Source organism: Clostridium zhoujianii (assembly GCF_051590805.1).
Lineage (GTDB): Bacteria > Bacillota > Clostridia > Clostridiales > Clostridiaceae > Clostridium.
The window spans coordinates 1,595,580-1,710,922 of sequence record NZ_JBPUTF010000001.1; the positions used below are offsets into that span (position 1 = coordinate 1,595,580).

Annotated in this window: 110 protein-coding genes, 1 pseudogene and 1 other annotated feature (2 of these 112 cut by a window edge); of the genes and pseudogenes, 8 read left to right on the forward strand and 103 right to left on the reverse strand. The window is 29.5% G+C overall.

Going from position 1 to position 115,343, the window contains the following annotated elements; genetic code table 11:
- The 20 genes from ACSYT2_RS07500 to ACSYT2_RS07595 all read right to left on the reverse strand — a co-directional run.
- Nucleotides 1–392, reverse strand: partial view of a hypothetical protein gene (locus ACSYT2_RS07500; protein ID WP_430856565.1) — the 5' portion only. 22 nt of this gene lie to the left of the window's left edge; 392 of the gene's 414 nt are visible here — the first part of the coding sequence; the start codon lies at nucleotides 390–392; its stop codon lies beyond the left edge, outside the window.
- A 110-nt stretch (nucleotides 393–502) separates the two neighbouring features.
- Nucleotides 503–1,669: an iron-containing alcohol dehydrogenase gene (locus ACSYT2_RS07505; RefSeq protein WP_430856566.1), complete on the reverse strand. Its 1,167-nt coding sequence runs from the start codon at nucleotides 1,667–1,669 to the stop codon at nucleotides 503–505.
- Nucleotides 1,670–1,808: 139 nt separating this feature from the next.
- Nucleotides 1,809–2,309 (reverse strand): gamma carbonic anhydrase family protein, encoded by a 501-nt coding sequence (locus ACSYT2_RS07510; protein WP_430856567.1) that lies wholly within the window; start codon nucleotides 2,307–2,309, stop codon nucleotides 1,809–1,811.
- Nucleotides 2,310–2,338: 29 nt separating this feature from the next.
- Entirely contained in the window at nucleotides 2,339–4,696 is a 2,358-nt protein-coding gene (locus ACSYT2_RS07515; protein WP_430856568.1) for a sensor histidine kinase, read from the reverse strand.
- Nucleotides 4,697–4,745: 49 nt separating this feature from the next.
- Nucleotides 4,746–7,694 (reverse strand): helicase C-terminal domain-containing protein, encoded by a 2,949-nt coding sequence (locus ACSYT2_RS07520; protein ID WP_430856569.1) that lies wholly within the window; start codon nucleotides 7,692–7,694, stop codon nucleotides 4,746–4,748.
- Between the two features lie 104 nt (nucleotides 7,695–7,798).
- Nucleotides 7,799–8,989, reverse strand: coding sequence for an acetate/propionate family kinase (locus ACSYT2_RS07525; RefSeq protein ID WP_438384382.1), 1,191 nt, complete (start codon nucleotides 8,987–8,989; stop codon nucleotides 7,799–7,801).
- 524 nt (nucleotides 8,990–9,513) lie between these two features.
- Nucleotides 9,514–9,930 (reverse strand): HutP family protein, encoded by a 417-nt coding sequence (locus ACSYT2_RS07530; protein WP_430856571.1) that lies wholly within the window; start codon nucleotides 9,928–9,930, stop codon nucleotides 9,514–9,516.
- 30 nt (nucleotides 9,931–9,960) lie between these two features.
- Entirely contained in the window at nucleotides 9,961–10,896 is a 936-nt protein-coding gene (locus ACSYT2_RS07535; protein WP_430856572.1) for a DUF4003 family protein, read from the reverse strand.
- Nucleotides 10,897–11,094: 198 nt separating this feature from the next.
- The gene (locus tag ACSYT2_RS07540; protein WP_430856573.1) at nucleotides 11,095–11,907 is read right to left on the reverse strand and encodes an acetyl-CoA carboxylase carboxyltransferase subunit alpha; all 813 of its coding nucleotides are present in this window, start codon (nucleotides 11,905–11,907) and stop codon (nucleotides 11,095–11,097) included.
- Nucleotides 11,900–12,769 (reverse strand): acetyl-CoA carboxylase, carboxyltransferase subunit beta, encoded by an 870-nt coding sequence (gene accD / locus ACSYT2_RS07545; protein ID WP_430856574.1) that lies wholly within the window; start codon nucleotides 12,767–12,769, stop codon nucleotides 11,900–11,902. Before accD ends, ACSYT2_RS07540 begins: the two co-directional genes overlap by 8 nt.
- Entirely contained in the window at nucleotides 12,762–14,114 is a 1,353-nt protein-coding gene (locus tag ACSYT2_RS07550) for an acetyl-CoA carboxylase biotin carboxylase subunit (protein ID WP_438384384.1), read from the reverse strand. Before ACSYT2_RS07550 ends, accD begins: the two co-directional genes overlap by 8 nt.
- A gap of 12 nt (nucleotides 14,115–14,126) precedes the next feature.
- A complete protein-coding gene (fabZ, locus tag ACSYT2_RS07555; RefSeq protein WP_430856576.1) occupies nucleotides 14,127–14,549 on the reverse strand; it encodes a 3-hydroxyacyl-ACP dehydratase FabZ in 423 nt (140 codons plus the stop codon).
- A gap of 2 nt (nucleotides 14,550–14,551) precedes the next feature.
- A complete protein-coding gene (gene accB, locus ACSYT2_RS07560; protein WP_430856577.1) occupies nucleotides 14,552–15,049 on the reverse strand; it encodes an acetyl-CoA carboxylase biotin carboxyl carrier protein in 498 nt (165 codons plus the stop codon).
- Nucleotides 15,050–15,066: 17 nt separating this feature from the next.
- Nucleotides 15,067–16,302 (reverse strand): beta-ketoacyl-ACP synthase II, encoded by a 1,236-nt coding sequence (fabF, locus tag ACSYT2_RS07565; RefSeq protein ID WP_438384387.1) that lies wholly within the window; start codon nucleotides 16,300–16,302, stop codon nucleotides 15,067–15,069.
- 13 nt (nucleotides 16,303–16,315) lie between these two features.
- Nucleotides 16,316–17,053 carry a 3-oxoacyl-[acyl-carrier-protein] reductase gene (fabG, locus tag ACSYT2_RS07570; protein WP_430856579.1) on the reverse strand — a complete coding sequence of 246 codons (738 nt, stop codon included), beginning with the start codon at nucleotides 17,051–17,053 and terminating at the stop codon, nucleotides 16,316–16,318.
- 9 nt (nucleotides 17,054–17,062) lie between these two features.
- The gene (gene fabD / locus ACSYT2_RS07575) at nucleotides 17,063–18,007 is read right to left on the reverse strand and encodes an ACP S-malonyltransferase (protein ID WP_430856580.1); all 945 of its coding nucleotides are present in this window, start codon (nucleotides 18,005–18,007) and stop codon (nucleotides 17,063–17,065) included.
- Entirely contained in the window at nucleotides 17,997–18,941 is a 945-nt protein-coding gene (fabK, locus tag ACSYT2_RS07580) for an enoyl-[acyl-carrier-protein] reductase FabK (RefSeq protein WP_438384389.1), read from the reverse strand. The genes fabD and fabK overlap by 11 nt, the downstream gene beginning before the upstream one ends.
- Nucleotides 18,942–19,062: 121 nt before the next feature.
- Nucleotides 19,063–19,287 (reverse strand): acyl carrier protein, encoded by a 225-nt coding sequence (gene acpP / locus ACSYT2_RS07585; protein ID WP_430856582.1) that lies wholly within the window; start codon nucleotides 19,285–19,287, stop codon nucleotides 19,063–19,065.
- A 102-nt stretch (nucleotides 19,288–19,389) separates the two neighbouring features.
- Entirely contained in the window at nucleotides 19,390–20,370 is a 981-nt protein-coding gene (locus ACSYT2_RS07590) for a beta-ketoacyl-ACP synthase III (protein WP_430856583.1), read from the reverse strand.
- A gap of 10 nt (nucleotides 20,371–20,380) precedes the next feature.
- Nucleotides 20,381–20,833 carry a MarR family winged helix-turn-helix transcriptional regulator gene (locus ACSYT2_RS07595; RefSeq protein WP_430856584.1) on the reverse strand — a complete coding sequence of 151 codons (453 nt, stop codon included), beginning with the start codon at nucleotides 20,831–20,833 and terminating at the stop codon, nucleotides 20,381–20,383.
- Between the two features lie 214 nt (nucleotides 20,834–21,047).
- On the opposite strand from ACSYT2_RS07595, the gene ACSYT2_RS07600 reads away from it, so the two are divergent.
- Together ACSYT2_RS07600 and ACSYT2_RS07605 are read left to right on the forward strand one after the other, a co-directional pair.
- Nucleotides 21,048–22,031 carry an alpha/beta hydrolase fold domain-containing protein gene (locus tag ACSYT2_RS07600; protein ID WP_430856585.1) on the forward strand — a complete coding sequence of 328 codons (984 nt, stop codon included), beginning with the start codon at nucleotides 21,048–21,050 and terminating at the stop codon, nucleotides 22,029–22,031.
- Between the two features lie 101 nt (nucleotides 22,032–22,132).
- Nucleotides 22,133–22,753: a hypothetical protein gene (locus ACSYT2_RS07605; RefSeq protein WP_430856586.1), complete on the forward strand. Its 621-nt coding sequence runs from the start codon at nucleotides 22,133–22,135 to the stop codon at nucleotides 22,751–22,753.
- A 36-nt stretch (nucleotides 22,754–22,789) separates the two neighbouring features.
- Here ACSYT2_RS07605 and ACSYT2_RS07610 read toward each other — a convergent pair whose 3' ends face one another.
- The 35 genes from ACSYT2_RS07610 to ACSYT2_RS07780 form a co-directional block, all read right to left on the reverse strand.
- Nucleotides 22,790–23,206 carry a DUF3592 domain-containing protein gene (locus ACSYT2_RS07610; RefSeq protein WP_430856587.1) on the reverse strand — a complete coding sequence of 139 codons (417 nt, stop codon included), beginning with the start codon at nucleotides 23,204–23,206 and terminating at the stop codon, nucleotides 22,790–22,792.
- 164 nt (nucleotides 23,207–23,370) lie between these two features.
- Entirely contained in the window at nucleotides 23,371–24,435 is a 1,065-nt protein-coding gene (locus ACSYT2_RS07615; RefSeq protein WP_438384393.1) for a tetratricopeptide repeat protein, read from the reverse strand.
- A gap of 142 nt (nucleotides 24,436–24,577) precedes the next feature.
- Nucleotides 24,578–25,375 carry an RnfABCDGE type electron transport complex subunit B gene (locus tag ACSYT2_RS07620; protein ID WP_430856590.1) on the reverse strand — a complete coding sequence of 266 codons (798 nt, stop codon included), beginning with the start codon at nucleotides 25,373–25,375 and terminating at the stop codon, nucleotides 24,578–24,580.
- Between the two features lie 12 nt (nucleotides 25,376–25,387).
- Nucleotides 25,388–25,966, reverse strand: a complete 579-nt coding sequence (locus ACSYT2_RS07625; RefSeq protein WP_430856591.1) for an electron transport complex protein RnfA — start codon at nucleotides 25,964–25,966, stop codon at nucleotides 25,388–25,390.
- Nucleotides 25,967–25,985: 19 nt separating this feature from the next.
- Nucleotides 25,986–26,672 carry an RnfABCDGE type electron transport complex subunit E gene (locus ACSYT2_RS07630; protein WP_430856592.1) on the reverse strand — a complete coding sequence of 229 codons (687 nt, stop codon included), beginning with the start codon at nucleotides 26,670–26,672 and terminating at the stop codon, nucleotides 25,986–25,988.
- Nucleotides 26,673–26,695: 23 nt separating this feature from the next.
- On the reverse strand, nucleotides 26,696–27,304 hold the full coding sequence (locus tag ACSYT2_RS07635) for an RnfABCDGE type electron transport complex subunit G (protein WP_438384395.1): 609 nt from the start codon (nucleotides 27,302–27,304) through the stop codon (nucleotides 26,696–26,698).
- Nucleotides 27,305–28,192, reverse strand: a complete 888-nt coding sequence (locus tag ACSYT2_RS07640; RefSeq protein WP_430856594.1) for an RnfABCDGE type electron transport complex subunit D — start codon at nucleotides 28,190–28,192, stop codon at nucleotides 27,305–27,307. It lies immediately after the preceding gene.
- Between the two features lie 37 nt (nucleotides 28,193–28,229).
- The gene (locus ACSYT2_RS07645) at nucleotides 28,230–29,393 is read right to left on the reverse strand and encodes a 4Fe-4S dicluster domain-containing protein (protein WP_438384396.1); all 1,164 of its coding nucleotides are present in this window, start codon (nucleotides 29,391–29,393) and stop codon (nucleotides 28,230–28,232) included.
- Nucleotides 29,394–29,842: 449 nt separating this feature from the next.
- Nucleotides 29,843–30,628 carry a DUF4097 family beta strand repeat-containing protein gene (locus tag ACSYT2_RS07650; protein ID WP_430856596.1) on the reverse strand — a complete coding sequence of 262 codons (786 nt, stop codon included), beginning with the start codon at nucleotides 30,626–30,628 and terminating at the stop codon, nucleotides 29,843–29,845.
- A 15-nt stretch (nucleotides 30,629–30,643) separates the two neighbouring features.
- Nucleotides 30,644–31,327 carry a hypothetical protein gene (locus ACSYT2_RS07655; protein WP_438384399.1) on the reverse strand — a complete coding sequence of 228 codons (684 nt, stop codon included), beginning with the start codon at nucleotides 31,325–31,327 and terminating at the stop codon, nucleotides 30,644–30,646.
- Between the two features lie 12 nt (nucleotides 31,328–31,339).
- Nucleotides 31,340–32,038 carry an ABC transporter ATP-binding protein gene (locus ACSYT2_RS07660; RefSeq protein WP_430856598.1) on the reverse strand — a complete coding sequence of 233 codons (699 nt, stop codon included), beginning with the start codon at nucleotides 32,036–32,038 and terminating at the stop codon, nucleotides 31,340–31,342.
- Between the two features lies 1 nt (nucleotide 32,039).
- Nucleotides 32,040–32,405, reverse strand: a complete 366-nt coding sequence (locus ACSYT2_RS07665) for a GntR family transcriptional regulator (RefSeq protein ID WP_430856599.1) — start codon at nucleotides 32,403–32,405, stop codon at nucleotides 32,040–32,042.
- Nucleotides 32,406–32,669: 264 nt separating this feature from the next.
- Nucleotides 32,670–33,440, reverse strand: a complete 771-nt coding sequence (locus tag ACSYT2_RS07670; RefSeq protein WP_438384401.1) for an ABC transporter ATP-binding protein — start codon at nucleotides 33,438–33,440, stop codon at nucleotides 32,670–32,672.
- 17 nt (nucleotides 33,441–33,457) lie between these two features.
- Complete coding sequence (locus tag ACSYT2_RS07675; protein ID WP_438384402.1) at nucleotides 33,458–34,831, reverse strand: ABC transporter permease family protein; 1,374 nt, start codon at nucleotides 34,829–34,831, stop codon at nucleotides 33,458–33,460.
- A 30-nt stretch (nucleotides 34,832–34,861) separates the two neighbouring features.
- Nucleotides 34,862–36,238 carry a hypothetical protein gene (locus tag ACSYT2_RS07680; RefSeq protein ID WP_438384403.1) on the reverse strand — a complete coding sequence of 459 codons (1,377 nt, stop codon included), beginning with the start codon at nucleotides 36,236–36,238 and terminating at the stop codon, nucleotides 34,862–34,864.
- Nucleotides 36,239–36,285: 47 nt separating this feature from the next.
- Nucleotides 36,286–37,044, reverse strand: a complete 759-nt coding sequence (locus tag ACSYT2_RS07685) for an ABC transporter ATP-binding protein (RefSeq protein ID WP_438384406.1) — start codon at nucleotides 37,042–37,044, stop codon at nucleotides 36,286–36,288.
- Between the two features lie 20 nt (nucleotides 37,045–37,064).
- Nucleotides 37,065–38,429, reverse strand: coding sequence for an FtsX-like permease family protein (locus tag ACSYT2_RS07690; protein ID WP_438384407.1), 1,365 nt, complete (start codon nucleotides 38,427–38,429; stop codon nucleotides 37,065–37,067).
- A 15-nt stretch (nucleotides 38,430–38,444) separates the two neighbouring features.
- On the reverse strand, nucleotides 38,445–39,842 hold the full coding sequence (locus tag ACSYT2_RS07695) for a sensor histidine kinase (protein WP_438384409.1): 1,398 nt from the start codon (nucleotides 39,840–39,842) through the stop codon (nucleotides 38,445–38,447).
- 4 nt (nucleotides 39,843–39,846) lie between these two features.
- Nucleotides 39,847–40,518, reverse strand: a complete 672-nt coding sequence (locus ACSYT2_RS07700; RefSeq protein ID WP_430856606.1) for a response regulator transcription factor — start codon at nucleotides 40,516–40,518, stop codon at nucleotides 39,847–39,849.
- Nucleotides 40,519–40,533: 15 nt separating this feature from the next.
- Entirely contained in the window at nucleotides 40,534–41,778 is a 1,245-nt protein-coding gene (locus ACSYT2_RS07705; RefSeq protein WP_438384412.1) for a hypothetical protein, read from the reverse strand.
- A 285-nt stretch (nucleotides 41,779–42,063) separates the two neighbouring features.
- Nucleotides 42,064–42,237 (reverse strand): hypothetical protein, encoded by a 174-nt coding sequence (locus ACSYT2_RS07710; protein ID WP_438384414.1) that lies wholly within the window; start codon nucleotides 42,235–42,237, stop codon nucleotides 42,064–42,066.
- A gap of 153 nt (nucleotides 42,238–42,390) precedes the next feature.
- A complete protein-coding gene (locus ACSYT2_RS07715) occupies nucleotides 42,391–43,107 on the reverse strand; it encodes a MerR family transcriptional regulator (protein ID WP_430856609.1) in 717 nt (238 codons plus the stop codon).
- Nucleotides 43,108–43,170: 63 nt separating this feature from the next.
- A complete protein-coding gene (locus ACSYT2_RS07720; RefSeq protein ID WP_438384417.1) occupies nucleotides 43,171–43,629 on the reverse strand; it encodes a hypothetical protein in 459 nt (152 codons plus the stop codon).
- A gap of 250 nt (nucleotides 43,630–43,879) precedes the next feature.
- The gene (locus ACSYT2_RS07725) at nucleotides 43,880–45,322 is read right to left on the reverse strand and encodes a DEAD/DEAH box helicase (RefSeq protein ID WP_438384419.1); all 1,443 of its coding nucleotides are present in this window, start codon (nucleotides 45,320–45,322) and stop codon (nucleotides 43,880–43,882) included.
- A gap of 195 nt (nucleotides 45,323–45,517) precedes the next feature.
- The gene (locus ACSYT2_RS07730; protein ID WP_430856612.1) at nucleotides 45,518–46,315 is read right to left on the reverse strand and encodes a hypothetical protein; all 798 of its coding nucleotides are present in this window, start codon (nucleotides 46,313–46,315) and stop codon (nucleotides 45,518–45,520) included.
- Nucleotides 46,316–46,661: 346 nt separating this feature from the next.
- Entirely contained in the window at nucleotides 46,662–47,438 is a 777-nt protein-coding gene (locus ACSYT2_RS07735) for a potassium channel family protein (protein ID WP_438384420.1), read from the reverse strand.
- A 169-nt stretch (nucleotides 47,439–47,607) separates the two neighbouring features.
- Nucleotides 47,608–48,930, reverse strand: coding sequence for a nitrogenase component 1 (locus tag ACSYT2_RS07740; protein WP_438384423.1), 1,323 nt, complete (start codon nucleotides 48,928–48,930; stop codon nucleotides 47,608–47,610).
- Nucleotides 48,931–50,328 carry a nitrogenase component 1 gene (locus tag ACSYT2_RS07745; protein WP_438384426.1) on the reverse strand — a complete coding sequence of 466 codons (1,398 nt, stop codon included), beginning with the start codon at nucleotides 50,326–50,328 and terminating at the stop codon, nucleotides 48,931–48,933.
- A gap of 16 nt (nucleotides 50,329–50,344) precedes the next feature.
- On the reverse strand, nucleotides 50,345–51,217 hold the full coding sequence (locus tag ACSYT2_RS07750) for a nucleotide-binding protein (RefSeq protein ID WP_430856616.1): 873 nt from the start codon (nucleotides 51,215–51,217) through the stop codon (nucleotides 50,345–50,347).
- A 78-nt stretch (nucleotides 51,218–51,295) separates the two neighbouring features.
- Nucleotides 51,296–52,474 carry a radical SAM protein gene (locus tag ACSYT2_RS07755; protein ID WP_438384429.1) on the reverse strand — a complete coding sequence of 393 codons (1,179 nt, stop codon included), beginning with the start codon at nucleotides 52,472–52,474 and terminating at the stop codon, nucleotides 51,296–51,298.
- A gap of 19 nt (nucleotides 52,475–52,493) precedes the next feature.
- Complete coding sequence (locus ACSYT2_RS07760; RefSeq protein ID WP_430856618.1) at nucleotides 52,494–53,528, reverse strand: ABC transporter substrate-binding protein; 1,035 nt, start codon at nucleotides 53,526–53,528, stop codon at nucleotides 52,494–52,496.
- A 17-nt stretch (nucleotides 53,529–53,545) separates the two neighbouring features.
- Nucleotides 53,546–53,992 carry a pyridoxamine 5'-phosphate oxidase family protein gene (locus ACSYT2_RS07765; RefSeq protein WP_438384431.1) on the reverse strand — a complete coding sequence of 149 codons (447 nt, stop codon included), beginning with the start codon at nucleotides 53,990–53,992 and terminating at the stop codon, nucleotides 53,546–53,548.
- Between the two features lie 12 nt (nucleotides 53,993–54,004).
- Entirely contained in the window at nucleotides 54,005–54,157 is a 153-nt protein-coding gene (locus ACSYT2_RS07770) for a YezD family protein (RefSeq protein WP_430856620.1), read from the reverse strand.
- Nucleotides 54,158–54,413: 256 nt separating this feature from the next.
- Nucleotides 54,414–54,631, reverse strand: a binding site (T-box leader).
- 205 nt (nucleotides 54,632–54,836) lie between these two features.
- A complete protein-coding gene (gene hcp, locus ACSYT2_RS07775) occupies nucleotides 54,837–56,474 on the reverse strand; it encodes a hydroxylamine reductase (RefSeq protein ID WP_430856621.1) in 1,638 nt (545 codons plus the stop codon).
- A 91-nt stretch (nucleotides 56,475–56,565) separates the two neighbouring features.
- Entirely contained in the window at nucleotides 56,566–57,246 is a 681-nt protein-coding gene (locus ACSYT2_RS07780) for a Crp/Fnr family transcriptional regulator (RefSeq protein ID WP_438384433.1), read from the reverse strand.
- Between the two features lie 102 nt (nucleotides 57,247–57,348).
- Here ACSYT2_RS07780 and ACSYT2_RS07785 point away from each other — a divergent pair, with 102 nt between their 5' ends.
- Entirely contained in the window at nucleotides 57,349–57,588 is a 240-nt protein-coding gene (locus ACSYT2_RS07785) for a hypothetical protein (protein WP_438384435.1), read from the forward strand.
- A gap of 86 nt (nucleotides 57,589–57,674) precedes the next feature.
- On the opposite strand, the gene ACSYT2_RS07790 is transcribed toward ACSYT2_RS07785, so the two are convergent.
- Nucleotides 57,675–58,313 carry a phosphatase PAP2 family protein gene (locus ACSYT2_RS07790; protein ID WP_438384437.1) on the reverse strand — a complete coding sequence of 213 codons (639 nt, stop codon included), beginning with the start codon at nucleotides 58,311–58,313 and terminating at the stop codon, nucleotides 57,675–57,677.
- A gap of 201 nt (nucleotides 58,314–58,514) precedes the next feature.
- Here ACSYT2_RS07790 and ACSYT2_RS07795 point away from each other — a divergent pair, with 201 nt between their 5' ends.
- Nucleotides 58,515–59,414 carry a Gfo/Idh/MocA family protein gene (locus ACSYT2_RS07795; RefSeq protein WP_438384438.1) on the forward strand — a complete coding sequence of 300 codons (900 nt, stop codon included), beginning with the start codon at nucleotides 58,515–58,517 and terminating at the stop codon, nucleotides 59,412–59,414.
- 147 nt (nucleotides 59,415–59,561) lie between these two features.
- Here ACSYT2_RS07795 and ACSYT2_RS07800 read toward each other — a convergent pair whose 3' ends face one another.
- The 28 genes from ACSYT2_RS07800 to ACSYT2_RS07935 form a co-directional block, all read right to left on the reverse strand.
- Nucleotides 59,562–60,689 carry an ABC transporter permease gene (locus ACSYT2_RS07800; protein WP_438384441.1) on the reverse strand — a complete coding sequence of 376 codons (1,128 nt, stop codon included), beginning with the start codon at nucleotides 60,687–60,689 and terminating at the stop codon, nucleotides 59,562–59,564.
- Nucleotides 60,682–61,821, reverse strand: a complete 1,140-nt coding sequence (locus ACSYT2_RS07805; protein ID WP_438384444.1) for an ABC transporter permease — start codon at nucleotides 61,819–61,821, stop codon at nucleotides 60,682–60,684. The genes ACSYT2_RS07800 and ACSYT2_RS07805 overlap by 8 nt, the downstream gene beginning before the upstream one ends.
- 20 nt (nucleotides 61,822–61,841) lie before the next feature.
- Nucleotides 61,842–62,765: an ABC transporter ATP-binding protein gene (locus ACSYT2_RS07810; RefSeq protein ID WP_438384446.1), complete on the reverse strand. Its 924-nt coding sequence runs from the start codon at nucleotides 62,763–62,765 to the stop codon at nucleotides 61,842–61,844.
- A 111-nt stretch (nucleotides 62,766–62,876) separates the two neighbouring features.
- Nucleotides 62,877–63,497 (reverse strand): response regulator, encoded by a 621-nt coding sequence (locus ACSYT2_RS07815; protein WP_438384448.1) that lies wholly within the window; start codon nucleotides 63,495–63,497, stop codon nucleotides 62,877–62,879.
- Between the two features lies 1 nt (nucleotide 63,498).
- The gene (locus tag ACSYT2_RS07820) at nucleotides 63,499–64,602 is read right to left on the reverse strand and encodes a sensor histidine kinase (RefSeq protein WP_430856630.1); all 1,104 of its coding nucleotides are present in this window, start codon (nucleotides 64,600–64,602) and stop codon (nucleotides 63,499–63,501) included.
- Between the two features lie 23 nt (nucleotides 64,603–64,625).
- Nucleotides 64,626–66,041 (reverse strand): transcriptional repressor LexA, encoded by a 1,416-nt coding sequence (gene lexA / locus ACSYT2_RS07825; RefSeq protein WP_430856631.1) that lies wholly within the window; start codon nucleotides 66,039–66,041, stop codon nucleotides 64,626–64,628.
- Nucleotides 66,042–66,202: 161 nt separating this feature from the next.
- Nucleotides 66,203–66,616: a hypothetical protein gene (locus ACSYT2_RS07830; RefSeq protein ID WP_430856632.1), complete on the reverse strand. Its 414-nt coding sequence runs from the start codon at nucleotides 66,614–66,616 to the stop codon at nucleotides 66,203–66,205.
- Nucleotides 66,617–67,013: 397 nt separating this feature from the next.
- Complete coding sequence (locus ACSYT2_RS07835) at nucleotides 67,014–67,964, reverse strand: siderophore ABC transporter substrate-binding protein (RefSeq protein WP_430856633.1); 951 nt, start codon at nucleotides 67,962–67,964, stop codon at nucleotides 67,014–67,016.
- Between the two features lie 63 nt (nucleotides 67,965–68,027).
- Nucleotides 68,028–68,783: an iron ABC transporter ATP-binding protein gene (locus tag ACSYT2_RS07840; RefSeq protein WP_438384450.1), complete on the reverse strand. Its 756-nt coding sequence runs from the start codon at nucleotides 68,781–68,783 to the stop codon at nucleotides 68,028–68,030.
- Nucleotides 68,780–69,748, reverse strand: coding sequence for an iron chelate uptake ABC transporter family permease subunit (locus ACSYT2_RS07845; protein WP_430856635.1), 969 nt, complete (start codon nucleotides 69,746–69,748; stop codon nucleotides 68,780–68,782). Before ACSYT2_RS07845 ends, ACSYT2_RS07840 begins: the two co-directional genes overlap by 4 nt.
- Entirely contained in the window at nucleotides 69,738–70,691 is a 954-nt protein-coding gene (locus ACSYT2_RS07850) for an ABC transporter permease (protein WP_438384454.1), read from the reverse strand. Before ACSYT2_RS07850 ends, ACSYT2_RS07845 begins: the two co-directional genes overlap by 11 nt.
- 161 nt (nucleotides 70,692–70,852) lie before the next feature.
- Entirely contained in the window at nucleotides 70,853–72,046 is a 1,194-nt protein-coding gene (locus ACSYT2_RS07855; RefSeq protein WP_438384456.1) for a right-handed parallel beta-helix repeat-containing protein, read from the reverse strand.
- 74 nt (nucleotides 72,047–72,120) lie between these two features.
- Nucleotides 72,121–72,249, reverse strand: a complete 129-nt coding sequence (locus ACSYT2_RS07860; protein ID WP_430856638.1) for a hypothetical protein — start codon at nucleotides 72,247–72,249, stop codon at nucleotides 72,121–72,123.
- Nucleotides 72,250–72,364: 115 nt separating this feature from the next.
- Complete coding sequence (locus tag ACSYT2_RS07865) at nucleotides 72,365–73,210, reverse strand: potassium channel family protein (protein ID WP_438384459.1); 846 nt, start codon at nucleotides 73,208–73,210, stop codon at nucleotides 72,365–72,367.
- 157 nt (nucleotides 73,211–73,367) lie between these two features.
- Complete coding sequence (locus tag ACSYT2_RS07870) at nucleotides 73,368–74,111, reverse strand: hypothetical protein (RefSeq protein ID WP_438384461.1); 744 nt, start codon at nucleotides 74,109–74,111, stop codon at nucleotides 73,368–73,370.
- A 24-nt stretch (nucleotides 74,112–74,135) separates the two neighbouring features.
- Nucleotides 74,136–74,777 carry a hypothetical protein gene (locus ACSYT2_RS07875; RefSeq protein WP_430856641.1) on the reverse strand — a complete coding sequence of 214 codons (642 nt, stop codon included), beginning with the start codon at nucleotides 74,775–74,777 and terminating at the stop codon, nucleotides 74,136–74,138.
- A gap of 209 nt (nucleotides 74,778–74,986) precedes the next feature.
- On the reverse strand, nucleotides 74,987–76,252 hold the full coding sequence (locus ACSYT2_RS07880; RefSeq protein WP_430856642.1) for an FAD-dependent oxidoreductase: 1,266 nt from the start codon (nucleotides 76,250–76,252) through the stop codon (nucleotides 74,987–74,989).
- A 133-nt stretch (nucleotides 76,253–76,385) separates the two neighbouring features.
- Nucleotides 76,386–78,623 (reverse strand): YhgE/Pip domain-containing protein, encoded by a 2,238-nt coding sequence (locus ACSYT2_RS07885; protein ID WP_438384464.1) that lies wholly within the window; start codon nucleotides 78,621–78,623, stop codon nucleotides 76,386–76,388.
- A 577-nt stretch (nucleotides 78,624–79,200) separates the two neighbouring features.
- Nucleotides 79,201–79,779: a manganese catalase family protein gene (locus ACSYT2_RS07890; protein ID WP_430856644.1), complete on the reverse strand. Its 579-nt coding sequence runs from the start codon at nucleotides 79,777–79,779 to the stop codon at nucleotides 79,201–79,203.
- A 3-nt stretch (nucleotides 79,780–79,782) separates the two neighbouring features.
- Entirely contained in the window at nucleotides 79,783–80,043 is a 261-nt protein-coding gene (locus ACSYT2_RS07895; protein WP_430856645.1) for a spore coat protein CotJB, read from the reverse strand.
- Nucleotides 80,040–80,321, reverse strand: a complete 282-nt coding sequence (locus ACSYT2_RS07900) for a spore coat associated protein CotJA (RefSeq protein ID WP_430856646.1) — start codon at nucleotides 80,319–80,321, stop codon at nucleotides 80,040–80,042. Before ACSYT2_RS07900 ends, ACSYT2_RS07895 begins: the two co-directional genes overlap by 4 nt.
- 323 nt (nucleotides 80,322–80,644) lie before the next feature.
- Nucleotides 80,645–82,246, reverse strand: coding sequence for a VWA domain-containing protein (locus ACSYT2_RS07905; RefSeq protein WP_430856647.1), 1,602 nt, complete (start codon nucleotides 82,244–82,246; stop codon nucleotides 80,645–80,647).
- A 1-nt stretch (nucleotide 82,247) separates the two neighbouring features.
- Nucleotides 82,248–82,874, reverse strand: coding sequence for an LPXTG cell wall anchor domain-containing protein (locus ACSYT2_RS07910; RefSeq protein WP_430856648.1), 627 nt, complete (start codon nucleotides 82,872–82,874; stop codon nucleotides 82,248–82,250).
- Between the two features lie 21 nt (nucleotides 82,875–82,895).
- On the reverse strand, nucleotides 82,896–83,588 hold the full coding sequence (locus tag ACSYT2_RS07915) for a BsaA family SipW-dependent biofilm matrix protein (protein WP_430856649.1): 693 nt from the start codon (nucleotides 83,586–83,588) through the stop codon (nucleotides 82,896–82,898).
- Entirely contained in the window at nucleotides 83,581–84,108 is a 528-nt protein-coding gene (locus tag ACSYT2_RS07920; protein WP_438384471.1) for a signal peptidase I, read from the reverse strand. Before ACSYT2_RS07920 ends, ACSYT2_RS07915 begins: the two co-directional genes overlap by 8 nt.
- 6 nt (nucleotides 84,109–84,114) lie before the next feature.
- Nucleotides 84,115–84,765 (reverse strand): hypothetical protein, encoded by a 651-nt coding sequence (locus tag ACSYT2_RS07925; RefSeq protein WP_430856651.1) that lies wholly within the window; start codon nucleotides 84,763–84,765, stop codon nucleotides 84,115–84,117.
- Nucleotides 84,766–84,985: 220 nt separating this feature from the next.
- Nucleotides 84,986–87,397, reverse strand: a complete 2,412-nt coding sequence (locus ACSYT2_RS07930) for a glycosyl hydrolase family 18 protein (RefSeq protein ID WP_430856652.1) — start codon at nucleotides 87,395–87,397, stop codon at nucleotides 84,986–84,988.
- 198 nt (nucleotides 87,398–87,595) lie between these two features.
- Nucleotides 87,596–89,503 carry an immunoglobulin-like domain-containing protein gene (locus ACSYT2_RS07935; protein WP_438384474.1) on the reverse strand — a complete coding sequence of 636 codons (1,908 nt, stop codon included), beginning with the start codon at nucleotides 89,501–89,503 and terminating at the stop codon, nucleotides 87,596–87,598.
- Nucleotides 89,504–89,689: 186 nt separating this feature from the next.
- On the opposite strand from ACSYT2_RS07935, the gene ACSYT2_RS07940 reads away from it, so the two are divergent.
- The gene (locus tag ACSYT2_RS07940; RefSeq protein WP_430856654.1) at nucleotides 89,690–90,259 is read left to right on the forward strand and encodes an NUDIX hydrolase; all 570 of its coding nucleotides are present in this window, start codon (nucleotides 89,690–89,692) and stop codon (nucleotides 90,257–90,259) included.
- Nucleotides 90,260–90,345: 86 nt separating this feature from the next.
- Here ACSYT2_RS07940 and ACSYT2_RS07945 read toward each other — a convergent pair whose 3' ends face one another.
- Both ACSYT2_RS07945 and ACSYT2_RS07950 read right to left on the reverse strand, forming a co-directional pair.
- Nucleotides 90,346–91,047 (reverse strand): DsbA family oxidoreductase, encoded by a 702-nt coding sequence (locus ACSYT2_RS07945; RefSeq protein ID WP_430856655.1) that lies wholly within the window; start codon nucleotides 91,045–91,047, stop codon nucleotides 90,346–90,348.
- A gap of 53 nt (nucleotides 91,048–91,100) precedes the next feature.
- Nucleotides 91,101–91,922, reverse strand: coding sequence for a nitroreductase family protein (locus ACSYT2_RS07950; RefSeq protein WP_430856656.1), 822 nt, complete (start codon nucleotides 91,920–91,922; stop codon nucleotides 91,101–91,103).
- Nucleotides 91,923–92,105: 183 nt separating this feature from the next.
- Between ACSYT2_RS07950 and ACSYT2_RS07955 the strand changes: the two genes are divergently transcribed.
- Complete coding sequence (locus ACSYT2_RS07955) at nucleotides 92,106–92,984, forward strand: LysR family transcriptional regulator (RefSeq protein ID WP_430856657.1); 879 nt, start codon at nucleotides 92,106–92,108, stop codon at nucleotides 92,982–92,984.
- A 37-nt stretch (nucleotides 92,985–93,021) separates the two neighbouring features.
- On the opposite strand, the pseudogene ACSYT2_RS07960 reads toward ACSYT2_RS07955, so the two are convergent.
- From ACSYT2_RS07960 to ACSYT2_RS07985, 6 genes and pseudogenes are all read right to left on the reverse strand, one after another.
- Nucleotides 93,022–95,257, reverse strand: a pseudogene (locus ACSYT2_RS07960) (ATP-binding cassette domain-containing protein).
- 114 nt (nucleotides 95,258–95,371) lie between these two features.
- Nucleotides 95,372–97,084, reverse strand: a complete 1,713-nt coding sequence (locus ACSYT2_RS07965) for a methyl-accepting chemotaxis protein (RefSeq protein ID WP_430856659.1) — start codon at nucleotides 97,082–97,084, stop codon at nucleotides 95,372–95,374.
- 240 nt (nucleotides 97,085–97,324) lie between these two features.
- Nucleotides 97,325–97,921, reverse strand: a complete 597-nt coding sequence (locus ACSYT2_RS07970) for an FMN-dependent NADH-azoreductase (RefSeq protein ID WP_430856660.1) — start codon at nucleotides 97,919–97,921, stop codon at nucleotides 97,325–97,327.
- Nucleotides 97,922–98,118: 197 nt separating this feature from the next.
- Nucleotides 98,119–99,000: a pirin family protein gene (locus ACSYT2_RS07975; RefSeq protein ID WP_438384477.1), complete on the reverse strand. Its 882-nt coding sequence runs from the start codon at nucleotides 98,998–99,000 to the stop codon at nucleotides 98,119–98,121.
- An 89-nt stretch (nucleotides 99,001–99,089) separates the two neighbouring features.
- Nucleotides 99,090–99,533 (reverse strand): MarR family winged helix-turn-helix transcriptional regulator, encoded by a 444-nt coding sequence (locus ACSYT2_RS07980; protein WP_430856662.1) that lies wholly within the window; start codon nucleotides 99,531–99,533, stop codon nucleotides 99,090–99,092.
- 37 nt (nucleotides 99,534–99,570) lie between these two features.
- On the reverse strand, nucleotides 99,571–99,966 hold the full coding sequence (locus ACSYT2_RS07985) for an RrF2 family transcriptional regulator (protein WP_430856663.1): 396 nt from the start codon (nucleotides 99,964–99,966) through the stop codon (nucleotides 99,571–99,573).
- A 161-nt stretch (nucleotides 99,967–100,127) separates the two neighbouring features.
- Between ACSYT2_RS07985 and ACSYT2_RS07990 the strand changes: the two genes are divergently transcribed.
- Nucleotides 100,128–100,565 carry a globin domain-containing protein gene (locus ACSYT2_RS07990; RefSeq protein WP_438384480.1) on the forward strand — a complete coding sequence of 146 codons (438 nt, stop codon included), beginning with the start codon at nucleotides 100,128–100,130 and terminating at the stop codon, nucleotides 100,563–100,565.
- Between the two features lie 75 nt (nucleotides 100,566–100,640).
- Here ACSYT2_RS07990 and ACSYT2_RS07995 read toward each other — a convergent pair whose 3' ends face one another.
- Nucleotides 100,641–101,594: an arsenic resistance protein gene (locus ACSYT2_RS07995; RefSeq protein WP_438384482.1), complete on the reverse strand. Its 954-nt coding sequence runs from the start codon at nucleotides 101,592–101,594 to the stop codon at nucleotides 100,641–100,643.
- A gap of 341 nt (nucleotides 101,595–101,935) precedes the next feature.
- Between ACSYT2_RS07995 and ACSYT2_RS08000 the strand changes: the two genes are divergently transcribed.
- Nucleotides 101,936–102,277: a winged helix-turn-helix transcriptional regulator gene (locus ACSYT2_RS08000; RefSeq protein ID WP_430856666.1), complete on the forward strand. Its 342-nt coding sequence runs from the start codon at nucleotides 101,936–101,938 to the stop codon at nucleotides 102,275–102,277.
- A 6-nt stretch (nucleotides 102,278–102,283) separates the two neighbouring features.
- Here ACSYT2_RS08000 and ACSYT2_RS08005 read toward each other — a convergent pair whose 3' ends face one another.
- From ACSYT2_RS08005 to ACSYT2_RS08050, 10 genes are all read right to left on the reverse strand, one after another.
- Nucleotides 102,284–102,706 carry a GNAT family N-acetyltransferase gene (locus tag ACSYT2_RS08005; RefSeq protein ID WP_430856667.1) on the reverse strand — a complete coding sequence of 141 codons (423 nt, stop codon included), beginning with the start codon at nucleotides 102,704–102,706 and terminating at the stop codon, nucleotides 102,284–102,286.
- A gap of 161 nt (nucleotides 102,707–102,867) precedes the next feature.
- The gene (locus ACSYT2_RS08010; RefSeq protein WP_438384486.1) at nucleotides 102,868–103,494 is read right to left on the reverse strand and encodes a GyrI-like domain-containing protein; all 627 of its coding nucleotides are present in this window, start codon (nucleotides 103,492–103,494) and stop codon (nucleotides 102,868–102,870) included.
- Between the two features lie 162 nt (nucleotides 103,495–103,656).
- Entirely contained in the window at nucleotides 103,657–104,172 is a 516-nt protein-coding gene (locus tag ACSYT2_RS08015; protein WP_430856669.1) for a DUF1836 domain-containing protein, read from the reverse strand.
- Between the two features lie 24 nt (nucleotides 104,173–104,196).
- Complete coding sequence (locus ACSYT2_RS08020) at nucleotides 104,197–105,045, reverse strand: DegV family protein (protein WP_430856670.1); 849 nt, start codon at nucleotides 105,043–105,045, stop codon at nucleotides 104,197–104,199.
- A gap of 321 nt (nucleotides 105,046–105,366) precedes the next feature.
- Nucleotides 105,367–105,642 (reverse strand): hypothetical protein, encoded by a 276-nt coding sequence (locus ACSYT2_RS08025; RefSeq protein WP_438384491.1) that lies wholly within the window; start codon nucleotides 105,640–105,642, stop codon nucleotides 105,367–105,369.
- A 220-nt stretch (nucleotides 105,643–105,862) separates the two neighbouring features.
- Nucleotides 105,863–106,993, reverse strand: coding sequence for a deaminase domain-containing protein (locus ACSYT2_RS08030; RefSeq protein WP_430856672.1), 1,131 nt, complete (start codon nucleotides 106,991–106,993; stop codon nucleotides 105,863–105,865).
- 116 nt (nucleotides 106,994–107,109) lie between these two features.
- Nucleotides 107,110–107,802 (reverse strand): thioesterase II family protein, encoded by a 693-nt coding sequence (locus ACSYT2_RS08035; protein WP_430856673.1) that lies wholly within the window; start codon nucleotides 107,800–107,802, stop codon nucleotides 107,110–107,112.
- 2 nt (nucleotides 107,803–107,804) lie between these two features.
- Nucleotides 107,805–108,515 (reverse strand): 4'-phosphopantetheinyl transferase family protein, encoded by a 711-nt coding sequence (locus tag ACSYT2_RS08040; RefSeq protein WP_430856674.1) that lies wholly within the window; start codon nucleotides 108,513–108,515, stop codon nucleotides 107,805–107,807.
- Between the two features lie 225 nt (nucleotides 108,516–108,740).
- The gene (locus tag ACSYT2_RS08045) at nucleotides 108,741–109,943 is read right to left on the reverse strand and encodes an SGNH/GDSL hydrolase family protein (protein WP_430856675.1); all 1,203 of its coding nucleotides are present in this window, start codon (nucleotides 109,941–109,943) and stop codon (nucleotides 108,741–108,743) included.
- A 14-nt stretch (nucleotides 109,944–109,957) separates the two neighbouring features.
- Nucleotides 109,958–115,343, reverse strand: partial view of a non-ribosomal peptide synthetase gene (locus ACSYT2_RS08050; RefSeq protein ID WP_438384495.1) — the 3' end only. 16,043 nt of this gene lie beyond the right edge of the window; 5,386 of the gene's 21,429 nt are visible here — the last part of the coding sequence; its start codon lies off the right edge, out of view; it ends in the stop codon at nucleotides 109,958–109,960.

Below are 115,343 nucleotides of genomic sequence, written 5' to 3' on the forward strand. Positions count from 1 at the left end.
CTTTTTGAAAGATCCTTAAGCTTTCCTTGACTAAAGTCATCATGAACTAGAATTAAGATACATCTTATATCATTATCGCTTTCATCCCATTTATAACTTTCTATATTTAATATTGAATCCTCCGGCATGAATTCTTCTAAATCTGTTCCTAATTCTTCTGCTAGTCCTAATAATTCATCAAATAATTCATCCTCTGATAATTCACTAACTTCATAGTCATCCTCTAAAATTTCCTTTAGTATATTTGCAGAAATACTTATGTTTAAAGCAACTATATCTTCTCTCTTACTTCCCTTTGTCATATCCTTTAATACTTTAAAGTTACTATTATCCTCAACTATCTTTATAAAATCTTTACTATCTACAACTCTATTTCCAAATGCTACGTACATTATGCCATCTCCTTAATTATAATATGAATAATTATAACAAATAACCTTAATTATTTCCAACTTAAATAGTAATTTTTCATATTTACTTAAATGTAGGCATAATTACTTTTCTAAAAATCTACTACCTCACCAAAATAAGTGCATGTAAATAATTTTCCCATTATTTCATCATCAATTTCCCTTGGATTTGATCCAGTACATGCATCTAATACTGCATTATGAGAAATAAATTTAAGATTACTCCTGAAATCCTCTTCCTTTATTCCATATTCTTTCATGGAACTTGGAACACTTAACTCTTTATTTAAGTCATTAATAAGTTTAATTAATGAATCAGTAAGTTCACTATCTGTATTACCTATAAGTCCAATATACCTAGCTATTTCTGCATATCTATCTTCACATACTTTTCTATTATATTGAATAACATAGGGCAAAAATATTGCATTAGCACAACCATGAGGTATATGGAATACAGCTCCTGTTTTATGAGCCATTGAATGAACAATTCCAAGTAAAGCATTACTAAATGCCATTCCTGCTAAGCATTGTGCTTCGTGCATTTGATCTCTGGCCTCAGTATCACCGTTGTAAGACTTTAACAAATTATCCTTAACCATCTGGATGGATTTTAAGGCTAATGGATCTGAAAAGTTAGATTGTAATGATGCTGTATATGCTTCTATTCCATGAGTTAATGCATCCATTCCAGTATGTGCTGTTAATTCTTTTGGCATTGTTTGTGCTAATTCTGGATCTACAATAGCAATGTCAGGGGTAAGATTAAAATCTGCTAATGGATACTTAATTTTAGCTTTATAATCAGTTATCACTGAGAATGCTGTAACTTCTGTCGCTGTACCACTTGTTGAAGGAATTGCAATAAATTTCGCCTTCTGTCTTAGTTCTGGTAATGCAAATGGAATTACAGCCTCATCAAAAGTAAAATCAGGATACTCATAAAATATCCACATAGCCTTTGCTGCATCGATTGGTGAGCCTCCTCCCACTGCAACTATCCAGTCAGGCTTATATGATCTCATCCTTTCTGCTCCATTCATTACAGTTTCTACTGATGGATCTGGCTCAACCCCTTCTATTAGATCAATTTTTAACCCTGCCTCCTCCAAATAACTTTGGATTTTATCTAGGAAACCAAACTTCCTCATTGAACCTCCACCAACTACTATTGTTACTTTATTCCCTTTTATAGTTTTTAAAACCTCTAAGGAATCCTTACCAAAATAAATGTCCCTAGGTAAAGTAAATCTTGACATATAATTACCTCCCATATTTATATAATTTACATCACTCTTATCTTATATAAGTTTTCTTAATTTATTCCTTATAATAAGATATTTTTAATACAGACATTTATAATATGGTATAAAAAATGGAGGACTATCCCTCCTTTTTCTACTTATGGATCTCAGCAATTTCTATATAATGGATTGCTGATTTTTCTATTCCACTCAACTCTTCCTCTGTTAAATCCCTTATAACCTTTGCAGGACTTCCCATACAAAGGACTCCTGATGGAATTACTTTATTTTGTGTTACTAAACTCCCTGCACCAACTATAGTATTCTTTCCAACTATTGCTCCATTTAATATAATTGATCCCATACCTATTAATACATTATCTTCTATTTCACATCCATGGATAATGCAGTTATGTCCTATTGTAACATTACTTCCAATCTTAGTTGAAATTCCAAAATCATTATGTACTGTACTATTTTCCTGAATATTTGTATTATCTCCTATAGTTGTACTATCCATATCACTTCGTATACATGTTCCATACCAAACTGATGAATTTTTCCCAATAGCTACATCCCCAACAACTACAGCATTCTCTGCTATGAAGCAACTTTCGTCAATTAATGGTTTCATATTTTTTATTTCTTTAATCATTTATTTCCTCTTTTCATTTTATTTTAGTACTAAATATTATATATATCTGAAAATTCAATTCCCACTTTATCGCTTATTGAACTTTTTCCAGTTTCCCTATTCTCTGGAATTCCAGCTTCATTATCTGCTGCTACTATATTAGGTAGTTTAACTATAAATACACTTCCCTCATCACTGCTATCTTCCAGGTATACTTCTCCATTATGTAATGAGACAATAGATTTAACTAAAGCTAGTCCTATACCACTACCCTCTCTTTGTCTATTAAAGGATTTATCAGTTTGTACAAATCTTTCAAATATTATTTCTCTTAAATATACTGGTATCCCATGTCCACTATCTTTTATACGTATATTAATCCATATATCATCTACCTTTATATCTACCAATATACTACCACCTGAATCTGTAAATTTTACTGCATTAGATATAAGGTTTAACATTACTCTCTCAATCTTATCAGGATCGCATTTTATATTACACTCCTCTGTATCAGTATCAAACATAATTGATATATTCTGCCCTTCCACATATGGAATAACTGACATTGTAATATCTTCAACTAAATTTATTATATCATAATTATTAAACTTCATATTTTCAAATCCCGAATCAATTTTGGATATATCTATAAGATTATTAACCATCCTTAATATCCTGAAACAATTTTGCTTTATAGTCTTCTCATACTTTTCGTAATATGCCGCTAATTCTTCTGCCCCGTTATTCTTTTGATTATTTAAAAGTTGAAGACATGAATATATTATATTAATTGGAGTTCTTACCTCGTGAGATAAATTAGCAAAAAATTCACCTCTTATATGATCATATTCTTTTATTTGATTATACCTATCTCTTAATTCATCAAGCTCCTTTTTCATTTTAAGATTCCTTGCTACAACAATATATCCATCAATAAACCCGTTCTTTTTATATAAACGTCTTACAACTGACTCTACTTCAAGTACCTCTCCATCCTTAGTTAATAGTCCATGAGCTATTAGTGCACTTTCTTCAATATTCTTTTCTAGGAAATTAGCCACTTCCTTATTTTTATCTACTAATAATTCAATATAACTTTTCCCAATTATATCGATTTCTTCATAACCTAGAGTCAATAAAGCTGACCTATTTAAATATGTTATAGTACCTTCCTTATCAATTGACGCAATTAAATCTAAGATATTTTCTGTAATACTCTTAAGTTTACTTTCACTTACTTTTAATCTTTCATTTACTAGAAATTCTTCTGTAATATTAGTATAGGTAGCTACTATCCTATTTGAATCATTTATTAGTACTTTTTGCATGTCAGATCTATATACTTTTCCTATATTCATAAAGAAAGTCCCCGAATAATTACCCCTTTCATCTATATTTTTTTTTATAGCTTCTGCATCTTCTATGTATCTATTGAAGTAAGAGGTACTTTCTAGCAATTCATATTGTTCTTCTATAGATAAATCTTCTCCACATTCATAGTCTCTATAAAGCTTATTTGCATAAATAATCTTATAATTTTCATCATATATTAAAACGTTACTACTCTTATTATTTTCAGTGGCATCATAAAATGTCTTTAGGTCTGTCTTTAGGTTTTCACTTTCCTTTACTTTAATAAACATCTCTATGAATAATCCAACCACAAGTGCTAATAATCCAAAGAAATATAGAAACATGGATATTAGTAGTGTATCTTTATTGTACAAGCTGAAAAATAGCTGATATATCTTTCTAATAATAAATATATTAATACTTGCAACAAAAATAGTATATATAAATTGATTCGTTACTATGCTTTTCTTCGCAAGAATTATAATAAAATAAAAGTAGTATGTTATTAAAAGTATACTAAAAAAAGTAATTACCTTTAAATCTAAATCATATCTACCCACACCATAAATACCCTTCTCAACTATTATTAATAATATTGATAATATTACTGTGGTGAAAGTTGTTAGTATTTTATTATTATTTATAATCCTTATTATAATTTCATTTTGATATACTATCAGAGTTATTAGAAATGTTCTATATAAAAATATAAGACCAAGACCAATACTAGTTCCAAAATCTACATTTTTAAAAATAAAGGTACCAAAAAAATACTCTATACCAATAATTATATATATTTGAGAAATTATAAATATATCCTCTTCATTATAGGTTAAGTAATACATAAAAGAACAACCTATAGCTATTATTGAGAGGGTTCCATTAGAAATTTTAAATATATCTATTACTTGTCCATTGTAAATATCTCTTAAAGGACTTATAAATAGCCCGCTTAATAATATAATATTAAAAATTATATTCCCTATGAGTGTAAAAAGAATCATTTTTCTTTTGCTTCTAGTGAATTTATCATTTGTACTATTTAAAAACATTTAATCACCACTTTTTTTTATTTAAACAAGGAAAAAGAACCTAATCAATTTATTTATTAGGTCCTTTTACCATTAAATTTATATTTTTATATTTTAACTCATTTTCTAATCCTTTTTCAAGTTCCCAAAAGGACTTTCTTTTTCTTGCTTCAAGATCAAACTCTGTCTTTATATCTTTTCCTCCTGTTCTTATATTCCTAATAAAGCACTTCAGATTATACACTTTCCAATTATAAAAATCCCTATCTACGGACTCTAAAACTTCATTAGTATTACAAGCTTTGAATCTTGGCCCGCCAAGATCCCTTTCTAAAAGAGCTAATGTGTTATTATTTTGCCCAGGATCTAATATACAGAAATAACCGTAGTCCATTACGCTTCGAATTAATCTTCCATATACTTGCTTTACTGTAATGCATACTTGTGGATAATTAACATCCCTATATTGTTTATTTTGATATACAGTAATAGCTTTTAGTAAGGGTTCTTCTACACTCTTATTAGGTAATTTATCTAACATAACACAAGTTAATCCATCACCTGGAACATCTATTCCTTCGAAGAATCCTCTACTACCTAAAATTATTATTTGTCTGTTTTTATCATTTAGATATTTAATTGATTTTTTACTTGTATGTATCTCTATCCTCGATCCTTTAACTAACTCTCTTAACTCTTCCTCTACGGCTTTTCTCCTTAAGTTGTTTGTAAATAATGCGAGAATATGCCCATTTAATTTCTCTGACATTTCATAAATAAATTGTGCAGTATTCCTTATAAATCCACCACTATTATAACTACCTATATCCTTTAATGTGAATATTTTACTTCTTTCCTTAAGCTTAAATGTTGGTGGAACTATTAATTCCTTAGCTTCTCTTTGACCTAATTGATTCTTTATTCTTCCAAATGAATTGCTAATTCTCATTGTTGCTGAAAGGAAGGTAGTACTTTTTACATCTTTTAATATGTTTTCATTTACTAACTTATCTATATTTAATGGTATATTTGTAAGTATGAAATAACTATAGTCATTTGCTATTTGAAATACCTTTGCAAACTCCTTTTTCCCTTCTGGATTCTCTAAGAATCTATCTATTGTATCAAAAGATGTTTTAAGTTTCATAATATAATTGCATAGGGCTATATATTCATTATCATCCTTACCTTCTTCACCCTCTAGAGTAATATTGTTAATATACTTGTTTATAAGACTATATAATCCGTAGATATTCTCTTTAATTTTTGAAATAAATGGTTCTAAGCTTCTTATCCTATCTTCAAGATGTGCTTCAACTAAAAAGAATTCTGTTCTAAAATTATATTCTCCTCCTGAAAGTTTAAGTTCTAAACATTTATTTATCAATATAGCCATGATATTTTCAATTTCTGATACCCAATATTTAAGTTTATCTAATTCAATTGTTTCCCTATAGCCATGAGAGGAATTTAGATTTGTCAAATGTCTATAAATTGTAGGCTCCTTCTCCCATACTAACTTAAGAAAATCACTATATTCATCAGATTTAAACTCTTCTGAGAAAAAATCATAACACTTATCCATAAGATTATGTGCCTCATCAATTATTAAATGAGTTATTTTCTTTTTTTCACCATAAGGCCAACTTGCTAATAATGAATGGTTTACCACAGTAATATTCTCTGAGGGTATTTCTACATATCTTTTCTTTAGATAACAGGGTCTGTAGCACTTATCAAGATTACATTCTTCATTATCGCATAAAACATCTTTTAAATATTTCTTAAGATTAAAGTGATTATATGCCCAATAACTTATATTTTCTGAATCACCATATTCACCATCTTTACAAAGTCTTTTAAAGAATATCTCAGCTAATATCCCTTCTAAATCCTCTCTAAAGTGCTGTACTTTAATAAGTCTTTCTGTGCATATATAATTACTTTTCCCTTTAATTGCTCCATAATTTAGTTTATCTTCCAAGCCTAGCTTTTTTAGTACATTAGGTATATCTCTATCAATTAATTGATTTTGCAGCTCTTTTGTATCTGTTGATATTATAAAAGATGCATCCTCAGCCTTGTTTCTTTTTTTATTCTTATATGCCTCTAATGCTGCTATCAAAACATAGGCAAAAGTTTTCCCGCTACCTGTTGGTGCTTCTATAAAAATCTTTTCATTACCTTCAATAGTTTCACGAATTCTTTGTGAGAATTTTCTTTGAGATTCTCTATATTCATAACCAAAGTCTCCCCCATTATTCCATATCTCTTCTCTTTTTAAAAGGTCTTCAAATTCATTATAGTTTATCTTTATTTTTTCTAATGTAACCTCTTCTTTTTTGCTATCTTGATAATTTACATATGGATAATCTGAATCAAGAAAAAAAACTGGCCTTTCTATATACCTGGTCCAATGCCACTTTTTCTTTAAACCATAATCTTGCACTAATATTTTAAATAAAGAATTCTTTTTTTTATTCCTATCAATATCCTCCCTATACCATTGTCTACTTAGTAAGGCATTAACCACCCTCATAGTGTCTATTGAATCTTCTAGAGCCCTATGAGATTCATTTTTTTCTATATCTGTTACTTCTTTTAACAATGAGTCCAAATTGTATTCTTTTCTCCAAGGTTCAAGAATAGCAGCAAGCTCCATTGAATCATATATTTCGTTCTTCAACTCTGGAATATGCTGTATTAAAAATCTTCTTTCAAAGCCACCATTATGACATATTAGTGGAAGGTCTTCTAAAAATTCTAGAATTTCGGACTTTACCTCCCCAAGCCTTCTTGCTACCCTTAGTTCGTTAGGCTTCAATCCTGAGCATAACTCATATATATTTTGAGGCACTGTTCCCCTAGGTCTTATTAAAGTTGTATATGCACTTATAACAGAATCCTTTATCTTTACCCCACCTATTTCAATAATTTCCGAAGTATATTCATCCAATCCTGTAGTTTCTATATCTAAATATATAACATTATCTAGTATACTTTTTTCTCGTAAATCCATTGTGGATACTCCTCTTTACTCAACTAACGCTAGTTTAATATTATATCATAAATAAAGGGTATTCAAAATAAATATAATTTATTTTGAATACCCTAATAATATATCTATATTAAATTCTTTGTATCCCTTGCAATTACTAATTCTTCGTTTGTAGGAATTACGTATGCCTTTACCTTAGAATCATCAGTTGATATTTCTCTGACTTTCCCTCGTACATTGTTCTTTTCTTTGTCTATCTTAACTCCTAAGAACTCTAATCCTTCTAAACATGCCTCTCTAGTTTCTGGTCCATTCTCTCCAACACCAGCCGTAAATACTATTACATCAACTCCACCCATGGCAGCTGCATATGCACCTATTTGAGTTCTAATTTTATAATGGTATATATCTAAAGCAAGCTGAGCTCTTTCATTACCTTCTGCAGCGGCTGCTTCAATATCTCTAAAATCTGAACTTATTCCTGATATTCCAAGAACTCCTGATTTCTTATTTAATAAATCATTTACTTCGTCAGGTGAGTAATTTAATTCATTTATTAGATATAACGCTATTGCAGTATCTATGCTTCCACATCTAGTTCCCATAACAATACCTTCAAGTGGTGTAAATCCCATTGTTGTATCAACTGATACTCCCCCCTTTACAGCACAAAGTGAAGCCCCATTTCCTAAATGACAAGTTATTATATTTAAGTCTTTAATATCTTTACCCATTACCTCAGCAACTTTGTTTGAAACATACATATGTGATGTCCCATGGAATCCATATTTTCTTATTCCATTTTTTTCATATAGTTCGTATGGAAGTGCATAAATAAATGATTCCTTTGGCATTGTTTGATGAAATGCTGTATCAAAAACAACAACCATTGGTGTATTTGGCATTAGTTCTTCACATGCCTCAATGCCAATCATGTTTGCTGGATTATGAAGGGGAGCTAATTTATAGCATTCTTCAATTGACTTCTTTACTTCCTCAGTAACTAGCACTGATTTAGAATACTTTTCTCCACCATGAACAACTCTATGTCCAACTGCTGATATTTCCTCCATTGATGAAATTACACCATTATTATTATCAACTAGTGCCTTTAATACTAAAGCTATAGCCTCTTTATGACTATTCATTGGTGATTCTATTATATATTTTTCTTTTCCTTCAACTTTCTGTGTTAAAACAGAACCTTCAATTCCTATTCTTTCAACTAAACCTTGTGCTAATGATTCTTCTGTGTTCATATCAATAAGTTGGTACTTTAAAGATGAACTTCCACAGTTGATTACTAATATCTTCATGTTAAATTCCTCCACTTTCAAATATAACTATAGGTCTATCTTTTTTATCTAATGTTTATATAATTATCTATAGTGTAAATGATTATAAATAAAGTAGTAAACATTAATATTCTTGACAGATATTAAAAAATAAATTCATAGTATACCAAAACGTTTCCATCTAGCCATTACTTGTATTTGTAGACAATTAATATACTTCTATATATTAATTGTTCATCCCATTCTAGTCAACAGTTTTTATAGATATATACTCGTTATCTTTTTAACACTAAATTTTATTTACTTAGATTCCATATTTAGTTAGTTCTTTTCATTTGTACATTTAAATATTATCCTCTTCTAAATGATTTCATCCTAAAAAATAATAATCTAATTAAGTGTGATATCAATTTAATAACCTTATTTATTTAAGTTTTAACATTAAATTTCCCTGGAAATATTTGTAATTAAAAATAAGTAAGATAATTTACATTGTCAATTATCTTACTTATTCATTGAAATATTATTTTAACCTTTATAGATTTCTATTCCGGTAAAGATCTATGACCAATTCCTATAACAACTTCGTCTAAGTGTAATAGTCCTATACTTAAAAATATGCAAACTGAAATATGTTCACCTTTTCTTGCTATACCTATCTTTCCACCTACATTTTGCCCATTTGCTCTATTGCTTACTTGCATTAAGGCATCCCTAGTAGCACCTATTACAGCTCCTTCATGTAAATGCTCTTCTCTAATAAGATTATTTCTCTTAGCTGCCACTAAAGCTCTTTCTAGTATCTTATGTATAGAGTCATTTATATTGCCACCTATATTTACAGCTGTAACTCTAGCGCCTTTTTTCATATAATCAGCTTTAAGTACTTCTTCTTCTTCTCTAGTTGTAATTGCCATTCTTGTTGCTATTTTTGCTACTTCACTACTATTTTGATTACTCATTTCTTTTCTCCTATCTATATTTATCACTAGCTAAAATGATGCTAATGAAAATACTGTATATTCTTCCAATGCCAATAGTACATTTATCTCATCTGTTAAGTTTACATCAATTAAATCTGCCTTAATTTCTTCTGTATATTTATTTAAAAGTACTCCTAATGAAATAATAAGTCTAAGTTCATTATCCATAAAGTACTTATATCCTTTTTTACCTTTTAATATAGTATAGACTTCTTTTAATTCTTTTGAAAAAGCTTCAGAATCCTCAACTAACAATGTGGCTAATCCTAATAATGGAAATGCCTTTGAAGGTAATGCAAATAATTCTGTTTTTATATTACATGAAATATTTAAAGCCTTCTCAATTTTTTCTGTAATGTCCCTATTTTCAATTATTAGAGCTGTTGCAAATCCTTCAGCTTCAATTCCCACATTCAGGCCTGCCTCTTTTAATTTTTCCTTAACAATTGTAATTTCATTGTTAATCACTTTAATATCTTTATTAGTGGCAGCTAAATTAGCATAGCTTAAGTAATCAGTCTTCCCTAATTCATTTTTTATAGCAATAAGCCTGTCTACTCTTTTATCTAATTCAGTATCATTAAATCTTTGTGATAATATTAATGCAGAAAATGCTGTTTTTTCATTCTCATTAAATCCTCTCGAAATTAAGTTCTCATATATTCTACGAGTGTTTTCAAAAACTTCCTTATAATTTTCAGAATCACTTAACATAATAGAAAAAATCTTATGAAAATTCCCTTTAAATGGGTACTCCGATTTCTTTTCTTTCTTAATGTATCTTCTTATTTCCTGTATTTTTTCAAGGCTAAATTCTTTATCAGTTCTACCGTATATAAGTGCTTCAAAATGATTTAAAAGTTCTCCATCCCACCTTAATGATTTTCTTATTTCGTTATAATTCTCAGAAAGTAAGTCTGCCTTACTCCTCAGCTCAATATCCAATACCATCATCCTTTTTTATAAATTTAGTTACACTATTATAATACCATAAAAATAATAATTTTAACATTTTCATATTATCTATTCTAATATTTAATTAATTATTCATTTTTAAATTAATTCGTCACAATGAAAAAAGACCCAAAATAAATTTCATTATTTTGAATCTAAATAAATAGATACTTTATCCATAAAGGTATCCTAGTACCTACCCATATTTCTAAATTTTTCATATCTAGAATTAAGAAGTTCTCCAATTTCTCTATCTTTAATACTCTTTAATTCTTCTATAAGTTCTCTTTTTAAAATAGTTGCCATCCTTAAGGGATTTTTATGAGCTCCTCCATGAGGTTCTTTAATTACTCTATCAATAACTTTATATTCCCTTAAATCCTGTGCTGTTATCTTCATTACTTCTGCTGCTTCTTTTGCCTTACTACCATCCTTCCAAAGAATTGAAGCAAAACCTTCTGGGGAAAGAATTGAATAAATAGAATGTTCAAGCATTAATATTCTATCTGCTAAAGCAAGTGCTATAGCACCTCCACTACTACCCTCACCCATTAGAACTGATATTATTGGAGTTTTTAGTCTACTCATTTCTAATAAGTTTCTTGCAATGGCCTCTCCTTGCCCTCTTTCTTCTGCATCAACCCCACAAAAAGCACCAGGAGTATCTATAAAGCAAATCACTGGCCTTTTAAACTTTTCTGCTTCTTTCATTAGCCTTAAAGACTTTCTGTAGCCTTCTGGTTTAGGCATACCAAAGTTTCTTTCAATATTTTCCTTTGTATTTGCCCCTTTAGTAATTGCAATTATAGTAACGGGTATATCATCTAACCTACCAATACCTCCTATAATTGCATTATCATCTCCATAAGCCCTATCTCCGTGAAGTTCCATAAAATCTGTAAATATATTTTCTATATAAAAGGAACCAGTAGGCCTATCTTTATCCCTAACTGTAATAACTTTATCCCATGGGGACATAGTTTTTATCCTATCCCTACTCATAGTTTCTCACCTCGTGCATAGCAAGAATTTTATATATATCTTTCCTTAAATTTCTCCTATCAATTATAGCATCAATAAAACCTCTCTCTAGTAAGAATTCAGCTTTTTGGAAATCATCAGGTAGAGTCTCCTTAATAGTATTCTCTATAACCCTTCTACCTGCAAAACCAACTAATGCCTTTGGCTCACTTATAATAATATCCCCTTCCATTGCAAAACTTGCTGTAACTCCTCCAGTTGTTGGATTTGTAATAACGGTAATATATAATAATCCTGCTTCATCATGTTTTCCAATTGCTGCACTTATCTTAGCCATTTGCATAAGTGAAAATATTCCTTCTTGCATTCTAGCCCCACCAGATGTAGTAAATATGATAAGGGGTAATTTATTAATTGTGGCATACTCAATTATAGAAGTAATTCTTTCTCCTACAACAGTTCCCATACTCCCCATCATAAAATAACTATCCATAACTGCGGCTGCAACCCTTATTCCATTAATCATAGCAACACCAGTGATAACAGCTTCACTACTATCAGTACTATTCTTACTTTTTTCTATCTTATCTTCATAACCTACAAAAGATAGTGGATTTGATGTTTTTATTTCTTCTCCATGAGAAATAAATGTCCCTTCATCAAAGAAAAGATTTATTCTAGTTCTTGCTTTAAGTCTCAAATGATTATTGCAATTTGTACAAACATAACAATTAGCTTCAAGATCTTCGTTATAAATTATGCTGCCACACTGATCACATTTAACCCACATTCCTGATGGAATGTTTGGCTTTTCATCTGATTCAATAGTAATATTTTTCAAAGTTCCATATCTATTATTCTTTTTAAATAAATCCTTAAGCATTATTCTTCACCATTTTCTCACCTAAAAACGAAGTATCATAGTCTCCCCTTAAAAACTCATCCATTTCTAACAAAGAGTATTGGAAATCTATATTAGTCTTTACTCCACCAACTCCAAATTCGCCAAGGGATCTTTTCATTATTTTAATAGCCTCAGTCCTATCACTTCCAAATGTAATTAGTTTTGCAAGCATTGAATCGTAACAGTGTGGTATCTTATACCCACAGTATATTGCTGAATCTAGTCTAACCCCTCTTCCACCTGGAACATAAAGTTCTTCTATATTCCCTGGACAAGGCATAAAATCCCTATCTGGATCTTCTGCATTTATTCTACATTCAATTGCATGACCATTAATCTTTATATCCTCTTGAGTTAAGTCTAATGGCTTACCAGATGCAATTCTTAATTGCTCTTTAACTAAATCCACACCTGTAATCATCTCAGTTATAGGGTGTTCTACCTGAATTCTAGTATTCATCTCCATAAAGTAATAATTACAGTTCTTATCTACTAAAAATTCAATAGTACCTGCATTCTGATAATTTACAGCCATAGCAGCTTTTTTTGCTATCTCTCCCATTTCATTTCTTAATTCATCTGACAAAAATGTTGATGGGGCTTCTTCTAATACCTTTTGATTCTTTCTTTGAAGGGAGCATTCTCTCTCCATTAAATGAATTACATTTCCATAATTATCTGCCAAAATTTGAAATTCAATATGTCTTGGTCTTTGAACAAATTTTTCTATATAAAGTCTATCATCCCCAAAACAAGCTTTAGATTCAGATTTTGCAGTATTATATCCAGTCCTAAATTCCTTTTCATTATAGGCAATTCTTATACCCTTTCCACCACCACCAGCAGAAGCTTTAATCATTACTGGAAATCCGATTTCTTTAGCTATATCTAATGCATGATCTTCGTTATCTATAATTCCTTCATATCCTGGTACTACAGGTACCCCTGCTTCTTTCATAACCTCCCTAGCACGAGCCTTTTTTCCCATTAGCTCTATTGCTGTATAATCTGGTCCTATGAATTTTATATTGCATTCTTTGCACATTTTTGCAAACTTTGCATTTTCAGATAGGAACCCAAATCCTGGATGTATGGCATCAGCTCCTGTAAGTACACAAGCACTTAATATGTTTGTAATATTTAAATAACTATCTTTAGCTGATGCAGGCCCTATACAAATTGCCTCGTCGGCTAATTGAGTATGAAGTGCCTCTTTATCTATTTCTGAGTATACTGCAACAGTTAAAATTCCTGCTTCTCTACAAGCTCTAATTATTCTAACCGCAATCTCTCCTCTATTTGCAATAAGTACTTTTTTAAACATAGCAATCATCACCTATCCTATAGCGAATGTTATCTCAGCTTCGCAAACTTTTTTCCCATCTACACTTGCTATTGCTTTACCAATACCAATAGGGCCTCTTAATTTCACTATCTCACAACTTAAATCTAACCTATCCCCTGGACGTACCTGTTGTCTCCATCGCACCTTATCAGCTCCTGCAAACAAAGGCATTTTCCCTTTAAATTGCTCCATAGTCAATATAGCAACTCCTCCAACCTGTGCCAATGCTTCGAGTATTAAAACACCTGGCATTACAGGGTAGTCTGGATAGTGCCCTTGAAAGAATTGGTCATTTATAGTGACATTTTTATAACCTTTTACACTTTTACCTTCTACCATCTCTGTTATCCTATCAACTAATAGGAATGGATATCTATGAGGTAATATCTTTTTTATTTCATCTATATTCATCATAATTAATTCACCTTTACCTTATATAAGGGTTGGCCGTACTCTACCATATCTCCTTCTTTAACTAAAATTCTCTTTATTACTCCACTTACTTCACTTTCTATTTCATTCATAAGCTTCATAGCTTCAATGATACAAAGGGTATCCCCAGTATTTACTACATCCCCTTCTTTAACAAAAGAATGACTTTCTGGAGATGGTGATCCATAGAATGTTCCAACCATTGGAGATGTGACTTCTATTAAATCCTCATCATCCTCTAATTCCATAGTAATTATCTCACTATTATCTGCAACTGCATTTACTGAAGTATTATTAGCTGTATCTTTCCTATCTTCTATACTCTGTATATTGTCTTCAATCTTTGATTCTCCAACTATAGATACATCTCTATTCAAAGATTTATCCATCTTTAAATGACCATCATCTGTCTTTAACTCGAAATATGCTAAACTAGAGGAGTTAATCATTTCAATTAACTCCTTAACTTCCTTAATGTCCATATAAATCCCTCCTAATCCTACTTCCACTTTTTTAATAGCAAGGTAGCATTATGTCCCCCAAATCCTAGTGAGTTTGATAAAACATATTCTAATTCATGTTTTCTACCTACTTTTGGAACATAATCTAAATCAAGTTCCTCATCTGGATTTTCTAATCCTATTGTTGCTGGTATAAAACTATCTTGAATTGCTTTAATACATGCAACTGCTTCAATAGAACCTGCTCCACCTAATAAATGGCCTGTCATAGATTTAATTGAAGATACAGGTATTTTATATGCATATTCACCAAAAACCTTCTTAATAGCATAGGTTTCATACCTATCATTTAATGGAGTAGACGTCCCATGTGCATTTATATATGAAACATCTTTCCTTTCTATTCCTGCCTCTTCAATTGCTTGAATCATCGCATCAGCTGCCCCTTCACCTTTCGGATGTGGTGATGTAATATGATAAGCATCACAAGTGCTACCATAACCAACTATTTCTGCAAGTATATTTGCACCTCTTGCAATTGCATTTTCTGCAGTTTCTAATACAAGTACTGCTCCACCTTCACCAATAACAAATCCATCTCTATCTTTGTCAAAAGGAATAGAGGCTCTCTTAATATCATTATTTGTATTTAAAGCTTTCATACTTGAAAAACCGCCTACTGCCATATAGTTAATTGGTGCTTCAGCACTACCTGCCAGCATTGTATCTGCATAGCCATGTTTTATTAATCTAAAAGCTTCACCAATATTATTATTACCTGTAGCACAAGCTGTAACTATTGAAGTACATGGCCCCCTAGCTCCATATTTTATTGCTATGTTTCCTGCTCCTAAATTTACTATTGTCATAGGTACAAAGAATGGTGAGACTCTTTTAGATTTGCCAGTAGCATATTTTGATGTTTCTGATTCCATCGTCATAAATCCACCTATTCCAGATCCAACATATACTCCAAATCTTTTTGTATCAATTTTTTCAACATCTAAACCTGATGATTTCATAGCCTCTTCTGCAGCTACTAATGCAAATTGACTATATCTATCTAATCTTCTACTTTCTTTCTTCCCTAAGAAATCCCCTGGATTAAACTCCTTAACTTCTGCTCCTACTTTTACATCTAAGTCCTCTGTATTTAAGTTCTTTAAAAAATCTATACCACTCTTGCCGTCTTTAATTCCACTCCAAAAACTCTCAACATTATTACCTATAGGAGTTATTGCTCCCATACCTGTTATTACAACTCTTCTATCCATAAACTCTCCTCCACTACATAACCATTCCGCCATCAACGTTTATGACCTGACCTGTAACATAACTAGCACTACTAGCAAGGAAAGCCACAACCTCTGCAACCTCTTCTGGTTTTCCTAATCGTTTAAGAGGAATAGTTTTTTTTGCTTCCTCTTTAAATTTATCTCCAAGTACATCTGTCATATCTGTTTCTATAAATCCAGGTGCTACAGCATTTACTGTAATACCTCTTGCACCTAGCTCTTTTGCAAGGGATTTTGTCATACCAATTACTCCTGCCTTCGAAGCTGCGTAATTTACTTGACCAGCATTTCCAACTAATCCAACAACTGATGATAAATTAACAATCTTACCTTCTTTTTGTTTTACCATAATTGGTGTTATAGCCTTTAGACAATTAAATACACCCTTTAAATTAACATCTATTACTGAATCAAAATCTTCTTCTTTCATCCTTAGAATAAGAGTGTCCTTTGTTATACCAGCATTATTTACCATAATATCAATTTTACCAAATTTCTCCTTAGCACTATCAACTAAATTTTGAACATCTTCTATCTTACTGATGTCTCCTTTTAATTTAAGTACATCTACTCCAAATTCTCTAATTATGTTTTCTACTTCAATAGCTTCTTCTTCACTACTTCTGTAATTTAAAACTATGTTTGCACCAAGAGAAGCAAGCTTTATTGCTATTGCTTTTCCTATTCCTTTTGCAGCACCTGTTACTATTGCAGATTTTCCTTGTAACATAGTTACCTCCTATTCTAAATCTCTAATCGCCTCTATAGTTGCATTTAAAGATTTAACATCTTCTATATTTAACAATTTTACCTTTTTATTGATTTTTCTAACAAATCCTCTTAAAGCTTTTCCAGGTCCAATTTCAACAAAAGTATCTACACCTTTTTCAAGCATATCCTTTATTGTTCTCTCAAATTGTACTGAAGTCATTATGTGCTCTTTTAATAATAACTTAACATCATCTTCCTTCTCATAAGGAAGCCCTTTGACATTGGAATAAACAATTTTATTGAAACCTGATATTTTAGCTCCTTTTAAAGTTTTATAAAATTCTTCACTTGCTTCTTTTAATAAAGAGCTATGGAATGGCCCACTAACTTTTAAGGGGATACCTTTTCCCCCAAGCTCTGCCGCAATTTCAACTGCTTTATCTATAGCCTGGTTTTCACCAGATATTGAAACTTGACCTGGACAATTAAAATTAGCGCCCTCACATATTCCATACTCACTAGCACGCTTTAATAGTTCAGACATTTTTTCTTCATCTAACCTTACTATTGCGGCCATTTTCCCTAAACCTTTTGGTAAAGCTGATCCCATAATTCTTCCTCTTTCCCTAACTAAAAGAAGTGCCTCCTCTAAAGTTAAGGCTCCACCATGAACTAACGCACCATATTCACCTAATGAAAGACCAGTTGTAAAATCTGCCTCTATTCCATTAACCTCTAAAGCTTTTAAAGCTGCCAATGAAGTTAATAATATTGTTGGTTGTGCATTTTCTGTCTTCATAAGATCTTCTTCCAAGCCATTGAAAATCATTTCTTTAATTGGCATTTCTAAAATCTCTTCGCCTCTATCAAATATCGCCTTACATTCAGGAATGTTATCGTATAAACTTTTTCCCATACCTATATATTGAGATCCCTGTCCCGCAAAAAGAAAAGCTATCCTACTACTGTTCATTTTCTCCTCCAAACCTCTTAAATCTCTCTATTGCTTCTTTCATTATTTCGTCAATAATTTCCTTACAGCTTTGTTCTTTATTAATCAAGCCAGCTATCTGCCCAGCCATAATTGAACCATTATCCATATCTCCATCTTTTACTGCTTTAGAAAGGCCACCTCTACCAAGTTCTTCTAATTCTTCAATTGATGCTCCTTCTTTCTCAAGCTTCATAAATTCCCTAGACAATTTATTTTTCAGTACTCTAATTGGGTGACCTGTTGGTCTTCCAGTTACCTCTGTATCTATATCCTTTGCTTTAATTACCTTCTTTTTATAGTTAGGATGTATAGTACATTCATTAGCTACTAAGAATCTAGTTCCTATTTGAACGCCCTCAGCACCAAGCATAAAGCTTGCAGCCATTCCTCGCCCATCACCAATCCCCCCTGCTGCAAAAACAGGAATATCTACTGCATCTACAACTTGTGGTACAAGAGTCATTGTTGTTAATTGTCCTATATGTCCACCTGATTCAGTGCCTTCAGCGATTATAGCATCTGCTCCTGCATTTTGCATTCTCTTTGCAAGTGCAACTGAAGCTACAACAGGTATAACTTTAACGCCATGTTCCTTCCACATTTCCATGTACTTACCGGGACTACCTGCTCCTGTAGTTACTACTGGTACCTTTTCTTCACATATTAGCTTTGCTACCTCATCTGCCTGTGGCATCATAAGCATTACATTAACTCCAAAAGGCTTGTTAGTAAGCTTCTTAACTTTCCTAATTTCTTCTCTAATCCACTCTATAGGTGCAGTACCTGTAATTATTCCAAGTCCACCTGCTTCACTAACTGCTGCTGCTAATGATGCATCAGCTATCCAGGCCATTCCTCCTTGAATTATGGGATATTGAATATTTAGTAATTCACAAACCCTACTACTCTTCATTAAATTTTCCTCCCATTTCATCACTTTTTCTACAAAATATGAGCTAAATAATTAAATAATTAAATCGGGTATTCTTTAATGTAATGAACCCCGATTTAAAATACTAATAATACCCAAAATACTATTTATTAACTTTTTCTTGAACGTAGTCTACTGCATCCTTAACACATTTAATCTTTTCAGCTTCCTCAAGTTGTATTCCATATTTCTCTTCTATTTCAATTACAACTTGGAATAAATCTAAAGAATCAGCTCCTAAGTCCTCAAATGTTGTTTCTAGTGTAACCTCTTCAGGTGAAACCTCTAATTGTTCACATATAACTTCTCTAATTTCTTCAAATATCATTTTCATTACCTCCAAAATTTAATCTTTTTCTAATATTAATTTTATTTATTACATTCTATATCTTTTATTTACATTTTTGCTATAATATAACAAAATATATAACTATAATTCTACCAAAACCGCACCATATGTCAAGCCCCCACCGAAACCTACCATTATGATTTTATTACCTTCCTTTAAGATACCTCTTTCATACATTTCATTTAAAGCTATTGGAATAGATCCTGATGATGTATTCCCGTACCTATCAAGATTTGTATAAAATTTTTCAGTTTTGATTTTTAGTTTTTTTGCAGAATAATCTATTATCCTATAATTTGCTTGATGTGGGACTATATAATCTATATCTTTTATAGTTAGATTACTCTGTTCTAATACCTTATAAACTCCATCTACTATTGATGTTGTTGCAAATTTAAAGACTTCTCTCCCATTCATTTCTACCTTTTTATTTCTTATATTTGACTCATTGATATAAGGATTAATAACATCAAAAGCCCCAGCTGTAAGATATTCACCCTTGTCACCTTCTGACTTAGAATAGAAACTAACCTTCTTCTTTATGTTATCTATAGAATTTGATAATACAACTGCTCCTCCACCATCACCAAATAATACACATGTACTCCTATCATCCCAATCAATGATCTTTGATAATGTTTCTGCTCCAATTACAAGTGCATTTTTAAATTCTTGGTTATAACTCATCATAGAATACGTTGTTTGTAATCCATATATAAATCCTGAACAGGCAGCATTAATATCAAAAGCCATTGCTTTAGTAGCACCTATTTCCTTTTGTACTAAACAAGCTACTGAAGGAGTAAACATATCTGGTGTGATTGTAGCAACTATAATTAAATCTATATCTTTTCCCTTAATTCCTGCTCTATCAAGTGCTTTATTAGCAGCTTTAACAGCAATTTGAGATGTATCCTCACCTTTTGATATTCTTCTTTCATTTATACCAGTTCTTGAAGAAATCCATTCATCACTAGTATCAACAATTTTCACCAAATCATTGTTTCTTACAATATGTGATGGCGCATATGCCCCAAAAGCCTTAATATTAATTTCTCCCATAATCCTCTCCTTAATTCTTTATGTCATATTTCTCCTTAAAGAAAGTATTTAACCTTTCTAAGGATGAAATTAGAACAACCTCTTCTTCATCACTTAGACCATTTATTGTTTCATTTACCATATCATTATGGAACTTCTCATGTAATCTAAATGCTAGCTTTCCTTTCTTTGTCAAACAAATAAGAACTACTCTTCTATCTTCTTCTATTCTTTTCCTCTCAACATAATCTTTTTTTATGAGCTTATTTATTGCCGTTGTTAATGTACCTACTGTAATCTTCAGATCTTGGGCTACTTCTGACATAGTTCTTTCAGTATACATTCCAATTGCTTCAATAGTATGTAACTCTGTAACTGACAAATCTGAAAGCGGTCCATTCTTTAAGGTATTCTCTTCAATTTGCAAAATATCATTAAATAATTGCACCAAAAGTTCGTTAAGTACTTGCTTTCCTCTTTCCATTAAAATAATTCCTCCATTTTCTTAAACCTTACCCCTTGATAATAATATCTTCTAATAAAAATTTCAATTGGTGCCCCAAAATATTTCCCACCTCAAATACTTTGATAATCAAAATATACTATAATCAAAATAAATTGTCAATATTTTTTATTATAATTTATACTAAATATGTCTACACTTATAAAGTAATAAAATATATTTAGGAGAGATTCATATGAAAAAGATTTTTAAGTACTCATTTCTAACAATTATAATTATTATTGTAGCTTTTGGCTTTATTTTTAAAGGACGAATTTCTCTTTATTTAAATATTGGAAATAAATATATGCAAGTTAAAGATGATATTTCTACTTTTGATTCAATGGATAATCTAACAAATTTGACCACTATAAATGCATCTGAATATAAGGATATTATTTATAAAAATACAAATAACACCCCTCTTTCACTAGATGTTTATGGACCTAAAAAGCAACGTTCAAAGGGATCTCCTGTAATTTTGTACGTTCATGGTGGAAGTTGGGCATATGGTGATAAAAGTATACCCGCAGTATTATCACCACTCTTAGATGCTTTTAGAGAAGAAGGCTATAGCATAATTAGTGTATCTTATGAACTTATGAAAGACTCTATTAATTTCGAAAAGCAAGCTTCAGATATTAAAGATTCAATTAGATGGATTAATAAGAATAAGGATACCTACAATTTTAATACTAACGAAATCGGAGTTATAGGAGTATCTGCTGGTGCACATCTTGCCCTTCTAGCTTCCTACTCTGATAATAATCAATTTGTAGATTCTATGGATCTAGCTAATTACCCTAGTAATGTTAAGTATATCTTAGACTTTTTTGGACCTACTGATTTATCCACTCTCAATACATCAAATGCAGATTATGAAATTAACCAGTCATTATCTACTATTAGTAATAGAGCTGAAATCATTGAAAAATATAGTCCTATTAATTATGTGAAGGAGAATTTACCTAAGACATTAATTATTCATAGTAAATCTGACAAAATGGTTCCTTATGAAAATTCTGAAGCCCTATACAGTAAAAGTAAATCTCTTGGTAATAAAGTAGACTTAGTTACTATTGAAGATATGGGACACGACCTCTCAAATGTTACAACTAAGGATACAAAAAAAATTGCTTATAACGTTCTAAAGTTTATTGTAAATAATTCTCCACTATAAGTTAAAATTTCGTCATAATTTTAGATATTATTGTTATTTTTAAACATTAAAGTTATAATTATATTAATATATTACTTACATTAAAAGAGGGGGGCATAATAATGATTAAAAAGTTAGCAATAATTTTTACTTTATTAATTGGTTTCACATTAGTTGGTTGTAGTACAAATGACAAAGCTCAATTAGAAAGTAATAAGAATAATGCTTCAATAAGTTACAATGATAATAATACCGCCAATGAAAATGATAAAAATAATGATAATAACATAACTGAAAAACCTACTGAACCTGAAAAATCAGTGGAAATTATGTTGTCAGTTTATACTGCTGATGATCAAACCTTAACTCCTATTGAATTATCAACTATAAAGATGGATGAAAAACTTGAATTAAAAGATAAGGTAAGTAAGTTAGCAAAAGAATTATCAAATAAAAATTTTAAGGATTTACCTATTAATCTTATTAGGATTGATGTAATTGACGGGAAGAAAATTGCAATTGTAAGTCTTGATGAAATAGATAAGAATACTAGCCCAAGTTGGTCTAGAGAATATTTCCAAGGTTCAACTGGTGGTGCTGTTACTACAAAAAGTCTTGTTGAAACCTTCCTTCAAAATAATTATAAAGGTGAATGGATTGATGGGGTACAATTCTTATATGAAAAATACCCTGTAAACTTCCAACATGTTGAAGATTTAAAAAAATGCTATTATAGAGAATAAAAAGAGGGAGCTATTTAGCTTCCTCTTTTTATTTTTCTATATAAATATCAAAACAATTGCAAATACTAACATGATAATTGATATACTAATACATGTAATAGGTAGCTCCACTGAATCCATTGAAGATTTTAAAATAAACCCTTCTGGATCATTAGATGGATATATAATATTAACCTCCTCCCCTTCTTCAAATTCTGGGGGGTTACTTCCTTCTTCACATATCCCTTGTAATATCATTCCATCCTTCGTTTTAAATTCAATTATCGGTCTATAAAGTGTAATAGGAACTAACCCATTATAAGAATCTACGGTACTTTCTATATATTTTTCATTTCTTATAACTTTACCTACTGCGCGTATTCCATCTCTTTTTAATCGCATTTTAGAATATAGCATCCCTAAACCAATTGCTAATAATATTATGCTTAGTGTTATTAACAAAAAAATTACCATTACTATCAGGCTCCTTTTGCTTAGGTTATATTACATATATATGAAATCACAGCTGTAAATGTTATCATAATTAATAGACAAGAGCTTCTGCAATCTATATTTAAAATAGGAGCTTTTATATTTACTCTGTTCATAATATACTTATAGTATAAATTAATATAAAATTATGGAGGATCTATGGATAAATTTAAATATAAGGCTGAAGTTATTCTCCCATTTTGTAAGCGCAATCTTGAAAAAGTTGCAAATGAATATGGTGAAAAAGGATGGGAAGCTTGTGGAATTGATGATGGATATATTCTCTTTAAAAAGAAAATAGAAAAGAAAAAGGAATATATCCTATTCCATAACTCTTTAAGTTCAATATCTTTTTTAGAATAATCCATAAAAAATTCGTTTAATTCGATACTCTTCTTTACATCTTCTAAAGCTTTATCCAATTCTCCTATATTTGCATATATACATGCTCTATTATAATAAAGAAATCCCTGATCATTATTATTCTCTATTCCTCTATCTAATATATTTATTGCCTTCGTAAAGTTTCCTTCTTCCTTATGAGATACTGCTAGGTTTAGATAACTATAAGGATAAAATGGGTTGCATTTAATTGAGTTGAAGTAATATTCCCTTGCTTCCTTAACTTTTCCTATTTTATTTAACACAACGCCAATATTAAATAGAACCCTAAATTGTTTTTCATTAATCTCTAATGCTTTCATTAAATATTCTAGAGCTTTTTCGTCATTATCTTCTTCTTCATATATACATCCAATATTAGCATATGCCCATAAATCTTTAGGATTAATTTCTATAACCTTTTTATAGTTTGCAATAGCTTCTTTTTTATCTCCTAGTTCATCTTCTATATTTGCCAAGAAGAAATATGCCCTATCATAATTTGGATTTATCTCTATTGCTTTTCTATATAATGCCATTGCTTTCTCATACTGCTCACTTTCATCATATATAACAGCAAGTCCGTAATATGCACTAGATTCCATAGGATCAATTTCAATAACCTCATTATATTTTTCTTTTGCAAAATCTTTTAATCCAATCTCATCATATAATAATGCCATATCTAAAAGTAAATCTATATCCTTCTTACCAATTGAAAGGTTATATGCTTTCTTATAAAATTTTAAAGCTTTTAGTTGATTATTTTCCGCTCTACAATTTCTAGCTATATTTATGTAATTATCAAATAGATAATTATTACTCACCATAAAGACCTTATCCTCCGCTTCTATTAAATCTAGTTTTATTATTTAATTATTATATACTATTTTTTAAAATACCAAAACAAATTTTAAATCTCTTTATAATAAAATAAGGATGTTTCAACTACTGAAACATCCTCATATTTAACTAATCTATTACTTTTATTGCCTTTGTTGGACACTTTGTAGTACAGATCTTACAGTTAACACAAAGTGAATAATCAACTTTCGCTAAGAAACCATCAACCTTAACTGCTTCTTTTGGACAATTCTTTTCACATAACTTACATCCAATACATCCAGCTGAGCAATTATCTCTAACAGCTTTACCAGCATCTTTTGAATTACATGCTACTCTAACTATCTTATCATAAGGAACTGCTTCAATTAATCCTTTAGGACATATATCAATACATGCACCACACATAGTACATTTTTCTCTATCTACCTTAGCAATTCCATCAACTATATGTAATGCATCAAATTCGCATACATTAACACAACTAGCTAAACCTAAACATCCATATGAGCAAGATTTACCACCTTCACCAATTAAAAGTGATGCTTCTAAACAATCTGTTACACCTTCATAATCATAATTTGTCTTAGCTTTATCGCAAGTACCAGCACACTTTACAAAGGCAGTCATTTTAGCACTAGTTTCTACGGCTACCCCTAAAACTTCTCCTAACTTCTCAGCTACTGGTGCACCACCAACTGAACAAAGGTTAGGTTTTGCCTCTCCTGAAGCAACTGCTTCTGCATAAGCATCACATCCTGCATAACCACATCCACCGCAGTTTGCACTTGGTAAACATTCTCTAAGCTTTGGAATCTTTGGATCTACTTCTACTTCAAACTTCTTTGCAGCAAATCCTAATAATACCCCGAAGACTAATCCTAAGGCACCTAAGCTAACTGCTGCATAAACTATTCCTATACTCATTTGCTATTCCTCCTAGTGAATTAATCCTTGGAAGCCCAAGAATGCAATTGCCATTAACCCTGCTGTAAATAGAGTTATTGGAAGGCCTCTTAAAACTTCTGGTATGTTTTTGTTATTATCAATTCTTTCTCTTATAAATGATAATAACACTATTGAAAGCATGTAACCGCAAGCAGCACCAACACCATTTACTAATGCTTCTACTAGATTGTAGCTTTCTTGAATATTTAGCGATGCCATACCAAGTACAGCACAGTTTGTTGTAATTAAAGGAAGATAAACACCTAATGCTTTATGAAGACTAGGCATTAACTTCTTCATTGCCATTTCTATAAATTGAACTAACGCAGCAATAACTAGTACGTTAGCTATTGTTGATAAATACTCTAATCCAAATCTTTCTAATATGCCCTTGTATACTAACCATGACATAACTGATGCAACAACCATAACTAGAGTAACTGCAAGTCCCATACCAAAGGCAGCATCCTTCTTCTTAGAAACTCCTAAGAATGAACAGATACCAAGGAACTTTGATAGGACGAAGTTGTTTACCAGCATAGCACTAATAAAAATTAAAAATAAATCCATCTATTTTTCCACCTTCTCCTTATTTTCTAGTTGAACAACCATCATTGCCACATCCTGAGCAGCTTCCACAGCCACCTGATTGCATTAATATAACTTGTTCTCCAGCTTTCTTAGCTTTTCTTATCTTTCTGTAATTTAAGAATGTAACTAAACCACCTAAAGTAAAGAATGCTCCAGGAGCTAATATCATAATTGATGCTGGTTTATAAGCTTCAGGCATTACTTGCATTCCAAGTATTTGACCTGCACCAATTACTTCTCTGAATGAACCGATTAAAAACAATGCAACAGTAAATCCAAGTCCCATACCTATAGCATCAAATATAGATGGTAATACAGGGTTTTTTGAAGCGTAAGCTTCAGCTCTACCAAGAATTACACAGTTAACAACTATAAGCGGAATAAATATTCCAAGAGATGTATATAATGCTGGAACATATCCTTGCATTAACATATCAATTATTGTAACAAACGAAGCAATAACAACAATATAAGCTGGTATTCTTATTTTATCCGGTATAAACTTTCTTAAAGCTGATATCATCATATTTGAAAATATTAATACTACAGTAGAAGCTAGTCCCATTCCTAATGCATTTTCTGCACTTGTTGTAACCGCTAAGGTTGGACACATAGCTAATACTTGAACAAATATTGGATTTTCTGTGATAATACCATTTTTAATTCTTTCAAATAACTTGTTCATCTTTATCCTCCTTAATTAACTGGTTACTGACTTGCACTTGTAGTAGTATCTACTTCTTCTTTAGGTGCCACAGTTTCTCCCTTGATGTTTTCTTTATAGAATCTAATTACATCATTAATTGCAGTTCCTACTGCTTTTGATGAAACAGATGCTCCAGAAACTCCTTCAACTTGATTATCCTTTGATGGAGCTACCTTAACTATTTCTATATCTTCCTCAATTGGTAGATCCTTAATTTGTGATCCGAATTTAGGCTCTGTAATCTTTGCTCCAAGACCTGGTGTTTCTGAATGTGATAAAACCTTCATTCCTGAAACTTTATCATCCTTAGAAATAGCTATTACTAAATCTACTGGCCCGTGGAATCCCTTTGTAGTTATTTTAAATACATGCCCTACACTTTCATTTCCATCATTTAAAGCTTCGTATACTTCAGTAATACTTTCATTGCCTTCAACTTTTGATTCTTTTATTGAAGAGGCTGCAGGTAAAATCAATTTAAGATCTTCTTTACTTATCCTTGAATTTTCAATTATAGCTTCCCTAGTGGCATCGTTAACAAATCCTAATAAGAATCCTGCAATTGAAGTTATTAGTAAAAGGATTGCTCCTAACTTTAAATTTTCCTTCATCTATGCCACCTCCTTTTTGAACTTCTTAGTTGTAAAATACTCAATCATTGGTACTGTTAAGTTCATAATAATGATAGCATAGTATGGTCCCTCAGGATTAAATCCTAACACAGATATAACTGAAGCTACTACTCCAAGTCCTATTCCAAATATGTATTGACCAACTCTTGTCATCGGTGATGTTGCATAATCAGTAGACATAAAGAATGCTGCAAAGAAGAATGCTCCAGATAAAAGACCTTCTTTACCTAAGTAAGTGTTCATTGCAAATCCTACAACTAAGAATGCAAGTGGTGCTCTTAAATTTATTCTTCCTCTAACTGCTAAGTACACACCGCCAAGAATTATTGCTAATATTGAAGTTTCTCCAATATTACCTGATCCTTGACCAATTATTTTATCCATTAATGTAACAGTCTCTTCCACTACTCCTGAAGCAGCTGTTACTGATTCAACTACAGGTTTTGCCATAACTGCTGCCCATGAAGCTATTAAGAAAGCCTTAGTCGCTGCTGCTGGATTCATAAAGTTTTGACCAAGTCCTCCAAAGAATTGTTTTACAACTATTGTTGCAAATATTGACCCTATTACTGGAATCCACATTGGTACGTGGGTTGGTAATATTAATCCTAATATTAATCCAGAAACTACTGGACTTAAATCTGTAAATAAAGTTGTCTTCTTGACAAACTTATTCCATAACACTTCAGCTACTAACGCTGCTAAAACCGATGCTACTAATATCTTCACAGCATCCATCTTATAAAAATAAATTCCTGCACCAACTGCTGGAACTAATGCTATCAACATATCTAGCATTATCTTGTTCACAGTGCTATTTACTTTTATATGAGGAGCTGGTGAAATACTCATTCTTGCTTTTTCCAAAATGTTCACTCCTTATCTTCCTTTTGTGAAAATTCTACTATTTTATAAAAGCTTTTGCTGTAACTATTTTATTAGCTACTTCTATTTTTGAAGGACAAACATAGCTACATAAGCCACATTCTATACATTTCTTTCCTCCAAATTTTAAGAATTCTTCCTTTTCGCCTCTAGCCCATAATTCTGTAAGTTTAACAGGGTTAAGACCTTCTGGACATGCTCTTAAACACTTAGCACATCTTATACAGCTTGTTTCAGTTCCTGCAGAACCTTCCTTTTTATCTAAGAATAATACTGCCTTTGTATTATTCACTATAGCTGAGTCAGAAGTAAATTGTGGCTTCCCTCTTAATGCTCCACCTAAAACTATCTTACTTAAATTCTCTTCCTTACCCTTCTGACTTTGGAATATTTCATCTAATCTTGTACCAATTCTAACTTTAACAAGACTTTCAGTTCCAACGGCTCCACCTGATACTACTACATATTCCTCAATATGTGGCTTTCCGGCTAGGAAACATTCTCCTAGATAAACAATAGTTTGTAAATCTTCAACTATAACTTCTTCATTCTTTACTTCTTGTCCAAAAAATTGTTTTATTAATTCTTCTCTCTTTAGCTCAATTGTTTTCTTTGAAACAGTTTTATCATCAGCTCTTTTAATTTCTAATGATGCAAATAGTTTGTTTAGTACTTCTAAAGCTTTGTTTATTTCCTTTTCCTTTTTACTTAGTATTTCATACGCTACTAAATTTGGTTCATAGCTAAAAGCCTTAATTAAAAGTTTCTTGCCTGAAAAAGCTCTGTATTTAATTGAAAGTGGTGTACCATTCTCATCACATAGTCCATACCCCTGAATCATTTCTAAAAGTTCTTCTGTACTTAGTGACTTAACATCAATTTCTTTGCTTTCATTGGCTTCTTCATCTACTGGTTCTACAACTATAGCCTTAACCTTTTTACCTTCAGTATTATAAGTTTCCTTTACTTCTAATACTTTACCTTTTACAGAACTTAAGACAGGAATTGAAAGGTCTTCCTTTTCCTTACCTAGAACTTGTCCTACTTCAACCACATCATCTTTCTTAACAAGAGCGTTGCAGCTTACTCCTTTACCTTCTAAATAAAATACACATGATTTTGAAGGATAAAGTGACTGTTCTTCTGTTACTTTAGTCTGCTTAAATAAATTAAATAAACTCATATAAGTCCTCCTACTTTTATAAATAACTTAACAACAAAGCTTCACCTTATATTTCGACACTATTTATCTTATACAATAGTCCAATAGACATTTTATCACCTCATAATACTATTAACAACTCATTGTTTTATTTTTAACAACGATATTTATTCAATTTTTGTATCTAAATGTAAAATTTATAGGTGTTTCGAATTCTCAAAAGGTATAATTCTTACTAATTAAAAATATTTTTTTTAATTTTTTGTTAATAATTTAAACTTCGTTATATTTTTAACTTAATGTTGTAGTTAAATTTACAAAAAAAGAAAGACCTTAATTATTCTCAACTTATATTACCTTGTTGCAGGTAATTACATAAGAATTATAATAGTCTTTCTATATTTATTTTATAATTAAAATTAGCATAGAATAAAATATTTTTATATTAGTTTTCTCTCTTACATACTAGGCTAATTTAATACTTTTATTTCTCCAATACCTACGGATAAATCAAATACATATTTACTTTCATTAGATGTTTTCGCTTTTATGTCACAATTTCCAAGGCCAGATTTAGCATTAAACTTAACTGGTGCATTATTTGGTATTCTTATTCTTGCCGAGCCTACTCCACCTTTGTACTCAAGGTTACCACCAACTTCTGCAATTTCCAAATTTATTTCTCCTACTCCACCATTAATATCAATATCCCCACTTTTTTCAGCTAAGAATAATTTAATGTCTCCTACGCCAGCATCTACTTTAAGTTTATTGCAGACTATTTCACTCCCTCTAATTTCACCTGCACCACCTTTTAAAGTTAACTTTTCAGCCCTTAGTCCTTCCATTATAATTTCTCCAACTCCTTGGGTAATAGTAATATCTCCCTTAAAATTTTTCGGTATCGATATTTCTATATCTGACGCATTGTAATTACTTTTCCCAAAAATACTAAAATTTGCTCCAGATGTTTTTTCTGAAATATCAAGTTTATCTCCTACTTGACTAATATCAATTCCCTTAGTACTATCGCTAAGTTCTGCAGTTATTTTTATTTCATCACCATCATAATTCATAACATTTATCTTCGACATATCAGTATTAATCATTAAAGACTTAACTCCTTCAACAGAAACTGTCTTTTCAATATTCTTATCACTATTAGAGTTTCTTTTATCCATTCCCAATTTTACACTACAACCACTAATAGTTAACGATACTACTATAATGGTAACCATAGCTAATAACTTTTTCATAATTTGCCCCCTAAACTAACTTATTTCAAATTTATTATCAAAATGCTTAATTGATACTATAATAAGAATTAAAATCCCTAATAAACTTACGGCTAATGATACAATGCCTATTTCAATAGTATCATTAATAATTAAATATACGTATGGAACAAACTTATTTATCATAAAAGTAATAATATCTCCTGTAGATATAAATGTAATAGTAGCTATAATTGTTCCTATAATACAAATAGGTGTACTACTTGTGTATGAAGCTGTAATAACAATAAAAGAAGTAATTATTACATACAACGTTGTTGTACCTACGATTATTGCTGATATTGACATGATGCTTATGCTTAAAATATTTGCTGGAGCCCCCAAAAATTGTGTAGCTAGTACAACTACTCCTCCAGTTACAACTTGATTTATTATAAACTCTAAATATTTTGCAATAATATACTCTCTTCCTTTAATTGGTGCTAAGAATAATAATCTTCCTTCTTCTTTAGATAATTGAAGTGATGTTCTTACTATTGATATAATAAAGTTTATTCCTAAAATTGTACTTGCCACTGCAATTTCAATTCCTGTTGAATAAATAATAGGAATTTTTATTAATTTCATTACTATAAATAGTATACAAATACCTAGCAATGATTTTACAAAACCTTTACTATTATAACCGTTATATTTTAGTATATTTATAATATTCTTCATCTATATTGCCTCCTACTCAGCAAATAACTTTCTATAAATACCGTCAATAGACATTCCATACTTTATTCTCATATCTTCTGCATCGCCCTTATCTACTATAACCCCATCTCCAAGAAATAAAACCTCATCAAATATTCTTTCAAGTTCTCCAACATAATGAGTTGTTATTATTAAGGAAGAATCCTCTGAAATACTATCTATTATAGTATCAAGTATTTTTTCTCTAGCAACAGGATCAACGCCTGAAATTGGTTCATCTAACATATATAGTTTTACTTTCCTACTTAGGGTAAGAGAAAGACTTAGCTTTTCCTTCATTCCCTTTGATAGGTTTCTTATCTTCATATTCGGATCTAATTTCATTGATACAAGAAGAGAAGCCATCTTATCCCTATCAAAATCCTCAAAAAATGTTTCATAAAATTTAACAGCCTCTTTTATCTTCATTGATTTATTATATGGTACGTTATCTTGTAGAAATGATACTAATTTCTTCGTTTCTACCCCTAAACTAATTCCATTTATCTGTACTTCTCCCACAGTAGGTCTCAAGAAACCCTGAATAATATTTAATAATGTTGTTTTTCCATTTCCGTTAGGTCCCATAATCCCAAGAACCTTTCCTTTATCTAAATTAAAGGTTAATCCATTAAGTATATTTTTACTACCTATCCTTTTAACAAGATTATTAATTTCTAGTATATTATCCATGTTACCCCTCCCCAAATCGTTTTGAAATAATTGATACAATTTCATCTTTTGTAAATCCAAGCTCTCTTGAATCTTTAATAAACCTATCAATAGTTTCATTAAAAATATCTATTTTAACTTCATTAATAACATTCTCGTCTTCAGTTACAAATTTGCCTATTCCACGTTGAGTATAAATTAATTGTTGATTTTCTAGTTCCGTATAAACCCTTTGAATTGTATTAGGATTAACTTTCATTTCACTAGCATACTCTCTTACTGATGGCAATCTATCTCCCCCCTTTATTTCTCCCACAATAATTCTTTTTTTCATGAAATCTATAATTTGTACATATATCGGAATTTTCGAATCTATTTCAAAATCCATTACTTCACCCCCAACCTGTATTGGTGTATTAATTAAATGATACACCAACAAAAAAACTTTTAAAACTATTATATTTCTTGATTCCATTAAAATAGACAGATCTATCATCATATTCCTTTATTTTACTTCCGATCGCTCATTTTAACAAATTATACCTTTTATCTAGCTTTTCTTTTATAACAATCATATTGATTATAAAGAATCCCTGCTACTAATATATCCTTTAGAATATGTTAGTAGCAGGGGTTATTTTAACTTATATATTTATATTACATCATCAAATAAACTATTAGTTTCCTTTGTTCCTTCAGTAAGAATTTTATTATAGAATTCTGATTGGCTCTGTTTTCCTCTACTAATTACTTCATCTATAACTCCATCTCTTATAAATAGAAGCTTCTCGCTATAACTAGCTATCATATAGTCATGAGTAACCATTACAATAGTAATTCCATCATTTTCATTTAAATCTTTTAATAACCTTAATAACTCACTTGAATTCTTTGAATCCAATGCTCCTGTAGGCTCATCTGCAACTATTATTAATGGATTCATTGCTAAAGCTCTACAGGCTGCTGCTCTTTGTTTTTGTCCTCCTGAACATTCAGCCGGAAATTTATCTAAAATATCAGTTATTTTCATTTTTTCTGACACCCTCTTTAACCTCTCATTGCTTTCCCTAAAGCTTAGACCAATTAACTCTAATGGTGCTAATATATTATCCCTTATGGTAAGAGTATCTAGTAGATTACAGTCTTGAAAAATAAATCCTATCTCTTTACGTCTATATTTACAAAGCTCCTCATCTGTTTTGTTATCTATTCTTTCTCCATTTATACTAATTTCACCCTTAGTGGGCTTAATAATCGTTGCTATTATATTTAACAATGTTGACTTACCAGCTCCTGAAGGCCCCATTATTCCAATGAAATCACCTTCTTTAATAGTAAAGGATATATTTTCTAACGCCTTACATGCATTTTTACCTTCACCATATATTTTATCAACATTTTTAATTACTAATAAATCTTCCATACTAACCTCCTATATAATTAGACTATTACAACCATTGTTTTATTTGAATCCCTATAAACTGTCTCTATAACCTTTTTCTTATTTAAAACTGTTGAAATAATACCCGCTATTAACAAGGGAATTAGTTCTACAATAATTATGGTAATTCCAAGTGAAACTGATATTATTCCCTTTGACACATATACTTGTAATGCTGAAAAATTTAATATTAAAGCTAAAGATAATCCTAGTATAAAAAATAATATTGATTCTTTATATAAAATGTTAGTTATCTCTTTCTTTTTATATCCAAGGATTCTTAACTGATTATATATATTAATATTTTCGCCAGACTCCACCAATAAGTTATATATCAAGGATAAAGATATTATTATGCTTCCTCCTATAATACCAAACACACTACTAGCAACTATTGCATTTGATGTATAATATTCAACTATTGATGATAAGAAATAATTTAAAATTATAATTGTACCTAATAAATAAATAATTGAATTTGATAGTGTTTTTTGGGAATTACTAACAAATACCCTTCTATTTCCTTTAAACATGAACTCACTTTTCTTTAACTTATCTGTCACTTTTGGTATAAAGTATTTTATCACACCATATAATCCAATAGTTCCTACATAGGAAAGAACATTTGCTGCATGTTCACCACCGGCTATATTCCTTGAAAATACTGTAGTTATTACAGCAAAAATATATACCATAAAGAAAATCACTCTAGGTGTCTTTACATTTCTCTTATCATGATTATTTACTCTTTTCTGAATTTTAAATAGGTCTATAACTTCCCTTCTATATACATATCCAAAGTTCAATATTAGTACTATAGCAAATTGAATGAATACATATACTAAAGCTAATAATATAGCTTCACTAGATATGTTGAATAATGGTCCTGATGTACCTGATAAAATATACATTATTTCATTAAATACTGGTATTAGCATTAGACCAAATGCTAGTCCAATAGCTGCACCTATAATATAATTAATTCCATTTATAAATATAAGATATCTCGATATATCAATTAGTGATGCCCCATTTGATAGCATAAATGCTATTTCCTTCCCCTTCCTTTTTATATGACTTATATTAGAAAAAATTCCAAAGAAAGCAGCTGATATTAATAATATAAATAAGCTTCTCTTTTGTACTACTTTTACAGGCATTTCAATTATTCTCACTTCATTTTCGCCAACATAACTTTGTATTGTTTCCTGAACCTCTACATACTCATTACCACCTAAATACAATGAATCATTATAAGATATATTTATTGAGTTAAATATAAATGCCGTCATTATTGCTATTGAAATTATATAGTATATGCTCTTCTTGAAATCTACCTTAAATATTTTCCTAGCAAATTTGTAAACTCCCATTATAATTCCTCCTTAAAATAACTGATAATTTTACATTTCTACCAATGCAACAATATTTTTCTCATTATATATTGTAGTTATTACCTTTTTCCTATTAATTGTGTTTGATATAATTCCAGCTATTATTAATGGTGCTACTTGAACAATAAGAATATTTATCCCATATGAGAGACTAAATATGCCCCTTGATAGTAGAACAAAAATAGTAGATAATGTAACACTAACTGATAGGAATAATCCAAAAAGGAAAAATAATACTGACTCTTTATTTATGACAGTCTCAATTTCTTTTTTTCTATACCCAAGTATTCGTAGTTGATTATATATATTCATTTTATCTCCTGTATCAACCAATAGGCTATATACTAAGCATAATCCAATAACAATACTTGAACAGATCATATCAAATAATGTATTTCCTCTAAGTCCTTCAAAAGACCAGTAGTTAACAATAGATTTTATAAAATAACCCATTATAAAAACCATACCTAATAGGTATATAATTGAATTCTTTAGCGAATATAAGAAGTTTGACCAGCAAACTCTTCTATGATTTTTATACATAAATTCTTTCTTTTTAATAACACCTAGTACTTTGGGTATATAGTATTTAATTAATCCATACAAACCTATCATCCCTGTATAAGCTAGTACAAATGCTAAGTTTTCACCTTGATATGTATTAGCTGCAAAGAAATTCATTCCTATTGACCAAATATAAATAATAAAGAACACAAAACCTGGAGTTTTTATATTTCTATTATCTTTAAAGGATATAACACTCTCCATCTTCATTAGTTCAGTTACTTCTTTTCTATATACATAACCAAAATTTAAAACAACAACTGTAAAGAATTGTAGCCCCACATAAGTTAGTGCCATCAATATGGCTGATGAATTTAATATGAAAATATTACCACTAATCCCTAGTGCTAGATACATTATCTTATTGAAAATTGGTATAGTGGCAATTCCTATGATAATTCCTGCTGTCGCACCAATAATATAATTCATTCCATTTACGTATACTAGATATCTTGATACATCAACTAGAGAAGATCCATTTGAAATAATAAATGCAATCTCCTTAGATTTCCTTTTGATGTGATTAATATTGCAGAATACTCCAAAGAAAGCAGTTATTATCAGTAAGATACATAGATTTCCCTTTTGTACTACCCTAATAGGTGTTCTAATCAATCTTACTGGCTTACTTACATTGCTTCCTAGATCTGGACCATCAGCTACATCAATAAATTCATTTTTATCTGAATAAATCACCTCATTATAAGAAATATTTATTGCATTAAACATAAAAACTGTCATTATAGCAATAGCTAAAACATAGAAAATACTCTTCTTAAAATCCGATTTAAACATTTTCTTTGCAAACTTATAAATTCCCATCCCAATACCCCCTTATATATAAAACACATAGGTTTTTACATTATTTCTTAAAAGAAATTATCGCTTTCCCTAGATGATTTAGACAAAATATTATGATAGAAATCAAATTGCTTACATTCTGCTCTTTTCAGTACATCATCTATCTTTCCATCCCTTATTAGTAGAATAGTCTTAGCATAACTTGCAATAAGAGCATCATGGGTAACCATTACAATTGTGATTCCCTCTTTCTCATTTAAATCCCTTAAAATCTTTAGTAGCTCAATTGAGTTTTTTGTATCTAAGGCTCCCGTAGGTTCATCTGCAACAATCATTTTAGGGCGAGAAATCAATGCCCTACAAGCTGCTGCACGTTGTTTCTCACCTCCAGAGCATTCTCCTGGAAACTTGTCTAATATATGAACAATTTCCATTCTTTTAGTTACTCTTTCTAACCTCTTATTACATTCTTCCTGTGGTGTCCCAGCTAGTGTTAATGGTGCAAGGATATTATCCCTTATACTTAGTGTATCTAGAAGGTTGCAATCTTGAAATATGAACCCAACATTTTCCCTTCTATATTTACAAAGATCCACATCTGGCATTGCCCAAACCTTTTGGCCTCTTACCAATACATGACCTGTTGTAGATCTATCTATTGTTGCAATTATATTTAGTAGTGTTGATTTACCTGACCCTGATGGTCCCATTATCCCAATAAAATCACCTTCTTTTATTGTTAAACTAACAGAATCAAGTGCATTAAATTTATTTTTTTCACTACCATAGACCTTCACAATGTTTTCAATTACTACTATTTCATTCATTTTCTATTCCCCCTTAATCTTTAGACTATTATTAAATTACTACTAGCTTCCTCATATATTGCTTTCATTACTTTTCTTTTGTTAATTATTGCTGATACTGTACCAATTAAGAAGAAAGGAATTGTTATAAATAATGCTATTTTTAACCCTAAATCAAATGGAATACTATTAGTTACAACATATATATATAATGTACAAAATTGAATTATTAAAGATAATAGAATTCCTAATGTAAAGAATAGCCCAGCTTCCTTATAAATTATCTTCCCTATTTCTTTTCTGTTATAGCCAAGTATTCTCATTTGGTTATATGTTGGTATCCTATCTTCACTATCTACAAATAAACTGTATATTAATGTAGCTCCCACTACCACGGAAGTTATAACTACTCCAAAAATGGCCATAGCATTAAACACTGGTATATCATACATATCTACTACACTATAAATTTGATTGTTAAAACATATTGCCATGGCAATTAGATATACTATAGATTTTGATAATGAATTCATAAAATTACTTACATATATAATTCTGTTATTTTTAAACATAAACTTCTTCTTTTTTAATAAAATAATTATCTTAGGAATGAAATATTTAATTGTCCCATATAAACCTATTAAACCTAGATATGCTACAAAATAAATTGCTATTTCTCCACCCTTTATTTTAGAAATCCATATAGTTAACATTATTGGTGTAAGGTATATTAGGAAAAAGACAAAGCCCGGTGTTCTTACATTTCTTTTATCTACAAAATTCTTCGTATTATCACCCTTAATTAAATCTATCACTTCATTTCTATATGCATATCCAAAATTAAGAGTAACTATGGCAAAATACTGTACTGCTATATATAATAAGGTCAACCAAACATATGAAAACTCACATACAAATAAGGGTGCATTAATTCCTGAAATCCAATAAATAATGCCATTAAAAATTGGAGTACTTCCTATTCCTAATACAACCCCAAGTCCAGCACCTATTAAATAACAACATCCATTTGTAAATACCAAATATCTAGCTAAATCAACTAAGGATCCACCATTTGATAATATAAATGCTAGTTCATTTCCCTTTCTCCTTATATGCTTTCCATTACAAAATGCTGAAAAAAAACAAGTAATACCAACAAGTAATAGTAAAGTTGGCCCCATTCCAGCTGCTGGTGATAACTTATCTCCATATTCTTGAATCTCTCCATTAGCATCTATATAGGTTCCTTCATAAGAGTAAACAACTTCATTATCTATATATTTATTGGTTGAAATATTAATTAAATTAAATATAAAGGCTGTAGTAATAGCAATTGTAATTATATAGAAAATATTTTTATTAAAATTTGCTTTGAAAATCTTCCTTATAAATTTATAAATACCCACAATACCAGTCCTTTCTTAATTAAATTGACATATAAATACTATATTTTCATTATTTATCCTATATGTAAATTCAACATCATTTTTCTCTGCTAATTGAGTGCATAGGTATAATCCCAATCCTGAACTAGATATTTCATCCTCATATATTTCATTAAAAGAATTATATTTTATAAAAGGCTCTAACAATTTCCCCTTGATATTCTCTGGTATTTGATTTATTTTATTTTCAACAATCAATGTTTTTCCAGGATATATGTGATCTTCATTAACTAATAAGACATTTATTGTACTTCCATTAGAATACTTTATTGCATTGTCTAGTAAATTAAGGATAATTTCTTCTATCTCCTGCCTAACTCCCTTAACTTCTACATCTTGTAAATTTGTTATTATACTCTTATTAAACCTATCACACCTAATAGCAAGTCCATCTACTAGATCTTCTACTAATTCATTTATTTCTATAACCTCAGTTTCTCTTTTGCTCTTTATACTTCCTCTTGAAACATCAAGAAGCTTTTGCACTAGATCCTTTAGTTTAACGCATTCTAAAGCCATCCTATCTATTGCTCTTTTCTTAAACTCCTTATCAACCTTATCTAAATCATGCTCTTTTAATATCTGAACATATGAATAGATTGAAGTTATTGGTGTTTTTAATTCATGAGTTGCATTATTAAAAAACTCCCTTGATATATTTTGAAGCTTTTCTCTTTCATCTTTCATTTTATTAAAAGATTCGGTTACTTCTCCTACTTCATCTTTGGAATACACCTTAATACTTTCTACTAGTTCCCCATCTCCAAACCTTTTCATTTCAGCGCTAAGTTTCTTTATAGGTGTTACAATCCTATTAATTGCTGTGTTAATTGTTAACCCAATTATCACAAATAAACAAAACTGTACTACTACAATTTCACTTATTATCGACTTATAGTATCTCTGATCTTCAAAAAATGCTTTTTGAATAACTAAATTACACTTAAATTCACCCTGTAGATATATTGGGTAAATATAGGTAGATACTAGCCCTCTTTCTGGACTAAATTTAATAATAGATTTTTTATTTATAGATTCTTTTATTATATTTTCAATATACTCTTCTGTAGCTAATTCACCTTTACTCTCAAACTTATTTCCATCCTCATCAAATAATCCTATAAAACCATTTATTCCATTATTGTTTTCATATATACCTTTCCATATTGCCTCTTTTTGTTCCTCAAAGGTTAATGTGCTATTATACATAATTGCATTCACAGCTATATTTTTCACATTTTCCATTTCACCTTTTATCTTATCTTTTAAATTGTTATATAAAATACTATCTACAAACATAAGTAGTCCCATATTTAAAAGAAATATTAGAGCTAATATTAAGACCGTTAGTTTTCCTTTTAGAGTTCTAAACATATAATCACCTCATTACATATCCAACTCCAAATACTGTCTCTATTATTGAGTTATCTTTGTCCTCTCCCAAACTTGCTCTAAGCCTTCTTATATGAACATCAACAGTTCTAGAGTCTCCAAAATAATCATAACCCCATATTTTATCAAGAAGCTCTTCTCTAGAAAATACCATTCCTCTATTTTCATATAAAAATCTTACTAGTTCGAATTCTTTTCTTTTTAGAACTATCTCCTCACCACTTTTTACTACTGTTCTATTATTAAAATTCACTTTAAAATTAAGTTCTGATCTATTTATTTTATCTACTTCAATTTTTTCAATTCTTCTAAATATTGCTTTAACTCTAGCAATTAACTCACGTATTTCAAAAGGCTTTGTTATATAATCATCTGCACCAATTTCCATACCTAATATCTTATCTATTACTTCATCCCTTGCTGTTACCATTATTACAAAAGAATCCTTTGATATAACCTTACATATATCAAATCCACTCATATCTGGTAACATTAGATCTAGAAGTACTAACTCTGGTTTAAACTCTTTTGCTACTTTTAATGCACTCTCTCCATCAAATACAGACTTAACCATGAAACCCTCTCTTGTAAGCGCAAAGCTTAAGGTATCATTTATAGAAAATTCATCTTCAACAACTAATATCTTTCTTTTCTCCATAATTCCCACCCCATATTAATATTTCCCTTTGCTGTTTATCTCAAAAACTTGATATTTGTGCATAACACCTTTGTTAATTATGCTATCTACTACCACTACATTTTCATCTTCATTTACATAAATATAGGGCTCATAATTTCTGGTATCATCATCTTCACTAATTTCTCGTATTATTTTAATATCCTTACCTACAAGAGTAGCTATATAATACTTATTTTTTTCACTTAAACCATTATCATCCCTTCGTTTACTTAATACAAAGTATCCATTATAGAATTTATCGTATTCAACATGAGTATCCCAAGAAGACTTAAATACCTCTTCACTTAACTTATTCCTAGGAGTATATTTTTTAATTCTATTTAAATTCTTAGACACTCCACTTCTATCATTAACTCCATATAAAAAATATATATCCCTTCCTGAAGTTTCTAATCCATAAATAAATGTTCCTTCTTCTAGCTTTAAATCATCATAAGTTTCCTCAACTAATCTTCCATCTTTCACAATATACTTAGTTATTATTCCTTCATTGCTAAAACTATAAAAGCTTTTCGTATCATTATCATAAAAAACCCTATTTACAATTGATTGTGAAATATCAAAGGGGTCTAATATTGTATTTTGTGTATCACTAGATAGAATAGGTCCTATATAGGACTCCTTAGTATCTATATCTACAATCATAAATTGCTCTTCTTTATACCCATAAGCACTATATATTACATAATCTTTCGTGCCTTTTACAAACATTAATCTATCATCAGATGGTATATTGGTATTTTCATAAGTCTTTATATCCATACTATTTTTCATAGAATTATCTATAATCTCAGTCTCCTCTCCTGTTCTCCAGTTTAGAAATCCAGTTGTAGAGAATAAGAAATCCCTTTCTCTTATGTTATTTGTTAATCTAGTATACTTCTCATCTATTCTTTTACTTGACTCTGTTAATACTTCATTTTGCATTAACAAATACAACTTTGTATCTAGGGGATAGTTTAATGTTAAATAATCACCTTCATAATTATAAATTCCAAAAAATAAACTTCCCTGATAATATCCTAGAATCTTATTTTGATAATTATCATTACCTCTTCCTTTTAATATTTTGTACTGACTATATTCAAACTCCATTATTGCTCCATTTATTTTTTTTTGCGTATTATTAGATAATATTTCTGTTTCATAACCTGAACATCCAACAAAAAATACACTGACAAAAAAAACTATTATGGCCGAAATAGTTAATTTCTTCATATTCTCCCTCCTCAATATTTATTATGCCATATACATTTTACCAAAATTATGTTTATTATTACATAAATGTTAAATAATTCTTTATTATTACTAATACAATAAACCCACAGAATTATATCTAAAATATAATTCTATGGGTTTTATATCAGCTATACCTATCAGCTTTTAGTCTATAATGTGCTACTAATAACCACTGTTGTGCCAATCAAGTAAGTATTTATCTTTTGTAGCATGATTATAATAATTATGTAGCACATATGGAACTCCATTGTCATCAATTCTATCTTATACCATTGCAGCATGTTCATTATTACTTTTTACTATAATATTTCCTGGTTGCCATTCTTTTAAATTTTCTTTGTCTTCTGGATTTATTTCTTTTGTAAGCTTTGTATAGAATCTTTCAATATAAACATGCTGAATTTTTAATGCTCTCCATACTGCATTGAACAATTTCAATAACTCTCTTTTCCATCCCTCCCCTCCACTTTCCTTTATTATACAATAATACATTTCAAAGTTAATTGTAATTTTATTACAAATCCATTTATGATTTTTTATTATCTATAGAGCTAAAGCAGTAAGAACTATTTCTTCTTACTGCTTTATATACTAATCCTTATAACTCTCACTTGCCCAAGTTCTATTTTTACAATATGGACATTTTACATACTTCTTACCACTGTTTTGTGGAGATATTAAATCCTCAATAAAACCTATTGAAAATCTCTTTTCACAGAAACTACAAATATATCCTGTTGTAATTTGATGTCTATAGACTAATAGTAGCATTCCAGCAAAGATTAATATAACCATAACCCATCTTAATTTACTAGCTTCTTTAGACGCAAATATCATTCCACTAATTGCAAAGATAGCATAACCAACTAATAGCCAATTTGTAATCTTAGATTTTTTATTAAATTCCTTTTCTTTGATATTTTCCTCCATAAACTTATATCCATCCCTCTCCATACTAGATACTTTTTCAAGGTAATCGCCAAAGTTAATATCACTATCTTCAAGAATATGAGAACATATAATCTTAGCTCTATCTAGACTTTCAATAGTATTATCTAATTCTCCTATATGCTCTTCAAATACATCAACAATATCTTCTGCTTTATTTAGTACTCTTTTAATTTGTAAAATTGAAAAACCTAATTTTCTTAATAGTTTAATTTCTTTTAATATTTTTATATCCTCTTCTGAATAATCCCTATATCCATTTGAAGAATTACGCTTTGGTGTGATTAAACCTTCTTCTTCATAATATTTAATTGTTTTTATTGGTAACTCTAGTAAACCTTCAACTTCTTTTGCTCTCATATGTCCTCCTTTAAGTTAAATTTACACCTGACACCAACTGTCAGGTCAAGGATTTACTGACTTTTATTTTATATTTACCTTAAATAAGTAATTTACACTATGAGTATCATCCCATTTTGTCTTTACAGCATATATATACTCTCCACTTTCACTGGGCAACTTAATTTTATACTCTTCACATTCTACCTCTGTTTGTTTTTGATCAAATCCATTAGTTCCTTCTATTGTATAAACCTTAAAACTATCTATATCTTTTTTATAAGATAGTATCAAATCTAAAGTACTACTAGCTTCCACATTCTCTGATGTTATTTCCCTAGCTCTTTCAATATCCCAATCACCTAAATCAAAGCTATCTCCTCCTTGACTTTTTGGAAACCAATTCCCCCCATTTATGGTTGCATCAATAGTGAAATTATCGCCAATTACAGTTAACTTTGGATGTCCTACATAATCTATTGAGCAACCGTAAAAAAATATTAACCCAAATATTATGAAAGAAATAATCATAATCTTTTTCATCTATTATACTCCCCCGTCCTATAAGTTCTTTTATTTTTATATATAATTCCATTTTAACCCACTGCCTTATTTAAAGCACTATTTTATATTTGTATTTTTTATAATCATGCTTCTACTTAAATCCCCCTAGTGCCATCAATATTAACCCCTTAACTGCTATAGCAATATAAATAATAGTACAAAAGGTAGGATTCATTGATGAAAATATCATAAAAAAATAAGAGTACTGCTACGTACTCTTATCCACCACTTACTTTCTTGCCTTCTCAACCTTAAGCTTTTTACCCTTTATTGTCATATTTTTAAGGGCATCAAGAACCATATAACCTTTACCATTAAGTATTTCAACATATGAACCCATATCTTGAATTTCAATTATACCAATATCATCAGCTGTAATGCCATCTATATTAGAAATTGTTCCAACAAAGTCTACTGCTCTTAATTTCTTTTTCTTACCGCCATTAAGATATATCTTTGTTATATCCTTATTAACATTCTTAGCTTTATCAGTTTTTTTCTTCGAACTTCTTCTTAGAAAATCTTCTGCTATTTGCCTATCTTCACTACTCACCTCAAGTTCATTTAAAGTAACTTCATTTATTTTAAATCCAATATATTCTTCAATATCATTTAAGAATCTGTCTTCATAAGGAGTTGCAAATGTAATAGCCTTACCACTCTTTCCTGCCCTAGCTGTTCTTCCAATTCTATGTACATATGCCTCCTTTTCTAAAGGTATATGCATATTGATAACATGGGTTATACCCTCAACATCAATACCTCTTGCTGCTACATCTGTAGCTACTAAAATTCTGAAATTACCCTTTTTGAAGTTTTCCATTGTATCAATTCTTTCCTTCTGTAACATTCCACCATGAATTTTATCAACAGAATATCTTTTATTCTTCAAGTAATCATATGCAATATCTACATTCTCTTTTGTTTTACAAAATATAACTGCTGTTTCTGGCTTTTCTTTAATTAAAACCTTATTTAAATTATCTAATTTTTCCTCACCCTTAACTCTATAAAGTAGATTCTCTATTTTATCAGCTATTAAACCATCACTTTCAATTTCAATCTCTATTGGTCTATTCATATACTTTGAGCATAATATTACAATTTCATCAGGTAAAGTTGCTGAAAATAGCATAGTTACTCTTTTTTTAGGTATTCTTCTAATTACTCCCTCTACTTGTCTAATAAAGCCCATATTTAGCATCTCATCAGCTTCATCGATTACTAGATATTTTATATCATTAGTATTAAAAGTACCTCTATCAATATGATCTAGTACTCTACCTGGCGTACCTATTACCATATGAGTTTTTCCCTTTAATTCCCTAGCTTGCTCCTTAAATGGTGATTTTCCATATACAGATACGCCTTTTATTCTCTTGTATCTTCCTATATTCTTTACATCTTCACTTATTTGAATAGCAAGTTCTCTTGTAGGTGATAAAATTAATACCTGAGGATTATTCTCTTCCCACTTAACTCTTTCACATAATGGAATAACAAAGGATGCAGTCTTACCTGTACCTGTTTGAGCTTTTACAATAACATCTTTATTTAATAATACCTCTGGAATTACTTTTTCTTGTACTTTTGTTGCCTCTTTATATTCTAATCCATCTAGGGCTTTTATTATTTCTTTTCCAAGATTAAATTTATCAAATTTACTTTTCATTTTCTTCTCCTTAGTGCATATACTACTCTCTATTATACAATTTACAAGTGGAAATGTCTTGTGAATTTACATAGTATAATGCAATTATTCTTTTAAAAATTTCTTTATTAAATAATATATGAGTAAAATCTGATTATATTATTCACTCAAAAATGAGCAGTAGGAACTAAATCCATACTGCTCATTAATCTACTATTAAATAGTTGGTCTATGCTTCCACATCTCTTCTGTAATTCCACCTTCCCCATCAATGGTCCAGCTTAATCCAAAGAAATACCATCTATAAAAATTTCTTTTTGCTTTATTATATTGATATAAGTCATCAGTACCATTATATGGCGCAAAATAAGGACTATCTAATTTAAATCCTTCTGCTTTCATATATTGATATGCCCCCTCTGCAAATCTGTCTATTAAATACATTGGTTCAATATTATCAGGGTACTTCATTAGATGGTCAGCATCATCTAACTTAACTGTTGAGTATATTGTTCCATTTGTTGTTCCTCTACTTGGTAAATCTACCGTGTTTGCTGTTCCTAATGAAGTAGAGTAATCATTGTTTCTATATACAAGTAATACTGAATCATATTTTCCTTCTGGTGCATACTTATCTAATATATTTTCAACATCTAGTGATCCTATATAAGGGCCAACAGCCATTGATAATGATTTGTTTGTTATCGGCATATCGCTAACCGCTACTTCTACAGTCATTTTTGCTCTTCCAACTGAATCAGAATTAATTGTCTCTTCCATTATTTTTGCATCTGCTTTTACCTTTGCTACTTCTGACTCATACATTATAGTTGTTGCTGCATTTACATACGGTGTTCTTTGTATTTCTGCCCTTGGACAAACTAATACTAATGTTTTCCACCCTTCTTCTACTTCACTAGCCTTAGCTGTGATTCCTGACAGCCCTAAAGTTGCTGTTGTTGCTGCTATAATACTACATGCTATTGCTTTGGATAATACTCTTTTGATATTCATACGAATACCTCCTTTTACATTTATTACATACTTATTTTAACACATATATTTCTTTTATTTACATTTTTTGTAATTTTTAGATTATTCTGCATGTAATCATTTAACCCTTTTAATTTAAATTATATTTATAATTAAAGATAATATTTATTTTAAATTAATTTAATATATAACAAAAAAGGTAATAGTATATTTCTATCTATTACCTTTATTTTTAATTTATAATAGTTTTAACAGTTCCTACTCTTTGATAGTCCTATTTATCTAGTTATTCTTTCTTTAAATCACTTTCTTTATTTAGAAGAACTATCTTAAGTATATAATTCTATTGGTTTCAACAGTCTATTATTTATGGTTCTCCGTTTTTTAAAAAGTTATAATAACTAATTAAATTTATCCTCTCCTCTTTAGGAAGATCCGATATATCTAGAATACATCTGTTATTAACAGCCTCTTTATCTTTTTCCCTATTATCATTTCTTTTAATAGCTGAAAAAAAGAAAGTAGATATAGTACTTGTTAACATACTTAAAAAGCCTATCCCAGCTAGCATAAGTATACAAGCTATGAACCTTCCACCTGTTGTAGTAGGACTGATGTCCCCATAACCAACAGTTGTAACAGTAACAAAACTCCACCATAATGCATCTCCATAATCTACTATTGTTTCACTTACTCCACTTTCAAATATATATATTCCTACTGACCCCAAAAAAGTTATAATAACAGTAGAACCTAAAGCATATATAAATCCATTTGTAAATAACACTTCCTTAATATTTTCAATTAACCTTAATATATATGATACAATCCTAATTAATTTAAAAGCGCTTCCATAAGCAGAACTTGAAAAAAGGCCATATGGTATTATTGCAATTAAATCTATAATATTACGCTTGAAAAATAGTTGTTTATTTTTACATGTAAACAATCTTATACAGAAATCAATAATGAAAATTATATATATAATTGAATCTACAATTTTTATAATTTTAGCTTCCACTTCGTTTAATCCATTGGAGAATTGTAACATTACAACCAAAACAGCCATAATAGCCATTATCCCTGCTCCTATATCATATACAAGTTCAAACTTGTCATTTTCTGTAAACTCTAAATCTCTCATAGTATTCCCCCAAGGCAAATTATGTTAATATTATATACCTTGTGACAATATTTGTATATGTATTTAATATGAAGATGCTATTAATACTGCTGATAATTATGCTAAGTTAATATTTCTAAAATAGGTGGATTCTTTATGTAGAATCTACCTATTTTAGAAATATTCATTTTTATTTAACTCCTAATAATCTCTTTATATTTTTATAGCTTTTACAATCTTTTTCCTCCTCAAGCTTTAGAATTGTATTTGCTATATCCTCTAAAAGGTTAAGCCCACCTTTAAATCCTAAAATCCCTTTATCTAAAATTATCCTATTAAAATTTGGTGATGAAATAATTTGAAATGGAATCCCTAAATCTAATGCTATCATCTCCTCGATTGAACTTCCTAGGATCAAGTCAATATTCGTATTTTCTAATATCTTCTTAATTTCCCCTTCTGCCTCAGTAAAATATAACTCTGTAAATCTATACTCATTAGAAAATATTCCGTATTCCCCACTTCTCTTATCTGTTATTATTACAACCTTTGGAATTAATCCGAAGTACATATATAAATATTTTGTTAAACCTATTACTGTACTCTCACTTCCTACTAAAGCAATATTTCTTTGGAAGTTATACTTAATATATGAATCCAAAAGTCTTTCTAAATAGTAACTTTCAAGTCCCTCTTCTTTATCAATAAATAGTTTAGCCTTCTCCTTATTTGTATTAGTTAATTCTACTATTCTATTTAAGAAAATCCTAGTCTCATTAGCACCTATTGGTATATTATCAAAGATAACAAATGGAGTATTATACTTATTATTTAGATCCTCTGCAGCTTTTTTCCCGTAGGAAGATACTACTATATTTAAAGCAGCTACTGGAACATTCCTCCATGAATCTACACTTCCCTCTGGCCCAAAAAGTATATTTAATTTTAATCCGATTCCTTCTAATATCCTTTTTAACTCCTGTAGATTTCCTCTCCAAAATGGATTTTCATTTGGCATTATCCCAAATACATTAACTAACCTTTCATCTCTTTTTCTTTCTAGTACAAAAACTTCAGGAAGCTGATTGATAATTGAACTAACAACATCTTCATATCCTTTATATACATTTCCTTTAAAGCCTGGTGTTTTGCAGTATATTATCTTTTTTCCTTCTTCCTTAGCTTCCCTTGTCATTGCAATTATATCATCTCCTACAAGCTCTGATGTACAACCACTTAAAACTATATAAAGATCTCCATCTATTACCTTTATGGTATTTTTTATTTGCTCTCTTAGTCTTGAAGTACCACCAAAAATAACTTGTTTTTCAATAATATTTGACGAGGATATATGGAAGTTACTTATGGTATTAAGTTCATCACCATAAGTCCCTTGAATGGTACATCCAGCTGTTGAATGTACTATTGGAACAACACCAGCTATTTCCTTTACAGTTTGCAATGCTCCATGAAATGCACAACTATTCCTTAAATTACCTCCCTTTGCTGCCACTTACTTCACCTCCTGCTTTATAAACCAATTCGTACTTTTATTAATCCATTCCTTCCTATAATTTAAGTTTTCTTTCTTACCTATATTATTAATAAAGCCTCTATTTGATCTAATTCTTTTAATAGCATTAACTACATTTGATAATCCTTGAAATCCATAAACCCCCAGATGATCTATTGATATTGGAGTAACTCCAAGCTTTACTACCCATCCAATACTTTTTTTATTAGATATATAAATATCTGGTTTTAATTTATTTAATATATTAGCTATTTCAAATTGTTGCCCATTAGCAATATGCAATTCTATATCATCATTAATTCTACTTAGCTTTTCTTTATTTTCTTCATCAATCTCTTCTAATGTAATTCCTATTACCTTTCCTCCTAATTCTTCAATCATATTTATAAAGCTAAATGTCTCTTCAGTGGATAAATCAATATAAAAACTTAATCCATATAAAGGTGCCTCCCTTAATAATGAATCTACTTTTAATCTTTCTTTCTCTATAAATTCTTTAGCTTCATTTGTTAAACCAAATTCTTCTGCTATTAACCTTATCCAATTAGAAGTATTTAATATACCAATGGGTGTATTAGATTTTATATACGGAACGTTAAACTCCTCTTTTAATATTTCACCTAATATATTCCCTTGAGTATCATTCAACGCTATTGTAACCTTCCCTTTTCCAGCCCTGTTAAAGCTTTCTATTTCTGAATACCTTGGAATTAAATTTATACTTATTCCTAATTCCTTTAGAATTAAAACTATCGCTTCCACGTCCCTTGGACTTTCAGAAATAGAAATTAAATTAATAAATTCTTCTTTTTTTTCTTTATCATTAATTAAGTTTTTTCCAATGGAATAAAGTGCTAAATCGTAACCATTTGTTGCAACTCTCGACTTAAAACCATCCGTATTTATAAAGATTATTTTTGCTCCTATCTCATTTTCAATCTCACTTACTATACCTAATATATCATCGTTATTAATAGCTATAACAGGAGTGGATAAAATAAAAATTACTTTTACATTCTTATTTTCATTAAATGCTAATTCTATAGTATTTCTAAGGCTATCATCACCACCCAATATTGTTTCACCTTCGTCTATATTACTTACATAGCATTTATTCCTAATGTTTTTAAAGTGAGATTTTCCATTACTACAGCCTGCAGGACCATGTATAACTATTACTGAATCTTCTATATTACTAACAACCTCTAATGCATAGATAATCTCATCATAAGTCCCTTGAGAAAAAGTTCTTATTTTTTGCTTGTCCATTCCATTTTTATTTTCCTCTTTGAATTTATCTACCTTACCATAATAGGCACTTAAAGTCCTTAACCTTTTTTCTCGTATAGGAGCCTGCCTACTATCCAAAATCCCCATAATACCCCTCCAATTTTTAAATACTTGCCTTCTCTCTGACTATACCTTCTTCTGTTTCATAAATTCTGTCTCCCCATTCTCTTGCCCATTCCCGAAGTTCCGATACTCCAAGAGGATTTGGAACAACTAAATCTTCGCTTTCTGATATATACTTTGCTAACTTTCTATATTTCTCTGCCTGTAATGACTCCGGACTTGCCTCTATAACGGTTTTTCCAAATAACTCACTTTGTGATACTACCAAAGACCTTGGAATATATCCTACTGGTTTTGTTCCTGTTCTTTTAGCAAAATCTTTTATTATTCCTTCTGAATATCCAGCTGATAATCCATTACCAATAATTCCTCCAAGTTTTGCTCCTCCTGATGGTGCATATTTATTTATTGCCTTAAACAAGTTATTTGCAGCATATATTGCCATAAAATCTGATGAACTTACAACATATGCTCTATCTGTTATTCCATCTCTTATAGGAACTGCAAATCCACCACAAACCACATCACCTAAAACATCATATAGTACATAATCTGGCTTAAATTCCTCAAAGACATTTAATTCCTGTAATAGATTTACAGCGGCATTAATTCCTCTTCCTGCACATCCAACCCCAGGAACAGGTCCTCCAGATTCAATACATAAAATCCCCTTATACCCAACTGTGGAAATATCCTCAAGATTTATTTTCTTTCCCTCTCTCATGCTATCCAAAACTGTAGGCAAATAATTATTTCCCCTTAAGGTATTAGTTGAGTCACTTTTAGGATCACAACCTATTTGAATAACCCTATGCCCTGCCTCTGCTAAAGCTGCACTAATATTAGATGTTGTTGTGGATTTCCCTATGCCACCTTTTCCATATATAGCAATGTGCCTACCTATTTTACTCATAATTCTCTTACCTTCCCTTCCAATAATATAAAGAAAATATTCAGCAAGGGGAGATATCTCCCCTTGTAAAATTTCAATCTAAATTAATCCTTCTTCAATCCTAAATATGTCGTGAATTAATGTATCTGTTGTTGGGAATGCATCATATAATTGTTCCCAAGTTAGACCATATTTTCTATACAAAGCAACTGTCTTTACTGCTACATCATAATGCCATGCTGCCTCTGGAGATCTATGTCCTTCAAGAGCTGACCCAATGTTAACATTCCATTGAGATGGAAATGCAACAACCCCCCTTGAAATAAAATATTCTAATCCCTCTAGTAAAGATTGCTTTGGTTCAATTCCTGCTACAAATGTTGTTCTTACTCTAAATTTACCAAAAACTCCTGTAGCATACTCAATTGCCTTTAACCAATTATCCCTTCCCCCACATTCTTGATCCTTTCCTGGGCAAATAGTTTTAAAAATATTAGAGTCCCAAATTTCTAGATTTATAGAAGTTGTTCTATATCCTGCTTCTTTATATTTATCAAAAACACTATAATCTAAGGGAGCCCCAATAGTTGCAGTTCCATTAAAATCCTCTAACCCTGTCTCTTCTCTAATTGCTTCTGCTACATCAATATAATAATCTACCTCTCTTCTTTCCGGTACGAACCCACCACTTATTGTTAGTTTATTGAAGCCTTCTTTATAAGCTGCAGCTACTGTTTCTGCAATTTGCTTTGGAGTCTTCCATTTAATATTTTGGCATTCCCCATATATCCTTTTTGTAGCATTAATATTGCAGAATAAACAATCCTTACCCTTTTCATTTAATGAACATTCATTGCTATAAGCTACAAATATCTGTCCATTTGTATAAGCTTGGGCAACTCTTGACATTTCAGTACCATCAGAAGTTTTTAGATTATAATACTTTGGCCTTTTATCAAATTTAAGATCATTAAATAATAACTTGTCATTATCATACAAGCTATAGACACCTTCTTTATATTTGATATTATATGGACTTTTCTTGTCCCAAATAAAATAGTACCTAAAACCTGTGTCTATAGTAAAACCTGTAGGAAAATCTATTCCTGGGTGATTTTCATGGTCACTAGCAAATAATGCATTAACCTGTTCCTTAATTGTTCCACCTATATCAAGATGTTTAAATATCTCAGGGTCTACGTTTATTCCTGAACTACCAATTTCATGTCTAATTCTTAATTGCTCATATAATTCTTTTTTTCTTTCTTCATTGCTCATATCAATACCCCTTTTAAAATTATTTTTCCTCTAACTCTTTTTTTGCTTTCTCGAAATAACTATTATCAATCAATTCATCTACATTTATATCTTTAGATATTAATCCCTCATCTTTAAGAAAAGTGCTCAAATTTTTTATTTTTTTCTGGGTATCCTGAGATATTTCTATTGTAAAATTCTCAAACTTCCCATTATCAACTCCATAAATATCTCTAATAATACCTTCATCAACTCCAACATTGGAAAAGATTTTGTAGGCTTCATTTGAGTTATTTCTAGCAAATTCTTGAGCTCTTATATATGCTTTTAACAAAGCTACTGCTACTTTGGGATTTTCCTTTATATACTTATTTCTTCCAACTAGTACTGTTTCACTTGAAAGTTCAGGTGTATTTAATGAAGATTCAATTATTTTTCCATTGCCTTGACCTTCTAATAATTTAGCTCCTATAGAACTTGTAATATATGCATCTACGCTTTTTGATAAAAAAGTTGATTGTGCTTCAGCTACTGAATTAATAACCTCAATATCCTTTACTTCTACCCCATTCCTTTTAATTAGGTTGTTAAAATATTGTTGATATATTGTACCTTTCCCTACTATAACCTTCTTACCTTTCAAATCATTAACTGATTTTATATTAGAATCTTTTTGCACTAATAAGTCTATAACAACATTAGTATCAGTAACACCAATTATCGATATATCTACTCCTTTTGATTTCAACACTACTGGAGGTAAATTACCATAGTCCGCAAATTCTATTTCTTCTGATACAAAAGCCTCATTTATTGCTGGACCTGCTGCTGGAAAATTAATATATTTAACTTCATAACCAATTTTACTTAACTCATCCTCTATGAACTTCTTTTCCTGTGCTACTCCTCCCACTCCTCCAATTACTGCGTTAGTTGTTGCAGTAGCAAGCCTCACGATTTTGTTCCCCTTATTAATGTTATTTTCATTATTTTGAGTACTGGATGATTTTCTACAAGAAATCAATGAAAAGATACTTACTATTACTAGAGACAATATTATAGTTCTTCCTTTCACATTCCCACATCCTTTCTTTAATCTAAACTCAATACTTCCACTCTTTGTCCCAGATTTTCCTTAGAAAAATCTAGAACTCTAACTTTCTTTGGTACAACTTCATAGATTACATGGCTTTCATCAGTAATTTTTATTTTCTCTCTCCTATTAGTAATAAATTCTAGAGACTCTTTAAAATTATCTTTTTCCTCCACCCTTTCAGTTCTACCTTCTAGAAAAATATTTTTGAACTTTGATAATTCTTGATTTTCATGTTGAAATAAAATTCCCACATTATTATTATTTTTAATTTCCTCTACCTTGTTGCTCCCAATAGCAGTTAAAAAATAAATCTTACCTTTTTCAAATGCAAAACCTCCTATAGTTCTAACAATTGGCTTTTGATCACTATTAACTGTAGCCAATACTAGGCTTCTGCTAGTTTTTATATAATCCTTAATTTCTTCCCTTAATATATCTGACACTATAAATACCTCCTACTTCAATCTAATTTTTTCATTTTTATCAATTTGAATTATTACTCCATCTTGAATTATTAAAGTTACAGACCCATATTTTATCCCCTCTACTGCTTCAATTACCTTTTCAAAACCATCATTTAATTCTTTATTATTGTTATTTAGAGACATCCCCTTACCTCCTATATTTAAATTTTGAAAATAAAAAAGCTTTAAGAACAACTTAATTTGTTGTAACTTAAAACCTCTAGTTATCTAGTCAGTTTAATATTTATAAATACTTTTTTATTGATTCAACTATAATTTATATATCCTATATTTCTAATAGTTCCTCTTACTATCTTTTGCATATCCACATATCCCTTAGTTTATATCTCTCCTTTCCTTAAATTGAAGTATTAATAATTATAAAAACACTACCCCTATATACAGAGGCAGTGTTTTCCGCGGTTCCACTCTGATTATTACCCTAATTAGAATAATCTCTCAATGCGCTACATCAGGCGCACCTGCTTAAGCCTACTATTATTTCGGTTAAGTGCTCAAGGATGCATTCTACTAAGTTTAATTTAAGATTTCTTCCAGCCTAAAAAATCTCTCTCTGTAAATCTCTCTTAATATACTATTTCCTATCAAAGCATTTCTTATTAAACATATATGTTTTATATAATTATATGTAAATTTATGGATTTTGTCAATATCTTTTACAACTTTTCTATGTAATTTTTTCCGATCCTATATTTGGGGGTCTATATCTTTCTTAGTACTTTATAATTTAAATTGTATTATTTATAATTATATAAAAAATAGAGAGTAGTACCCTACTCTCTATTTTCAAATTAATATTATCCTATGCTAAAAACATTTCTATATCATCTTCTACTGTTCCAATTCCACCAATTCCAAAATTCTCTACTAATACGTTAGTAACATTTGGCGAAAGGAATGCTGGTAATGTTGGTCCTAAGTGTATATTCTTTACCCCTAAGTGAAGTAATGATAATAACACTATTACAGCCTTTTGCTCATACCATGCAATATTGAATGCTATTGGTAATTCATTTATATCCTCTAGTTCAAATACTTCCTTAAGCTTTAATGCTATTAATGCTAATGAATATGAATCATTACATTGTCCTGCATCTAGTACTCTAGGAATTCCGCCGATATCACCAAGATCTAACTTATTATATTTATATTTAGCACATCCTGCTGTTAAAATTACTGTATCTTGAGGAATTGCCTTTGCAAATTCAGTGTAATATTCTCTCTTCTTTGATCTACCATCACATCCTGCCATTACAAAGAATTTCTTAATTGCTCCAGACTTAACTGCATCTACAATCTTATCAGCTAATGCTAGAACTTGATTATGAGCAAATCCACCAATGATTTCACCTTCTTCTATTTGAACAGGTGCTTCACATTTCTTAGCCATTTCTATTATTGCAGAGAAGTCTTTAACGCCCTTTTCATCTGCTTCTATATGTGTACAACCCTCAAATCCTGATGCTCCTGTAGTAAATATCTTACTCTTATAGCTATCCTTTGGAGGTACTATACAGTTTGTTGTCATAAGAATTGGTCCATTGAAGCTTTCAAATTCTTCTTTTTGCTTCCACCAAGCATTACCATAGTTACCTACAAAGTTTGAATACTTCTTAAATGCTGGATAGTAGTGAGCTGGTAACATTTCTGAGTGGGTATACACATCTACTCCTGTTCCTTGTGTTTGTTCTAGTAACTGCTCTAAATCCTTTAAATCATGACCTGATACTAGTATTCCAGGATTCTTTCCAACTCCAATATTAACCTTAGTTACTTCTGGATGACCATAACTTTCTGTATTAGCCTTGTCCAGTAAAGCCATACCATCAACTCCAACCTTACCAGTTTCTAAAGCTAAAGCTACATACTCATCAACTGTAACCCTATTATCAGCAGTTAATGCTAATGCTCTTTCCATAAAAGCACTTATATTTTCATCGTCATAGCCTAATTCATTAGCATGCTTTAGGTATGCAGACATTCCTTTTAATCCATAAGTTATTAGTTCTCTTAAACTTCTTATATCTTCATTTTCAGTTACTAATACTCCTACTGATGATGATTTCTTATCAAATTCTTCATCTGTTTCCGCTGTCCAACTTGCAGCACTGCTTAATCCATCCTTATTTACTAACAGATTTAATAACTCTTCTTTTGCCTTTAAAGTTTCTCTTACTTTAGTATAGAATACCTTATTGTCAAAGTTTGCATTAGTAATTGTAGCAAAAAGATTCATTGTAACAATTCTATTTACGTAAGTAGGAACTACCTTTCCTTCTTCTCTAACTCTTGTTGCAACTTCAGATAATCCTCTTGTTGTATATATTAATAAATCCTGAATTTTAGCAAGCTCTGGAGTCTTACCACATACTCCTTTTATAGTACAGCCTGTACAACCTGCAGCTTCTTGACATTGAAAGCAAAACATTTTATTTTCCATAATCTTATCTCCTTTTAGTTCGTTTTTTATTTTATGTCCTTATTCTATATGCAAATAGAAAAATAGTCTGTAACTAATGTTACAAACTATTTTAATCAAATAATTCTTCCTCAAGTTCTTCTATTTTTAATATAGTAACTGTTTTTCTATCGAAATTTATGAAGCCATCCTCTCGTAGTTTAATTAACTCTCTAGAAAGGGATGGTCTTGGAATCCCAAGACCAGAAGCTATTTCTTCCTTACTATCCTTTAGTTCAATTATTAAACTACCTTGATCTTGATGTTCTTCTAATAAATAGTCAATAACTTTATGCCTTATACTTTTTAGGGAAATACTTTTAATCTTAGCATTTAGCATAATTATTTTATTACTTAAAAGAGATATGAAATTTTCTAATATTACTGGTTCCTCTGAACATAATTTTAATATTTCTTGTTTTTTTATAAACATTATCTTACAATCACTTAAAGCAACTACAGTTGCTGGGTATGTGCTTTGCATGGAGATAACTATTGCTTCTCCAAAAACATCTCCCTCAACTAATTTCTTTAAAAGAATGCCTTTTCCACTAGTATAAATCCTTTCGATATGTACTGTCCCCTCTAAAATAAGTCCAATATTATTACAAGGTTCTTCCTCATGTGCAATAATCTCACCCTTTTTATAGCTTACTTCTGAAAATCTTATTCTTGAAATAACTTGCCCAATACTTTCTCTATCCATATTCCTAAAGAAATCATTTTTAATTAGTTTATCTATATTATTCTTCATAACTATCTTTCCTCTATATTTTTTTATTTTCTGTATCATTAGGTACAGACTTTTTATCTATTATACCTTATAATCGTAAAAAAGACTAAGGAGGAATTTGAAATGAGTTGTGGTTGTTCAACACTTGGAAATGACGGTAAAGCTATTGTAGATTTAGTAAGAAGTAAAGATAAAGCTACTTTACCTTTAAAAGAATCATATAAAATAGACTGTTCTTGTGGTAAGGATTTTACTATGAAAACTTTAGTAGATAATTGTCCTAACTGCGGAATGACCTATGGTGTTACTCCTTGTAGCCAAAGTGATAAAAACAATATTAAGGCAGCAGGCATTAATTATTAGAATATTATTTCCTATAAAAGTAATCATATTATTAAAATAGCTATCTAGGCTACATTTTAATTAATATGATTACTTTTTTATTGTATTTATCTTAATTCTTTAATAAATGATCTTTCCTTCACTAAATAAACTATTTCTTTTACTATAAAAACCTGAATAAAAGCAATAAAAACATCTATCACTACATGTTGTTTTATAAATAATGTTGATAGTATTATTAATGTTCCAAGAAAAAATACTCCTCTTTTTAAATATTTATTCTCTGAAACTCTATTAATCCATATAGAACAAACTAATGTAATTGACACATGTAGGCTTGGACAACAATTAACGGGCTTATCAGCCTTATAAATATTTCTTAGTAGATTTGAAAATATATCATCTCCAATTATCTCTGGTCTTATTACTGTTGTCTGAAAACAAATATATATTAATAATGCTGTAAGCATCGTAATAGTCATACAAGTAACAAAATCATAAAATTCATCCTGGCTCTTTATATAAACATAGATAAAAGAAAAAGCTATTAACAGATACCATGAGTAATATGGAATTACAAAATACTTTATAAGTGGTATTTTACTATCAAATGAAGTGGCTAGACTATAACTTTTACTATCTATATTATTAATCACCCCATATCCTAATGCTGAAATAATATAGGATAAAACTAATAAAATTGCCTTTCTGTCTTTTACAAACTTAATAATTATATCTACTATCATCTTTACCTCCCCTTTATACATCAATAATAATATATAAATCTAATCCTAATAAGGATACAGTAAAGTATACTTATTTTTTAATTATAGCACTTAAATATATACATAAATATAACTATTCTATTAAGATTTCACTTTTTACCCTTTTATCCTCAATCTATTTTTGTTAGTATGAAGTTATAATAAAGATTTTTGGAGGTTAATATGAGAGTTGGTATAATTGGAATCGGTGATATTTGCAAGAAGGCATATCTTCCTATTATTTCTTTTAAGGAAGATGTAGAAATTGTATTATGTACTAGAAATGAAATTACATTAAAAGAAATTAAGAGTAAATATAGAATATCTGAATCTGTAAATACTGTGGCTGAACTTATAGAAAAGAATATTGATTGTGCTTTTGTACACAGTTCAACAGAGTCTCACTATACAATCTGTAAGGAACTTTTATCTAATGGTGTTAATGTATATGTAGATAAACCTATTAGCTATGCCCTTAGTGAATCTTTAGAGTTATCCCAAATAGCAAAGGAAAATAATAAGATTTTTAAAGTTGGTTTTAATAGAAGATCCGCTCCTATGGTTAAGAACCTAAAAGCTTTAGGAGATCCAAATATAATAATTATTGAAAAAAATAGAGTTAACTTACCTGGTGATCCAAGAGTATTTGTTTTTGATGATTTCATTCACGTAGTCGATACCCTAAGATTCTTAATGAATAATGACTACAAGGATTTAACTGTAAATAGCTTAAGGGATAGTACCGGCCTAAAAAGTATTGTTATAAATCTTTCTAATGATAAGACTACTGCTATTGGTATAATGAACAGGGATAATGGTATTACAGAAGAAGTTATTGAATATATGGCTTCTGGAAAAAAAGCTATAGTTAGAGGATTAGTGCATAGTACTTATTTTATTAACAATGAAGTAACTTCAAAGGAATTCGGAGATTGGGATAATACCCTTCACAAAAGAGGATTTGACACGATTATTGATAGCTTTTTAATGGATGTTAAAGAAGGTAATACTAACTACGACCTTCTAGATGACTCTTTAAAAACTCATAAACTATGTGAAGAAATAGTAGAAAAACTGGTATAAATATAAGACTATCTTAATTAAATTTATGCTTAAATAAAAAAATAACAAGTACTCTCACTTTTAATAGAATCTTTGATCTCGTAGAGCTATCAGACCTTAAAAGATATATGAGAGTCCTTGTTATTAATTACATCACATTTATAGATACTATTGATCATCCTTTGCAAGGACAATTTTATTTCTTGTAAAGAAAATACTTAAAGCAAAGAGTAATACTATTATCATTATTAATCCGCCTACCATAGGAATTATTGAAGATACTGCTTCTCCTCCTTGTAATTTTTCTAAGGCTAAGAAGAACCATCTTGGTGGAAGTCCACTTCCTATTTTTCTCATCCCTTCGCTCATCATATCAAAAGGCCAGAAGCTTCCACTTAGCATAAACACTGGTAATATCAAACCTCCATTAATAAGATTCGCTATACCCTTTTTCTTAACTAAAGAAGCTATCATAATATTAAACACAACTGCAAGTAATACGATTATTTCAAGTAATACTAAAAGTATTACTTTGTTCTCAAATCCAAATTCATAGCCTAATATATTACATACAATAAAGTACTCCACCGCTGGAATAGATGTTAGTGCAAAGAAGATAGTACAAAGTCCACCATAATAGGATTTTTCACCTATCTTACCCATCAATACTCTATCTTTTGTTCCTTCTCTCTCATCTTCAAGAAGAAAACTACAGCTAATACCAGCACAAATAAATATTAGGTATATTATTATTCCAACGGAGTTATTTATGCTTTGTTTTACATCTCCTGTATTTCTTATTTCATAGCTCGGCTTAAGCTCCTTAAAATCAGATATTACATTAGCTAATCCTACTTCTTTAATATTTACATTGTTACATAACCTAGCTAATTCTTTTGTCTCACTTTCTAATACTCCAGTAATTGCTGCTTCCATATCACTCTTTGATACAGATTTTATTTTTATTTCATTTTTTTCACCATTAGTAAGACTTTCTGTAAAGTTTTCATCTATAGTAATTATCATTTCAACTTCATGAAAAATTAGCTTTTCTTTATAGCTATCATTATCCTCTATATCAATAATATCTACAGCATTCATTACTCCTAATCTTTCCTCAATTGCATTACCTAACTCTCCATTATCCCTGTTAAATACAGCTATCTTAAAGGTAGAATTGCCGCCATAAAGCATTGTAAACATATATATCAATGCAATAGGTAATAAAAATGATATTAAAATAAAACTTTTCCTCTTCAATAATATTTTACTTACATTCTTCATTATATTAATCATTTACAATCCCTCCCCTTTTTTTCATAATAGCTAAGTATGCAATTAAACATACTGCTGATAAAACTATCGGTATCATTAAAGCTATCATATATGCTTTTGACTCTAATCCACATATCATGCTACTAGTTGCAGTATTTATCCAATAAATTGGACTTATATACATCAATTTATTCAGCAAAGGAATTCCAACAAGCATGTTTAATGGAGTATAAGATCCGCCAAGAGCACAGATTATGAAGGTTACTGCACTTAAGCTTCCACCAACTGATGTATCTTTTTTTGCACAAAGTCCAACTATAGCTCCTACAACTGATGAAAAAATAGCAAAAGTAATAAATAATAATATAAACTTTACTGTATTAGGCCCCCAATCTACATCAAGAACTGTAGAAGAATAAACATAAATCAATATAGTTTGAATTATACCTATTAATATTCCCAAGGACACCTTAGCCACTATCATTACATTTTCCTTTACCTTAGATAGCCTAATTCTATTAATTGTCCTAAGTTGTGTTTCTTTATAAACACTTTCACCAACTGTTTGTGCTATAAAAAATATGATTAACGCAAGCTCTGCAAAGGTATAATATTCAGCTGCACTTACATCCCTTGTTCCATCTAACTTCTCCTTCACTACATATTCATCATATTTGTTTTGAACTAAATTATTAAAGTCTTGTGGATTATATTTTCCAATTGTTTCAAAAGCAGCATATTCATTCAACATGCTGTCAAAAATACTTCTAAATACTTTATTGGGAATTTCCTCACCTTTTTTTGATGTATAAAGCTTAAATCCATCATTATCTACTTCTATATGAACTAAGGCTTTATAATTATCTACCTCTTCTTCTACATTGCCTAGGTCAGATGTTTCTTCAAATTTTATACTAAGGCTTTCCTCAACACCTTTAGCAAAACTCATAAAACCTTCCTTATACTTACTATCTTCCTTAATTGTATAATAAGCCTTTGTAAACTCACTATTCCCACCATATATATCGGCATTTCCACTCATCATATCCTTTAAGCCTAAACTTAAGGTAGTAATTAATAAGACAGGAAATAAAAATAGTAAAATCACATTGCCTTTGGATCTAAAAAACTGTTTAAACTCTTTTTTTAACATTGCTAAATACATTTTTATCCCTACTCCCTTAATTTTTTACCTGTTAAGGCCAAGAATACTGTTTCTAGACTTGGTTCCTCATTTACTATATTTTGAATATCCCCACCATTATTATCTACAACTGAAACTATATTAGATATTAAATTTCTGCTTTTTAAAGTAGATATTCTATATTCATTATCATTTACTATAACTTTTTCTACTCCTGTAATTTCCTTTAATTTATTATCTAATCCTTCAACCTCTTTAGTAACTGTTAGGTTGAAAATTCTTTTATCCCCAACTAGGTTCTTTAGCTCTTCCCCTGTTCCTTCAGCAATAACTTTCCCCTTGTCCACAATTGCAATTCTGTCACAGATATCATCTACCTCTTGCATATAGTGAGAAGTATATATAATTGTTGCACCTTCTTCTCTTAGCTTTAATACTGACTCTAATATATGATTTCTGGACTGTGGATCAATTCCTACTGTCGGCTCATCCATTATAATTAATTTAGGAGAATGTGCTATAGCACAACCAATATTTAATCTTCTTTTCATACCACCAGAGAATTCTGAAGCCTTTTTATTTCTCACATCTGTTAGACCTACAAAGTCTAAAGTCTTATTTGTTCTATCTTTAAGATCTTGCCCCTTAAATCCATATAGTGAGCAGAAAAAACTTATGTTTTCTTCTGCTGTTAAGTCCCAATAAACTGCAAAATCTTGTGGAACAATACCAATATTTTCTTTCCACTTTCTAATTTTCGATGTTTGTCCCTCGTAAATGACTTCTCCTTTTGTTTTCTTTACAAGACCACATATCATTCCAATTAATGTGCTTTTACCTGCACCATTAGGTCCTAATATGCCAAATATCTGCCCTTTCTCTATCTTTAGATCTATCCCATCAACAGCAACATGATTTCCATAGTCTTTGTAAATTTTCTTTATTTCTAACATCTTAACAAATCCTCCTCAATTTCCTTCTATGATATTATTATATAAAAAAAAGGCCTCCTCCCCCAGTTAGGAATATCACCTTTTATCATTACATTTGTAACATTTTAACTATTATAAATTGCTCTTTAAATAATTTACCGCAATTGCTGTTCTATGATCAAGTCCTGTTTTTTCTAAAATTCCACTAATATAATTTCTAATTGTGCCTTCTGATATAAATAATTTTTTACTTATTTCTTTATTACTTAAACCTTCACTTATAGCTATAATTATATCCTTTTCTCTATCTGTAAAATCATAATTACATATTTCCGGTAAATTCCCTTTACCATGAAGCTTTCCTAATATATTTTCGTTCATTACAATTGTATTATTAAAAACTGAAATAATACTATTTGCTATTTGTTCTGGTGAATTATTTTTAAGAATATATCCCTTTGCTCCATATTCTAGAGCTTCATTAATATAATCCTCCTCATCAAAAGTTGTTAAAATCAAACACTTAGTATTTGTATTATCAACTATTTGTCTAACTGCCTCCACTCCATTTAATTTTGGCATTCTAATATCGATTAAAGCAACATCAATATCTTTTTCAATACATCTCTTAATACACTCTTCTCCATTTTTTGCTTCATCTACCACCTCTATATCCCCTTTCAGAGGTAGCAATATTTTTAAACTCTCCCTAATTAAACTATCATCATCACATATTAGCACCCTTATACTCATCCTATTCCCCCAAATTTAATATCATATTAATAACAAAACCATTATCATTATTATATTCTATTCTACCACCAATACCTAACATTCTTTCTTCCATTCCATTTAGGCCTAGACCCTTGTCAAGAATTTCACAACCCTTTCCATTATCCTTAATCTCTATTCTCATAAACTTATTATAGATTAAAATAGAAATACTTATTTCTGTTGCTTCTGAATACTTAGCTGCATTAGTCAACGCCTCTTTGATATTTTCTTCCATTATCATCCACATATTCAACTTAATTTTATCTGTATCTCCCTCTACCCTAAAATTAACTTTTATACTAGAACTATATTGAAATCTAAGTATCTCCTCTTTTATATCCTCTATACCAATAACCTTATCCCTCGGTTTTACATTTCTTAGAACTAATCTTATTTCATCCATTCCCTCTCTAAGATTTGTCATTGCACTGGTTAGATATTTTTCACTAAGTTCATTATCAATACCAGCGATCTCCTTTGTAACCTCTAATTGCATAAGCGAACTTGTAATTCTATGACCTAAATGATCATGTAGCTTCTGCGCCATAAAATTTCTTTCTTTTAAACTTGCCATAATATTAGTTTGCTCAAGATACTTTTCTAAATTTGCAATCTTTTTCTGCATCATAAATCTTTCGTATCTTTGACCTCTACCAAATTCCTTTAGTTCAGCATTATCAATATATTGATTTTTAACTTCATATAAATATAAATTTATAATGACAGCATAAATAACCATATTAAATAGGTTGTTTCTATTTAATACAGCTAATATACCAATACTTATCACTATTGAAGTTAATAATGATTCCCTATCACAGATTATTTCAAAGAGTACTATAGGTAATAAATACTCAACTCCTAATAATCCTAATATCATAGCCCCTATAATTATACTTAATTGAGATATTATTATAATAGTACTATTAATCTTGGTTAAATCTTTTAAAAGTTGAAGAATACAAATGAAAATAACAACACTTATATTAATAATAATCCCTATTTCTCCTTCCCCATTTACTATAGTTGAAGCTGATCCAAAGAAAGTCATTATTATAATCAACAAAGTTATTGTATTTTCCATATATAATTCCCCCAAAATCTTAATTACTTTCTTATTACCCCTACTGCCTTACCTAATACATAGAACTCCTCATCCTTTGAAACTACTATTGGTTCATAGGCTTCATTTTCTGGTATTAATGTTATAGATGTTTTTCCAACTTTCAAAGTTTTAAGTGTTGCATTACCATCTATATTGACTGCCACAATATCCCCATTTTGTGGTGCTGGAGTTTGTTCAATTACTACTAAATCACCATTATGAATATTTGCATTAATCATTGAATTCCCCTTAACTTTAAGGATAAACTTTTTGTTACTTCCTTTAACCCAGTACTTAGGTATAGAGAAAATATCCTCTTGTTCTGGTGTAATTAAAATTGGTTCCCCAGCTGCAATATTATTAAATACAGGTATTTCTTCTAACTCATCCTTTGAATAATTCTCTGCATGTTCACCAAGAATTCTCTCTTCATAGCCTGTATGCTCTATTGAGAATTCAAAGTTTCTTCTACGTTTTAAATCAATAAACTTGTACTTTTCAATAACATTAATAGTTTTTACCCTTTCTGGTTCTGAGAAGTTTTTTTCTAATAGGTCAACTTTAAAGTTATATATCTTTTTATTATTACCAAAAACCTTTTTTGCGTATACTCTACCTTTTTTAACCAATTCTGAATATACATTTTCACCCTTATCAACATCAATCCCCATAGTTATAGTTCCATAAGATTTCTTATTATATAATGCCAACAAGAACTCTAACTCAATCTTAGATAGTTGCTCTACATTATCAATAAAAATATGTACATAACCTTCACCCTTTACTCCTTTAACATTATTTATTGCATCTCTAATTTTATCTTCATCATCAAACAAATTATTTTCAGCAATAACTTTATTAAAGGCCTCAAAAAGTATATAGACTTCGCTTCTAGAAACAGAATTTTTTCTAAGCTTTAGTGGCCCCCCCATTAAGGTCATATACTCTTCTAATGAAGTAATATTTGAATTCTTCATATACTTTATCTCATTTAAAATAATATGAATATTATTATATTTAAGTTTTTTACATTTATTAAAGTGATTTTCCTTTATTATATCTTTAATAATATCTGTTTTTTCTTCAAAGGTGGCTAATCTATTATTACTTGCATACCTATCAACAAGCTCATTTAGAGATAGAAATTCAGGATCTACCTGGGATGATAATAATGATATATATGTATGATTATATTTATCCTTTATCTTTTTATATCTATCTTTATACTTTTCTTTTAATCCCTTTTCTTTTTGAACAAATAGTATCTTGTCCTCTTCCTCATATGCAAAATTATTCACTAAGTTTAATACTCTGTGAAGTAATGTTTCTGTTTTTCCTGTATTTGATTTACCTTTAACTATATTATATTTAACTGGTTTGCTTTCTATAAACTTCTTTTGTATTTTAAGTAATTTCATATTCATTACATCCTTTTTCATAATTAACTATATATCTATAATAACTGATAATTATTATCTTTTCAAAGTAATTTTAAATAATAGAACCTTTTCATTCTATTATCTGTTTATATTATTTAAATAAAAGAAAAAAGATAGCCTTATATGCTATCTATTAATATCTATCTATGTAATCCAAGAGCAATGACAACTAAAGTTGCCCAATCTGTTTCTGGATTTTCTATCCATTTAAACTCAATGTCTAATTCTTTAAGCCATGCATTAAGTCCATTGCTTTCCTTTGATGCATTAGGCGATTGTCTACCATATATCTCTTTAATATCTTCAAGTAACTTCTTTTGGTCTTCTTTATCTAATTCTCTATCTATCAATTCAGATATAACTTCACGACATTCATCATAACATTTAGCATCTTCTGAATATAAGGCATTGGCTAACTCTTGTCTTTCTTTATTTAAATGTTCTCTAACTTCATTAATTTCATCTATATTTTTTAGGAATTTTGCTGATATTCTAAGGGCTTCCATCTCCTTATCTAATCTTTTAATTGCTTTTTCTAACTTTATATTTCTCATCTATGATCCCACTTTACTTTTTTATTTTGTCATTTTTAATGACATTTATATTATTATACCACTAATATCTATTTTATTCACACTTAAATCTTCATTTATATCATTTCAACTTTAATACAATAAAAAGTCCTAGGGATTATGAGCTAAGACTTTTTTACGCATCTACATTTCCGAAGCTTGTTTGATGAAAATCTTGCAGGCCCACAAATTTATTTTTTCACTTTACTCCAACACCTTTAACATCATATATATTTACAAATTTATCCACATATAGATAAGCATCATAAATTCTATAGAGTAAAAAACTGCCACAGAAATATATATCAATATTTCTGTGGCAGTTCTTATTAATTTGGTGTAATTAATAGCCTTTAATTAATGATTCATTCTCTACCTATTATTTTATCGCTTCTAATACTTCGTTAACCATTCCTAAAGTTGATGTATAACCTCCTGATACTGTGTACCAATTAACAGAGTTTAAATATACTATGTTTCCATCTTTATATGCCTTAGTTTGCTTAACTAGTTCATTTTCAATTATTTCTTTAGCTGATGATCCAGTTTCTGTACCAGTAATTGCATTTCTGTCTACAACAAAAAGATATTCCGGGTTCTTTTCTACTAAATATTCATAAGAAACTTCTTGACCATGAGTAGAATCTTCTAATCCTTCGTCTGTTTGCTTAAATCCTAATTCATTAAATAATAATCCATACCTTGAACTTTTATTAAAAGCGGATATGTTTCTACCATTGAGCATTATTGAAGTTGCATTTAAATTTAACTTTGTAATTTCTTTATTAGCTTCTTCTATCTTAGATGTAACTTCTTTTAGCATCTTGTCAGTTTCTTTTTCTAATCCAAATAGTTTTCCTAGCATATTTAAGTTATTTTCATAACTATTAAGGTAGTCGGCACCATCTGCATTAAAGAATACTGTAGGAGCTATTTCTGTAAATTGCTTATAGTAATCTTCCATTCTACCTGCCATTACTATAACATCTGGATTTAATGCATGTATAGCTTCTAAATCTGGCTCCTTTACTGTTCCAACATTAGCATATTCCTCTGCTGAGTATTTATTCATATACTCTGGTAATTTCCCTGATTTAGGTACTCCTACTATATTCACCCCTAAATTATCTAATATATCTAGTGCACCGTAATCTAAAACTACTACTCTTTCTGGAGTTTTTTCTAATGCAGTTGTTCCAAGCTTATGTGTTACTTCAACAGCTCCACCATTATTTCCACTTCCTACTTTGTCTCCATTCTTTAAATAGAATGCTCCACCTACTAATACTACAGCTGCTGCTATAACGATTCCTAATACTTTTTTATTCATTATTTATTCCTCCAATTAAATTGATTTTCATTATCATTAAATTTATTAAAATTAAGTGTTTATTTAGAAATAAACACAAATTCTTCTATCACCTATATTTTCGATTTTGAACTCAGTTTTATATAAATCTTCTAAAACAACTTTGTCTATTATACTAAGAGTTTCACCTTCTTTATATACTTCTCCATCCTTTAAAGCTATTATCGTATCTGAGTAACAAGATGCAAAGTTAATATCATGTAGTACTGTTACAACAGTTTTTCCTAAATCATCAACTAAAGCTCTGATACCCTTCATCATTTGAACAGAATGTTTCATATCTAAGTTATTTAGTGGTTCATCTAAAAATATGTATTCTGTATTTTGTGCAATAACCATTGCAATATATGCTCTTTGTTTTTGACCACCACTAAGCTCATCTAAATATTTATATTGTATATCCCTAAGTTGCATATACTCAATTGCTTCGTTAATTAATCTGTTATCTTCTTCGTTTATATTTCCTTGTGAATATGGGAATCTACCAAATTCAACAAGTTCCCTAATAGTAAGCCTTAAATCAATATCATTTGCTTGCTTAAGTATTGATATTTTCTTAGATAACTCTCTGTTATTCCACTTATCTAGTGGCGTTCCATCTATAATAACTTCACCCTCATCCATATCAAGAAGTCTAGATATCATTGATAAAACTGTACTTTTACCTGCTCCATTTGGACCAATTAGTGAAATCATCTTACCTTTTTCTATATTTAAGGATACATTGTTTACTACTTTTTTATCACCATATTTTTTGGTTATGTTTTTTACTTCTATCATAATTTACTCTCCTTTAGTAGAAGATATAAGAAATATAATCCTCCAACAAAATTAATTATTACACTTAACGTAGTGTTAAATTCAAATATTCTCTCAACTATTATTAACCCAATAATTAAACTTGAAATACTAATAAGAATTGAAGCTGTAATTAAATACTTATGTTTAAAACTTTTTATTAATTGATATGTTACATTTACAACTATTAATCCCAAGAAGGTTATAGGCCCTACTAGTGCTGTTGACATAGCAGTAAGTATAGCTACTACAACAAGTAATTTTTTCATTACCTTATCGTAATTAACCCCAAGATTTATAGCTTGTTCTTTCCCCAATGACATTACATCTAACAATTTTAATTCATCGTATATAAAAGGTATCATAAGAAGCAAAATTAAAATGGCTATAAATATTATGTCTGTATTTACATTATTAAAACTTGCAATAAGTTTTGCTTGTAGTGATAAATACTCATTTGGATCTATTAATACTTGTAAAAACGAAGTCATACTATTGAATAAAGTCCCAACTATTAATCCTACTAACAATAAATACATTATGCTTGTACTCTTTTTCTTAAATACTATTAAATACAATAAGCTACTAATTAGAAGCATTCCTACTAGTGAAACAAGGAAGTTCAAATTTTTATTAGTCATTAAAATGCTGCTTGAGCCGAATATAAATACAACTACTGTTTGGAAAAAGCTATATACAGCATCTAATCCTAAAACACTTGGTGTCAATATTCTATTATTACTTATAGTTTGAAATATTATGGATGAAAAAGCCACTGCCCCACCACTTATAATAATAGCAATTATCTTCGGAACTCTTTTAGATATTAAATATTCAGCATTTTTTGGAGTTAATCCAATTACTACAAAGAGTATTGCTGCTACTAATGCTATTACAAATAATAACCATATTTGTTTTTTTATTTTTTCTTCTCTCCTAAGCTGCATTTGATTTCCTCCTCATAACTAGATATAGGAATATTATACTTCCTATAACCCCAACAGTTAGACCTATTGAGACTTCGTAAGGAGCAATGATAACTCTTCCAAAAATATCACATACTAACACAAATACTGCACCAAATAAGCATGTCTCTAATAGAGAGTTCTTAAGATTATCACCTCTTGTCATACTTACAATATTCGGAACTATTAATCCTAAGAATGGTATATTCCCAACCATAACTAATGTTAGTGCTGCTACTGCTGACACAAGTGATAGTCCTATATTTACTATTCTTTCATGATTTAAGCCTAAGTTTGTTGAAAAGTTTTTCCCCATGCCTGCAATAGTAAACTTATTTGCGTATAGGAATGCAATAATCATTAGTGGAATACATAAATAAAGTAATTCATATTTCCCCTTCATTACAGTTGAAAAACTTCCCTGGAACCATGCATTTATGCTTTGATTCATATCTAATGAATAAGATATAAAGCTTGTCATAGAACTTATTAAGTTACCAAACATCAGTCCTACTAAAGGAACAAATATTACATTCTTAACTTTTATTTTTCTTAGTATAGTCATGAATATGAATGATCCAATAAGTGCAAATATAAATGCAAAGGTCGCCTTTCCTAACACTCCCGACTTTGGCATTACAATCATTGCTATAAGTATCCCAAACTTTGCCGAATCCATTGTTCCAGCTGTAGTTGGTGAAGTAAACTTATTTCTGCTTATCTGTTGCATTATAATCCCACTTACACTTAGACCCATTCCAGCAATTATTATACTAACTACTCTTGGTAATCTACTTATTAGAAGTATTTGTATTTTGTCTATATCACCATTAATTAAATCTTTTATTCCCACATTAGTTGCTCCTATAAACAAGGAAATAAATGATAATATTATTAGAGATATTAGTAAATATTTTTTTTTCATTGCTCCTCCTTAGTATGTCAATCTCACTTATTGATAATTATTATCAACTTCTGTTTATATATTAACTGATAACCATTATCATTGTCAATACTTTTATTTTATATTTACTATATAATTAAAAAAATAAAAAGAAGAGCTATCTTTAGCTCTTCTTTTTATTACTATATGTTAATACTTTTTGATATTAAAACTAAGTCATATATATCTATTATTCCGTCATTATTTAGATCTGAAGATCTACTGAACCCATTAATATCACTGGTTTTATTATACTCTTTTGATACTAATGAAAGATCCATTAAATCCACTACACCATCCCTATTTAAATCCTCTACTTTAAAATCAAGAACTTTATTATTTCCTATATACATATTCCCATCAGGATACCTTTTATTATTATAAACTGTAGCTGTTCCTTTTGAGTTGTTTAATATATTTACTTCGGCTATATCTAAATATAGGTGATTATCATAAAATTCATTATCTAATCCCCAACCATCTACTTGTACATGTATTTGAAATGCATCTACTATAATCAAATTCTTATTCCTATAACCTATATTATTTCTTACTACAGTTTTATTACCCTTAACATCTATAAAACTATCTGCATAATTCTTTCCTGATATTCCTTCCCCATTAAATATACAATCCTCAATAACCGTTCCAGTTGTTCCTTCTTTTATATCTAAGTGTTCAGCCCCTACATTAGGACCTATTTCGCAATTAGTAATAATATTATTATCACACTCTTTTTTTAATTCACTCCATTTTCCTTTATCGGACCCTATATATATACCCTCTCCATAATCTGGTCTAACAGTCCCTGTGTCATAAACCTTTGTATTCTTTATTATATTATTACTACTACCATCCCTTAGATGTATCCCCTCTTGTTCAACAGCATATACTTGACAACCACTTATAATATTATAATTACCATTATCAATCATAATACCCTTTTGTGCATTAGTTATTTTAAGATTACTCACCCTCCAATAATCTCCTGTTAAATATAGAGCATACCCAGATGAACTTCTAAGTCCCACAAGCTCACTTGGATTATTGAGATTTTCACTTTCTATTGTAATGGGATGTTCCTTTGTTCCCTGGGCATTTGATGTAAAATAGCCCTTCTCCATCCATTTACCTACGTATGAACCTTCCTTTATAATAATTCGGTCTCCAGCTTCAGCACTCCTAAGTGCATTTTGTATTTCATCTGCACTAGAACAATATATTGTTCTTAATACAGATTCCTCCTCGTTTGTAACTGCTGATATAGGGTAAATTGGTAATAAAGCACATAACAGTATAATTGATGAAAGTAAACTTAAGTTATTCTTTAATCTCATAAAATCACCTCTACCAATATTATACATTTTATCAATATAACAACACACCTATATATTAAAATTATACTTTTTAACTATTTTATACTATTGAAAACTCTCTCTATAATACCCTTGTCTACTAATTTACAACTAAATTTATATACTAGAACTGAAAAGATACTCATCATTATTATGTATACTCCTAAAGATAATTCCTGGTTCATTAATACATTCCCCCTTAAAATAAAACCTTTTTAATATTATGTATCCCAAGGGCGAATTATTACTTTAATAAATAAAGAGTGCTATCAAAATTAAACTTATAGCACTCTCTATACTCTAATTTTTTTTATCACTATAGGAAAATATACTTCCAATAAAAATAGTTAATGATAAAATACTTGTTACAGATATTATTATTGCCATTAATTTAGCTGGTACTGTTAATGGACTAATATCACCAAAACCTATGGTTGTGAAGGTAACCACTGTATAGTATAACAAATCAAAGTTGCTTGGATTGTTAGAATAGGCTATTCCACCTATAGCGTTTACAAGGCACACTCCTAGAAATAAATTAATAATTATCATTCCAACTAATATTAATGATACTATTAGAACCTTAGTAAAACTACTTTCATCCTCATTACTAAATTTTATATTACTTGTATTTTTCATTATCTTAAATACTATTTTAAAATTTAATATATAGCATATGATTATACCTATCAATCCTGTTATACCATACTTCATAATTTGTTCTGGAAATATCAATAATACTACTATATATGAGCTTGTAATAAAGTAGCTTAGTAAAAAGTCACTTCTTATACTTTCATCTTTACTTTTAAGCATAAAGATATGAAGCTTAGAACTTATAAGCAGTACATACCCTACCAAATAATGAATTATTATAAATATAAATATTATAATTACAGACTCAAAAATATAATTAATACATATATATGTATTAATTTCTATGTATCTAACAACAGTTATATATAATCCTATAAAAGAGAATATCTCAGAGAAAATAATCATTCCAGTCTGAGTTATCTTAATAATGAAATTCCTTTCTAAAAAAAGATCCCTATATGCAGTATTAATTTTACTTATCCCATAAAATAATGGCTTTCTCTTTATATTAGTATTACCAAAAGTTCTTATTAAAAGAATAGCTATCACTATTATTGTTACTATTATAATAATATCATCACCTCCATGGATTAAATTAATTAACACATGATATAATATGTTTTGATATTATTAAATATAATTATTTTACTTTTAATTTCTAATTAATGAACTATAGTGTAATAAAAATCTCAACTTTACTAATAAATTATTCTTTTTTTATTTTATATTCTTTAATGAATTTTATTAAATTCTTTTTATTACTCTCTAGCTGAGTAAGCCTATTTACATTCGCACCTGAAGGGTGTGGAAATCCTCTAAGTACCTGTTCTTCCCTAATAACCCCATCTTTAATTAATATCTCTAATACCTCTTCTACTGCTTTTCCTAGAGGTATTATCATTATCTCTTCAAATCTCTTTACTTCATCCACAAAATTCTCATAGACATATTTCATTAGAATATCACTCTTTATTAATTTAGGACTATGTCCTGTATAGTTTTTACCTTTAACAAATACAGGATAGGGAATTAGTGATATTGTATGTAGTAAATTATCACTATTATCAAATAGCTCTGAAGTACTTCTCACTCCTAAAGCTTCATTTAGTTTTATCTCATCTAACATACTTATAATGTTTTTTCTTAAAGGTCCTGAAAATCTACCTGCAACTTTACAAAGGTATTTTATTTCCTCTATTTCTATATTTTCTTCTATACTTTTCCTTGCCTCTGCAATTGAATCACTCATTTGTTGAAAACCAGGAGTAATTCCTACAATAAGTACCCTAGCTTTAGGATTTATATACTCATTATGTGTGGCATAGTATATTTCTATATCTTTGCACCTTTCAATTAAAAACTCATCTATTAAAATTTCTTCTTTTGTATATTTATCTTTTAATGGCAACTTTTTTATTGCCCCTATATAATCTTCTAGTATTTTTTTCATAAGTTTCATTCCTTTATAAAGTTTTTATTCATTAACATTTTTAATTATTCTCTTAAACCTTTCCATGTATTCATCATCTAAACCTGCATACTCATAATTATCTAATGATGATTTCTTTATTATATTGGAATTATCCTTAAATAATCTTTTATCTATCTCTTCTATTGATAAATAAGTATGCTCACCATATACTTCAGACTCACCTCCTGATCCATTTAAATCAAATTCTTTTCCATCTTTTAGCTTTATTTTATAATAAAAAGTTCCTCTTTCTTTCCAATTTATTAAAGTCTTTTTCCCAGTAAATCCAGTTTCAACCTGAACTATATCCTGCAAGCTATATTCCTTTCCTAAGGGATTAAAAGTGCTATGTATTGCTATTTTTTCATCTTCAATAGATACTATATTAACAATAATAAGATATAGTACTATTAAGATTGCAGTACTAAATAGTATTTTATACTTTTTTATTAAGTTGTAAATCATGATATCAAGTATATGCTCCCCATTATTAGATTTATATATCTTCTCATATATAAGTCGTAAAAAGAATATTATTATTATCCCAATGAGAAATATCAAATAGTAATATGGAGTCACAACAACCCATATATCAAAATCATTTCCTACTATTAATTTCTCTTGTAACACTGCAATAGCAATCATACTACCAATTACAATAACTATTCCTATAATAAAGAAAGCTATAGAAAAAAGAGCCTTAATTCCCTTCCTCTTTATGAGATTTAGTTTTATAATAATCCCCTCCTAATATCTATTAATTAGATTATACATCATACTATTTAACTATAATCTTAAGACTTCCATAAATTGAATAAAAAGGCAGAATGAAAATATTCACCTGCCTTCTTCTACTACCTTTTAAATATATTTGTAAGATTTAATTTATCAACCCTTGCTTTAATTTCTTCATTATTTATTGAATATAATCCTAAAGCCTTCATTCTTTCAAAATATTTAGATCCTGAAAAAGTATATCTTTCACTAAGATCACCATCCTCTACCTTATCATTAGCGTAAGCAATAATATCCCCTACTACTAATTCCCTTGGTAACTCTAACAAATTCTTTCCTTCTATATATTGCACCGCATTATAACCTGCTAATGTTCCTGTCACCATCGCTTCAGTATGACCCACAAAGAATCCTGATTTTTCCCCAGCACAGAATAAGTTATCTACACCAAGTACCTTCATTGCATTACTTCTTGGAGATGCTGCAAGGTATCTTATAGAGTTCCCATTACTACCTGCTAATGGATCAATATACCTTGAACTTTCTAAGCCTTTTATTTTCCTTAGTTTATCTATTGGAAAATATGAGGTCATAAGCTTTATATGACCTGTATCTAGCAATATAACATTTTCAGCAAATTCTAAGGTGGCATATTGTTGACATACCTTTTCTTCTAACTTATCTAAGTGAACATCCTCCTTAGGTACAGGAAGTATAACTATCCCCTCCTTATCTAAAGTCTTAAGTATGTCCTCAGATAACCCTTCCCTTGGAATTTCACAAGAGCCACTCATTGCTCCTCTTTTACCATTAGGTCTTTCTCCTACTAAATCCTTAACCCCTGCCTTTTCGCTTAAGCTCACTCTTATACCAAAACTAGGACATCTTAATACACACATAGCACATCCATGGCCGTACTTAATACAATTTGCCATTGAGCCTGTAGACCCTGTAGTCTCTATAAATACATCACCTGTTGCTATTGTTTTGTCTTCAAATACAATAGACTCTATCTTTTCTTCCTTAACTTTTACATCTACAGCCCTACTTTTAAAAAATAATTTTACTCCCCTATCAATTAGATATTGTCTTACAAGAGGTTCAGCCTTACTTACATCACATAACCATGCATGTTTATGACCTGGAAATTCCATATTTTTATGGAGAGCTATAGAATCCATAATATTCATGAATTCACCTGCACCAAGATTTATTAACTCCTCTGCCGCAGTATATCTTCCATTATTTCTCATGATCCCGCCAACATTCCCCACCCCAAGCAAAAGATCTGTCCTTTCATATAATTCCACCTCTGAGCCACATTTTATTGCTTCTAGTGCTGCTGAGCAACCTGCCCATCCACCACCTATAACTACAACTTTCATATTCACTCCTTAATAACAAATTGATGTTATTTTAAAGTATTCATTTATCTTAATTAAGTTGATATTTTTTCGTTATTATATATAAAAAAGAGGTAAGAATCATTTGGTAATTCTTACCTCCATCAACATAAGGTTATTGGTTAAATCCCTCTGCTTTTCGTCCTTCCATTAAATCTTGTATTCTTTCCCCTGCATTCTTAAATATAATGGCTATACCTAAGAATAAAATAAATACTACTGCTAGTACTAAAACATCTTTTCCTATTACACTGTAATTCACAACTGGTGCTGAAATCACTTCCTTCAATGCTTCAACCCCATAGGTAAAAGGCATAAATGGATTTAATACCTTAAAGAAATTAGGTACTAATTCTAATGGGAAAGTACCAGCACATGCTGTTAATTGAAGTATAAGTAAAACTATACTTAAAAGCCTTCCTGCATCACCAAATAGGAATATTAAACATTGAATTATTGAAATAAATACTAATGAGAAGAAAATTAACAATCCAAAATATAATGGTACATTAGTAGGTTTTAGTCCTAATAGCATAACGGCTATACCAACAAGTATTGCTTGTAAAACACCTACGAATGCAAATGATAAAAACTTTCCCATTACCTTATTGAACTTTGATATCTTTTCATCATCTTCAGTCTTTATCGGAATAACAAAGAACATCATAATTGCTCCTATCCATAGGGATAGTGACATAAAGTATGGTGCAAATCCTGTACCATAATTGCTTACAGGATTTATTGGATTAATATTTAAATTAACTGGTTCTGATACAAACTCACCCATTTCCTCTGAAGTATTAATTAAACCATTTGTTAGTTCCTTTGATCCATCATCAAGTTTTGTTGATAACTCTTTTGAACCATCAACTAATGCCACTGAACCTTCATTTAATTTAGCAATTCCATCACTTAATGTTGGTACTTTTAAATTAATTTCTCTTAGACCTTCAGTAACTTGTTTAGATCCATTATAAAGAGCTTTCACTGGTCCATTTTGGCTGTTGATTGCATATGTCACCTTTTCTAGCCCTGGTCCAAATTCACTATCTAATCCTGATTGAATTTGATCTAACCCAACACTGAGGCTATTTAGACCTCCTCCAAGAGCAGTTATATTTGCTGTTAATTGACTTGTCCCAGCTGTAAACTTCTTTACACTACCTGTATACATTTGTATACCTTGAGTGTAGTCGCTTATACCTTTCTGTAGATACCCTGATCCATTCTGAAGTACTTTTATCTTTTCTGCAGATCCTGCACTTTCTATTTGATATTGTTGGAGCTTTTGTAATGCTGCAATTATTGCTGCATTTTTTTCGTTATCATCCTTTGACTCCACTGCTTTGTTAAGATCTGATCCAACTAATTGCATCACCTCAGATGATCTATTTACCCCTGATATAAGTTCATCTATACCTCCTTTAACTTGGCTGTAAGACTCATTTATTTTCGTTGAATTTTCACTAACTGTATCACTTGCAATATTCAAGGCACTCACACCATTATTTAAAGTATCTATATCTTCTTTACCTGCTGCTAATTGGTCTGTCATTCTTTTTGCACCTTCATTCACCTTGGCAATACCTGGATAAATTTTAGTGTTGTAACCTTCATATAATTTAGATGTGCCTTGACCTAATTGATTCATTGCAGTATTAATTCCTAAAGTTACAGAATCAGATCCATCAGAAAGCTTACCTATTCCAGAAGTTAAACTTGGAATTTGCTTATTAATTAGACCTAATCCATTACTAACTGAATTTACACCCTCATAAATTTCTTTGCTACCATCAGCTGCTGCAACCATACCATCTTTTGCTTTGTATAAGTTATCAAAAGCAACTGTTACATAATTATTAGTAATTGTACTAACAATTTGTTCCTTTAGTTTATCTTCAACCATGTGATTTACTTGAGATGCTAAAAAATTCTTTTTCTCATTACATACAAATTGTAAGTTTGCTTTAATAGGATTTGATTCCTTTGCACTAATCACCTTAGCTGAAAAATCTTCTGGTATTTGAAACTTTGCATAATAGTCATCACCTTCAAGTCCTTTATCTGCAACATCTTCTGAGACGAATTTCCACCCAACTTGTTTATCATCTTTTAATTCTTCCACCATGTCAGCACCATAGTTAACCACTTCACCATTTAATATAGTTCCTTTATCTAAATTAACTACAGCAACTGGCATATCTGTTAATCTGCCATATGGATCCCAGAATGCATCCAAATATAGTAATGAGTATAGTAATGGTACAACAATAATTGCTACAACAGATACTCTTATCATCCTATTTTTAAATATACTTCTTATATCCTTACCTGCTATTTTTAAGAAATTCATCTGACTCACCTCCTTATTAATAATTTATCCAATCGATACCTTTACTACTCTACCACCTTCTACAAGTGGGCGTTAGTCACTGATACACCCTGGAACGTTTCCCCTTGAGGGTTTAGTTCTTCTAATCCTCAGATGAGATGGTCTATTACTCTAAAAAACTCAACCTAAAGATAAGAATCACTTTGTAATTACAATTAAACTGCAATTATGACTATTGGTCAATATAATCTATGTTAATAATTACCGAAGTTTCATGAACAATCTTTTAACTTTAACTTCTTAACCTTATATTTATAAATTACAACAGGTAAAATTATAAGAATATATTTAATTATGTATTGCTGTAAAAAAATATAAAGAATAAAGCTAACACTGCATGATAACGTTAGCTTTAATTTATATTTATCATTATCAAAATCCCTTTATTATCTATCTTATTCTCATATATCTTATTAACTAAATGTTTTTAATTTATAAAATCATTTCTCTACTTATTCTTTTAATTTAATATGTAAAAGCTGATTAATTCTTATTTTGTTGCATAGAAAAAGGCTTAGTACTTCTAAGCCTTTTTCTGCTATCTACACTTAATATAACTTTCCTTAACATTATCTTGAACATCCATTAAAGCTTCTCCAAATCTTTGGTAGTGAACTACTTCTCTTTGTCTTAAGAATCCTAGAATTTCCTTTAATTCAGGCTCATCTGTCAGATTCATTAACCATTCATAAGTTGCTCTTGCTTTTTGTTCTGCATCCATATTTTCATGTAAATCAGCAATTACATCACCTTTTCCTTGAATATAAGTTGCCGTCCAAGGATTCCCTGTTGCATCTGTATATGCAAGTGCTTTTCCATGATCTGCATAATGACCAGCTAAACCTGCTGCCTTAATCTCACTAATTGAAGCATTTTCCATCAATTGATAAACCATAGTACCTATCATCTCTACATGTGCCATTTCTTCCGTTCCAATATCAGTTAATAAACCCTTTGATTTATTTGTTGGCATTGTGAATCTTTGATTTAAATATCTTAATGCTGCACTTAATTCGCCATCAGGGCCTCCATACTGAGTAATTAAAAATTTAGCCATGTTTAAATCTTTACATTTAAGGTTTACTGGATATTCTAGAGTCTTTACATAATACCACATAATTTACTTTCCTCCTCTAAGATTTTCCCATGGCCATGGACTATTAATCCAAGCTTCTGGATTTTGAATATAAGCTGAACCAAAATTCGTAAGTGGTCCATATTCTTGCTCATACTCTATAACTAACTTAGAGAGTTTAGAGGATATAACTTTGTAATCTTCTGTAGCATTTTCACAGCCTGGAAAATTATCTAAATATAGATTTAATTCCACTGCACAGAATTGTAGTTTCCTAATCTTATCTAAATATTCATATTGATTCATAAGGATCCCTCCTTATTATCAATATATTTCACATCACAATATGGACTATAAAGATTTTTAAATAAAGTTCCTGATGCGAAAGCCTCATTTACAGTAAATAAACATTCATAAGGTTGTAAAACAATATAGGTTTTTGCATATACCTTTGGATCAAACACTTTAAATGTTTCATAGCAATTCTTTTTTGTATTTTTACATGCAATGTTGCAGTATAATTTACTTGGGTCATTTATACATTCTTCACAGTCTTTACACTCATTATCTCTTTCATAATACATAACTCTTTGCCCTTTCGTTTATCATGGTCTACGAGATTATTCTATGTAGAAAAATGGAGAATTGTGATGTTTTATTTTTCTAAAACTTTCTTTATATGAATATATATTAGTCTAAATCAATTCTTTAGTTAACAAACCTGTTGCTTATGAAAAGATAAAATAAGATACATACTTCCATTTAAACTAATATAATCAAATAGACTAAATTATCAAAGGCTTTAACCCCTACTATCCTCTATAATTGCTTATATAATAATAACATGAAATTTCTGAGTTCCAATTTATATCTAATAAAAAAGACCTAGATTAAATCTAAGTCTTTTTTATTGTGGCCCTCCTATAATTGGGTCATATTTTAATTCATTACTTTTATCTGCTTTATCAGTAAAATATTGATCATTATCATACTTATTAATTATCTTTATTGTAATATTTGGATTTTTCTTATCTATTGTGAATTTTAAGGAATCACTTTTAATTCCATTTATATATACTTCTTTAAGTTTATAGTTCATTGGAACAACTTCAGCTACTTTGTACTCTCCTATGGTTACATAGTTAGAATATATTAAATTTGTAGTATCAATGTCTTTAAGGGTAAAATCAACTTTGGTAGTACTATTTCCTTTTACATTAAAGTTATATTCCTCTTGATTCTTACCACCCTTTACCCCTATAGTAAATAAATCATTATTTGGTGGAACCATATTGTTATTATCTATTTCCTTTATTATACTTATACTTCCTTTTATAGGCTCTAATACAACATAAGGAATAGGAAACCTCTCTTCCTTCACTTTGTTCTCATTAGGATCTGTATACTTAATCTTTCCTTCTATATTTGTTTCTTCATAGTCAGAGGCATAATATTCATCTATTGATTTTATAATAAATGATACCTTAATTCCCTCTTTGTCTATTTTATCAATTGTCCAAGTTATCTTATTATTTTCCTTATCAACTATCGGAATTAGATTTTTAGGTTCATTGCTATTTTCAACTATCTCAAAATTAGAAGATACTATATCAGTTAATGTAACATTTTTAGCAATTGAACTATCATGGGCTATCTCTTCCATAATCTTGTCATATATTGGTTGTATTTCCACATCTGTCTTTATCATATATTTCCCTTGATTTTGTATATTTCCTAATAAATCATTTGCAGCTCCTTCTTGCCATTTAAGACTTTCATCCGTTATATTTCTAAATAATCCTATGGATATAAACTTAACATCATCTTTATCCATATACTGATATTCTCTTTTTGATATATCAATATATTGTTTAACTAAGGTTTCATCTGCTTCAGATACTACTTTCTTATTTAATGCTACTGTCGGTAACCCATCAGTAAAGAAAATAACATATTTTGAAGCGGTAGGATTATTTGCTCTTGATTCTGTTAGTTGGGTATTAACCTTTTTCAATGCCGCTTGTGTATTAGTTGATCCAGTTGGAACTGTTTGGTTTACCACATTTTTTATATTCCCGATATTCGTTTCAAAACCCTTATTGCCAGCTGTTATTATCTGTGCATCAGGTTCTTTACCAACTGCATTATATAAGGTTGGACCACTAAATTGTATAATGGAAATTCTTGTGCCATTTTTTAATAGCATGTCTTCAGAAAATTTATTTACTGCTTTTTTTAATACTTCTATTGAGTTACCATTAGTACTATCCATACTACTTGATACATCCATTACAATTATTATATCTTTCATTTGAATCTCTTCATTCGAATTTCCATTTACCGTTAAATCTATTCTAAATTCATTGTCTCCTACCTTTGTTGCAGTCTTATTTAATATAAGAGGGCTAGCTGCTTTCCCATTAACTAATATTGGTATATTAGTTAATATTATTACTGATAGGAGAATTCTAATTAGGATACTAGTAACTCCTTTTAACTTTTTTCTCATCCTACTCCTCCCCTATCCTCTTTTTATTTTTCATTATAAATACTCCAATTCCTAAAGATATTAAAGCAATAGCTAGGTATAGAGCAGTACCATTATCACCTGTCTTTGTAGTGCTTTTATTTCCCTCAGCTCTAACAGCTGTAAATATCCACTCTACCTTTCCATATTTATTTTTATATTCGTTTCCAGTACTCTTACCATCTAATTCTACATTTCCTATTAAAACTTTACTTTCTCCTGGATTAAATATTCCAAGACTAATATCCTTTTCTAGTTTATCCTCTCCACTAACAGGTCCAAAATATATTGTTTTTCCATTATAGGTAATGGTAAGATTAAGTTTTTCTAACAAATCATACTTTTCCTTTTCAGTCAGTCTTTCTGTTCTCAGAAAAAGTTCGTAGGGTTCCTCATACTTATTTTCGATTATCATTGTTCTTCTTACCACATCACCTGGTACCATCCCATTTCCTTCTAAAAAATGCTCATTTTCAGGAATTGAAACTAATCCATTTGCATTTCCTATTAATTTAACATCAGGAGGCGGCAATCCTATTGCCGCCCCCCTATTTGTTAATATTAAAAGAAGTGAAACAGTTAAAACTACTATCTTTTTAACCTTTCTCACGTTATCACTCCTTGCTTCTAACTAATTAACTCCATCTGGTTCTGCTGCATTTGTTGGCGCTGTAGCTACTTTATTTTCATATATTCCTAAATAACTTTGGATTGAAGCTGGTGCCCAATCTTTATATGCTCCATGTGAAGCTTGAATAGATTCAGCTGTAACAATTACATCAAACTTTAAGCTCTTATATTCATTTTTAGCTGTACTACTTAATGTTACAGAATCTAATAATGTATTAGTATAACTAGCTGCCCCAACTTTACCAATATAGTATAAATATCCATCTCCGCCATCTACCCATGTTCCTTCTGTACCATTAGTAGAGATATTTGCGGTTCTATAATTTAAAATTATTTTACTTGCATCTAATGTATAATTTACACCTTCTAAAGTTACATTAGTTATTACATTGCCATCGGCATTTTTCCAAACCTTATCTAATTTGACTCTTATAAATTGATCGTAACTAGCTGTGCTTTTAACTTGTACGTCTTTATTAACCTCTGCACCAGGTGTTAAGTTCTTACCTGTTTCTGGCTTATATTCTTCCTGAACCTTTATCCCTGCATCTGGATCACTTGGATCATCAGTTGTTCCTGTACTAAATGGGTTAGTTACTGAATCGCTAGCTGTAAACCAAGCAAAAGTACCTCCTACAACCCCTACTGCTAATGCTCCTATAACTAATAATGATGCTATCTTTTTCTTATTCATTAATCTTTACCCCTTTTAATTTATTATTTTTACTTATTAAAACTTTTATAAATATGGCAACTGAAATTAATAACAATATAATTAATAACTTTTCTTTTACTATAGATATTAAACTTCCTAAATACGGAACATGAAAAATTACATTACCCTGTATCTTTTCCTTATCTACTGTATATGGATCTTCTACAGCGTTGTTATCCCCTTTTGTAATATAAGTGATTGGTGTTGTATCTATTACTCTAACTATTCTATGGGTTGTCTTGGTATCTGTATTAATTCCTTTGAAAGATATAATATCTCCTTCTTTAATATCCTGTTTCTTAACTACAACAAGGTCTCCTTTATTTATAGTAGGTTCCATACTTTCAGATAAAACCATGTAAAATTTATACTCTAATATTTGTGGATCTTCACCTGTCTTTCTGCTTATTAAAGAGATAATAAGTACAAAAGATATAAGAATAACCATAAAATAAAATATTAGATTACCTATTACTTTAAGTACATTTTTCACCTTCATAAATACCTACCTTATACATAGCTTATCTAGTATATCTCTAATGTTACTGTCAGTAATATTAGACCAAGCTGCATTATAACCATCTTTTGTAGCCTGTACTGCCTCAGATTTTATATCAATGATTAGCTTATTGCCTTTATATATTTCTTGAGTACCCTTATCTTCAATTAATATTTTTACTCCATCTAATAGTGGAACTGTTTTACTTCCAGTTGGCACCATCATATTGTAATAATAATATCCATCTGATCCTTTTATCCAACCTGGTGATTCATCAATGTTTGTAAAGTATAGCTTAACCACCTTTGGGCTTGCATCTAAAGCTATTGGTTTTCCATCTTTATCAACCCATCTTGCCATAATGTTTACCCTTATTAAAGCCTCACTTTTACTTAAATTCTCAATAAATACAATTTTCTTATGCTCATTACCATCCCATTTTTCTGGTGGTTTAAAATCTTCTACTACCTCAATATCTACATCACCTACATTAAAATTATTTATTGCATTATCTGTAGAATTAAAGCTTTCTAATGTTTTTAATAATTGTGCATTAACAAAAACATTTGGAACAATAAATAATACTATTGCTACAGCTGAAATTGTTAATTTAAGAGCCTTCAACCTTTCACCCCCAATATCAACTTCTCTATTCATATTTTTAATCTTATTAACCTTTCTTTAGTATTTATCATAGACTTTATTTATAGTGCTTCTAGCTTTTATATACTTATCTTATTAATATAAATAAAAAATGTTACACAATTATAAATCTTAACAAAAAGTAATTACTGACATTTTTCTCTTCTACTATGTATTTATTAGTAAGCTAAAAATTAAAGGACTTAAGCATTTATTTGCCTAAGCCCTTAATTAACTAACTTATTTTCTTTGATAAAGATACTAAATCGTAAATATCAATTATATTATCCTTATTCAAATCATATTTCACATTCCAATTTTTACTAGAGTTTACTTCATTATATGCTCCAGCCATTTCTGATAAATCTATAGAATCTACTTTTCCATCCTTATTAAAATCAGCTACATCATAGGTCGTTTCTCCTCCATGTACTGGTCCTGTAACCATATTTATAGCTTTTAACAAACTTGTATCATCCGTTGTATCTTCACTTATTTCCCATATCATTACTCCAGATCCTTTATTAAGTGCAAGCTGGGTTTTCTTTTTTATAGTCTCTATACCATTATAGTAATTTTGTCCTGATTGATCTTTATATGGAGCTTGTGGATCTTTTGCTACAATGGTTTTATAATCATCCCAGCTAGGTCTTGCATAAAATGGTAATCCTAGTACCATCTTTTCCTTCGGTAATCCCTTATTAGTCCAAACGGTCATTGCATTTTCTGCGTAGCTGTAAGGAGAGTGATCTGCTCCATTTCCTCCATCATATGCCATAATATTTATCCAATCTAATAATGGGAAAATGCTACTTTTAATCCCTTGTGCTGTCCATGTTTCTGATGCACTATATGATGTTGTTCCTGCTGTAACAGCTGCAGTTAATAATTTACCACTTGGCTTAAGTTTAGCATTTAAACTTGTCATTAACTTATCAAAGTTATCTGATTCTGAACCTGGATCAGGATATTCCCAATCAATATCAGCACCATCTAAATTGTTTTCATTTACAAATCTAACAATATTATTTACTAAGTTTTCTCTTGTTGTTTCATTAGCTGCCAATTTTACAAATACAGGATCTAATTCTGCATCATGATATGACCATCCACCTACAGAAATTAAAACCTTTACTCCATTTCTATGCGCTTTTTCAACTAACTCTTTAAACTTTGCAGGTTGTTCTAAAGGTCTAACACTACCATCTTCCATTGGAATTAAGAAGGCATAGTTAATGTGTGTTAATTTATCAAATTGAACTTGACTATCAATATTTACATCAGTCCAATCTGTAAAGTAACCTATAACCTTTGTATTATTTGAAGGTTGTACTATTTCTCCGTTAACTATTACTGTTATCTCTTCACTAACAGTAGTTCCAAATTCATTGGATGTGGTTACAGAATATTTGTAGCTTCCCTTTACCTTACCTGAGAACTCTTTTGTTATTACCTTACTAGTTATCCCATCTAAAAGAATGTTATCAATTATTACTCCATTTTCTTTAATAGAAAGGGATGTTGCTTTACTATTTGATGGAATTGATATTTTTATATTGTAATTTCCATCATAATCATTGTTATCATGGTTTAATGTAGCTTGAAGTGGTTTAGCTAACTCTTGTCCACCTCCATTTCCCAAAACAGAATAGATAGCACTTAAAAGACTTGTATTATCCATTGTATCCTCAGAAATCTCCCAAATCATTATGCCTCCTACCTTTTCTTTTGCAAGATTAGCTTTTCTTTTTATTGTGTCGATACCATTATAATAATCATTTCCTGATTGATCTTTATATGGTGCTTGTGGATCCCTTGCAACAATGTTTTTATAGTCATCCCAACTTGGTCTTGCATAAAATGGAACCCCTAAATTTATTTTTTCTTTTGGAACTTTTTTATTATTTAACCAGTAATTCAAAGCATTTTCTGCAAAGCTATATTGTGAGTGGTCTGCACCGTTCCCTCCATCATATGCCATTACATTTAACCAATCCACACTATTAATTACTGTGGTATTCACACCTGAACCATTTCCACTATCTCCACCATTTGGCATAACTCCAGCAGATACTGCAGCTGTTAATAGCTTATTTGTTTTATTTAATTCTGTTCTAAGTGATGTCATTAAGTTTTGAAAATTATTAGCTGTTGCAGCAGTTGGATACTCCCAATCAATATCTGCTCCGTCAAATCCATATTGATTTACAAAATTCACTACATTTTTTACAAAAGCATTTCTTGATGTGGTATTTCTCGCTAATGATTCGAAAGTCGATTGTAGTGGAACATCTTTATAAGACCATCCACCCACTGATATTAATACCTTCACCCCTTTACTATGAGCCTTACTTATTATTTCCTTCATCATAGGCTCATTCTCAATTGGTACTAGTGATCCATCTTTATTTGGTATTAAAAATGCGTAATTAATATGTGTTAACTTATCAAATTGTATTTGACTGTCAACACTTCCTTGATACCAAGATGGAAAATAACCAATTATCTTCTGATTCCCCACTGTTGTAGCTTTTGCACTTTCCTGAGCATTAACATTTTTTGCTATGCCAGGCATCCCTGTGGTTATAGCCATTGCTGTTGCAACTACTATAGCTAAAGTCTTTTTTAATTTTTTGAACTTAATCATACTTGTCCCCCTTTATAATTTTTATTCCATTTTGATTATGTTCTTTTTTAACAATTTTTACAAGTAATTACATATAAAATTCTTTAAATAGACATACTTTCGGATCTCAATAATTCCTCTTCAAAATTAGCAGCCATACTACATTAAAAAAAAGACCTAGATCAAATCTAAGTCTTTTCCATTTCCTTTAATAATTTTTCATATTTTTCTAGATACAATTACTACATCGTAAATGTCTATAATTCCATCATTATTCATATCACAAGTTATATCGTAATTACCATCTCCCTTTAATAGGTTATATTTACTTGCAACATAAGCCAAATCAATGATTTCATTCTCATTCGGGTCTGGTAATTGTTGAACCTTTCCTAAGCTAACCCATGACCAAACCGCTACATCTGGATATTCATAGGTACTCCAGCCTGTACACTTGTATTTAATTCCATTATATATTACTAGTTGCCCTTCTGTATAAACACTTTCAAAATGGAATTCTTCAGCATAGTCTGACTCTTTAATTACTCTTATTAATGCTTTTCTTGTAGAAGTAGCTCCGTCGCTATCAGTGATACTATATGTGATTATATAATCACCAACTTTCTTTGTATCAACTGCACCAGAATAAGTTATTTTATCTGTTATTTCGCCATCTTCTATATCATTAGCTGTAATTCCCTCTAAGGGTAAGAATACACCTTCAAGAACCATTTCTCTACTTTCTACACCTGCTAATATTGGTCTGTAATTTTTAATATCTTCATTTGTCACAGTAATTTTTCTCTCAATAGTTATAACTTTTCCTCCACTATCTATTACAGTATAAGTTAGCTTATAAACTCCAGCTATATTGATATTAACATTCCCAGTAACTTTAATTTTACTTGTTAAATCTCCATCTTCTCTATCAGTAGCGCTAACTCCTGATAATGGATTAAAGCTTGTGCCAACTTTTATCTTCTTATCATTTACCCCTTTAATAACTGGTTCATAATTTTCTATTATCTCAGTTGTTCCAAAACGCTTACATTCATCTGTATGCTCATACTTCTTATTGATACCTGAATTAGCTTGAAGCTTAGAATCTCTATTTAATGACCAAAAAGAATTCATTCCAATTCCTTTTTCTATTGCATGGTCAGTTACTAACTTTGACCAATCTGGACCAAAAATAGGTTCAGATGCCGCTTCATAACCAACAGAAGTTGTAACTCCAACCTTTCTATAAGCATCTTTTTCTGTCAATAAAACTCCTTTAAATTTTTTGTAATATTCTTTTATTTGCTTCATTGTACTATCAATTGCTCTCACAGAGCCTGTACCATAATTTTCTCCTGGATTAAGTGCTCCTGCGCCGAAACACATTGCCATAATATTTACAAGTTTAACATCTACTCCTTCTGTTAAATATACCTCTAGTACATTAAGTTGGGTTTCTGTTAATCCTGATGGTAATACAGGAAGTGTTAAAACAACATCAACGCCAGTTTCATTCTGAACCTTTTTTATTGCCCTTGCATTTATTCTATTTTCTTCTTTATCTTGTCCACCCTCTTCTATGTCTAAATCTAGCCTTGTAAGTCCATATCCATCAACTATTTCCTTATAAGTTGCTGCTAAAATATCTACATTGTTTGTAGCTTGCCATAATGCTACACCATTTAGTCCTCCGAAAGATATTGCTACATCTCCCCCCATAGCTCTTAGATCTTTAATTGACTGTTTCATACCTAAATATTGTTCATCTTTACTTTTTTCAGATAATACTGAAAGTCCTGCCCATGCCCAATCAACTTTCCCATCTACAATTTCTTTACTTGCGGCTTGAATGAAAGATACATTAAAAAATCTAAGTCCCGTATCTTCTGCAAGTTTTGGCAAGTAGGGTGCCCCTGAAATATTGTATCCATCATCTGTATGATATTCACATAAATCCACAAATGGAGCGCATACTTGATCAGGCCAACTCACTCCCTTCCCTACTCCAAAATCTGTTTTGACTGTTCCTGCACTTACTTTAGTCATTGAATTTAGTCCAAGTCCAGAAAAAATCACAGATGATGCAATAGTAATGGCTACTACCTTTTTAATTAAACCTTTTACCATTCTCTCAACCCCTCTAAATAATTTTTTACCCACTATAATTATACAATATATGGTAAATAATAAGGATTATAATTTACTTATTTTAGAATTTAATTCTTAATATTAGTAGTTTTATTTTAAGATTTAAATGCTTTAACTAAAGAATTCTGATAGTATATAGTTATTAAAGTATGGGGAGGTTAATATATGAATTGGATTAATGAAATTAAAAATTATATTCCTTACAATGATCAAGAAAAAGCCGATAAATATAATATTATTGAAGCAATAAATAAGCATAATAATCTTTTGACTAGAGAAAATAAGGTTATGCACATAACAAGCTCAGGTTACATAGTAAATAAAACTAAAGATAAAGTTTTAATGATCTATCATAAAATATATAACTCTTGGTCTTGGACAGGTGGACATGCCGATGGTGATGAGGATTTACTGTATGTTGCAATTAAAGAAGCTAAAGAAGAAACAGGTCTTGAAGTAGTAACTCCTATTTCAAATAAGATTTTTTCCTTAGATATTCTACCTGTTAATGGTCATTTCAAGAATGGTTCCTTTGTCTCTTCACATCTTCATCTTTCTGTTGCTTATCTTTTAGAAGCAGATGAAAATCATACTCTTACAATAAATGAAGAAGAAACAAATGGAGTAAAATGGATTCCAATTGATGAGATAAATATTCATTGTAGTGAAGCTGATATGATTAAGTTATATGAAAAATTTAATGAGAAGATTTCAACCCTTCGTAATATTTATTAGTTTCATGTAAAAAACACCATGAATTAAGTAATTCATGGTGTTTTTCTTAGTATCACATATTTAGCTTTTTACCTGAAACTTTTATATTAAATAGGACAAACCCCACCTACACAACTCTCTTCATTACTTTCTTCATTAAAACTATCTTCTGGCTTTTCATCTTCTAATACTTTTTCAAGGGTATTTAGAAATACATTTGTTGGTTGTGCACCAGATACTGCAAATTTACCATTGAATACAAAGAATGGAACTCCTGTGATCCCAAGTCTACTTGCCTCTTCTTCATCTGCACGAACTTCTTTTTTATAATCATTACTAGCTAAAGTATTCAAAGCTTCATATCTATCTAAGCCTATACTTTCTGCTATGTCTGCTAATATTTTATGATCACTAATATCCTTTGAATCAGTAAAATATGCAATAAATAGTTTTTCTGTTATCTCATTCATTTTTCCATACTTTGATGCAAAATGAATCATGCGATGTGCATCAAAAGAATTTGTTGGAATTAGGGTATCAAAATTATAGGTTAACCCTACATTAGCTGCTTGCTTTATAATATTTTCATTATTTCTTTTAGCCTCCTCATAAGTAATACCATACTTACTTGCAATGAGACCATTTATATCTTCATTGTAATGCTTGGGAGAACTTGGGTTTAGCTCAAAACTGCGATAAACTACCTCTACTTCTGACTTATTTGAGAATTCCTCTAATGCCATTTCAAATTTACGTTTTCCTATATAACAAAATGGACAAAAAATATCTGACCAAATTTCTACTTTCATTTACTTTCCCTCCTTCAATAAATTATTATTTTATAATTTATAATACAATAGGTTTATTTCCAAGTGATATCTGGGTCTTTTCTAGGTACCGTTCTTGAATATTTTACATCTGGATATCCTATTACCATACAGGTAACAATCTCTTTACCTGCCTCTATTCCTAAGTAATCCATCATTTCCTTGTTTCCTTGCGCTGCTCTTACTAAAAATCCACTAAAGAATGTTCCAAGACCTAATGCATTTGTCATAAGCTCCATATTAGAAGAAGCTAATGCCCCATTAACTTGTGAATCTGATACAACAATTATTACTGCTGGTGCATTAAAGAATAGACCATCCCTACCTTTTGGATTAGCCTTAAAGTCCTTGTACATCCTTATCCACATTTCCGCATATTTTTTAATAGGCATCATTTCTGGAGTTAAATTAGAAAGGATTCCTTGTCCCATAACATTTAATCTTTCTAATGTCATTTCTTTTAATTTATCAATTCCTTCTTTAACTACTATATAGGATACATTTTGACTATTACTTCCTGTTTGAGTAAACCTTCCAGCTTCTATTATTTTAGATAGTTTTTCTATTTCAACCTCTTTATCTTTAAACTTTCTTGTACTTCTTCTAAATTTAATGAAATTCATTAAATTATCAGCATCTATTGAAAACTCTTCTTTCTTATAGTTTTTAACTTCATCCATATTATACTCATCTGTTGATACTGCATTCTTAGGACAAATAGCTATACAATGTCCACACTTAAAACATGCATCATTTTTCATATCAGCTTTTCCATTTACAAGTTCTATATCTCTAACAATACAATCATCAATACATAGCTCACAGCCTATACACTTTTCTTTGTCTACCTTCATCATAAAACAAATCACCTCATAATAATTTTGACATAATCATAATCAAAATTTATAATTAATTATATAATTAATTATTCATATAGTATTATACTGTGATTATATCTTACTTTTCCCTCTAAGTCTAATTGATATTTTTCATAATACTATTACTTTTAGTTATATATAATGTTTATAAGGAGTATATATATGAATTTGCAACAATTAGAATATCTAAAGGTAATTTCAGAAACAGAAAACTTTACAACAGCTTCTAAAATTCTTTCTGTAACTCAACCAGCATTAAGTAAGGCCATTTCAAAATTAGAAGAAGAATTAAATGTTCCCTTGTTTGAAAAGAATGGACGTAATATCAAACTTACTACCTTCGGAAAGATATTTTTAAGTCATACTAATATAGCACTAATGGAGATTCAAAAAGGAGTAAAGGAGTTACAGGATATAATTAGTCCTGAAACAGGAACTATATCTATTGCATCTACTTCTAGTATAGGAAGATATTTTATGCCATTTCTAATTAGTGACTTTCTAAATATTAGTCCTAATACAAAGTTTCAATTTAATCATGAATCTGTAACGAATATATTAAGTGATTTAAAATCAGGAAAGATTGATTTAGGCTTCTATGATTGTATAGGTAGTGTGAATCTACACCCTGAAATCCAGTCAATAGCCATAAAGAAAGAGGAATATGTATTAATAGTCCCTAAAAAACATCGTCTTGCAAATACAAAAGAAGTATCTTTAAAGGATCTTAAGGATGAATCCTTCGTTGCTTTTTGTGAAGAGAAAAAAGATAAGATGCTATCCTATGCAGATCTTTTAGGTTACATACCTAAAATTTCAATAAGACCTAATGAATCTAGTATGCTTGAAGGACTAGTTGCTGCAGGGGCAGGTATTTCTATAGTTCCTAATACACCTATTATTAATACAAATACCCTTTCTATTATAAAAATTAAAGAGAATATTAAAGAAAGAGTTATTTACATGGGATGGCTTAAAGGTGCATATATGTCACCTATTTCAAAAGTCTTTAAGGAGTTTGTCCTATCTTCTATTTCATAAACTAAAGAAACCAGAACATAAAAGTCCTGGTTTCTTTTTATATATATTTAGCTGTAAGGGATTTTTCACATTTACATAAATCTAAAGGTGTACCTTCAAAGATTATTTCCCCACCTTTTGTTCCACCTTCTGGACCAATATCTATTATCCAATCTGCTCTTCTTATAACATCTATATTATGTTCAATAATAATAACTGTATTACCATTATTAACTATATTTTCTACTATCTCTATGAATCTTTCTATATCAGACATATGTAGACCTGTTGTAGGCTCATCCATAATATATACCGAACTATCTTTATGTAATTCATTTGCAAGTTTTAATCTTTGACACTCCCCTCCTGATAATGTATCAAGTGGTTGTCCAAGTGTTAAATAGCCTAACCCCATTTCTTCTATTGATTGTAATTTATTTTTTATAGATTTTAATTTAAAGAATTCTAATGCTTCTGAAAACAGTCATATCAAGAATATCAATTATAGATTTATTCTGATATTTATAATTTAATACTTCTTTTTTAAACCTTTTGCCTTCACAAAGGTCGCAAGTACTTTTTATATTTTCCATAAATGCAAGGTCGGTTTCAACTACTCCAAGCCCATTGCATTTCTCACAAGCTCCTTCTGAATTGTAACTAAACAATGAAACTTTGACATCATTTTCCTTAGCGAAAACCTTCCTAACATTATCCATAATGCCACCATAGGTTGCTAAATTTGATCTTGTATTTGCACTTACAGCGCATTGGTCTATTAATACTGCTTCTTTATTTTGCTTTAAAAATTCATGTTTAATAAGTGTACTTTTCCCTGAACCTGCAACACCTGTAACTACTGTTAATACATCTTTGGGAATTTTAACTGATACATTCTTTAAATTATTCATATTACAATTTTGAACTTCTAAATATCCATTATGCTTTCTTGGATTACTTTTTACATCAAGACTATTATTTAAAGAATTACCTGTCAATGTTCCTGAAGTTAATAGGTTTTCATATGTACCTTCATATACAATATGACCACCTTTTGTACCTGCATGTGGTCCAACATCAACAATATAATCAGCAATTTTTATAACATCTGGATCGTGCTCTACTACTATTACTGTATTACCCTTGTCACGTAACTTTTGTAAAAGCTCATTTAATCTATGTACATCCCTTGGATGAAGTCCTATACTTGGCTCATCAAATATATACATTAAATCTACAAGGTTACTATTTAGATGTTTAACCATCTTTATACGTTGAGATTCTCCACCTGAAAGGCTTGAAGTTTCTCTATCAAGAGTTAAATATCCTAAACCGATATCTATTATATTTGTAAGCTTATCTTTTATACTTTCAACTATAGGCAAGGCTTCTTCCATAGTAAAGGTTGATATAACATTAATAAGTTCATCTAATTGCATTGATAAAAGATCTGAAATATTATATCCATTTATTAATGAACTTAAGGCCTCTTTATTTAATCTCTTGCCTTTACATGAAGGGCACTCACATTCTATCATAAGTTTACTTAGCTTTTTCTTTGCTGCTTCAGATACCTCAGTATCCTTTTTTAGATATAATCTATTAAATCTTACAACTAAGCCTTCATATGTCATATTCATTCCACTATCACCAGAAAGCTTTATTTTTTCAGGTTTCCCATATAAAAACTTTTCTAATTCTTCATCTGTATAATCACATATCTTTTTATCATTATCAAAGAATCCAGATTCAGCAAATAACCTCCAGCTCCATGTACCAATACCATGTCCTGAGAGTAAAATTGCACCTTCATTTATTGATTTATTTTTATCTAAAATCATATCAATATTCACGCTTAATTTTTTACCAATCCCTTCACACTCAAAGCACATACCACTAATATCATTAAATGAAAATCTATTAGCCTTTCCTATATAGGGACTTCCAACTCTTGAATATAATAATCTAATTAATGAATTTATATCACTAATTGTTCCAAGGGTTGATCTAGAATTACCTCCAATTCTTTTTTGATCTATTATTATAGGTGTTGATAAATTTTCTATTGAATCAGCCTTTACCTCTCCATACTTAGGTAGGAAGTTTCTTATAAAAGCACTAAAAGTCTCATTTAATTGACGTTTAGCTTCTTTTCCTATAGTTTCAAAGACAATAGATGACTTTCCTGAACCAGAAACACCTGTAAATATTGTGATTTTTCTTTTAGGAATCTTTAATGAAACATTCCTTAAATTATTCTCTCTTCCACCCTTTATTATTATAAACTCTTCCATTCTTTCTCCTCCTTACATTCGCCGTATCTTAAGTAGATAAACTACTAAGGCATTGTATTATACAATACAATGCCCTGGGTATGTCAATATTTAATTATATATACGTAATCCCCTCTATATTTTAAACCTAGATACAATTGTAGCTAACTTTTGTGCAAGGTTAGCTTGTCCTTCTGCTGTTGTCGCTATTTGAGTTATTCCTTGAGTTGACTCACTTACCCCTTGCTTAACAGTATTAAGATGTTCAGATGAATTCTCAGCCATTTCTGCTACTTCCTTAACTGCTTCACTTACTTGATTTATAGTAGCTGATATTTCCTCACTCATTGCAGCAATATCACTTGACATATCATTTACAAATCTTCCATCTTTCTCATACTGACCTCCAACATCAATGAAATTGTTAAACTCTCTCATTACATCATTCCCCATAAAACCTAATAATTCATTGCTATTATCAGAAAGTGATTTAAATGCATTCTTAACATCATTAATTGTAATTTTAACTTTGCTAACAGCTTGAGATGACTGTTCTGCAAGTTTTCTAACTTCTTCTGCAACAATAGCAAAACCACTTCCTTGTTCTCCTGCTCTTGCTGCTTCTATTGCTGCATTTAAAGCTAAAAGATTAGTTTGCTCTGCAATACCTTCTATGGTATTTGCCATTACTATTATTTCCTCAACAACCCTTGCCTTCTTAATTCCATCAAGTATTGCATTTTCAACATTACCATATACATTTGTGGTATCTGTAATTACTTTTAATCCATTATCCTTTATTTCTATGGCTCTTTCCTTAATTACAGAAGCATTACCTTTTCCATCTGTAGCTTTAGAAGCTAAAATTGACACACTTGAACTTACCTCCTCTATTGCAGCTGTTAGCTCCTCAGTGGTTGCACTAGTTTCTTGTACAACTGAAGTTACATCTATAGTTGAATTATTAATCTCTTCTAATTGAGAACCCATTTCTTCTACAGTTGCATATAGTTCTTCACTAGCTGCACTCATTTCCTCTGCACTATTCAATACATCTTTAATTAAACCTTTAATATTATTTCTTGCTAATTCTAAGGCTTCTGCTGTCTCTCCAAATTCATCTTTACTTTCAATTATAATAGAAGTTGAAAAATCATAGTTTGATAACCTTTCTGAAAACTCAACTATTTTCTTTAATGATTTTGTTATTGTTCTAATTAGTATAACTAATATACCTATCAGTAATATTATTGTTAAAGCCACTGTTGCTATTGTTATTACTAAAGAACTATTATATATCTCCTGATTTTTATCAATTGCTTCTTTGGCCCACTTGTTATTAAGTTCTACTAATTCTTTTAATTTAATATCCACTTTAATCTTAGACTTATTTACTTCTTCAAATAAACTTTCTCCTTCTTGAAGGTTTCCTTCCTTTACTGATGAAACAAATTTATTTCTAGCTATTCTATACTCACCTAAATCTCTTTCAAACTCATTAAAAAGATTTTTATCTTCATCTCTATTAAATTCTGATCTATACTCTTTCATCAGTTCATCGTCTTCTTTTGTCAGTAAATTTATCTCACTTTCAAGTTCATTTATTTTATCTTTATCTGTTGTACTAAGTAGGAGTAAAGTATCTAGATTTATTACTGATATGTTCTTATCAATAGCACTAATTGAGGATATACTAATTATATTATCATTATATAAACTAGTAGCAGATTTCTCTATTCTATTCATATTAACCATTCCAAGTAAACTAATATAAATTATTAAAGCTCCAACTAAAATAAATGAAATTATTAGCTTTGTTGAAACCCTTGAATTTTTATATAAATTCATAAATTCACCTTCTTTAAATTATTTTGTCCTTTAATATTTAAATTAATTATACTTAATTTCCATTCAAATTAATATATATTTTAGCAATATTTTATTTTTTTATAATTTTTTTCTAATAATTCGACTTATTTCTTATTTGTTATAAAGAATAGTGACTTTGTATATTTATTTATGATTTTAAAGAAAATAAAAAAGACCTAGACTAATCTAGATCTTCCTAATTTCATAATTTAATTTTTATTAGAAGTTTTTAGCAACCTTAACTGCTTCTTTTATACCTTCATTAACAATTCCTTCAATATCAGCACCAATTACATCTACATTTTCGATAGCTATTGTTTCTATATCTTGAATTCCAAAGAAGCCAAGTATTGTTCTCATGTACTTATCTCCCATTTCGTATGGAGCATCTTTGTATTCTCCACCTCTAGATACTACATGTACAGCCTTCTTACCATTTAATAGTCCTACAGGTCCTTCTGCTGTGTATTTGAATGTAATACCTGTTACACTTATGTAATCAATATAAGCTTTTAATATTGCAGGGAAACCTAAGTTCCACATTGGTGCTGCAAATACGTATTTATCAGCCTCAGCGAATTGATAAGCATACTTTAATATTGAATTTTTCTTACTTTCTTCATCCTTAGGTCCAAATATCTTTCCTAAGTCTTCTCCTCTTAAGAAATCTATCTTTTCATCATATAGATCTAATGTAATAACTTCATCTCCTGGATTAGCCTTCTTATATTCTTCAATGAAACTATCTGCTACCTTAAAAGTTCTTGATTGTCCTTCTGGTTTAATATTTGCCTTAATATATAATACTTTACTCATTATATTTCTCCTTCTGTCTTTTCATATTTTGTGTTTGAAATACTTCTATTTATATCCTATTACTATCACTATAGTAACTTTCTTAAATCCTTCTTTCACAATAAGTTTCCTTTGAAACTTATTTTATCAGAATATAGTTTCCTTTGCAACTTATTTTTTGAATTTTTATTTCTTTTCTATATATTATCAATCAAATATCAGAATTCGAAACTACCAAACTTACCAGTTCTATAATCCTCATAAGCTTTATATATTTCTTCTTCTGTATTCATAACAAATGGTCCATCTGCAACTATTGGCTCATTTAAAGGTTCTCCACTTAGTACAATAAATAGTGCTCCTTGGCTAATTGACTCTATTAATATTTCACCTTCCACATTATCAAATAGGATAAAATCTTTTTCTTTACATATTTTATCTCCATTGATTTTAACTTCACCCTTTAGTAGTAACATACCTGTATTATAATTACTTGGTTCATCTAAGGTAACTTTGCTATTGTTCTCTAAGCTTACATTATATATGTTAATATTTGAGAATGTACTAGCTGGTCCCTTAATCCCCTTAGCTTCTCCTGCTACAATACGAATTTCACCTTGTTTATTTTCAAGCTTATATATACCCATATCCTCTTTTAATAATGCTTGATATTTAGGAGCCTCCATCTTATTTTCCTTTGGTAGATTCACCCATAATTGAATCATATGAAGGATACCACCATTTTTACTAAATTCCTCTTCATGATATTCTTTATGAAGTACTCCTGAACCAGCGGTCATCCATTGTACATCTCCAGGTCCTATGATTCCATGATTACCACTATTATCGTGATGTTCAACCTTACCCTCGTAGGCAAAAGTTACTGTTTCAAATCCACGATGTGGATGAGCTCCTACCCCTAATCTAGTAGCCTGAGGTAGAAAATAATTTGGTGCATTATAATCTAGTAATATAAATGGTGAGAATCTCTTTAATAAGTTTTTCCCTCCAGGAAAATATTGAGATACCTTAAATGCATTCCCTACCATGTGAAATCCATGTCCTTGAAATACTGTTTCTATAGTTCTATATTTTTTCATATTATTACTTCCTTCAACATATTTATTTTTTGCTTATAATCTTTAAAAATATCACTAATTAGTGATATTTTTATAAAAAATTTTATTTTTTATAAATCTTTAAACTTTTTAAGAATATCTTTCAATATACTCTTTTCTTCATCAGTTAAAATTTCAAATATTTTACTAATATTTCTGATATGGTCTGGTAAAATATCTTCAATAATATTTTTCCCTTTATCAGTTAATGATATTATTGTTGCTCTTTTATCCTGAGGATCTGAATATTTTTTTACAAAACCATCCTTTTCCAAATTTTTTATTACAACTGTTATATTCCCAGAAGTAGTCAATATTTTCTCAATTAACTCACAGATTCTTAAATCTCCTTTATTGTATAAAGCTTCTAATACTCCAAACTGGGCGGTTGTTAATCCACTTTTCTTAATAGTTTCGTATTCCATTTTGTGAATCTTATTTTCTGCTCTAGTAAAAACAACTAAAGTAGATAAATTTAATTTATTCTGATCTATTATTTCTTTTATTGTTTTCATATATTTAATTTATCACTAATTAGTGATAATGTCAACCCTATAAAATATCTTCTAGTGTATATTTAGACATTTCCCCTACAAAGGCATTTAAAGATTTTGATATAATTCCCTTTAACCTACAACCTTCACGCATCAATGGGCATACTTCTGGTTTATCCATACATTCAACCAAATTCATATTTTCTTCTGTTAATATTAATATCTTTCCTAAATTTATATCCTTTGGATCAAGTCCAAGTTTTATCCCACCATTTCTACCTTTAACTGATACTATATATTCAGTTTTAGCTAATTTATTTACAATCTTTTTTAAATGGTGTTCTGATATCTCTAACTCTTTAGCTAAATCATCCACTATAGAATTCTTATCTCTATTATTTCCTAAGTAAATTAATGTTCTGAATGCGTAGTCTGTAAATTTAGATAGTTGCATTTATCATCATCCTCTCTTGTATTTTAATATATTGTAACAGAATTAATCCTAAAAATAAAATGTGTATTTTATTTGCACATTAAATTAATTTGTGCTATATTATATCTAGATAATAAATAATAATTATCAATAAATATTCGTTATACATAAGGAGATTTAAAATGTTAGATGAAAGAACAAAAGATATAGTTAAAAGTACCGTACCAGTTTTAAAGGAGCATGGAGTTGCTATTACAAGCACATTCTATAAGAATTTATTTGAAAATAACCCTGAGGTTAAACCACTTTTTAATATGGATAGACAAGCTTCAGGAGAACAACCTAAGGCATTAGCTATGGCAGTTTTAGCTGCAGCACAAAACATAGATAATTTATCAGCAATTCTACCTGTTGTAAAAAAGATAGCTGAAAAACACTGTGATGTACAAGTAAAAGAAGAACATTACCCAATTGTTGGAGCTACCCTTTTAGCTGCAATTAAAGAAGTTTTAGGTGATGCTGCAACTGATGAAATAATAGATGCTTGGGATAAAGCTTATGGAGTTATAGCTCAAGTATTTATAGATGTAGAAAAAGAAATCTACGCTTCAAGAGCGTAAAATACAAAGGGCGCAATAATCTATTTTATTTAAATTATTGCGCCCTTTGTATTTTTACTTAGTATATCCACAAAATTATTTACTCTTCATATATATTAGTAATTTAGAAACAAAAAATAATACCGGCAGCTCTATTAAAGGACCAATTATTAAGGCTAAAGCTATTATTGGTTTATCTGGAAATGAAGAAACAGCTATTGCTAGTGCAATAGGTGAATTTCTAGCTAAAGTCGTTAGATTTAATGCCACATTATCCTCATAGCATAGTCTTAGTTTTCTGCCAAGTATTTGTCCAACCACAAAGTTTATTGCAAAGAATAGTAGTATAGGTAATAAAAGCTGTAGTAACACCTTTGGATTTTCAAGTATAACATTACCTTGTGATGCAAACATAGATACTATTGAAATATTAAGGAAGTAACCTTGGAAATCACAGGCCTTACCACAAATCTTTTCTTCAAATTCTGCTGCTCCCTTTCTATTAATAAAAACTTTCCTAAATATAATAGCACCTATTAAAGGTATTAGTAAGCTTATTAGAAGACCATTTGCAAGACTTACTATATCTATTTGAATATTTGACCCACTAATAATAATTATATATACAGGTAGTAGCATTAACTGTAGTAAAAAATTCAATGGTAAAATTGATGTAGCCAAGGTAACATTACCCTTTGCTAAGGCTGTAAAAATCAAGTACCAATCTGTACAAGGGGTTACCATAAGCATTACAAATCCAATTAATAACTCCGGACTATTGCTTAAAAATATTTTTCCAAGTATAAATATTAATATTGGAGTCCCTATGAAATTTGTACATAGGGATGCTAATGTGAATTTTATATTTTTAAAAGCTTTTGCTATTCCTTTTAATGGTATCTGTATAAAGACTAAAAATAACATAATAGTTAAAGCTGGTATCATTACTAAATCTGCATATTCTGATATTAATTCAAATTGTCCTAATAGTATCCCAATGCCAGCCATCAGAACTATTATTAAACTTTGAAATTTATTTATATTATCCATATCTCTATCCTCCTATAGCCCATAGAAGTAATTATAGCATAATTGATAATGATTTGCATTATCTTTATTTTTCGTTAGACTTCCATTAAAGGTACTACTATCATCACCCTTTTTATTCTATTATAAATCTGTCTCTTATCTGCTAATTATAGCTTTAGTAAAAGCTTACAAGTAGGAACTTTTAAGTAATTTAACCTATCATTTTGCAAGATTTATTGACATATCTTTATTTAGCCTATAATATAATTTTAGTATCCTTTTATAAAGAGTATGATAAATTATATTAAGTTAAATTATTCTTACTATATTTTAATTATTTTAACTAAAGGTGGTTTACTAAATTGATAGAATATAATAATAAAAAATATGTTTGTTTACTAGATTTTGGCATGGATTTTATAAGAGGCAAATGGAAGGCTGTAATATTATGTCATTTATACAATGAACCAAAAAGATTTTTAGAACTTCAAAGATTAACAGATGGAATCAGTCAAAAAGTATTAAATGAAAAATTAAGAGAATTAGAAGATGATGAAATAGTTAGCAAAATTGTTTATGCTGAAATACCTCCTAAAGTCGAGTACTACCTAACTGAGAAAGGCAAAGAATTAACAAAAATAGTTAAGGAAATTGAATCTTGGTCAATTAAATACTTTTCTCATTTAGATGGTGGATGTAAATAGAGTAAATTACTCTATGAATCCTTTTTCTTTCATTTTTTCTTCATTTATGAATAGTGCCATTCCTGTTTTCATCTTCCTAAAGTTTGACTTTGCATAAAAATTCTCTTTTCCTGGAGATGCGTATAATATGAGGTTACAATTAGGAATACATTCCAAAATGCTATTTACAATTTTTGCTCCTAACTTTTTACCTTGATATTTAGGCAATACTGCAACATCATAAATTGCTCCTTGGTAAACTCCATCTGATATAGCACGTCCAAAACCTATTAATTCACCATTATCAAAAAGAAAGACAACAGTATGGCTATTTTCAAAAGCCTTCCTATGTACTTCTCCTTCATAATTAGCCATTCCAACTGTCTTTAATATTGTAGATACTTTATCCCAATCTACATTTTTACAATCATATCTTATTTCTAACTTCATTGCTATCTCCTTTTATATTTATCTTATTTTAAAATATACTTATAACTCTTTAGATTAACACTACTATAACTAATTATTAACAAAAAGAGAATGTATTTCATTCTCCTTTTATAAATATATATTGATCCTGATGGACTAGTCGTAATATTTAATACTATACCCTATTCTACTTTCCTAATCCTGTAGCGAAGAACAGTTTTTAATTTATCCTTTTCTACCTTTCTAGCATCTGATATATAAATTTCACGATGAACTAGCGAAAGAATCTCAAGTCCATTACTTTCAATATAATCTTTCATCTTATTAAAAGATATTCCTTCATCATCATAGGAACCATGATGCATTATCTGAATACTTAAACCCTCCTCCATTGTTCCAAAAGTTACATCCTTTAATAATGGATGTGGTTTTTTCTTTTCTACATGATTAAAAGCTCTTTCTATAACTTCATTTGTAACAAAATCAGGTTGTCTAATCATTAATGTATATATTAATTCATCTTTTTTAATTACATCTAATTTTCTTCCCTCTTCTGTAAGATCCCATATTCCTTCTAATGGATAGACTGTATATTCAAAATATCCATCAGGGGTATAACCTTGCTTTGGCATCATTCTCACAGCATAAGCAATTGAATATAATACTCCAACTCTCTCAGCAAAATCATCACCATTAGGATCTCCCTTACCTTTTATAAAGAAAAATTTTTGCTTTGGTACTGTAATTAATGTTGGTTTATCTTTTGGTAAGTATAATTCTTTTTCATGTTTTCTCCACTCATGTTTCATCTTTGATTTTCCTCCTAGAAATTAGTTAATTCTATTGTATCATTAGTTAGGGACATCAGTATGTCCTATTACTATTATAATCCTATTGGTTAATTGTAAATTAAAAAGACCTAGATAAAATCTAAGTCTAAATTTAATACATATTTATTCTAACCCTCCATACTAATCCATAATACATTTTTGAATATATATCTTATGTACAAAGGATCCTACTGCTGATTTAACTAATTCCCTTTCAAAGGTCATCTCTATGTCAGTATCAGTTTCGGAAAAGTCTCTAGTTGTTGATACAGCAACAATTGCTTTTTCAAGTTCTGCACAGAAATAATCATAGGCTTGTTCAATAGGACAGGTCTCTATTTGTATACGTATTAACTTACATATTTCTGTTAAACTAAATACCTGCTTTAAAATACAAACCACAATTAAATATGCTAAATGTGTTTCATTATATCTCTTATTCTTTGGTGGAGATACAACCTTTTGTTTCACGTAATTATTAACCATTGTTGGAGTTAATAAGCTTTCTTGGGAATCAAGATTAAGAACCTTCAAAGCATCTTCAATAAATGTAATTACCTGATCTTTATATAAAGGAATGTGAGGTAATTCATTATATCTAGGACAATGAAACTCCAAAATTTCTTTTGTATTATCATACTCTGTATTTCTATCCACCTTAACCTCCTAAGTTTTTATACTTTATACTATTTCATGCTTTTTAATCACTTGAATAGCAACACAACCTGGTCCACCTTGTGTTGTAAATGCAGGACCTAACTTCATTATTTCTATATCTGCATCTTTTACATATCCTAGTATAATATCTTTTGCTGTGTTTGCCAATTCCTCTTTACAAGCATGTGATATTGATATCTTATAATTATGGTCTATCCCTTCATTAATTAAGTCTTCACATATCTTGTCAATAGCTTTAGAATAAGTACGTTTTGTTGTGAATTTAGTTAATTCCCTACCATCCTCTGAAAGCTTCATTACTGGTACCAACTTTATTGCACTTCCTATACGTCCAACTAAAGGTGATAATCTACCACCACGTACTAAAAATTCAAAATCATTTGGTATTAAATATGATTTTGAGGTATTCATCATAGAATTTAGCACTTCTAAAATTTCTTCCTTAGACTTGTCCAATTTTGAAAGTTTAGCAGCTACATCAACTAAATATCTTTGTGGACCACAAAGAGTTCTTGAGTTTAAAACTTCAATACGCTCTGGATTATCTACCATTGTTTTTGCTGTACAAGCTGAATTATATGTACCTGAAAGACCATCTGCCATTGATATGTTTATTACTACATCATTAGGATATTTATTATATAAATCCATAACAGCTCCTATTGATGGTTGAGATGATAATGGTATGTATCCCTTATTAATAAGTTCAATAAATTCTTCAGTATGTATGTCCTCATATTCTCTATAAGTTTTATTATTTATGGTTACTGAAAGCGGTGAAATGTCAATATTCTTTTCTTCCCCTTCAGTAATCGAATACATTGTTGATGAGTCTGATATAATTCTAATCATAATAAATTCTCCCCCCGCTTTATACTTAATCGCTAAATTTGTCTTAAATTCTAATATACCTAGTTTTATATACTATCTGATTTAGATTATCATGTCCTCATTTCTTTGTCAATTAATATTTTCAATAAGTTATACGTTATCATTTTATATCTTGCTATTATAGTGAGCTTATTAACTAAATATTAATAATTTTACCTTGGAATTATTAAACAGTTACCTTTCAAAAATAAAAAATCCACGATACATTCATCGTGGATTTAATTGATATATTTTATTTTGACTTAGTATCATAATCATATTTAAATAAACCTAAAGTAAACTTTATGCTCTACTACTTACTACTAAGTCGTTAATATTTACATAATAATTATCTAAATTACTATTACACTCCTCACATAAAGGTATTATATAGCTAGTACCCCTTCTTTCATTACTAACTTCTTCTACTTCAACTCCAACTTCTGCCCTATTTATACAGGTTGAACATGAACATAAAGTAAATTTCACCTTTTTACTTCTTTCCCATCCTTGTCTAGCCAGACTGCTTTCTTCTTTTAGTAATCTACCTTCAATCTTATGTACTTTAATGAAATTCATTTTTATACCCCACTTTTATTTACTTCCTCTTTATCTTTTTGTTATTAATTTTTACATTTTCTCTATTATACCACTTTTGTTTTTATATTCTTTTATGTTCAGAAAATTGAATTTAATAAAATTAATGAAAGATTTTATTCTTAATTAATCAAAAAAGACAATCTCAGTTTTAATAATGATTGTCTTTTTCTGTCTATTTATTTACTAGGGTAATAGAATATTACTCACCATATTTTTTTATATATTTTACTTTTACTTTTATATTAGGATGCTTTTTTATAAATTGATAAATTACATAGAAACAGCTTGGACATGGTTCCCATTTACTATATAGGTACAGGGTTCCTTCATTCTTTAACTGATTTCCTACAATTTGCTTATGTATTTCTTCAAGAATCTTTTTCTCACTATCATAAACCCTGTTATATCCTATTCCTAATTTACCTAATTTATTCACCTTGTTACTTTGAAAAGCTGCCTCCGCCATTGACGGTGTGGTACAATAACCATCTACTTCATCACTTCCACTTATCCCCTTGAACTCTTTACCATCAAATATAGCCACTGCTGTGTTTATAGAATCCTGTAAGGCTATACTTTGATCTATCTTAAATATAGAGTTATCTTCTTTATCAACTTCCATATATCTATCTAAATTCTTAATTAAACGCTTGATTCTTGGTATAATCTTATTTAATTGCTGGTGATACTCTACTGAACCTTTTTTTGATTTAATATACTCAGCGCTGATCTTTTTAGGTATTTCTATAGATATTCTCTTAGTATTAGATTCAACATTATAATTTTCTTTTACCATTTCATTACTTGCTATAAGCATTTTCTTTAATAATTCTATATCCTTTGCATAAAGATAATCTTCATCAATTTCCTTCTCTAAACTCTCTATCTTAATTTTTTCCTCTTCATTTATTCTATTAGATATCTTATCTTTAATTGATTGAATGGTAATTATAATATCATTAACATCCTCTTGTGAAGTAACTATTCTTTCATATTCAATCCTCTCTATATGTAATCTTTTTACTTTACCTATTTTTTCACATAGTCTTTTATGTTCATTTCTAAATACTATTATTTTTTTTATATAATCTATAAAGTCTCTACTATCATCTACTCTATAAGTAGTATCCCATTCCTCACCATGTGAATAAATCCTATCTATCACTGCTTTATCTACATTAAAAACCTTTATTATTTCCTCTTTGAATATTTCTTCATCAAATTCATTTATCTTATATCCTTCAATTTTTAATGCCCTCTTAAAATCATCTATATTACTTATTTTTATTCGTTCATTTTTACCTTTAATTATTGTCTTTTTCAGTGTCATATTTACCTCTTATCTTTAGAATTGGTGTTAATAATGCAACCTTTTTATATGGAATAATCTATCTTATATATGCTTACTTCTTTTCATAATCTATCTAGTACCTATTCTATATAATGCTACTTAAGTAAAGTATCATTTATAATTTTAACTATATTTTCAATATTATCATTTATAAAGAAGTGATCACCATTAAAATTGTAAATATTAACCTCATCATTTATTAATGTTTTCCATCCAAATATCTCATTTTCCGTTATAGAGTCTTCCTTTCCATTTAAAATAGAAACATTACACTTAATTCTCTCTTCTCTATTGATGTATGTGAAATTACTTATTAATTTAAAATCATTACGCAGAACTGGAATAAATATATCCAATAACTCCTTATTCTCATATACTTCTTTTGGAGTACCACCTAATTCTATAACCTTATCCATAAATTCCCTATCTGGTAATATGTGTATTGGTTTCTTATTTTTAATTATATTTGGAGCACCATGTCCCGAAAAAAATATATGCATAGGTTCATGCCAATTACTACTTTTAATTTTATAATACAACTCATATGCTAATAGGCTCCCCATACTATGTCCGAATACTGCATACTCATCTTCATTTGCTTCTTCTTTAATAATATTAAAAATATCCTCCACTGCTTCATTCCAATTTTCATAAAAATCCTCATAAAACCTTTTACCTCTTCCTTTTAATGGTATAGGTAATAACTTTATTGAGTCATCTAAATACTCTCTCCAATTAAAATATATTCCCTCTGAACCCCCTGCATAGGGTAAGCAAAATAATATCATAACTATATATTCTCCTTTTCAATCAACTCAAAAAAATGATTAATTAATTCATTTTGATTTAGTTTTTTAACTTCTAAACTTTCATTATTTGTTTTACATATTGATAACTTATATCCTGGTATAATGTTTATTTGATTAAGTAAATATTTTGCACAATAAAATTCTTCATTAACAGTAATACTATTATCTTTATAAAAAGAAATAGCAAAAGAATTCAAAGGAATAGATAATCCTATTCCTTTAAATTTTATATAAGCCTCTTTTAATGTCCATATATCATAAAATCTTTCTAACCCTCTTCCATCATTAACAGATGTAATATACTCTAATTCATTATTAGTGAAAAAATTTTTCGCTATATCAATATACTCTATCCCCTTTATTTCTTCTATATCAATACCAATTTCATATTCGCTAATTGCTACTACAACAAACTCCCCTGAATGTGATATATTATAATGAAAGTTTTCCACGGTTTTAACATATGGCTTTCCATAGCTATTTTTTTCAAAAAAAATAGCTTCATTTTTCATATTGTAATTTTCAATAAGGTGACCCCGTATCAAAATCTCAGCTATTAAAGTTTGAATTTTATCTTTTTTATTAAATAATTTATTTACTCTAGTTCTTTTTTCACAACAAATATACTCACATATTTTGTTTAACTTCTCATCTTCTACATCTAAAGTTTTGATAATAAAAATCTTATTCATAAATCCCCTTGAGTACCCTCTTTCCCTTCATTATATACTGTAATTATACACCAATATTTTAAAAATTATTTCTTATTAAGAACTCTTAAATAATAATTTTTTTAATGATATAGCCCTTATAAATTTAATTAATAAATTACCTCGTTAAGTAGAGTCACTTCAATCTTTTTCCACCCATACTTAACGAGGCTCTGCTTATTTACTTTAAAATAATTTTAAATTTCCCTATACTACATAATCAATATAAGTATCTAAAATAGTCGTGAATGCTGTTGCACCATCATAATTTAAATGCGCAACATCTTGATAGTACTCATGATGAGTAGTTATTTCTTTACAATTTTTAAAATCAAGATATTCAAAATTATACTTTTCTTTCATCCTATAAATAAACTCTTCATACTCTAATTTCCAATGCGCATATTTAGTCTTATGAACCTTTTCCACTGTTTCATATCGAGGGATAAGAACAGCATAAATTTTTACATTAGGGTTTATTTTGTATAAATTTTTTAAAGTTTTCTCAAAATACACTTTGTTTTCCTCAATTGTTCTATCGAAGCGATTACTTCCATATTTAGGCATCAAGTCTGGTAAGCAATAATCATTGCTTCCTTTTTCTACTTTATTAGCCCTTTGTTCAGGTGATGCAAAGTCTCTAAACATCTTAACTTGAGAATTTTCATAAATATTTTCGAAAAGCATGTCCCTTAAATTTCTTTCCTCAATATTTAGTGGTTTGATAATTTTACAATTTATCTTAGAGAGCTCATCCTCAACACTTAGGGTGAAATTTCTATTCTGATTATAATTATGATAATCTAGATTATATCCACCCCAAGATAAATAATTTATTAAATCAGATGTAAGTGAAACATCATAATTAAGATAGTTATAATCAAATATATCTAATATTGCATACTTTAAATTTTTAATTTTATTTTGATAATTCTCCATGCAATATTCCAAAGTTTTTAAGTTATAAAATATATCTTGACTCGATACAGCTAAATTGCAAAATTTACCTTTTAGATATTTAGGGTTAATTCCCAAGGCAGAATGTGATACCCCTAAAACAATTCCATCATAACTTCCTTTGTTACTTGGATCTTGCATAACTCTATCTACTTTTTGAGATGATACTCCACTATTATATAAATGATAGAAGTCAACTATTTTAGATGAATCAATCTTAAACTTTTTATTTAAATACTTTACAATAACTTTGCAAGCTTCTACATTATCAATTGCAAGAATTATATAGTCATAGTCTATATCACTTAATTCTTCTAATTTATAAAATCTTGCATTATTAAAGCTCTTATTATTTGACCTATTATCAGTATAACCTATAATTTTATGATCCTTCTTTAATTTATCCGATACAAACTTACTTTTACTTCCTATTCCATATACTATAATCCTCATAATCCCCTCACTATTTATACAATATCAAAATTTTTTTTCACATATTTAACAATATATTCTTCTTCTAACTCTTTTTTTGCATAGACTGAACAAAAAATTGTCACCATATTTTTGTCTATATTCATATGAATTTCTTCTGGTATCTCACCAACATTATATTTACCAGTAACCATAACTATATTATTTTTAAAGTTAATATAATTAGAATCTGAAATAGTTACATTAATACTCAACTCTTCAAATATATTTGATTCTACTGATATATTCTCTTTATATAACTCAAAGCTATCATTAGGATTACTGTTTATTTTTTCTACAATATCCCATCCCTTTATTTCTTTTTTCCTTGTATCGTACAAACATGGAATAGTATCAGCATATAGACCCAATGTATTTAATGTTTTTACTTCACGTGCATGATGAACCATAGTAAATGGTATTTCTGTAATATCATTTATATTAATAACATTGTAATATTTCTCCAAAACCCATTTAATTGGATTTTCTAATAATTCTTTCTTTTCATTTTCATCTAGATCTTTAGTTACTACAACTTTATAAATATAATCATAATTACACCTAATTTTATCCATATAATATTCAACATTATTTTCAATATTTTCTATAGAATCATACATTTCTATCCTTTTAGAATTATTTCTTTTTCTATCTACATATTGATAATATGTTTCTTCTGGTTCAAAGGATTTCTTAGAGTTAGTTAGCATATTATTGAACATGTCTAAAAGTATTTCAGATGTCATAAAGTCCCATAGAGCATGATTTACATAGAAATATACTAAATGATGACTACTATCTTTTTCTATAACAACTACTTTTGATAGCAACTCACTTTTTTTAAATAAATCCTCGCAGTCAAAAATTCCTCCTATATCATTATAGATTTTTTCATATTCGTATCTATTAAAGTAAGGTATATACCAATCTTCTTTGAATACTTCAATTAAAACATTATTTTCTCTATTGTATATTGTACGTAATACTGCCTGACTATTAATAATACTCTTTATAGAATTTAATATTTGATCTTTTGATACTTCTCCTATTATTTCTACTCCTAATGATGATATAAATGGTGATTTTTTATTTAAAAAATCTTGCTGAATTTTTAATGGTACGTACTCGTAACAGTCTATACTTTTATTTATATTACCATTGTATTTATACAATTTTTCATATACTTTAGTTTTAATAAAATCTTCTTTAAATTCCCTTGGGACAATAACTCTATTTATTACTATCTTATTTTCATTATCTATTTTTTTATCATAAGATTCACTACTACTTACACCTAAATTTTCTACTAACATTTTTACAGTCTTACTTGTCTTGATAGTATTAAATGTTACGTCAAACCCTTCTTTTCTTAATGCAGATATTAGTCTTAATAGCTTCATTGAATCCCCACCAAGTTCAAAGAAATTATCCTGTAATCCCACCTTATCAACATCTAAAATTTCCTCAAATATATTACAAATAGTTATTTCTTTTGGGCTTCTTGGTGCAATATATTCTTCTTTATTTACTTCAACTATATTAGGCAAGGCTTTCTTATCTAGTTTTCCATTTCTATTTACAGGTATTTCTTCAATCTGCATCATATATGATGGAATCATATACTCTGGTAATTCTTTGCGAATTTCCTCTCTAACATCCTTAAAGTTAACAGTTTTCTTAGAAACTACATAACCATAAATTGATTTTTCACCCTTTTCATTATCTCTTGTTATAACAGCAACGTCCTCTATATAATCAATTTTACGCATTATGTTAGCAATTTCACCAAGTTCAATTCTAAATCCCCTTATTTTAACTTGCTCATCAATACGACCTAAATACTCTAGATTCCCGTTAGAAAGCCATCTTGCTAAATCTCCTGTTCTATACAGCCTTCCTTCCCCATAAGGATTTTCAATAAATTTTTCTGCTGTAAGTTCAGGTTTATTAAGATATCCCTTTGCTACTCCATCTCCAGCAATACATAATTCTCCTGGTATTCCAATACCACAAAGGGTTAAATCTTGAAGAATATAAACTTGCGTGTTTGCTATAGGCTTACCAATAGCAATATTATCTGCCTCTAAATTTTTTGATAATTCATTAGCCGTTGACCATACAGTAGTTTCAGATGGTCCATATACATTTTCAATTACTGCATTTGTATATTCATGTAATTCCTTTACTAAATCATACTCTACCTTTTCTCCTCCTACCATTATATATTGGAGAGATTTAAGGTTTTTAAGCCTTTCTGGCTGAGATAACAATATCTTTATTCTACTTGGAGTAGTTTGTAATATTTCTATACTATTTCTTTCAATAAAGGAATTCAAATACTCAAAATCTTCTTGTTCATTGCTATTTGCTACAAATGTAGTCATCCCATTTAAGAATACCAAGAAAATTTCTGTTGCAAAAATATCAAAGCTCATATTGGTGACACATGCCATATTAGTTAATTTACTCATCATTGCGCTACTCAGTATGCTCTTCTCATTATTCCAACAGTAATTTACCATATTTATATTCTTAACCATTACTCCTTTTGGATTTCCAGTTGTACCTGAAGTATATATTAAATATAGTAAATCCTCTGGTGTATTTACCTTTCCGAGATTCTTAGACTCTCCCTTAAAGATCTTTTTATCCTCAAGATCAATAACCGGTATTCCTTCATATTTAACTTTAGCTTTATAAACTAAAATAGCTTTCGGGTTACAGTCAGAAATAATGTAATTTATTCTTTCATTTGGATATTTAGGATCAATTGGCACATATGCTCCTCCAGCCTTTATTATTGCCAAAATCCCAACTACCATTTCTATACTTCTTTCTGCGGAAATCGCAACAAAATCATCTGGTTTTATTCCAATTTCTCGTAATTTCAATCCTAATATATTTGCTTTTTTATTTAACTCTTTATAGGTTAATTTTTCATCCTCAAATACAACTGCAATATTATTTGGGGTCTTTTCAACTTGTTCCTCAAATAAGTCTTTTATTGTTTTATTTCTTGGATAGTCTACAACTGTATCATTAAATTCTGTTAACAATTTAATTCTTTCATATTCACCTATTATTTCTATATCTTTAACTAATATATTTTCATCTACTATAACCTTATTTACTAAATTAATAAAATGATCTTTTATTTTTTCTACACTATTTTTAGAATATAATAATTCATTAAATTGTAATTTTACTGAAATCATATTTTGATATCCAACAATTAGATTGAAATTGTAATTTGTTTGCTCTAATCCCTTAACATCCGTTATCTCCAAGTTATTTTCAAATAATAATTCACTATTTAAGCCTTCATTATCAACTGGGTAATTTTCAAATATCATTATATTATTAATTAGCTTTTCCCTTGCTTCACTTAATTGTTGTATTTTTGATAAAGGATAGAAATCATATGCACTATTTTCTAAAAAAGAGTTGTTTATATTTATTAGTAATTCTTTAAAGCTTATATTATTCTCCATCTTAACTCTTAATGGTATTGTATTTATGAATAATCCCATCATATTCTCTATACCTTTAACTTCTGGACTTCTTCCTGATACAACATATCCAAAGGTAACATCATTACTATTATTATATTTGTGGAGAAGTACTGACCAAATAGCTTGTACTATTGTATTTACTGTAACCTTACTGTTCTTCGCTATTTTTTCTAGTTTTTTTGTTATATCTTCTTCTAAAATAAAGCCAACTTCACTATTTTTATACCCTTCAGCTTTCAAATTTTCTTCAAATGGAATTTCTGCTACTTCGCTGTATTCTAATAGATAATTTCTCCAGTATTCTTCAGCTACTTCTTCATTTTGCTTGTTAATCCATTCTATATAATTTGAATATGGTGCCACTTCTTTAAGTTTAGGGTCATATCCATACTTTAATCCATTGTATATTTTGAATAAATCAAATGTTAGTATCCCCGCACACCATCCATCTAATATAATATGATGATTACTTAAGATTAATATATATATATCTTTCTCTACCTTAATTGCAGTTAGTCTTATAAGAATATCTTCATTCAAGTTAAATCTATTTTTCTTTTCTTCACAAATTATATTATTAATATAAGCTTCTTTATCAATTATTTCTTCACTTATATCTTTATACTTTATATTTGTTTTTCTCTCATTAAATACAATCTGCATATTCTTATTAAAATTCTTGCTATCAAAAATAGTTCTTAAGATATCATGTCTTGATATTAATCTATTAAAACTCTCTTCTAATATCTCAATATCCAACTCTCCTTTTATTGTTAATCTTAAAACCTCATGGTATGCTTCTGAGTTACCATCAACTAATGTATGATATAACATCCCTTCTTGCATTGGTGTTAACGGGTAGATGTTTTTAATATTGTTTATGTCTTTTGAGTATGCTTTTAACTCATATAAGCTTATATTTTCATTTGTTATATCTGCTGCTGTTTTTTCTCCCTCTTTTTTGCTTAAACAATGATTAATGATTTCAACAAGGTTTATTTTGTAATTGCGACTTAATAATTCTATAGTTTCAGAGTTATACTCATTATCACTGTATATTATATCCATTCTTAACTTCTTATCCATAAGTATCGCTGAGAAGTTTATAGAATGTAAACTTTTATTATTTAAAGAAATTGATTCTCCTGTGCTTAACTGTGAAGTACTAAAAATATCATTGTTCATATCTTCATCAAATTGTCCTAAATAATTAAATGATATTTCAGGCTCTAAGGTATAACTTACCTTATTTTTAATTTCATCCTTAGAAAGGTACCTAATTATTCCATAATCAATTCCTTTGTTAGGTATTCGCCTTAATAAATCTTTTGTATTTTTTATTAACATGCCTAAATCACCATCAATATTTTTTAGAACTACTGGATACTGAGATGTAAACCATCCTATTGTTCTTGTAATATCTACTTCTTTAATTATTTCTTCTCTTCCATGAGATTCTAAATTAATTAAAGTATTCTCGTTTTTAGTCCATTGACTTATTGTTATTGATAAAGCTGATAGTAATATATCATTAATTTCTGTATTGTATGCTCTATTTGCATACTTTAATAATCTCTTTGTTTCTTCTTTGGTTAATTCTATTCCAATATTTCTTAAGTTATGGAATTTTGCTCCATTAGAATGTTTATCTTTTGGAATTTCACATATTTCTTTATTTTTAATATTACTCCAGTACTCTAACTGCTTCTTAATGTCATAAGAATTGGCATACTTATTTATCTTACTTGCCCAATCTTTAAATGAAGTAGTTTTCTCTTGAAGTACTATTTCTTCGTCATTCTTAGCCATCCTATATGCCATTTCTAAATCTTCATATAGTATTCTCCATGAGACTCCATCAATAATTAAA

Coding starts and splice junctions, on each gene's coding strand:
- ACSYT2_RS07615 (WP_438384393.1), bottom strand. CDS start 24,435: ATGGTGAGTAATAATTATCTATTTGATAATTACATAAATATAGCTAGA.
- ACSYT2_RS07700 (WP_430856606.1), bottom strand. CDS start 40,518: ATGGAGAAAAGAAAGATATTAGTTGTTGAAGATGAATTTTCTATAAAT.
- ACSYT2_RS07670 (WP_438384401.1), bottom strand. CDS start 33,440: ATGGAAGATTTATTAGTAATTAAAAATGTTGATAAAATATATGGTGAA.
- ACSYT2_RS07990 (WP_438384480.1), top strand. CDS start 100,128: ATGTTAGATGAAAGAACAAAAGATATAGTTAAAAGTACCGTACCAGTT.
- accB (WP_430856577.1), bottom strand. CDS start 15,049: ATGGACATTAAGGAAGTTAAGGAGTTAATTGAAATGATTAACTCCTCT.
- ACSYT2_RS07815 (WP_438384448.1), bottom strand. CDS start 63,497: ATGAGTATAAGGGTGCTAATATGTGATGATGATAGTTTAATTAGGGAG.
- ACSYT2_RS07730 (WP_430856612.1), bottom strand. CDS start 46,315: ATGAATATCAAAAGAGTATTATCCAAAGCAATAGCATGTAGTATTATA.
- ACSYT2_RS07600 (WP_430856585.1), top strand. CDS start 21,048: ATGAAAAAGATTTTTAAGTACTCATTTCTAACAATTATAATTATTATT.
- ACSYT2_RS07655 (WP_438384399.1), bottom strand. CDS start 31,327: ATGAAGAATATTATAAATATACTAAAATATAACGGTTATAATAGTAAA.
- ACSYT2_RS07885 (WP_438384464.1), bottom strand. CDS start 78,623: ATGAATTTCTTAAAAATAGCAGGTAAGGATATAAGAAGTATATTTAAA.
- ACSYT2_RS07860 (WP_430856638.1), bottom strand. CDS start 72,249: ATGAACCAGGAATTATCTTTAGGAGTATACATAATAATGATGAGTATC.
- ACSYT2_RS08035 (WP_430856673.1), bottom strand. CDS start 107,802: ATGATATTATTTTGCTTACCCTATGCAGGGGGTTCAGAGGGAATATAT.
- ACSYT2_RS07540 (WP_430856573.1), bottom strand. CDS start 11,907: ATGAGTAGGGATAGGATAAAAACTATGTCCCCATGGGATAAAGTTATT.
- ACSYT2_RS07835 (WP_430856633.1), bottom strand. CDS start 67,964: ATGAATAAAAAAGTATTAGGAATCGTTATAGCAGCAGCTGTAGTATTA.
- ACSYT2_RS07890 (WP_430856644.1), bottom strand. CDS start 79,779: ATGTGGTATTATGTAAAGACTCTAGAATATCCAGTAAACCTTAAATGT.
- ACSYT2_RS07800 (WP_438384441.1), bottom strand. CDS start 60,689: ATGATTAATATAATGAAGAATGTAAGTAAAATATTATTGAAGAGGAAA.
- ACSYT2_RS08020 (WP_430856670.1), bottom strand. CDS start 105,045: ATGATTAGAATTATATCAGACTCATCAACAATGTATTCGATTACTGAA.
- ACSYT2_RS07725 (WP_438384419.1), bottom strand. CDS start 45,322: ATGAAAAGTAAATTTGATAAATTTAATCTTGGAAAAGAAATAATAAAA.
- ACSYT2_RS07995 (WP_438384482.1), bottom strand. CDS start 101,594: ATGGATAATATAAATAAATTTCAAAGTTTAATAATAGTTCTGATGGCT.
- ACSYT2_RS07915 (WP_430856649.1), bottom strand. CDS start 83,588: ATGAATAAGAAAAAGATAGCATCATTATTAGTTATAGGAGCATTAGCA.
- ACSYT2_RS07985 (WP_430856663.1), bottom strand. CDS start 99,966: ATGCAACTATCTAAATTTACAGACTACGCATTCAGAACATTAATTTAC.
- ACSYT2_RS07735 (WP_438384420.1), bottom strand. CDS start 47,438: ATGAGAGATTTAGAGTTTACAGAAAATGACAAGTTTGAACTTGTATAT.
- ACSYT2_RS07745 (WP_438384426.1), bottom strand. CDS start 50,328: ATGGGGATTTTGGATAGTAGGCAGGCTCCTATACGAGAAAAAAGGTTA.
- ACSYT2_RS07905 (WP_430856647.1), bottom strand. CDS start 82,246: ATGAGAAAAAAGTTAAAAGGAGTTACTAGTATCCTAATTAGAATTCTC.
- ACSYT2_RS07695 (WP_438384409.1), bottom strand. CDS start 39,842: ATGTTTAGAACTCTAAAAGGAAAACTAACGGTCTTAATATTAGCTCTA.
- fabF (WP_438384387.1), bottom strand. CDS start 16,302: ATGGATAGAAGAGTTGTAATAACAGGTATGGGAGCAATAACTCCTATA.
- ACSYT2_RS07875 (WP_430856641.1), bottom strand. CDS start 74,777: ATGATTGCTATTGCAGTGTTACAAGAGAAATTAATAGTAGGAAATGAT.
- ACSYT2_RS07850 (WP_438384454.1), bottom strand. CDS start 70,691: ATGAAAAAAAAATATTTACTAATATCTCTAATAATATTATCATTTATT.
- ACSYT2_RS07955 (WP_430856657.1), top strand. CDS start 92,106: ATGAATTTGCAACAATTAGAATATCTAAAGGTAATTTCAGAAACAGAA.
- ACSYT2_RS07705 (WP_438384412.1), bottom strand. CDS start 41,778: ATGAAGAAATTAACTATTTCGGCCATAATAGTTTTTTTTGTCAGTGTA.
- ACSYT2_RS07805 (WP_438384444.1), bottom strand. CDS start 61,821: ATGTTAAAAAAAGAGTTTAAACAGTTTTTTAGATCCAAAGGCAATGTG.
- lexA (WP_430856631.1), bottom strand. CDS start 66,041: ATGAAATTACTTAAAATACAAAAGAAGTTTATAGAAAGCAAACCAGTT.
- accD (WP_430856574.1), bottom strand. CDS start 12,769: ATGCTTAAGGATTTATTTAAAAAGAATAATAGATATGGAACTTTGAAA.
- ACSYT2_RS07685 (WP_438384406.1), bottom strand. CDS start 37,044: ATGAATGAAATAGTAGTAATTGAAAACATTGTGAAGGTCTATGGTAGT.
- ACSYT2_RS07520 (WP_430856569.1), bottom strand. CDS start 7,694: ATGGATTTACGAGAAAAAAGTATACTAGATAATGTTATATATTTAGAT.
- ACSYT2_RS07550 (WP_438384384.1), bottom strand. CDS start 14,114: ATGTTTAAAAAAGTACTTATTGCAAATAGAGGAGAGATTGCGGTTAGA.
- ACSYT2_RS07830 (WP_430856632.1), bottom strand. CDS start 66,616: ATGAGAAATATAAAGTTAGAAAAAGCAATTAAAAGATTAGATAAGGAG.
- fabG (WP_430856579.1), bottom strand. CDS start 17,053: ATGTTACAAGGAAAATCTGCAATAGTAACAGGTGCTGCAAAAGGAATA.
- ACSYT2_RS07880 (WP_430856642.1), bottom strand. CDS start 76,252: ATGAAAGTTGTAGTTATAGGTGGTGGATGGGCAGGTTGCTCAGCAGCA.
- ACSYT2_RS07525 (WP_438384382.1), bottom strand. CDS start 8,989: ATGAAGATATTAGTAATCAACTGTGGAAGTTCATCTTTAAAGTACCAA.
- ACSYT2_RS07785 (WP_438384435.1), top strand. CDS start 57,349: ATGAGTTGTGGTTGTTCAACACTTGGAAATGACGGTAAAGCTATTGTA.
- fabD (WP_430856580.1), bottom strand. CDS start 18,007: ATGAACAGTAGTAGGATAGCTTTTCTTTTTGCGGGACAGGGATCTCAA.
- ACSYT2_RS07940 (WP_430856654.1), top strand. CDS start 89,690: ATGAATTGGATTAATGAAATTAAAAATTATATTCCTTACAATGATCAA.
- ACSYT2_RS07900 (WP_430856646.1), bottom strand. CDS start 80,321: ATGTATTATGAAAGAGATAATGAGTGTAAAGACTGTGAAGAATGTATA.
- ACSYT2_RS07945 (WP_430856655.1), bottom strand. CDS start 91,047: ATGAAAGTAGAAATTTGGTCAGATATTTTTTGTCCATTTTGTTATATA.
- ACSYT2_RS07505 (WP_430856566.1), bottom strand. CDS start 1,669: ATGTCAAGATTTACTTTACCTAGGGACATTTATTTTGGTAAGGATTCC.
- ACSYT2_RS07680 (WP_438384403.1), bottom strand. CDS start 36,238: ATGGGAATTTATAAGTTTGCAAAGAAAATGTTTAAATCGGATTTTAAG.
- ACSYT2_RS07650 (WP_430856596.1), bottom strand. CDS start 30,628: ATGAAAAAGTTATTAGCTATGGTTACCATTATAGTAGTATCGTTAACT.
- ACSYT2_RS07660 (WP_430856598.1), bottom strand. CDS start 32,038: ATGGATAATATACTAGAAATTAATAATCTTGTTAAAAGGATAGGTAGT.
- ACSYT2_RS07820 (WP_430856630.1), bottom strand. CDS start 64,602: ATGGAAAATACAATAACTTTGTTGATTATAATAATGACTTTCTTTGGA.
- ACSYT2_RS07840 (WP_438384450.1), bottom strand. CDS start 68,783: ATGATAGAAGTAAAAAACATAACCAAAAAATATGGTGATAAAAAAGTA.
- ACSYT2_RS07610 (WP_430856587.1), bottom strand. CDS start 23,206: ATGGTAATTTTTTTGTTAATAACACTAAGCATAATATTATTAGCAATT.
- ACSYT2_RS07870 (WP_438384461.1), bottom strand. CDS start 74,111: ATGAAAAAAATACTAGAAGATTATATAGGGGCAATAAAAAAGTTGCCA.
- ACSYT2_RS07510 (WP_430856567.1), bottom strand. CDS start 2,309: ATGATTAAAGAAATAAAAAATATGAAACCATTAATTGACGAAAGTTGC.
- ACSYT2_RS08030 (WP_430856672.1), bottom strand. CDS start 106,993: ATGACACTGAAAAAGACAATAATTAAAGGTAAAAATGAACGAATAAAA.
- ACSYT2_RS07975 (WP_438384477.1), bottom strand. CDS start 99,000: ATGAAAAAATATAGAACTATAGAAACAGTATTTCAAGGACATGGATTT.
- ACSYT2_RS07635 (WP_438384395.1), bottom strand. CDS start 27,304: ATGAAGGAAAATTTAAAGTTAGGAGCAATCCTTTTACTAATAACTTCA.
- ACSYT2_RS07950 (WP_430856656.1), bottom strand. CDS start 91,922: ATGATGAAGGTAGACAAAGAAAAGTGTATAGGCTGTGAGCTATGTATT.
- hcp (WP_430856621.1), bottom strand. CDS start 56,474: ATGGAAAATAAAATGTTTTGCTTTCAATGTCAAGAAGCTGCAGGTTGT.
- fabZ (WP_430856576.1), bottom strand. CDS start 14,549: ATGATGAATATAGATGAAATAAAAAAGATATTACCTCATAGATATCCA.
- ACSYT2_RS07895 (WP_430856645.1), bottom strand. CDS start 80,043: ATGAATCAATATGAATATTTAGATAAGATTAGGAAACTACAATTCTGT.
- ACSYT2_RS07595 (WP_430856584.1), bottom strand. CDS start 20,833: ATGGAAAGAGGAAAGCAAGTACTTAACGAACTTTTGGTGCAATTATTT.
- ACSYT2_RS07630 (WP_430856592.1), bottom strand. CDS start 26,672: ATGAACAAGTTATTTGAAAGAATTAAAAATGGTATTATCACAGAAAAT.
- ACSYT2_RS07755 (WP_438384429.1), bottom strand. CDS start 52,474: ATGAGCAATGAAGAAAGAAAAAAAGAATTATATGAGCAATTAAGAATT.
- ACSYT2_RS08040 (WP_430856674.1), bottom strand. CDS start 108,515: ATGAATAAGATTTTTATTATCAAAACTTTAGATGTAGAAGATGAGAAG.
- ACSYT2_RS07645 (WP_438384396.1), bottom strand. CDS start 29,393: ATGAGTTTATTTAATTTATTTAAGCAGACTAAAGTAACAGAAGAACAG.
- ACSYT2_RS07795 (WP_438384438.1), top strand. CDS start 58,515: ATGAGAGTTGGTATAATTGGAATCGGTGATATTTGCAAGAAGGCATAT.
- ACSYT2_RS07675 (WP_438384402.1), bottom strand. CDS start 34,831: ATGGGAGTTTACAAATTTGCTAGGAAAATATTTAAGGTAGATTTCAAG.
- ACSYT2_RS07790 (WP_438384437.1), bottom strand. CDS start 58,313: ATGATAGTAGATATAATTATTAAGTTTGTAAAAGACAGAAAGGCAATT.
- ACSYT2_RS07770 (WP_430856620.1), bottom strand. CDS start 54,157: ATGTCTCTAAATAACAATAATAAAGAATTAAATGATGGTTTTGAAAAG.
- acpP (WP_430856582.1), bottom strand. CDS start 19,287: ATGATATTTGAAGAAATTAGAGAAGTTATATGTGAACAATTAGAGGTT.
- ACSYT2_RS07715 (WP_430856609.1), bottom strand. CDS start 43,107: ATGAGAGCAAAAGAAGTTGAAGGTTTACTAGAGTTACCAATAAAAACA.
- ACSYT2_RS07750 (WP_430856616.1), bottom strand. CDS start 51,217: ATGAGTAAAATAGGTAGGCACATTGCTATATATGGAAAAGGTGGCATA.
- ACSYT2_RS07780 (WP_438384433.1), bottom strand. CDS start 57,246: ATGAAGAATAATATAGATAAACTAATTAAAAATGATTTCTTTAGGAAT.
- ACSYT2_RS07530 (WP_430856571.1), bottom strand. CDS start 9,930: ATGAGTAATCAAAATAGTAGTGAAGTAGCAAAAATAGCAACAAGAATG.
- ACSYT2_RS08025 (WP_438384491.1), bottom strand. CDS start 105,642: ATGAATTTCATTAAAGTACATAAGATTGAAGGTAGATTACTAAAAGAA.
- fabK (WP_438384389.1), bottom strand. CDS start 18,941: ATGAAGAGTAGTAGGGTTTGTGAATTACTAAATATTCAATATCCCATA.
- ACSYT2_RS08010 (WP_438384486.1), bottom strand. CDS start 103,494: ATGAAACATGAGTGGAGAAAACATGAAAAAGAATTATACTTACCAAAA.
- ACSYT2_RS07925 (WP_430856651.1), bottom strand. CDS start 84,765: ATGAATAGAGAAGTTGATATTGGGGGTGAAAGGTTGAAGGCTCTTAAA.
- ACSYT2_RS08005 (WP_430856667.1), bottom strand. CDS start 102,706: ATGAAGTTAGAAATAAGATATGATTGTAAAAATGTAGATTGGGATAAA.
- ACSYT2_RS07920 (WP_438384471.1), bottom strand. CDS start 84,108: ATGAAGGTGAAAAATGTACTTAAAGTAATAGGTAATCTAATATTTTAT.
- ACSYT2_RS07970 (WP_430856660.1), bottom strand. CDS start 97,921: ATGAGTAAAGTATTATATATTAAGGCAAATATTAAACCAGAAGGACAA.
- ACSYT2_RS07855 (WP_438384456.1), bottom strand. CDS start 72,046: ATGAGATTAAAGAATAACTTAAGTTTACTTTCATCAATTATACTGTTA.
- ACSYT2_RS07810 (WP_438384446.1), bottom strand. CDS start 62,765: ATGTTAGAAATAAAGAAAATTTACAAAGACTATGGAAATCATGTTGCT.
- ACSYT2_RS07930 (WP_430856652.1), bottom strand. CDS start 87,397: ATGATTAAGTTCAAAAAATTAAAAAAGACTTTAGCTATAGTAGTTGCA.
- ACSYT2_RS07935 (WP_438384474.1), bottom strand. CDS start 89,503: ATGGTAAAAGGTTTAATTAAAAAGGTAGTAGCCATTACTATTGCATCA.
- ACSYT2_RS08045 (WP_430856675.1), bottom strand. CDS start 109,943: ATGAGGATTATAGTATATGGAATAGGAAGTAAAAGTAAGTTTGTATCG.
- ACSYT2_RS07625 (WP_430856591.1), bottom strand. CDS start 25,966: ATGGATTTATTTTTAATTTTTATTAGTGCTATGCTGGTAAACAACTTC.
- ACSYT2_RS07620 (WP_430856590.1), bottom strand. CDS start 25,375: ATGAGTATAGGAATAGTTTATGCAGCAGTTAGCTTAGGTGCCTTAGGA.
- ACSYT2_RS07965 (WP_430856659.1), bottom strand. CDS start 97,084: ATGAATTTATATAAAAATTCAAGGGTTTCAACAAAGCTAATAATTTCA.
- ACSYT2_RS07515 (WP_430856568.1), bottom strand. CDS start 4,696: ATGTTTTTAAATAGTACAAATGATAAATTCACTAGAAGCAAAAGAAAA.
- ACSYT2_RS07590 (WP_430856583.1), bottom strand. CDS start 20,370: ATGGGAGAAATTAATATTAAGGCTTTTGGGGCATATGCGCCATCACAT.
- ACSYT2_RS07665 (WP_430856599.1), bottom strand. CDS start 32,405: ATGGATTTTGAAATAGATTCGAAAATTCCGATATATGTACAAATTATA.
- ACSYT2_RS07720 (WP_438384417.1), bottom strand. CDS start 43,629: ATGAAAAAGATTATGATTATTTCTTTCATAATATTTGGGTTAATATTT.
- ACSYT2_RS07980 (WP_430856662.1), bottom strand. CDS start 99,533: ATGAAAACAATAAAAGAAATAATAGATCAGAATAAATTAAATTTATCT.
- ACSYT2_RS07845 (WP_430856635.1), bottom strand. CDS start 69,748: ATGCAGCTTAGGAGAGAAGAAAAAATAAAAAAACAAATATGGTTATTA.
- ACSYT2_RS07605 (WP_430856586.1), top strand. CDS start 22,133: ATGATTAAAAAGTTAGCAATAATTTTTACTTTATTAATTGGTTTCACA.